Source organism: Myxococcus sp. SDU36 (assembly GCF_030168875.1).
Taxonomy (GTDB): domain Bacteria; phylum Myxococcota; class Myxococcia; order Myxococcales; family Myxococcaceae; genus Myxococcus; species Myxococcus vastator.
In genome coordinates this window covers 7,881,869-7,995,537 of sequence record NZ_CP077414.1, presented here as the reverse complement: position 1 = coordinate 7,995,537, position 113,669 = coordinate 7,881,869, and the positions used below count along the sequence as shown (strand labels likewise).

The 113,669-nt window shown below is 70.2% G+C and carries 98 protein-coding genes (2 of these 98 running past the window's edge); 40 read left to right on the top strand and 58 right to left on the bottom strand.

Translation table 11 applies throughout. The features are described 5' to 3' along the window. The 3 genes in view from KGD87_RS32610 to KGD87_RS32600 are tightly spaced (at most 22 nt apart) and all read left to right on the top strand, a layout consistent with a single transcriptional unit that may run on beyond the window. Positions 1–1,758, top strand: the 3' portion of a protein-coding gene (locus KGD87_RS32610; protein WP_284664841.1) for a GspE/PulE/PilB domain-containing protein. 1,074 nt of this gene lie to the left of the window's left edge; only the last 1,758 of its 2,832 coding nucleotides appear in the window; its start codon lies beyond the left edge, outside the window; the stop codon is at positions 1,756–1,758. Between the two features lie 22 nt (positions 1,759–1,780). Next, positions 1,781–3,313: a sensor histidine kinase gene (locus KGD87_RS32605; protein ID WP_284664840.1), complete on the top strand. Its 1,533-nt coding sequence runs from the start codon at positions 1,781–1,783 to the stop codon at positions 3,311–3,313. Continuing rightward, on the top strand, positions 3,310–4,719 hold the full coding sequence (locus KGD87_RS32600) for a sigma-54-dependent transcriptional regulator (RefSeq protein ID WP_284664839.1): 1,410 nt from the start codon (positions 3,310–3,312) through the stop codon (positions 4,717–4,719). Before KGD87_RS32605 ends, KGD87_RS32600 begins: the two co-directional genes overlap by 4 nt. 10 nt (positions 4,720–4,729) lie before the next feature. Here the strand turns inward: KGD87_RS32600 and KGD87_RS32595 are convergent, their stop codons facing one another. Further along, positions 4,730–5,620 (bottom strand): LysR family transcriptional regulator, encoded by an 891-nt coding sequence (locus KGD87_RS32595; RefSeq protein WP_284664838.1) that lies wholly within the window; start codon positions 5,618–5,620, stop codon positions 4,730–4,732. 83 nt (positions 5,621–5,703) lie between these two features. Here KGD87_RS32595 and KGD87_RS32590 point away from each other — a divergent pair, with 83 nt between their 5' ends. Further along, positions 5,704–6,567, top strand: coding sequence for an SDR family NAD(P)-dependent oxidoreductase (locus KGD87_RS32590; protein WP_284664837.1), 864 nt, complete (start codon positions 5,704–5,706; stop codon positions 6,565–6,567). A gap of 24 nt (positions 6,568–6,591) precedes the next feature. Here KGD87_RS32590 and KGD87_RS32585 read toward each other — a convergent pair whose 3' ends face one another. The 4 genes from KGD87_RS32585 to KGD87_RS32570 form a co-directional block, all read right to left on the bottom strand. Next, complete coding sequence (locus KGD87_RS32585; protein WP_284664836.1) at positions 6,592–7,965, bottom strand: WS/DGAT/MGAT family O-acyltransferase; 1,374 nt, start codon at positions 7,963–7,965, stop codon at positions 6,592–6,594. Between the two features lie 144 nt (positions 7,966–8,109). Further along, positions 8,110–9,105, bottom strand: a complete 996-nt coding sequence (locus KGD87_RS32580; protein ID WP_176419670.1) for a class I SAM-dependent methyltransferase — start codon at positions 9,103–9,105, stop codon at positions 8,110–8,112. A gap of 146 nt (positions 9,106–9,251) precedes the next feature. Further along, complete coding sequence (locus KGD87_RS32575) at positions 9,252–10,046, bottom strand: ABC transporter ATP-binding protein (protein WP_284664835.1); 795 nt, start codon at positions 10,044–10,046, stop codon at positions 9,252–9,254. A gap of 132 nt (positions 10,047–10,178) precedes the next feature. Next, on the bottom strand, positions 10,179–13,277 hold the full coding sequence (locus KGD87_RS32570) for an aminotransferase class I/II-fold pyridoxal phosphate-dependent enzyme (RefSeq protein ID WP_284664834.1): 3,099 nt from the start codon (positions 13,275–13,277) through the stop codon (positions 10,179–10,181). Between the two features lie 242 nt (positions 13,278–13,519). Here KGD87_RS32570 and KGD87_RS32565 point away from each other — a divergent pair, with 242 nt between their 5' ends. Beyond that, the gene (locus tag KGD87_RS32565) at positions 13,520–13,933 is read left to right on the top strand and encodes a hypothetical protein (protein ID WP_284664833.1); all 414 of its coding nucleotides are present in this window, start codon (positions 13,520–13,522) and stop codon (positions 13,931–13,933) included. Between the two features lie 38 nt (positions 13,934–13,971). Here KGD87_RS32565 and KGD87_RS32560 read toward each other — a convergent pair whose 3' ends face one another. Continuing rightward, positions 13,972–14,322 carry a DUF2019 domain-containing protein gene (locus tag KGD87_RS32560; RefSeq protein WP_284668722.1) on the bottom strand — a complete coding sequence of 117 codons (351 nt, stop codon included), beginning with the start codon at positions 14,320–14,322 and terminating at the stop codon, positions 13,972–13,974. Beyond that, positions 14,322–15,674: a SitA5 family polymorphic toxin gene (gene sitA5, locus KGD87_RS32555; protein ID WP_284664832.1), complete on the bottom strand. Its 1,353-nt coding sequence runs from the start codon at positions 15,672–15,674 to the stop codon at positions 14,322–14,324. Before sitA5 ends, KGD87_RS32560 begins: the two co-directional genes overlap by 1 nt. A gap of 181 nt (positions 15,675–15,855) precedes the next feature. Here sitA5 and KGD87_RS32550 point away from each other — a divergent pair, with 181 nt between their 5' ends. Further along, the gene (locus tag KGD87_RS32550; protein ID WP_284668721.1) at positions 15,856–17,325 is read left to right on the top strand and encodes a hypothetical protein; all 1,470 of its coding nucleotides are present in this window, start codon (positions 15,856–15,858) and stop codon (positions 17,323–17,325) included. A 27-nt stretch (positions 17,326–17,352) separates the two neighbouring features. Here KGD87_RS32550 and bamE read toward each other — a convergent pair whose 3' ends face one another. Beyond that, positions 17,353–17,664: an outer membrane protein assembly factor BamE domain-containing protein gene (gene bamE, locus KGD87_RS32545; RefSeq protein WP_284664831.1), complete on the bottom strand. Its 312-nt coding sequence runs from the start codon at positions 17,662–17,664 to the stop codon at positions 17,353–17,355. Positions 17,665–17,935: 271 nt separating this feature from the next. Here bamE and KGD87_RS32540 point away from each other — a divergent pair, with 271 nt between their 5' ends. Continuing rightward, positions 17,936–19,906, top strand: a complete 1,971-nt coding sequence (locus KGD87_RS32540) for a rhomboid family intramembrane serine protease (RefSeq protein WP_284664830.1) — start codon at positions 17,936–17,938, stop codon at positions 19,904–19,906. A 26-nt stretch (positions 19,907–19,932) separates the two neighbouring features. Here KGD87_RS32540 and KGD87_RS32535 read toward each other — a convergent pair whose 3' ends face one another. From KGD87_RS32535 to KGD87_RS32515, 5 genes are all read right to left on the bottom strand, one after another. Further along, entirely contained in the window at positions 19,933–20,301 is a 369-nt protein-coding gene (locus KGD87_RS32535) for a DUSAM domain-containing protein (RefSeq protein WP_284664829.1), read from the bottom strand. 4 nt (positions 20,302–20,305) lie between these two features. Next, positions 20,306–20,593 carry a hypothetical protein gene (locus KGD87_RS32530; RefSeq protein WP_284664828.1) on the bottom strand — a complete coding sequence of 96 codons (288 nt, stop codon included), beginning with the start codon at positions 20,591–20,593 and terminating at the stop codon, positions 20,306–20,308. 624 nt (positions 20,594–21,217) lie between these two features. Continuing rightward, complete coding sequence (locus tag KGD87_RS32525; protein ID WP_176411271.1) at positions 21,218–21,586, bottom strand: hypothetical protein; 369 nt, start codon at positions 21,584–21,586, stop codon at positions 21,218–21,220. Next, entirely contained in the window at positions 21,583–22,608 is a 1,026-nt protein-coding gene (locus KGD87_RS32520) for a fatty acid desaturase family protein (protein WP_284664827.1), read from the bottom strand. Before KGD87_RS32520 ends, KGD87_RS32525 begins: the two co-directional genes overlap by 4 nt. Positions 22,609–22,944: 336 nt before the next feature. Further along, on the bottom strand, positions 22,945–24,102 hold the full coding sequence (locus KGD87_RS32515; RefSeq protein WP_284664826.1) for a site-2 protease family protein: 1,158 nt from the start codon (positions 24,100–24,102) through the stop codon (positions 22,945–22,947). Between the two features lie 210 nt (positions 24,103–24,312). Here KGD87_RS32515 and KGD87_RS32510 point away from each other — a divergent pair, with 210 nt between their 5' ends. The 6 genes from KGD87_RS32510 (at position 24,313) to KGD87_RS32485 (ending at position 29,947) form a co-directional block, all read left to right on the top strand. Beyond that, a complete protein-coding gene (locus KGD87_RS32510) occupies positions 24,313–25,038 on the top strand; it encodes a Coq4 family protein (RefSeq protein WP_284664825.1) in 726 nt (241 codons plus the stop codon). 9 nt (positions 25,039–25,047) lie between these two features. Further along, positions 25,048–26,610, top strand: a complete 1,563-nt coding sequence (locus tag KGD87_RS32505) for an acyl-CoA carboxylase subunit beta (RefSeq protein WP_163785957.1) — start codon at positions 25,048–25,050, stop codon at positions 26,608–26,610. A gap of 113 nt (positions 26,611–26,723) precedes the next feature. Next, positions 26,724–27,338 carry a hypothetical protein gene (locus KGD87_RS32500; RefSeq protein WP_176419683.1) on the top strand — a complete coding sequence of 205 codons (615 nt, stop codon included), beginning with the start codon at positions 26,724–26,726 and terminating at the stop codon, positions 27,336–27,338. A 38-nt stretch (positions 27,339–27,376) separates the two neighbouring features. Continuing rightward, positions 27,377–28,894, top strand: a complete 1,518-nt coding sequence (locus KGD87_RS32495) for an acetyl-CoA carboxylase biotin carboxylase subunit (RefSeq protein ID WP_163785959.1) — start codon at positions 27,377–27,379, stop codon at positions 28,892–28,894. Positions 28,895–28,917: 23 nt separating this feature from the next. Then, entirely contained in the window at positions 28,918–29,427 is a 510-nt protein-coding gene (locus KGD87_RS32490) for a biotin/lipoyl-containing protein (protein ID WP_176411275.1), read from the top strand. A 4-nt stretch (positions 29,428–29,431) separates the two neighbouring features. Beyond that, complete coding sequence (locus tag KGD87_RS32485) at positions 29,432–29,947, top strand: YfbM family protein (protein ID WP_176419686.1); 516 nt, start codon at positions 29,432–29,434, stop codon at positions 29,945–29,947. Between the two features lie 18 nt (positions 29,948–29,965). Here the strand turns inward: KGD87_RS32485 and KGD87_RS32480 are convergent, their stop codons facing one another. Beyond that, a complete protein-coding gene (locus tag KGD87_RS32480) occupies positions 29,966–30,742 on the bottom strand; it encodes a TSUP family transporter (RefSeq protein ID WP_284664824.1) in 777 nt (258 codons plus the stop codon). Between the two features lie 134 nt (positions 30,743–30,876). Here KGD87_RS32480 and KGD87_RS32475 point away from each other — a divergent pair, with 134 nt between their 5' ends. The 3 genes from KGD87_RS32475 (at position 30,877) to yhbY (ending at position 34,698) form a co-directional block, all read left to right on the top strand. Next, positions 30,877–31,689, top strand: coding sequence for a hypothetical protein (locus tag KGD87_RS32475; RefSeq protein WP_284664823.1), 813 nt, complete (start codon positions 30,877–30,879; stop codon positions 31,687–31,689). Positions 31,690–31,788: 99 nt separating this feature from the next. Beyond that, positions 31,789–34,365 carry a DnaJ domain-containing protein gene (locus tag KGD87_RS32470; RefSeq protein ID WP_284664822.1) on the top strand — a complete coding sequence of 859 codons (2,577 nt, stop codon included), beginning with the start codon at positions 31,789–31,791 and terminating at the stop codon, positions 34,363–34,365. A 42-nt stretch (positions 34,366–34,407) separates the two neighbouring features. Then, the gene (yhbY, locus tag KGD87_RS32465) at positions 34,408–34,698 is read left to right on the top strand and encodes a ribosome assembly RNA-binding protein YhbY (RefSeq protein WP_284664821.1); all 291 of its coding nucleotides are present in this window, start codon (positions 34,408–34,410) and stop codon (positions 34,696–34,698) included. A gap of 52 nt (positions 34,699–34,750) precedes the next feature. Here the strand turns inward: yhbY and KGD87_RS32460 are convergent, their stop codons facing one another. Next, positions 34,751–36,061 carry a neutral/alkaline non-lysosomal ceramidase N-terminal domain-containing protein gene (locus KGD87_RS32460; RefSeq protein ID WP_284664820.1) on the bottom strand — a complete coding sequence of 437 codons (1,311 nt, stop codon included), beginning with the start codon at positions 36,059–36,061 and terminating at the stop codon, positions 34,751–34,753. 144 nt (positions 36,062–36,205) lie between these two features. Here KGD87_RS32460 and purF point away from each other — a divergent pair, with 144 nt between their 5' ends. Continuing rightward, positions 36,206–37,594 (top strand): amidophosphoribosyltransferase, encoded by a 1,389-nt coding sequence (purF, locus tag KGD87_RS32455; RefSeq protein ID WP_284664819.1) that lies wholly within the window; start codon positions 36,206–36,208, stop codon positions 37,592–37,594. A 64-nt stretch (positions 37,595–37,658) separates the two neighbouring features. Here the strand turns inward: purF and KGD87_RS32450 are convergent, their stop codons facing one another. Next, a complete protein-coding gene (locus tag KGD87_RS32450) occupies positions 37,659–38,642 on the bottom strand; it encodes an RluA family pseudouridine synthase (RefSeq protein WP_284664818.1) in 984 nt (327 codons plus the stop codon). Between the two features lie 101 nt (positions 38,643–38,743). Further along, positions 38,744–39,874: a non-hydrolyzing UDP-N-acetylglucosamine 2-epimerase gene (gene wecB / locus KGD87_RS32445; protein WP_284664817.1), complete on the bottom strand. Its 1,131-nt coding sequence runs from the start codon at positions 39,872–39,874 to the stop codon at positions 38,744–38,746. A 107-nt stretch (positions 39,875–39,981) separates the two neighbouring features. On the opposite strand from wecB, the gene kdsB reads away from it, so the two are divergent. Beyond that, complete coding sequence (kdsB, locus tag KGD87_RS32440) at positions 39,982–40,722, top strand: 3-deoxy-manno-octulosonate cytidylyltransferase (RefSeq protein ID WP_284664816.1); 741 nt, start codon at positions 39,982–39,984, stop codon at positions 40,720–40,722. A gap of 2 nt (positions 40,723–40,724) precedes the next feature. Further along, complete coding sequence (locus KGD87_RS32435) at positions 40,725–41,582, top strand: hypothetical protein (RefSeq protein ID WP_284664815.1); 858 nt, start codon at positions 40,725–40,727, stop codon at positions 41,580–41,582. On the opposite strand, the gene KGD87_RS32430 is transcribed toward KGD87_RS32435, so the two are convergent. Beyond that, positions 41,575–42,423: an aldo/keto reductase gene (locus tag KGD87_RS32430; protein WP_284664814.1), complete on the bottom strand. Its 849-nt coding sequence runs from the start codon at positions 42,421–42,423 to the stop codon at positions 41,575–41,577. The two genes, KGD87_RS32435 and KGD87_RS32430, sit on opposite strands and share 8 nt — an antisense overlap. 109 nt (positions 42,424–42,532) lie before the next feature. Here KGD87_RS32430 and KGD87_RS32425 point away from each other — a divergent pair, with 109 nt between their 5' ends. The 6 genes from KGD87_RS32425 to KGD87_RS32400 all read left to right on the top strand — a co-directional run bounded on the left by KGD87_RS32425 (position 42,533) and on the right by KGD87_RS32400 (position 48,666). Continuing rightward, positions 42,533–44,299 carry an ABC transporter ATP-binding protein gene (locus KGD87_RS32425; RefSeq protein ID WP_284664813.1) on the top strand — a complete coding sequence of 589 codons (1,767 nt, stop codon included), beginning with the start codon at positions 42,533–42,535 and terminating at the stop codon, positions 44,297–44,299. A 307-nt stretch (positions 44,300–44,606) separates the two neighbouring features. Continuing rightward, the gene (locus KGD87_RS32420; protein WP_013935727.1) at positions 44,607–44,840 is read left to right on the top strand and encodes a hypothetical protein; all 234 of its coding nucleotides are present in this window, start codon (positions 44,607–44,609) and stop codon (positions 44,838–44,840) included. An 84-nt stretch (positions 44,841–44,924) separates the two neighbouring features. Beyond that, positions 44,925–46,565 carry a CTP synthase gene (gene pyrG / locus KGD87_RS32415; protein WP_284664812.1) on the top strand — a complete coding sequence of 547 codons (1,641 nt, stop codon included), beginning with the start codon at positions 44,925–44,927 and terminating at the stop codon, positions 46,563–46,565. After that, positions 46,562–47,398 carry a 3-deoxy-8-phosphooctulonate synthase gene (gene kdsA, locus KGD87_RS32410; RefSeq protein WP_284664811.1) on the top strand — a complete coding sequence of 279 codons (837 nt, stop codon included), beginning with the start codon at positions 46,562–46,564 and terminating at the stop codon, positions 47,396–47,398. The genes pyrG and kdsA overlap by 4 nt, the downstream gene beginning before the upstream one ends. Before the next feature lie 31 nt (positions 47,399–47,429). After that, positions 47,430–48,005 carry a KdsC family phosphatase gene (locus KGD87_RS32405; RefSeq protein WP_284664810.1) on the top strand — a complete coding sequence of 192 codons (576 nt, stop codon included), beginning with the start codon at positions 47,430–47,432 and terminating at the stop codon, positions 48,003–48,005. Positions 48,006–48,045: 40 nt separating this feature from the next. Continuing rightward, positions 48,046–48,666 (top strand): response regulator, encoded by a 621-nt coding sequence (locus tag KGD87_RS32400; RefSeq protein ID WP_141255404.1) that lies wholly within the window; start codon positions 48,046–48,048, stop codon positions 48,664–48,666. A 96-nt stretch (positions 48,667–48,762) separates the two neighbouring features. On the opposite strand, the gene KGD87_RS32395 is transcribed toward KGD87_RS32400, so the two are convergent. Together KGD87_RS32395 and KGD87_RS32390 are read right to left on the bottom strand one after the other, a co-directional pair. Then, positions 48,763–49,206: an Hsp20/alpha crystallin family protein gene (locus KGD87_RS32395; RefSeq protein ID WP_163786438.1), complete on the bottom strand. Its 444-nt coding sequence runs from the start codon at positions 49,204–49,206 to the stop codon at positions 48,763–48,765. 211 nt (positions 49,207–49,417) lie between these two features. Beyond that, the gene (locus KGD87_RS32390) at positions 49,418–49,612 is read right to left on the bottom strand and encodes a CPXCG motif-containing cysteine-rich protein (RefSeq protein WP_284664809.1); all 195 of its coding nucleotides are present in this window, start codon (positions 49,610–49,612) and stop codon (positions 49,418–49,420) included. Positions 49,613–49,672: 60 nt separating this feature from the next. Here KGD87_RS32390 and KGD87_RS32385 point away from each other — a divergent pair, with 60 nt between their 5' ends. Next, positions 49,673–50,521: a GspE/PulE/PilB domain-containing protein gene (locus tag KGD87_RS32385; RefSeq protein ID WP_284664808.1), complete on the top strand. Its 849-nt coding sequence runs from the start codon at positions 49,673–49,675 to the stop codon at positions 50,519–50,521. A 20-nt stretch (positions 50,522–50,541) separates the two neighbouring features. Here KGD87_RS32385 and serB read toward each other — a convergent pair whose 3' ends face one another. The 3 genes from serB to KGD87_RS32370 all read right to left on the bottom strand — a co-directional run bounded on the left by serB (position 50,542) and on the right by KGD87_RS32370 (position 54,205). Continuing rightward, on the bottom strand, positions 50,542–51,738 hold the full coding sequence (serB, locus tag KGD87_RS32380) for a phosphoserine phosphatase SerB (protein ID WP_284664807.1): 1,197 nt from the start codon (positions 51,736–51,738) through the stop codon (positions 50,542–50,544). Between the two features lie 74 nt (positions 51,739–51,812). Further along, positions 51,813–53,390, bottom strand: coding sequence for a serine/threonine-protein kinase (locus tag KGD87_RS32375; protein ID WP_284664806.1), 1,578 nt, complete (start codon positions 53,388–53,390; stop codon positions 51,813–51,815). 65 nt (positions 53,391–53,455) lie between these two features. Next, positions 53,456–54,205: a TIGR02266 family protein gene (locus KGD87_RS32370; RefSeq protein ID WP_163783803.1), complete on the bottom strand. Its 750-nt coding sequence runs from the start codon at positions 54,203–54,205 to the stop codon at positions 53,456–53,458. 105 nt (positions 54,206–54,310) lie between these two features. Between KGD87_RS32370 and KGD87_RS32365 the strand changes: the two genes are divergently transcribed. From KGD87_RS32365 to KGD87_RS32335, 7 genes are all read left to right on the top strand, one after another. Further along, the gene (locus tag KGD87_RS32365; RefSeq protein WP_013935738.1) at positions 54,311–54,799 is read left to right on the top strand and encodes an NADH-quinone oxidoreductase subunit NuoE family protein; all 489 of its coding nucleotides are present in this window, start codon (positions 54,311–54,313) and stop codon (positions 54,797–54,799) included. A 39-nt stretch (positions 54,800–54,838) separates the two neighbouring features. Then, positions 54,839–56,179: an NADH-quinone oxidoreductase subunit NuoF gene (gene nuoF / locus KGD87_RS32360; RefSeq protein ID WP_284664805.1), complete on the top strand. Its 1,341-nt coding sequence runs from the start codon at positions 54,839–54,841 to the stop codon at positions 56,177–56,179. Next, positions 56,176–56,682: an NADH-quinone oxidoreductase subunit J family protein gene (locus tag KGD87_RS32355; RefSeq protein WP_176420997.1), complete on the top strand. Its 507-nt coding sequence runs from the start codon at positions 56,176–56,178 to the stop codon at positions 56,680–56,682. Before nuoF ends, KGD87_RS32355 begins: the two co-directional genes overlap by 4 nt. A gap of 73 nt (positions 56,683–56,755) precedes the next feature. Further along, positions 56,756–57,058 (top strand): NADH-quinone oxidoreductase subunit NuoK, encoded by a 303-nt coding sequence (nuoK, locus tag KGD87_RS32350; RefSeq protein WP_002638444.1) that lies wholly within the window; start codon positions 56,756–56,758, stop codon positions 57,056–57,058. Positions 57,059–57,080: 22 nt separating this feature from the next. Further along, positions 57,081–59,309 (top strand): NADH-quinone oxidoreductase subunit L, encoded by a 2,229-nt coding sequence (gene nuoL, locus KGD87_RS32345; protein WP_284664804.1) that lies wholly within the window; start codon positions 57,081–57,083, stop codon positions 59,307–59,309. After that, the gene (locus KGD87_RS32340; RefSeq protein ID WP_163783799.1) at positions 59,306–61,039 is read left to right on the top strand and encodes a complex I subunit 4 family protein; all 1,734 of its coding nucleotides are present in this window, start codon (positions 59,306–59,308) and stop codon (positions 61,037–61,039) included. The genes nuoL and KGD87_RS32340 overlap by 4 nt, the downstream gene beginning before the upstream one ends. A 19-nt stretch (positions 61,040–61,058) precedes the next feature. Continuing rightward, positions 61,059–62,618, top strand: coding sequence for an NADH-quinone oxidoreductase subunit N (locus KGD87_RS32335; RefSeq protein ID WP_284664803.1), 1,560 nt, complete (start codon positions 61,059–61,061; stop codon positions 62,616–62,618). Positions 62,619–62,700: 82 nt separating this feature from the next. On the opposite strand, the gene KGD87_RS32330 is transcribed toward KGD87_RS32335, so the two are convergent. The 7 genes from KGD87_RS32330 to hslO form a co-directional block, all read right to left on the bottom strand. Beyond that, positions 62,701–63,537: a GNAT family N-acetyltransferase gene (locus KGD87_RS32330; protein WP_284664802.1), complete on the bottom strand. Its 837-nt coding sequence runs from the start codon at positions 63,535–63,537 to the stop codon at positions 62,701–62,703. A 414-nt stretch (positions 63,538–63,951) separates the two neighbouring features. Continuing rightward, positions 63,952–65,400, bottom strand: a complete 1,449-nt coding sequence (locus tag KGD87_RS32325; protein ID WP_284664801.1) for a sigma-54-dependent transcriptional regulator — start codon at positions 65,398–65,400, stop codon at positions 63,952–63,954. After that, complete coding sequence (locus tag KGD87_RS32320) at positions 65,397–67,889, bottom strand: ATP-binding protein (RefSeq protein ID WP_284664800.1); 2,493 nt, start codon at positions 67,887–67,889, stop codon at positions 65,397–65,399. The genes KGD87_RS32325 and KGD87_RS32320 overlap by 4 nt, the downstream gene beginning before the upstream one ends. After that, entirely contained in the window at positions 67,886–69,802 is a 1,917-nt protein-coding gene (selB, locus tag KGD87_RS32315; protein ID WP_284664799.1) for a selenocysteine-specific translation elongation factor, read from the bottom strand. The genes KGD87_RS32320 and selB overlap by 4 nt, the downstream gene beginning before the upstream one ends. 19 nt (positions 69,803–69,821) lie before the next feature. Beyond that, a complete protein-coding gene (locus tag KGD87_RS32310; RefSeq protein WP_350100571.1) occupies positions 69,822–70,586 on the bottom strand; it encodes a phosphoribosyltransferase in 765 nt (254 codons plus the stop codon). A 62-nt stretch (positions 70,587–70,648) separates the two neighbouring features. Further along, positions 70,649–71,680, bottom strand: coding sequence for a Leu/Phe/Val dehydrogenase (locus KGD87_RS32305; protein WP_284664797.1), 1,032 nt, complete (start codon positions 71,678–71,680; stop codon positions 70,649–70,651). Between the two features lie 34 nt (positions 71,681–71,714). Then, positions 71,715–72,599: an Hsp33 family molecular chaperone HslO gene (gene hslO / locus KGD87_RS32300; RefSeq protein ID WP_284664796.1), complete on the bottom strand. Its 885-nt coding sequence runs from the start codon at positions 72,597–72,599 to the stop codon at positions 71,715–71,717. Between the two features lie 262 nt (positions 72,600–72,861). Between hslO and KGD87_RS32295 the strand changes: the two genes are divergently transcribed. After that, positions 72,862–73,542, top strand: coding sequence for a succinate dehydrogenase/fumarate reductase transmembrane subunit (locus KGD87_RS32295; RefSeq protein ID WP_284664795.1), 681 nt, complete (start codon positions 72,862–72,864; stop codon positions 73,540–73,542). A gap of 122 nt (positions 73,543–73,664) precedes the next feature. Here KGD87_RS32295 and KGD87_RS32290 read toward each other — a convergent pair whose 3' ends face one another. Both KGD87_RS32290 and dacB read right to left on the bottom strand, forming a co-directional pair. Then, a complete protein-coding gene (locus KGD87_RS32290) occupies positions 73,665–74,165 on the bottom strand; it encodes a single-stranded DNA-binding protein (RefSeq protein ID WP_284664794.1) in 501 nt (166 codons plus the stop codon). 207 nt (positions 74,166–74,372) lie between these two features. Next, a complete protein-coding gene (gene dacB / locus KGD87_RS32285; RefSeq protein ID WP_284664793.1) occupies positions 74,373–76,619 on the bottom strand; it encodes a D-alanyl-D-alanine carboxypeptidase/D-alanyl-D-alanine endopeptidase in 2,247 nt (748 codons plus the stop codon). Between the two features lie 185 nt (positions 76,620–76,804). On the opposite strand from dacB, the gene dtd reads away from it, so the two are divergent. Next, entirely contained in the window at positions 76,805–77,266 is a 462-nt protein-coding gene (gene dtd / locus KGD87_RS32280; RefSeq protein ID WP_284664792.1) for a D-aminoacyl-tRNA deacylase, read from the top strand. On the opposite strand, the gene KGD87_RS32275 is transcribed toward dtd, so the two are convergent. From KGD87_RS32275 to KGD87_RS32225, 11 genes are all read right to left on the bottom strand, one after another. Next, complete coding sequence (locus tag KGD87_RS32275) at positions 77,263–78,108, bottom strand: hypothetical protein (RefSeq protein ID WP_284664791.1); 846 nt, start codon at positions 78,106–78,108, stop codon at positions 77,263–77,265. The genes dtd and KGD87_RS32275 overlap by 4 nt on opposite strands. Before the next feature lie 34 nt (positions 78,109–78,142). Then, on the bottom strand, positions 78,143–78,604 hold the full coding sequence (locus KGD87_RS32270; protein WP_284664790.1) for a PTS sugar transporter subunit IIA: 462 nt from the start codon (positions 78,602–78,604) through the stop codon (positions 78,143–78,145). Positions 78,605–78,923: 319 nt separating this feature from the next. Further along, positions 78,924–79,565 (bottom strand): ribosome hibernation-promoting factor, HPF/YfiA family, encoded by a 642-nt coding sequence (gene hpf, locus KGD87_RS32265; RefSeq protein WP_284664789.1) that lies wholly within the window; start codon positions 79,563–79,565, stop codon positions 78,924–78,926. A 211-nt stretch (positions 79,566–79,776) separates the two neighbouring features. Continuing rightward, positions 79,777–80,661: an SDR family oxidoreductase gene (locus tag KGD87_RS32260; protein ID WP_284664788.1), complete on the bottom strand. Its 885-nt coding sequence runs from the start codon at positions 80,659–80,661 to the stop codon at positions 79,777–79,779. A gap of 100 nt (positions 80,662–80,761) precedes the next feature. After that, complete coding sequence (locus tag KGD87_RS32255) at positions 80,762–81,547, bottom strand: hypothetical protein (protein ID WP_284664787.1); 786 nt, start codon at positions 81,545–81,547, stop codon at positions 80,762–80,764. Positions 81,548–81,560: 13 nt separating this feature from the next. Then, entirely contained in the window at positions 81,561–82,211 is a 651-nt protein-coding gene (locus KGD87_RS32250) for a GNAT family N-acetyltransferase (RefSeq protein ID WP_284664786.1), read from the bottom strand. 63 nt (positions 82,212–82,274) lie between these two features. Continuing rightward, the gene (gene rpoN, locus KGD87_RS32245; protein ID WP_284664785.1) at positions 82,275–83,792 is read right to left on the bottom strand and encodes an RNA polymerase factor sigma-54; all 1,518 of its coding nucleotides are present in this window, start codon (positions 83,790–83,792) and stop codon (positions 82,275–82,277) included. Positions 83,793–84,040: 248 nt separating this feature from the next. Beyond that, positions 84,041–84,781 (bottom strand): LPS export ABC transporter ATP-binding protein, encoded by a 741-nt coding sequence (gene lptB, locus KGD87_RS32240; RefSeq protein ID WP_163784852.1) that lies wholly within the window; start codon positions 84,779–84,781, stop codon positions 84,041–84,043. Continuing rightward, positions 84,778–85,353 carry an LptA/OstA family protein gene (locus tag KGD87_RS32235; RefSeq protein WP_284664784.1) on the bottom strand — a complete coding sequence of 192 codons (576 nt, stop codon included), beginning with the start codon at positions 85,351–85,353 and terminating at the stop codon, positions 84,778–84,780. Before KGD87_RS32235 ends, lptB begins: the two co-directional genes overlap by 4 nt. Continuing rightward, positions 85,350–85,901, bottom strand: a complete 552-nt coding sequence (locus KGD87_RS32230) for an LptA/OstA family protein (protein WP_284664783.1) — start codon at positions 85,899–85,901, stop codon at positions 85,350–85,352. The genes KGD87_RS32235 and KGD87_RS32230 overlap by 4 nt, the downstream gene beginning before the upstream one ends. Positions 85,902–85,913: 12 nt before the next feature. Beyond that, positions 85,914–86,867 carry a lysophospholipid acyltransferase family protein gene (locus tag KGD87_RS32225; RefSeq protein ID WP_284664782.1) on the bottom strand — a complete coding sequence of 318 codons (954 nt, stop codon included), beginning with the start codon at positions 86,865–86,867 and terminating at the stop codon, positions 85,914–85,916. Positions 86,868–86,884: 17 nt separating this feature from the next. Between KGD87_RS32225 and astB the strand changes: the two genes are divergently transcribed. Further along, positions 86,885–88,207: an N-succinylarginine dihydrolase gene (gene astB / locus KGD87_RS32220; RefSeq protein WP_284664781.1), complete on the top strand. Its 1,323-nt coding sequence runs from the start codon at positions 86,885–86,887 to the stop codon at positions 88,205–88,207. Positions 88,208–88,210: 3 nt separating this feature from the next. After that, positions 88,211–88,882 carry an aminoacyl-tRNA deacylase gene (locus tag KGD87_RS32215; protein ID WP_284664780.1) on the top strand — a complete coding sequence of 224 codons (672 nt, stop codon included), beginning with the start codon at positions 88,211–88,213 and terminating at the stop codon, positions 88,880–88,882. Positions 88,883–88,903: 21 nt separating this feature from the next. Here the strand turns inward: KGD87_RS32215 and KGD87_RS32210 are convergent, their stop codons facing one another. Then, the gene (locus KGD87_RS32210) at positions 88,904–91,519 is read right to left on the bottom strand and encodes an O-antigen ligase family protein (RefSeq protein WP_284664779.1); all 2,616 of its coding nucleotides are present in this window, start codon (positions 91,517–91,519) and stop codon (positions 88,904–88,906) included. A 110-nt stretch (positions 91,520–91,629) separates the two neighbouring features. Then, the gene (locus tag KGD87_RS32205) at positions 91,630–92,247 is read right to left on the bottom strand and encodes a hypothetical protein (protein ID WP_284664778.1); all 618 of its coding nucleotides are present in this window, start codon (positions 92,245–92,247) and stop codon (positions 91,630–91,632) included. A 99-nt stretch (positions 92,248–92,346) separates the two neighbouring features. On the opposite strand from KGD87_RS32205, the gene KGD87_RS32200 reads away from it, so the two are divergent. Beyond that, positions 92,347–92,637, top strand: coding sequence for a hypothetical protein (locus tag KGD87_RS32200; protein ID WP_163785861.1), 291 nt, complete (start codon positions 92,347–92,349; stop codon positions 92,635–92,637). A gap of 20 nt (positions 92,638–92,657) precedes the next feature. On the opposite strand, the gene KGD87_RS32195 is transcribed toward KGD87_RS32200, so the two are convergent. The 3 genes from KGD87_RS32195 to KGD87_RS32185 all read right to left on the bottom strand — a co-directional run bounded on the left by KGD87_RS32195 (position 92,658) and on the right by KGD87_RS32185 (position 96,211). Then, positions 92,658–93,833, bottom strand: a complete 1,176-nt coding sequence (locus KGD87_RS32195; RefSeq protein ID WP_284664777.1) for an acyltransferase family protein — start codon at positions 93,831–93,833, stop codon at positions 92,658–92,660. Between the two features lie 4 nt (positions 93,834–93,837). After that, a complete protein-coding gene (locus KGD87_RS32190; RefSeq protein WP_284664776.1) occupies positions 93,838–95,136 on the bottom strand; it encodes a UDP-glucose dehydrogenase family protein in 1,299 nt (432 codons plus the stop codon). Between the two features lie 103 nt (positions 95,137–95,239). Next, positions 95,240–96,211, bottom strand: a complete 972-nt coding sequence (locus tag KGD87_RS32185) for a nucleotidyltransferase family protein (protein ID WP_284664775.1) — start codon at positions 96,209–96,211, stop codon at positions 95,240–95,242. Positions 96,212–96,414: 203 nt separating this feature from the next. Here KGD87_RS32185 and KGD87_RS32180 point away from each other — a divergent pair, with 203 nt between their 5' ends. Beyond that, on the top strand, positions 96,415–99,174 hold the full coding sequence (locus tag KGD87_RS32180; protein ID WP_284664774.1) for an FG-GAP-like repeat-containing protein: 2,760 nt from the start codon (positions 96,415–96,417) through the stop codon (positions 99,172–99,174). A gap of 493 nt (positions 99,175–99,667) precedes the next feature. Here the strand turns inward: KGD87_RS32180 and KGD87_RS32175 are convergent, their stop codons facing one another. From KGD87_RS32175 to KGD87_RS32135, 9 genes are all read right to left on the bottom strand, one after another. After that, positions 99,668–100,420, bottom strand: coding sequence for an immunity 52 family protein (locus KGD87_RS32175; protein WP_284664773.1), 753 nt, complete (start codon positions 100,418–100,420; stop codon positions 99,668–99,670). A 14-nt stretch (positions 100,421–100,434) separates the two neighbouring features. Then, on the bottom strand, positions 100,435–102,024 hold the full coding sequence (locus tag KGD87_RS32170) for a Tox-REase-5 domain-containing protein (RefSeq protein WP_284664772.1): 1,590 nt from the start codon (positions 102,022–102,024) through the stop codon (positions 100,435–100,437). Further along, complete coding sequence (locus tag KGD87_RS32165; RefSeq protein WP_284664771.1) at positions 102,014–103,366, bottom strand: hypothetical protein; 1,353 nt, start codon at positions 103,364–103,366, stop codon at positions 102,014–102,016. Before KGD87_RS32165 ends, KGD87_RS32170 begins: the two co-directional genes overlap by 11 nt. Before the next feature lie 120 nt (positions 103,367–103,486). Continuing rightward, a complete protein-coding gene (locus tag KGD87_RS32160) occupies positions 103,487–104,740 on the bottom strand; it encodes a serine/threonine protein kinase (protein WP_284664770.1) in 1,254 nt (417 codons plus the stop codon). Between the two features lie 171 nt (positions 104,741–104,911). Beyond that, positions 104,912–106,744, bottom strand: coding sequence for a serine/threonine protein kinase (locus KGD87_RS32155; RefSeq protein ID WP_284664769.1), 1,833 nt, complete (start codon positions 106,742–106,744; stop codon positions 104,912–104,914). Next, a complete protein-coding gene (locus KGD87_RS32150) occupies positions 106,741–107,658 on the bottom strand; it encodes a DUF2381 family protein (RefSeq protein ID WP_284664768.1) in 918 nt (305 codons plus the stop codon). Before KGD87_RS32150 ends, KGD87_RS32155 begins: the two co-directional genes overlap by 4 nt. 138 nt (positions 107,659–107,796) lie before the next feature. After that, positions 107,797–108,885, bottom strand: coding sequence for a nucleotidyltransferase family protein (locus KGD87_RS32145; RefSeq protein WP_284664767.1), 1,089 nt, complete (start codon positions 108,883–108,885; stop codon positions 107,797–107,799). Beyond that, a complete protein-coding gene (locus KGD87_RS32140) occupies positions 108,885–110,372 on the bottom strand; it encodes an MraY family glycosyltransferase (protein ID WP_284664766.1) in 1,488 nt (495 codons plus the stop codon). The genes KGD87_RS32145 and KGD87_RS32140 overlap by 1 nt, the downstream gene beginning before the upstream one ends. A gap of 128 nt (positions 110,373–110,500) precedes the next feature. Next, positions 110,501–111,646, bottom strand: coding sequence for a glycosyltransferase family 4 protein (locus KGD87_RS32135; RefSeq protein WP_284664765.1), 1,146 nt, complete (start codon positions 111,644–111,646; stop codon positions 110,501–110,503). Positions 111,647–111,724: 78 nt separating this feature from the next. Here KGD87_RS32135 and KGD87_RS32130 point away from each other — a divergent pair, with 78 nt between their 5' ends. Continuing rightward, positions 111,725–112,834, top strand: coding sequence for an acyltransferase family protein (locus KGD87_RS32130; protein WP_502887976.1), 1,110 nt, complete (start codon positions 111,725–111,727; stop codon positions 112,832–112,834). Here the strand turns inward: KGD87_RS32130 and KGD87_RS32125 are convergent. Then, positions 112,788–113,669: the final stretch of an LTA synthase family protein gene (locus tag KGD87_RS32125; RefSeq protein WP_284664763.1), read on the bottom strand. It continues 1,020 nt past the right edge of the window; the window shows 882 of its 1,902 coding nt (coding positions 1,021–1,902); its start codon lies beyond the right edge, outside the window; its stop codon occupies positions 112,788–112,790. The genes KGD87_RS32130 and KGD87_RS32125 overlap by 47 nt on opposite strands.

The following is a 113,669-nucleotide window of genomic DNA, read 5'->3' as shown; positions in this document are numbered from 1 at the left end:
CCCCCCTCGCCGGCGCAGCCGACCGCGCCGCCCACGCTGCAGTTCGCCACGCCGGTGGCGCCGCCTCCGAAGCCCGCGGCGGCTCCGCGCAGCGAGCCCGCGTTCCTCGTCTTCCCCAACCCCGGCGCCGCGCAGAGCGCGCCGCAGCCCCGCCCGAAGCCCGCCGCGTTGGAGAGCCGCCCCCCGGCGCCGCCCGCGAGCCAGGACGTGCCGGACTGGACGCTGGCGCAGGCGCGCGCGGCGCTGAAGGACGCCACCAAGGACCGCGACCGCCTCATCGACGTCGCGCTGCGCTTCGGCCGCAGGACCTTCGACTACGTCGCGTCCTTCGCCGTGCTGCGGGGCGGCGCCACGGGCCTGGAGGCGCGCGGCGAGGGCATGGCGGGAGAGCAGCTCACGCAGGTGTCCATCCCGCTGGACGCCAGCAGCGTCTTCCGCACGGTGGCCGTCACGCGCGGGAGCTACGCGGGCCCGCTGCCTCCGGACGCGCTCACGCGGCACTACCTGGAGCTGTTCGGACGCCAGACGCCGCGCACCGTCTTCCTGTACCCGGTGGAGGTGAAGGGCCGGCTGGTGGCCATCCTCTACGGTGACTGCGGCCAGCGGCCCATCAGCCAGCGCCGCCTGTCCGACTACATCCTGTTCTGCCAGGACCTGCCGGCGGCCTTCCAGGAGCTCATCCTCTTCCGCAAGCAGCGCGTGTCGGAGCTGCGCGCGCCGGACGAGATGGAGCTCACCATCGACGTGGACCTGCCCGTGGCCACCGCGCCCGCGCCGGCCCCCGCGGTGGTCGCCGGCCTGGGCTGGAGCCCCTTCTTCGGCCGTGGCGCCACCGGCAACATGGGCCGCGCCGCCGCGCTGCCGCCGCGCGCGCAGTCGCAAGAGGAGCGCCCGCCCCCGGACTTCGCGCCGCTGCTGCGCCGCCTCACCGGTCCGGACGCCGCGCAGCGCGCCAACGCCATGGCGGAGCTGGCGCGCTCGCCCGAGGCCAGCGCCCGCGTGCTGGCCCAGCACTTCCCCGGTCCCACGGCCTGGAGCCGGCTGCCCGTGGTGGAGCTGCCCGAGGCGGACGAGCTGGGTCCCATCCCCGGCGCGCTGTCCCGGCTGGGCCGCCCCGCCGCGCAGGCCGTGTCGCCGCTGCTGGACTCCCAGGACGCGGACACGCGCTACTTCGCGCTGCTCACCGCCGGCAGCCTGCCCTACGTGGAGCTGGTGGACGGCGTGCTGCGCGGACTGTTCGACCTGGAGCCGGACATCTCCAGCGCCGCGCGCGTGGCCGCCGCCGCGCTCAAGCAACTGCCCCGGCTGGACGCCGCCCTGCGCGACCTGCGCCACGAGCTGACCAGCCGCGACCCGCTGCGCCGCTCGCTGGCCGCGCGCGCGCTGGGCACGCTGCACGACCGCGAAGCGATTGAGGGTCTCATCCACCTCACGGGCGGCGACGACGAGATGTGCGCCCAGGCCGCGGCGGAGGCGCTGCGGGAGGTGACGCGCGCCACGCTGGGACTGAACCCGCGTCAGTGGTCGGCGTGGTGGGCGGAGAATCGCAGCCGCCGCCGGGCGGACTGGCTCGTCTCCGCGCTGCGCCACCGGGAGCTGGACGTGAGGCTGGCGGCCATCGAGGAGCTGAGCCGCGCGCTGCACGACACGCTGGGCTACTACGCGGATGCCCCCGAAGCCGAGCGCGAGCAGGCGGTGCGCCGCTGGGAGGTCTCGGCGGTGGAGCCGGCCAACGCGCGCCGGCTGGGCATGCTCTAGGTCCCCTGCATCGGAGCGCCCCATGACGGGTGGGATGTGGATCAGCCTCCTGGCCTGCGCGGGCCAGCTCGCCCTGGCGGGGCTGGCCCTGGCGCGCGTGGGCAAGAGCCCGCTGGCGCTGCCGCTGTCCCTGCTGTCCATCGCCCTGTCGACCTGGAACTTCTCCGGCTTCGCGCTGGTGCGCGCGGACGAGGACGGCTGGCGGCTGGTGGGCTTCGCCGCGGGCCTGATGACGGTGCCCTGCGCGCTGCACTTCATCCTGTCCTTCGTGGGACGGCGGCGGAGCCTCGCCGGGGCCATGTACGCCGCCTATGTCGTCTTCGGCGTATTGGCGCTCGCCATGCTGGTGGCGCTGGGCGCCCCCTCCCTGGAGGCGCACCTGCTCACGCTGCGCTTCGGGTTGACTGTCTCCGCGCTGGCCATTCCCATCCTCGGCGGGGGCTTCGCGCTCCTGGGCCTCCACGTGCTGCGCGCGCGGCACCCGGACGAGCGCGCCCGCGCGGGCCTGGTGCTGCTCGGGCTCACGCTGGTGGTGGCCCTGCTGATGACGGAGCTGGCGGCGGAGCTGGGTTTGGAGGTGGTGCGGCTGGGCCACGTGGGCACGCTCCTGGGCTTGCCGGTGATGGCCACCGCGGCGCTGCGCTTCGGCCTCTTCGGGGATGACCCGGGCGCACCCCGGCTCGCGCTGCACGCGGCGGGCATCGCGGGGCTGGGGGTGCTGGCCTATCTGGCCGTGGTGCGGCTCTTCGTCGCGCAGGCGGGCACGCTCATCGTGTGCACCACGGCGGTGACGTTCGGCCTGGTGGCGGCGACGCGCCGGGGCGTCACCGCCTACGTCAGCCGGAGCGAGCGGCTGGAGCGGCTGGCCACGCTGGGGCGCTTCTCCGCGCAGATGGCGCACGACCTCAAGAACCCCATCGCCGCGATGAAGGGCGCCGCGCAGTACCTCAAGGAGGAGCACGCGCGCGGGCGGCCGTGGGACGGGCAAGGCGAGTTCCTGGACCTGCTGCTGGAGCAGGTGGAGCGCCTGGACCGGGTGGTGGACACGTACCAGCGGCTGGCGCGCGTGGAGCCCCTGCCGCAGCCAGTGGACCTGCGCCGGCTGGTGGAGGGCGTGCTGTCGCTCCAGGCCTTCGCCAGCCCGGGCAAGGTCGTCATCGTCCGGGAGCTGTCCCCCGGCCTTCCACCGTGCGCGGGAGACCAGGACCTGCTGGCCAACGCCCTGGAGAACCTGGTGCGCAACGCCTGCGAGGCGATGCCGGAAGGTGGAATTCTCACCGTGCGCGCGCTGCGTGACGGTGCCGGCATGGCCCTGGAGGTGGAGGACACCGGCGAGGGCATGGACGCCCGGACGCGCGAGCGGGCCTTCGACGACTTCTTCACCACCAAGGCCTCGGGCAGCGGCCTGGGGCTGGCCTTCGTCCGGCGCGTGGTGGAAGCGCACGGCGGCGAGGTGCTCCTGACAAGCCGGGAGGGGCGCGGTACGGTGGTCCGGATGCGCCTGCCCGCCACGGACGCGAGCCTGGGCGGCGCGGACGTGGGAGAAGCCGCGTGAACGAGTCATTGAAGGGCACGGTGCTGCTGGTCGACGACGACCCCGCCGTGGCCAAGGTGCTGGGCGCCCTGCTGACGCAAGCGGGCCTGACGACGCACGCGGCGCGCGACGGGCAGGAGGCCCTGGCGCTGCTGGCGAGCAAGCCGGTGGACGTGGTGGTGAGCGACGTGCGCATGCCGGGCATGGATGGCCTGCAGGTGCTCGCGGAGGTGTCGCGCGGCTGGCCGGACGTGCCCGTCATCCTCCTCACCGCGCACGGCACGGTGCCCCTGGCGGTGGAGGCGATGAAGGCGGGCGCCGCGGACTTCGTGCTCAAGCCCTTCGACCGGGAGGAGATTCTCTTCACCGTCCGCAAGGCGCTGCTGCGCGCGCAGGGCGAGGAGGCCCGCCAGCAGGCGCGGCCCACGGGCGGCTTCATCGGCCGGAGCCGGCCCATGGCGGACGTGCAGGCCGTGCTGGCGAAGGCGGCCGCCGGCACGGCCACGGTGCTGCTGCGCGGCGAGTCCGGCACGGGCAAGGAGCTGGCGGCCAAGGCCGTCCACGACGGCAGTCCCCGACGGGAGGGCCCCTTCGTGAAGCTGCACTGCGCGGCGCTGCCGGACACCCTGCTGGAGAGCGAGCTGTTCGGCTATGAGAAGGGCGCCTTCACGGGCGCCGCCACGCGCAAGCCTGGACGCGTGGAGCTGGCCCACGGCGGCACGCTGTTCCTCGACGAGGTGGGCGACATCTCCCCCGCCGTCCAGGTGAAGCTGCTGCGGGTCATCCAGGAGCGCGAGTTGGAGCGGCTGGGCGGCACGCAGACGGTGAAGGTGGACGTCCGCTTCGTGGCGGCCACGCATCAGCCCCTGGAAGAGCGCGTGAAGGAAGGCCGCTTCCGCGAGGACCTCTTCTACCGCCTCAACGTGGTGCCCGTGTGGCTACCCGCCCTGCGTGAACGCCCGGACGACATCGAGCCGCTGGCCCTGCACTTCCTGGAGGTCCACGCGAAGACGAACGGGCGCCCGCCGTTCACCCTCACGCCCGACGGGCTCGCGGCGCTGCGAGCCCAGCCGTGGCCCGGCAACGTGCGGCAGCTCCAGAACTTCCTGGAGCGACTGGTGGTGCTGTCGGACACGCAGGTGCTTGGCGGCCAGGAGGTCCTCAACGAGCTGGCGCGCCAGCCGGGCCTGTCCCCCGCGCCCACGTCGACCCTGCCCGTGAGCGCGGCGAGCCCCTCCTCCGAACTCCAGGCCGCGCCCACCGCGGACTCGGCCCGGACGCTGGAGTCCCAGCGCAAGGAGATGGAGCGCCAGGCCATGACGGACGCGCTGCGCCGCGCGGGCGACAACCGGACGCTGGCGGCGCGGCTGCTCGGCATCAGCCGGCGCACCCTCTACAACAAGCTGGAGGAGTACGGCCTGCTGTAGGGGCGGCCCCTCAAGGACGCACGCGAAGGAAGTCGATGAGCGCGCGCAGCTTGAGCGCCAGGTTCTTCCGGTTGGGATAATAGAGGTAGAGGCCCGGGAAGCTCGGGCAGTAGCGCGTGAGCACCCGGACGAGCCGCTTCGCGGCGAGGTGCTCCGTCACGGTGTGCTCCATGACGTACGCGAGCCCCTGCCCGTCGAGCGCCGCGAGCACCATCACCTCGTTGTCGTTGGTGATGACGCGCCCGTTGACGGCGACGGTGAGCTCGCGGCCGTCCACCTCGAACTCCCATCGGGCGATGTTGCGGCTCGTGGCGTGCCGGTAGTTGACGCAGTCGTGGGCCCCGAGGTCTCTCGGATGCCGGGGCTTCGGATGCGTCTCGAAGTAGGCGGGTGAGCCCACCACGGCCATGCGCATGTCACCGGTGACGGGCACGGCGACCATGTCACGGTCGACGCGCTCTCCAAGGCGAATGCCGGCGTCATCGCCCTCCGCGACGATGTCGCGCAGGCCATCGTCGAGCGTGACGTCGATGCGCAATTCGGGGTGCGCGGTGAGGAAGCGCGCGAGCATCGGCTTGATGACCGGGCCGAACGCCAATCGCGGGACATTGAGGCGCAGCGTGCCGGTGGGACGGCCCCTCGCGTTTTCGAGCGTCGCGAAGGCACCGCGAATGCCCTCCATGGCGGGACGAAGCTCGGCGACGAAACGCTCCCCTGCCTCCGTCAGGCTCACGCTGCGTGTCGTGCGCTGGACCAACCGGGCATGCAGCCGCTCCTCGAGCGCGCCTATCGCCTGACTGACTGCGGAGGGCGTCACCCGCAGCTCCGCCGCGGCCGCCGTGAAGCTGCGCTTCTCCGCGACCAGGAGGAGTTCTCGTAAGCCGGCGAAGTCCTCACGCATGGGCAATTTGTTAGCATGCCTAACAACTTCATGGCGAAGCCGAGCTCTAATCCGCGCGGCACCGAGCGTTTAGTTTCCGAGCCATGAACATTCACGCCTCTTCCCTCTCCGACTCCGCCAAGGTCTGGTTCATCACGGGTGCCTCGTCCGGCTTCGGGCGCGCCCTGGTCCGCGAGGCCATTGCCCGCGGCGACGCTGTCGTCGCGACGGCCCGGAAGCCCGAATCCCTCGCTGACCTCGTCGCGCTCGCGCCCGACCGGGTGCTCGCGCTCGCCCTCGACGTCACCCACCCCGGCGAGCCCCAGGTCGCCGTGGCGGCGGCGCTCGCGCGCTTCGGACGCATCGACGTGCTCGTCAACAACGCGGGGTTCAGCATCATCGGCGCCGTCGAGGAGACGAGCGAGGAAGCCCTGCGCGACACCCTGGAGCTGATGTTCTTCGGCGCCGTGCGGCTCACGCGCGAGGTGGTGCCCCACATGCGCGAGCGTGGCACGGGGACGCTCGTGCAAATCACCAGCATGGCCGGCCTCAGCACCTCGCCGGGCTTCGGCGCGTACTGCGCCGCCAAGCACGCGCTCGAAGGACACTCGGAGTGCCTGGCCCACGAACTGCGTCCCCATGGGGTGCGTGTGCTGATTGTCGAGCCCGGCGTCTTCCGCACCTCGCTGTTCGGCGAGGCGTTTCGCCGCATGCCCGAACACCCGGCCTACGCCCAGACGTCTGGCGCCGTGCGCGCGTGGGTGACGCAGACCGCGGGCCAGCAGCTGGGTGACCCCCACAAGGGCGCGCGCGCCATCGTCAACGAAGTCACACGGCCCGCGAGCCCCGACGCTCCGCTGCGCCTGCCGCTCGGCGGGGACGCGGTGGACGGGATTCGGCAGAAGCTGGCGCTCATCGCGGCGGACGTCGACCGCACCGAGCGTGCCGCGAGAGCGACGACCTTCTGACGGCGCCGCGGCGGAGCCCCGGACTCAGTCCCGCTCGTCCGCGAGCGCATCCAGTTCCTCGTGGAAGCCCTGGATGAGCGCATGCGGGTCCGGCACCCGGCCCGCGTCCGCCGCCACGCCCACCGTCACCTGCCCGGCATAACTGAAGAGGCTCAGGCCCAGACCCAGGTGCCCCGTCTGGGGAACCCAGAACGTCAGGCCCTCCAACTGGCTCCCCGCCAGGGACACCGCCGCGCGTGGGCCGGGCACGTTGGTGGCAATCAGCGACGCTTTGGAGCCGAAGGTATCCACCACCCACCGCTCCAGGGCCGCGGGCGTGTACCCCAGCAACTCCAACGCGCCGAAGGTCAGCACCGCCTCAGGTGAGCGCTTCAGCCGCTCCATCCGCCGGGCCAGCTCCTGCAACCGGCGCGTGGGCGTGCCCAGGTGCACGGGAAGCCGGAGGAAGACGACGCCGAAATGGTTGCCCAGCTCGCGAGGCACGGGCGCATCCAGGGGTCGGAGGTTCACCGGCACCAGCGCGTGCAGGTCCTCGGGGGGCTCCCCCAGCGACTCCAGGTAGCGCCGCAGCGCGCCCGTCACCGCCGCCAGCAGCACGTCGTTCACCGTGCCGCCCAGCGCCTGGCCCAGGGCCTTCACCCGCTCCAACGGCACCGGGTCCGACCAGGCGGCGCGCTTCTGCGTCCCCAGCGGTCCTCGCAGCGACGTGCGCGGGTCCGGCGGAATCACCAACAACTTGCCCATGGCCGCTGCGCCGCGCGCGCCCTTCACCAGCAGGTCCCCGGCGAGAATCGGCTCGGCGGCCAGCTCCGCGCCCTTGCGCCACACGGCCCGCGCCGTGCCCGCCACCGCCTGCGCGCCGCGCACCCAGCTCGCCAGTCCGCCGGGAGCAGCCCGGGGCGGCGACGCGGGCGGCTCGGCGGCCAGCTCCGCCTCCGCCCCCTCCGTGAGCGTCAGCAGCACCCGCGCCAGGGCCATGCCGTCCGCGAGGCAATGGTGCAGCCGCGCCAGCAGCACGTCCCGCCCGTCCGCGGCCGACATGACGTGGAACTGCCACAGCGGCCGGGAGCGCTCCAGGGGCGTGCTCATCCACTGCCCCACCAGGGACTCCAACACCGCGCGGTCCCCGGGCGGAGGCACGTCGAGCCGCGACAGGTGCGCGTCCAGGTCGAGCTCCGGGAGGTCCTCCCAGTGCGGCAGCCCCACGAGTCCGGCCACCGCGCGCTGGCGGAAGCGGGGGTAGCGCTCCACCAGCCGCTCCCGCACCACGGCCTTCAACCGTTCGAAGTCCAGCCGGCCCTCGAACCAGAGCACGGCGGTAATCATCATCAGGTTGGCGGGCTCCTCCATGTGGAACCACAGCGCATCCACGCTCGACATCCGCTCCTGCGCCGCCATGCCTCACGACCTCCTGGTGGAGGCCGTTCTACTGCTTTCCGGCCTCCGGGGTGGCCCGTTCGAACTGGAAGGTCTGCTTCGTCTTGTCGTCCACCATGAGCGTCAGGACGCCCTCCTCCCAATCCCACACAGGAGCAGGTGCGCTCAGGTGAACTGCCAGCGCCAGGTGCGCACGTCGGCGGGCTCCACCATCTCCAGCTCGAAGGACAGCGTGTCGAAGCGCTCGAACTCCTGCGAGTCCACGCGCAAGAGCATCATCCCCGCGTGGTTCTGTCCTCGCAGCGGCGACACGTTGAAGGACAGCTCCGCGTCGAAGGCCACCTTGTAGAAGAGGCAGAAGCCGTCCACGCGGCCCTCCTCCACCACCGGCCGCGAGAAGCGCACGCGGTGCGGCAGCCCGTCGGCCACCATCGTCTCCAGGTCGAAGGCGAAGGCGGGCTCCGGGTCGCACAGCAGGTGGTCCACCTCGTAGGAGCGGATGACGCGCGTGAAGTAGGACGGGTTCATCGCCTCGCGCAGCGTCTGCAGGCAGCTGTAGTCCACGCTGGGGAAGCGCTGGCTCCAGATGAAGGGGATGCACGCCTCGTCCCGCAGCTGCACCGGCTCCACGAAGACCTCGAAGCGGTTGGGGAGGATGCGGCCTCCGGGCTTCAACACCCGGTTGCGCAGGTCCAGGATGCGAGGCACCAGCCCCGCGTCGAAGAGGGCGTCGCCCAGCAGCTCATGAAGCAGGACGTCCACCTTCTCCGGCAACTGGTACTGCCAGGGATGCGCGCGCACGAAGTCGATGCGCTCCAGCCCGTTGCGGCGCGCCACCCACTGCGCCGTGTCCAGCAGCCGCGAACCATCCACCGCGTACAGCTTCTTCGGCTGACGGCTGGCGGCCAGGAAGGTCCGCAGGCCCGTGCCGGTGCACGCATCCATGACGACCTGTCCCGGCCGCACATACCGCTCGCAGGCCCGCCGCCAGGCCTCCACCCGCTCCGGGTCCGCGAGCGCGAAGTCCTGCGGCGCCGGACTGGACAGGGACAGGCTGTCCGGCACCACGTTGCGCGGCAACTGGGACACCAGCGTCGAATGGCTGAGCCGTGAACGCAGGTCCATCAACGCCTGGCGAGGCATGTCGAGCAGATTGGGCATGTGGCATCCCCCCGGATGCGTGGGTCCTTCGGTCGGCCTTCCCGGCATGACACAGGCACCGGGATTCCTGAGCATGCTGGACTTACAGCTTCAGCACCATCCAGCGACAGGACGGGATGAGTGTCCCCCGGTGAACAGGCTCGCGCTCAAGGCAGCGGCGGTGGCGGGTGTCCGGAGGCGCGCGCACGGCGTGACAGCCAGTCATGGAGGAAGGCCTGGACCGCGGGGTGTTGGGACTGGCGGAAGGCCTCGGGCGGGGCGTGTTCGATGATGCGTCCTTCATGAAGCAGCGCCAGGCTGTCACCCACCTGGAAGGCGGAGGCCACGTCCGGGGTGATGACGAGCGCCGAGGCGTGGAGCCGGTGCTTGCCGGTGAGGATGACGTCCACCACGGACTGGGTCCTCAGCGGGTCCAGCCCCGCGGTGGGGTCGTCATAGAGGAGGATTTTCGGCTCCAGCACCACGGCGCGGGCAAAGGCGGCGCGCTTGAGCATGCCGCCGGACAGCTCGCCCGGGCGCTGCTTCGCCGCGTCCTCCAGGCCCACCAGCGCCAGCACGCGCCGCACGCGCTCGCGCACCTCGCCATCCACCAGATGGAGCCGCTCGCGCAGCGGGAAGGCGACGTTGTCCTCGACGGTGAGCGAGTCGAAGAGCGCGCCGCCCTGGAAGAGGATGCCCATTTTACGGCGCACGCGCTCGAGCCCCGCGGCATCCAGCCAGGCCAGGTCCTCTCCGTCCACGCGCACCGCGCCGCGGTCCGGACGCAGCAGCCCGTCCAGGTGCTTCATCAACACCGTCTTCCCGGAGCCCGACACGCCCAGCAGCACGCACGTGGTGCCCGTGGGCACCGCCAGGTCCACGCCTCGCAGTACGTGCTGGGCGCCGAAGGACTTGTGGACGTTCATCAGCTCGATGGCATTGCGCTGCGCCGGCTCGGCCATCCCACGCCCCCACGGTACCGGCACCGCTGCCCGGAGGCGGAATTGTGACGGCCGTCCCCGGCCGCTCGCGACCCGCCTTCCAGTCGGAGGCAAGCGATGGGCCCCGGACAGAGTCCGTGCGGGGCCCGCGCTTCAGGGCTCGGACGGCCCGCCGCGCAGCTTCGCGCCGAAGCGCAAGAGCTGCTCACGCGCCCGCAGCAGCGCGTCCCGGGGAATCGAGAACACGGCGCGCACCCGCTCCGAATCCCCACACCACGGGCCACCATTCAGCACGACGTGCGTGTGCTCGTACACCACGCGAGGCAGGTTCTCCGGCGTGAGCCGCACCCCGTCCACCTCCTGCCCCAGCCAGGCCGTCACCCGGGGCGACAGGAAGAGTCCGCCTGCGTCCCCCGCGTCCGAGCGACCATCCCCCGGCAGCGCCCCGGCCAGCAGCTCGCGCTTCTCCGCCAGCTCCCGCCGCATCTTCACCAGGAAGGAGCGCAGGGTGCGGTGCCGAGTGGGGTACAGCAGCTGGCCATCCGGGCTGCGGGCATACGCCGCATACAGGTAGGCCGCCGCGCGCGCCGTCATCAGGTGGAGCACCCCGGGGCCGCTGTCACGCACCGCCCCGGCCAGCGCCCGGTCCTTCGTGGCGAGCCACCCCACGCGGAGCCCACCGGCCGCGAACTCCTTGGACAGTCCGCCCAGCAGCACCGTGCGTGCGCCGATGCCCGGCACCGCGCCCTCCAGCGTCACGGGGCTGGGCACCGTCTCCGCCGTGGGGCTGGTGAGGTTCACCAGTCCGAAGATTTCGTCCGACACCAGCAGGCAGCGCTGCTCCACCACATAGGTGGCCAGGGCCACCAGCTCCTCGCGGGCCAGGTAGACACCGGAGGGGTTCGACGGCTGCGACACGACGATGGCATCCGGCGCACCTCCGCCGCCCTGCCCTCGCCGCGCCAACAGCCCCGACAGCGGCCCCTGCTCCACGTCACACCCCGCGGAGACGAAGGTGGGCGGCAACACGCCGTAGCACGGCGTCGCCACATAGACGCGCGGCGTGCGGCCCAGCCGCTGGCGCAGCGCCACGCCCAGGTGGTGGATGAGCGGCCACACGCCCGGCGCCATCGCCAGCTCCTCCGGCGCGTAGCGCACCGCGCGCGACTCCAGCAGGAAGGCCGACACCGCCTCCGCCAATCCCGTCTGCGGTGCGGGCTCGCGCGGCGCGACTCCGGCGGCGATGAGGCCCTCCACCAAGGGAGGCGGCAGTGGCCCTTCGTTCTCTCCGTAGTCCAGACGCACCAGCTCCGCGTCGTCCTCGCGGAACACCTTGGGCGCGAACGCGGGGAAGGACATCAGCCGCGCCATCCGCCGCGAGCGGGGCAGCGTCACCACCGGAGGCCCGCGCGGCGCGGGCGCCTCCGGCTCCGCGAAGGAGATGCGGAACGACAGCAGGTCAGAGAAGGTGCGCTCGTAGAACGCCTGCGCCAGGGTGCTGATGCGCGAATAGGTGACTTCCGCCGCGGCCTCGAGGTCGCCCCTCAGCGGCTGCGGCACCGGCATGAGCAGCGTCAGCTCCAGGTCCGGCCACACCGCGTTCTTGATGAGGCCATAGAGCACCACCAGGTTGGGGGCGTGGGCCTCACGGGCCAGGAACTCGAAGAGCGTGTGCGGCTCCACGCCGCCGGTGATGTTGAAGAAGGCGCTTTCGTCCAACACCACCCAGATGCCGCGTCGCGCCGCCTCGGCGACGATGTCGCGCAGCACGGACAGGTTGGTGCGCTCCCCCTTCTCCACCGTGAGCAACACCATCTTCACGTCGAACGCGGAGAGCAGCCGGCGAATCTCCGCCAGCGAGGTGTGCGTCACCGTGGCGCGCACCCCCGCCTTCTCCAGCGCACGGGCATAGAGCGGGTGGAGGTTGCGCGACACCAGCACCTCGTCGCCCGCGTCGCAGGTGGCCATCAGCAGCGAGTACACCGCCTGCTCGCGCTCGGGCGCGACGAAGACCTCCTCCTCCGCCAGCCGCAGCCCGAAGTACCGGTCCAGGTAGCGCACCACCTGCCGGCGGAAGGACGCGTCGCCCGCTTCGTGCGCGTAGGGCATCAGCGGCCCCCGCGCCAGCCGCGCAGCCAGGTCGGCCACGAAGCCCAACTGCTCCGCCGACGCGGCGCCCAGGTCCAGCTCCTCCTGCAACGCCGACGCGCCCAGCTCGCGCAGGGCGGCCCGCAGCGCCAGCGTCTCGCGAGGCAGCGCCAGCCGCGCCTCCCACACCGCCACCTCGTGCCACACCGGGTTCCCCGCCTGGAGCCAGCCCAGCGCGGTGGCCGCCCGCAGCGGCTCCGGGCTGCGCGCCTCCATGAAGAACTCGAACTCGCGGCCGGTGCGCTGCTCCAGCGCCACCAGGGGACGGATGTCCGTGTCCGCCGCCTGCATCACCCGGCGGGCCACCCGCACGCGCGTGTCGAAGCCGCGGCGGGTGAACATCCGCTCGATGATGACGCGCCCTGGCCGGCCCGCGAGGTTGAGCAGCAACCGTCCGGTGGGTGACAGCCGCTCCGGCGCTTCGTCCAGCAACCGCGCGATGAGCCCGAGCCCGAAGTGGTCCTCATAGACGTTCTGCAGCGTGCAGTAGTTGGACAAGTCGTAGAGCGCCTGCTCGTCCGCCTGGGAGAGCTCGGAGGGCAACTCCTCCTCGCCCCGGAGGACCTGCGGAATGCAGCCCACCACGAAGTCCCACGGGGCCTCCGAAGGTATCCCGCGCAACAGGTCGCTCTCCCCGAAGGACAGGCGCGAGGCCAGCGCCTCGTCACCGTTGAGCCACGCGTTGCAGCGCGCCACCACGGGCGAATGCGGGTTGAGGTCCGCGCCGTGCACGTGCGCCAGCTGGGTGAACTTCGCCAGCGCGATGCAAATCCACCCCGAACCCGCGCCGACCTCCACCAGCCGCTTTCCCGAATACTCATCCAGCGGGACGCTGAGCAGGCCCTCCAGGAAGGTGTAGGCCCACGCCTCCGGCGCGAAGATGGACGGCAGCAGGAACAGCTCCAGCCGCTCCTGCGAAGCGCCCACCGTCACCGTCACCGTCACCAGCCGCAGCGGCGCCGCTTCGGGCTGGTGGCGGCACAGCTCCGCCAGCTCGCGGAGCTCGGCCAGCGCGCGCGGGCGCCTGTCCGCATGGGACAGGTCCTCGGACAGTGCGCGCAGCAGGTGGAACGCCTCACGGGCTGTGGAGGGGTAGGTCGGCATGGCGCGAGGACTGTCCCGAGCCCCCCGCCCCCTGTCAACGCCGGGATGGCGCCCGGATGAAACCCTTTGGCGCCCAGGGGTGAGTCAAGGAAATGCCGACTCGCCGTAATAAAGGGCAGCAGCAACGAGGCCATCCGCCACCGCGCCAGGGCGGCCTCGGGAGCAGCACGCGCGGTACCGACGGAGCAGCATCCATGTCGCTCATGCCTGTGGATGGACCCCGTAGTGGAGAGGGGGCAGTGATGGAGATGAACGTCTCGAGGCCGGTGCTTGCTGGGGGATTCTGGAAGAAGCAGCGCACGCAGCCGGTGAAGCGCGCCAAGGACGCGTCGCGGGTGCGCTGGGAGTCGCAGCCGTGGCGCAGGCAGTTGCGCGACGCGGCGGAGTACGAGCGCCCGGTGGCGCGCGCCGCGCTGGTGCAGGCGCTGCTGGCGGAGGGCCTGACGATGGACGCGGACGCGGCGCGCTTCGCGGGAACCCGCGAGGACCGCGACTGCATCAGCATCGCGCAGGTGCTGCGCTTCGCCGACTCGCTCGTGCTGCGCATGGCGCTGGCGTGCACGGATGACCACGTGCTCCAACTGGCGCACCTGCGCCGCGACGCCGAGGACCTGGCGGAGCGGATGATTGAGTGGGCCAACGCGGGTCGGTTGTAGGACAAGGGTCGCGCGCCAGCGCTCGCGCTGCGCGCGGGTCACCCCGGGTCGAGCGCCCAGGTCCCTTCCTCCCAGCGCTTCAGGGCTTGCTGTGCTCCGAACGGGACCAGCCCCTGTCCCTTGGCGGCTTGCTCCAGGACCGCTTTGGCTTCGGCCGTCCGATAGCGGAGCAGATGTGCGGCAGCCATCACTCGCACGTCCATTCGCTCATGCTCGAGCAGCACGGCGAGTGCATCACGTCCGGCATTGCCCTGGGCCAGGAGCTTATCGACGGCGGCGCCGTACTTCCTGGCGTGCTTGTTCCCGGTCTTGGCGTCTCCCCGGAAGATGGCCTCGTTCTGCGCGACCACGTTCTGGGCAAACTGCTCGACAAGCTCTTTCAACGTCATCACCAGAGCCCCTCCCCGATGTTCTTGATGGCCAGCCTCCCGAAGTCACGCTGAGCTTCGAAGGACTGCGTGCTCAACCATTTCCGCACGGTCAAGGTGGAGCCGGTGATATCGCGTCGAACCGACGAATAGAACGCGCTGATGTCAACGTGCAGGACCTTGTCCAGCGGGATGACGTTCTCGGTATTGTGGAGAGCTTGAGGGCCAAAGCGCTTCACGTTGCCCGGGGTCTGCTCGACAAGGTGATGCCACTGCTTGTTCTTGCCCGCGGGGCCCATGGCCCTCTTGAGGCCGCTGAACGAGCCCCAGGCCCTGGAGCCCGCAGGGCGCGCCTTCGCGGGCAAGCGTCCCGTGCCTCTGGCCGCCATGGCCACCGCGCCGGGCCCGAGGGCGATGGTGACGGTCTCGGCACTCACTGCCACCGTTCCCACTTCCGCGACCGCGGCGAGCCTGATGCCCACTTGGGCTTCGGCCTGCACCGCCGCCCGCGCGGCGCCGGGGAGCATTGGCACTTTCGCCCCCAAACCCGCCGCCGTGTTCCCAATCGCGGCCGTGGCCAACATCGCGAACGCTCGCGCAGCGTTGCGGCCCATGACCTGGCCGTAGCGCGCTCCCGCCTCGCGTAGCTCCTCGAACGTAGTCGCCCGTTCCGCCTCCTCCACCAGTCCCTTGAAGCCCACGATGAGGCGCCAGAACGTATCGACGCCTACATAGGCAATGAGCGAGGCGGTCATCACGGCAGCCGCGCCCTTTGAAAAAGGCTCGGGCACCGCGAGCAAGATGCAGTACGTGGTCCACGTCCAGAGGACCGCCGACATCATGGCCTGGGGGTCGGCCATGTCCTTGAAAGCGCCCCTCATCTCGTCCAACACATTGCCCTGGGCAAGTGCCATGGCCAGGGCGTATCGGCCATCCCCAGTGACAGTGGGGCTCTCCACCAGGAGGCGCAGACAATCACCGGGCTTGTTCGTGCGCTCGCACCAGCGCAGGTAGGCGCGAGTCAACCCCATATCTGTCGCGGGCTGTTCGGCCTCCAGGTGTTCGCCCGGCCCCAGCGGGATGACACGGTGGCTGCGGTACTCGTACAAATACGAGCCGCTGCGCGAATCCACCTCGAACAACCGCCGGGCCGTTTCCTGGGGACGAATGGAAGGCCGCACGCTCCGGGCCAACGATTCTACGGCTTCAACGAAGTGGTCTTCATCCAGCTCCACCGGCGCGGCATCGTCGCCGCGTGCGGTGAGAACGATGGGCTCGCGGTGGCCCGTGTGCAGGCGCACGGACTTCGTGGGGCCGCTGCATCCAGCCAGCAGCACGCTCAGCAAGGGAATCATCAACCATTGCGGCAGCATGCGGAGCCCTCTTGACGCTGGCCCCCTTTCTTCGGGAGGCCATCCTCGACACAATCCAAGCAATAGCAGGTAGAGCCGACAGGCACTTCGAACCAGGTCGGTGTTGGCTCAAGCGCAGGGGACTGACGGCGCGACGCTTCCGCGCGATGTGAGCGAAGAAGTCGTGCGCTGGGGCGGCGGTGTGCGGTGCGATGCCTGGGTCACAACGAGGGCCCAGAGCTTCGGCGCGTCCTCCTTGACAGCGTGGGAGCCCGGCTGTTCTCACGGAGACATGCTCTCCTCGCTCGTCCTGGCCGCCACCCTGGCAACGGCCCCCGCTCCCCGCGCCGCCGCTTCGGCGCAGACGCTCGTCCACGTGCCGCAGGTGGATGCGTTGACGGGGCTGGCCGCCTTTCTGGAGCGCGCGGGCCAGCACGCCGCGCTGCTGCGCCCCTCGGCGTGGCGGACGGAGCTGCATCCCTTCCTCACCGTCGACCCCACGCGGCCCCAGTCCCTGTCCGAGCTGGGCCTGGACCCGGCCGGTCCAGCCACCGTGTCCATGCGCAAGGACGGCCGCGTGTCCTGCATGCGGGTGGCCGACGCCAAGGTGTTCCAGACGAAGGCCGCCGAAGCCATCACCGCCGCGGGCGGCGCCGGAGCAAAGCCCACGACGCGCGGAGGTGTGACGACGGTGTACGTCGACCGCGACATGGGCGGCAGCATGGGCTACGCGATGAAGGGCAAGGAGGTCTGTGCGTTCGGCGCCATCGAGCGCGGCGGCGCGGACCTGCTCAAGGAGTCCGTCCGGCTGGTGGGCAAGGCGCCCGCGCGGGATGCCCGGCTGGGCAAGGTGCCGGGCGTGGCGTTCGTCGTGTCAGGCAACACGGTGGTGGGCCTGGACGGCACGGCCAACGCGCTGCAGGTGGAAGGCGTGACGACGAAGCTGCAGCTCCCTGCGTTCCAGACGCGTGGCACCAGCCCCTACGCGGCGATGAAGACGGAGGGGCTGCTCTACTCGCGCGCGTCCGTCTCTCCCACGGGGGTGACGCAGTCAGTGGACACGATGCGCTCCACGCTCCAGGTCGTGTGCCCCACGTGTCCGAAGGAGCAGATGCTATCCATGGCGAAGGCCGTAACGAAGCAGCTCACCGGCCACCTGCTGGTGAACATGGACCACGTCCAGGTGCGCGGCTCGCTGCGCGCGATGTCGACGCGCTTCTTCGCGGTGCGCCAGGCCGTGGCCGCCGAGGTGAAGGACGAGGCGGCGGTAAAGGCCGCGCTGGCCCCGCTGGGCAAGTTCCCGGACGTGCTCGTGCTGGAGGACGGCTGGAAGCTCCCGCTCAAGGGCGGCAACGTGTTCGTGCGCATCCAGGGCAAGCAGCTCGTCCTGGGCAATGAAGAGTCGGTGACCCAAGCCACGCTGGCGGCGCTGACGCAGACGGGCTCGAAGGCGGAGCACCCGGTGGACTTCGCGTTGGACCCCAAGCGGGTGGCGCGGGGCCTGGCGCAGATTTCGCTGACGGACATCCTGACGGATGAGCTGCTCGCGGCCCTCTTCGCGGCCAGCTCCGAGCTGGGGCCGCTGTTGGCGCGCAGCGAGCGCATCACCGGGTGGATGGACTCCGCCCCGGGCGGAGCCCACCGCGTGTCCCTGACCTGGCCGCTGCCCTAAGGGCCGTCAGCCGCCGGGGCGGTACCGTCAATCGACGTAGTACTCGTGCGCGACGCGCGTAACCACGCCGCTATTCGAGAAGACCACCACGCGCAGGCTGTAGTGGGAGTCAGTGGGGCTCTTCGAGTAGCTCCATGACGTCCTATCAGGTGGCGTGTCGTGCACCACCAGCGGCTCCCCGAGGAGCCTCACCACTTCATCCCGCCCCATGCCGGGCTGGACGCGCCTGAAGGCCAGCCACGAATAGCCCGGAGCAAAGCGGGTGCTCGGCTCGAAGATGAACGACAAGAGGAGGCCATCCAAGCCATCCAGCAACAGCAGATGCGCCGAGAGCCCCATGAGAAGCAGTCCAACACTGCCTCGCGCGAGTTTTCGAGCGACTCCATATCTCATTGGCATTGGCCCCAGTTTGGAGTCACGCGAAGCTGACTATCGCTGCCTGGTGGCTGCCCAGTCAGACCTCACTTAAGCCGCAACCATCGTCTTTGGTTCCCAATCAGGATACAGGTTGCCATAAGCACCGGGCCAATCCTGCCCCCGCCGGCTCTGTGGTATGTCCGGGCATCATTGCGTGACGGTGCCAACACGCGGCGCAAGGGGGAACCACACCATGATGCTGTTCCTGCCCCTGGGGGTGGACGACACCGAGTTGGAGCGGCTGCCTCGTGTGTCCATCACCATCGCGGCCATCTGCATCGTGGCCTTCTTCATCTCCTGGGTCCTTCCATCCGCCCCCATGGGCGTGGGTGAGAGCGAGCTGCGCTCCCTGCTGGAGCAGTCGCTCGAACACCCGGACCTGGAGTTCCCTCCCGCGTGCGCGGAGCGGCTGCTGTCCGATTCGGGCCGGAGGCTGGTGCTCAACCTGCACCAACGCGTCGCGGAATCCGACGGAGCGGAGCACGTGACGAATCGGCAGGAGGGACTGAATGAGCGCTGCGAGGAGCTCATCGCCCAGCATGAGTCGAGCCTGCTCTCGCGCTTCTCCTTGGTGCCCGCGCGAGGACTCGTCCAGCCCGGCTGGCTCACGTACATGTTCCTCCACCTCGGGTGGATGCACCTGCTGGGGAACCTGCTGTTCTTCTATGTAGCCGGCCTGCTGCTCGAGGACGCCTGGGGCCGGCCGCTGTTCGCGGGCTTCTACGTCGTGGGCGGGCTGGTGGCGGGCGTGGCCCACTACACAATCGACCCCTCATCGGAGTCGGTGATGGTGGGTGCCTCCGGCGCCGTGGCCGCGTGCATGGGGGCCTTCTGTCTGCGCTTCGCCCAGCGGCGGGTCCGCATCGGCTACTTCGTCTGGGTGCTGAAAATCTTCCGCGGCACCTTCCCCGTTCCTGGTTGGGTCTGGGGCAGCCTGTGGTTCGGCAACGAGGTGCTGAACTACGCCCTCCTCGGCAACAACACGGGCGTCGCCGTCATGGCCCACATCGGCGGTTTCGTCTTCGGCTTCGCGGGCGCGTCACTGCTGCGCGTCACGCAGTTGGAGGAACGGGTGGTGGCGCCCGCCCTCGCCGCGAAGCAAGGCGGCTGGGTGGCGGACCCGCGGCTGGCAAAGGCCCAGGCGGCGCTCGACCAGGGGGACCGCACAGCCGCACGCGCGGGCTTCCAGCGCTTGCTGAAGACCCAGCCGGACCACACCGACGCGATGCTGGCGCTGGGCCGCATGGAGCTGGAGGACGGCGAGACGCAGGCTGGCACGGCGAGGGTGGAGCGAGCGTTCCATACACTCGTGGGGCGCGCGTCCACGGACGCGCTGTGGTTCGCGATGGAGCCACTGGTCTCGCTGCTGCCCATCAACGCGCTGCGGCCCGCCTCCGCGTGGAAGCTGGCGCAGGCGCTGGACACGGAAGACGCGCCGCCGGCCTCGGTGGAGACGACGGAAGCCCTGTACAGCGTGGCGGGCGGAGGCGCGGGCATCATCGCGGTGCGAGCCCTCATCCGCGCCACGGAGCTGCGGATGGCGCACTCCAAGGACCTTGAGCGGGCAGCGAGCTACCTCGCGCGCGCCAGGCCACTGCTGACGGGAGAAGCCGCGACGGTGGGGGACCGGGTTCGGGAGCTGGACGCCGAAGTCACGCGGGTGCTGGAAGAGAACGCCTGGAAGAAGCCGGACGCCGCGCCAACACCCGCCGTGGACGCGCCCCCCGCCCCGCCGCGCACCTTTCCCTGCCGCATCGTGAGCATGACGGACATGGCCCTCACCGTGGAGGCCGCCAACGGCCAACGCAGGACGATGGCCATGACGGAGGTGCTGGCGATTGCCGTGGGCATGCTGCCCGTCGCGGGGCCACCGGGGACACCTCCGCGACAGACGGTGCGCACCGACCTGGTGCTCTCCTGGGGGAGCGCCAACGAGGGGCCGCGGGTGCTGCGGGTGAACGTCGCGGGGCTCGCGCTGAACCACTTCTATCCGGGTGTGGCACCGCGTGAGGCCTATGCGCGACTCCTGGCGGACCTGCTGGAGCGCACCAACGCCAACGCGCTCCCGGACGCCTCGTCGCTGAAGCAGGGGCACTACCCGCGCTTCAACAGCGAGGCGGAGCTGAGCCAGCACTACTACGGCGTGAGCACCGCGGCGGCCTGAGCGGAGAAGTCACGCGACAGGGCAGCTCACGCCATGTCGTCCAGCGCCAGCTCGGCCTGCTCGCGATAGAGGGGCACCTGCTCCACCGCGAGCACGTCCTCCAGCATTGCGCGTGCGCCCGCTGCGTCGCCCGCGTCCCGAAGCCGGCGGGCCCCCGTCAGCGCGCGCATGAGGCGTTGCGAGCCGTCACGAATGCGGCGGCGAGTCTCGTGAAGCAGCGCGGTCGCCGTGGCGACGCCCGCGACGGCGACCTGTGCCTCCGCTTCGGGGATGCCCACCTCCCGTGCGGAACGGAGGAGCAAGGCGCGCACCTCGGACGTCAGCGACAGCGGCTCGCCGGCCTCCACGCGCCGCGCCAGTTCACGCACCGGGTCCCAATCAATCGACTCGGCCATGGACTCACTCGCCTCCCTTGCGGCGGCGGCACTTGTCCACGGGCCATTCGTGTTGCCCTTCGCAATACCGGAAGCAGTCGTAACAAGAGCCTGACCAGGCCTGCTCCTGACACTGGGCATAGGCGTCGATGCACACCTGCTTCCACCCGGGGATGGCTTCTTCACTGGCCTCGGAGGCGGACTCGACGGCCTTCATCGGCGCCAGGTACTTGCTCACCTCCGAGGCCGTCAGCCCGCACCGCTCGGGCGTGGCCGGGTGCGTCTTCACGCAGCAGCTCACCGTCGAATCCATGGGGCCGCACTGCGCCTGGGCCAGGTACACGGGCTGACGGGCCGCGGTGGAATGAGCGCTCCCGCCACACCCCAGCGCCGAAAGAACAGCGGCTGCCAGCGGGCCCCACATCGCACAGCAATGCAAGGATGGCTCGTTTTCCATGAATAGCAGCCTACACGCGCTTCATGCATGGACAACCCTCCTTTCACGCCGCCAGCCTCCGAACCCGCGGCGCACGTCCGCGCGCCAGGGCACATCGCCGCGGCGCGAGCCCACGATGACGCCCTGACGTCCGCCCCACCTGAGCGTGTCCTGGATGCCGCCATGCACGCCCCATATGCAACGTAGCAGGTAGGCAGCACAAGCAGGGACTCACCGTGCCGGGTTGCCGCTCCCTCGCGCGGCGGCCGCGCGGCGGCCCCGCCCGCAGCGCACGGCCGACGTCCGCGAGGAGGAGCTGAGGGTCGTAGGAGGGATACAGCGTGCGCCTTGGGGTGCGTCCGGACCGCCGCGGCCCCTCCCCAGCGCGTGGGACGTGCATCAGGCAGGCAGCATGGCGCGGGCCGGGTGGGCGTGGAGGCCGCCCTCGCTGACGCGCTCAAGGCCCCCTGGGGCGAGCGCGTCAGCGTCAGCGTCGCACGCCTACCAGAGGCGGCGGGGAGGCGCGGCGGGCGGCGGCGGCGGCGCGGGCAGGGGCTCCAGCATGCCGCACTTCAACAACCGCTCGACGGCGTCCTTGACCGCTTTCGCGGGAGCGTCGCAGCTCTCGAGGTTGCGCGCCGCCTCGGAGACGGTGCGCCCGCCCGCTTCGAACTCCACCAGGTAGAGCCCGTCCTCAGCGGCGAGCCCGAGCGATGCGCCCCATTTGGCGCGAGCCGCGTCGAACTGGGCGCGGCCACTGCCGGCCTTGGCCGCCTCAATCATGGCCGAATAGGAGGCCACGGCCTCCGTGCCCTTGACCGAGAGCCGGAACTTCTGCGCCCGCCCGTACCGAACCTTCTCGTCACTCATGCAGTCCTCTCGATGGGTGGCTGCCCCATCCGCTTGAGCCACCGCACGTGGCTCTTCAATGCCGCGCCGACGCTCTCATTCGCCCGGTAGCGAATGCCGTGCTCCCGGCAGGTCTCTTCGACAATGCGCGAAAGCGCCGGGTAGTGCAGGTGACACACCCGAGGGAAGAGGTGGTGCTCCACCTGGAAGTTCAGCCCTCCCAGGTACCAGCTCACCAGCCGATTGCCTCGGGCGAAGTCCACGGTCGACGCGACCTGATGCGTGGCCCAGTCGCGAGGGAAGCGGCGGTTGGCTTCTGGCTGCTGGGAGAAGTCCGCCTCCTCCACGCAGTGCGCCAACTGGAACACGGTGGCCAGCGTCAGCCCGAGCACGAACGAGGCGAGCGCATAACCCAGCGCGACCTGCCAGAGCGGGCGGAAGTACAACGGCAGCGCGATGGTCCAGCCATAGAACAGCAGCTTCCCGCCCAGGGTCCCGGCCAGCTGCAGCCCGCTGGGGCGCGGCATCTTCTGCCGTCCCACGCGTCCGGTGACCAGGTCCTTGAAGTCATCGACGAAGTGCCACTTCACGGGGAGCAGCGCATAGAGCCCCCAGATATAGATATGCTGGAAGCGATGCGCCTTGTGCTGCTGCTGTCCAGGCGCCAGACGGCACAGCGGCTGGACGTCGATGTCCGCATCGAGGCCGACCACGTTCGTGTGGGTGTGATGGAAGATGTTGTGCTTCCAGTTCCACACGTAGGACGAGCCACCGACGGCGTCGAGCGTCCACCCGAGAACCCGGTTGATGCCCCGATGCTCCGAGTAGCCTCCGTGGTTGGCGTCGTGCTGGATGCTGAACCCCACCCCCGCCACGGCCAGCCCCAGAGACACACACCCGGCGGCCGCACCCCACGGCCCCGAAGCGCCCACGAGGAGCCAGACATAGGAGGCCGCGAGCCAACCCAGGATGATGACCGTCTTCGCGTACATGCGCGGGAGGTCTCGCGGCGAGCGCCCGCTCGCCTCCAGATACGCAGCCACTCGCGCCTTGAGGTCCTGGAGGAAGGGCCCCGACTCAGAAAACTTCGCTTTCGTTGCTTGTGACAACGTCCACCCGCTCTCACGCTACCAGGCTCCCCGCCGGAAGAACCTGGGGTCGCGCTGGGGCAATCCCGCCGCGACCGTCGCCTGCTTGGCGCCGGAGGTCCATCTAACACATCGGCGGGGTGGACTGTTCCGGCGGTGCGGGGCCTCCCCAGGCCCAATCGCCGCGGCCTCGACACGCGCCTGCCATCAAGGTGCGCTCACGGACGCCGCCGGAGTCCCGCTGTCGGCCCCTCGACACCGGGCCAGCACCTTGAGCCCACCTGCGCTCCGTCACGCCGGGCGCTCCTGCCGCCACCGCCGCTCCTGCGGCCCCCTGCGCTCCTCGCGCGCCTGATACAGCGACAGACCGCGCTGCACGTCATTCAGGTCGAGCGTCCCCGCCAGCGCCCCATCCGCCTCCACCACGATGAGCTGGGGCATCTCCTCCTCGGCCATGCGCCGCAGCGCCGTCCAGCCATCCTCATCCAGTCGCACCACCACGGCGGGCACCATCACCTCGCGCGCGGTGCGCGTCATCCGCTCCGAATCCGGCACGCCCCGCACCGTCTCCAGCGACACCTGCCCCACCGGCCGGCCGTCCTCCGTCACTGGCAGCAGCAACAGCCGCTCACGCCGCAAGTCCCACAGCGTCTGCTCCAACGACGCCCCCGCGTCCACCCCCACCCGGCGCGGCGTCATCAGGTCGGCCACCGGCACCCGCTCCAGCGTCGCCTTCATCCGCACCTGCTGCGCCTCCCCCTGCGCGCCCATGAAGATGAAGAACGCGATGACGGCCAGGAACGGGTTGAACGACAGCACCGCCCCCACGCCGAACAGCACCGCGAACCCGCGCCCCAGCCAGGACGCCACCTGCGTCGCGCGCACCATCCCCAGCCGCCCCGCCAGCGACGCACGGACGATGCGCCCACCATCCATGGGGAAGGCGGGCAGCAGGTTGAACACGCCCAGGAACAGGTTCAGGCTGGCCATGTAGAAGAACGCGAACTGGACGTTGAACGAGCGCGCCTCCTGGAGCAGCCACGTCGCGCCGCCGAGCAGCGCCGCCAGCAGGAGGCTCGTCAGCGGCCCCACCGCGGCCATCAGCGCCTCGTCCCGGGGACGCGGCGGCGCCTCCGTCAGCTCCGACACACCGCCCACCATCATCAACGTAATCGAGCGCACCTTCCCGCCGCGGCGCAGCGCGTACACGGTGTGCGCCAGCTCGTGGACGAACACGGACGCGAACAGGCCCACCGCCACCACCAGCCCCCACAGCGCGGGCGAGCCGCCCAGGCGCTCCGGAGGGACCTCGGCCACCTCCGCCGCGCGCCGGAACGCGCCGCCGAACAGGAACGCCAGCAGCGGCAGGACGAGCAACAGGGAGAAGTGGACGCGGACGGGAATGCCGCGGAACGAGCCGATTTGAAAGGAGCCTCTCGCGGCGCGCATGGCAACCCTCCTATGGCTTCAACCTCCGTCCCCTCCACCCGGCGCGCACGGACCTGGAGGCGGCCTGGCCGGCTGCCCGCCCCTGAGTGTCCACTCCTCGGCCTTCGAGCTGTCCGCCCGCGAGCACGGCCGCTGGCCCCTGATTCCGCCCTGGCGCCTCCCGCCTACGCTGGACGCGCTGGCCCCAGCGGCCCCCGGCTTGGAGGCACCATGAGGAATCCTGTCGCGTATGCGTGGACGGCCTGGCGGATGGCTCGGGCCCTCCGCGACCCGGAGAAACTCCAGGACGTCCTGGGTCTGGCCCCGGTGCTCGCGCCCCCCGTGGCGATGCGGCGGCTGGTGGAGCGGCTGATGCGCCACCCCCCCGCGGCCCAGGCCTTCATTGAACGCCCGCGCATGGGCCCGCTCCCCCTGGCCGCGCTGCGCGCCCTGCCCGAGCACACCCTGGGACGTGCCTTCGTCGACCACCTGGAAGCGAACCAGGTGGACCCGCGCGCCCTGCCCTCCCTGGAGGCGCGGACCGACGAGGAGTACGTGCGCGCGCACCTGCTCGAATCCCATGACGTCTGGCACGTCCTCACGGGCTTTCCGACGAGCGTGGCGGGCGAGCTGGGCCTCCAGGCCTTCAGCCTGGCCCAGGTGGGCAGCCCCTTCGCGCTGGGCATCCTCGCGGGCGGCCTGACGAACACCCTCCTCTACGCGTTCTCCCACCGCGAGGAGCGCATGCGCGCCATCGTCCGGGGCTGGCTGCTGGGGCAGCGGGCCCAGCCCCTCTTCGGGGCACCGTGGCGTCAGATGTGGGAGTCACCCCTGGTGGAGGTCCGCCAGCGCTACGGCCTGGACCTGGCGGCGGTGGACGCGGTGCTGGACGACCCCAGGCGTTCCACCCTGGAAGCCAGGAATCCAGGCAGCGCGTCTGCGCCCCAATCATGCTAGACGCGCCCCATGGACCAGACTCCCGAGAAGGACCCCCTCCGCGCGCGTCTCGAGAAGATGGAGAAGCAGGCCGAGCTGGGTGGCGGCGCCGACCGCATCGCCAAGCAGCACGAAGCCGGCAAGCTCACGGCCCGCGAGCGCATCGACCTGCTCCTCGACCCCGGCTCCTTCTGCGAGCTGGACAAGTTCGTCACCCATCGCTCGAGCGAGTTCGGCATGGGCGACAAGAAGATTCCCGGCGACGGCGTCGTCACCGGCTACGGCACCGTGGAGGGCCGCAAGGTCTTCGTCTTCGCCCAGGACTTCACCGTCTTCGGCGGCTCGCTGTCGGGCGCCTACGCGCAGAAGATCTGCAAGATCATGGACCTGGCCACCCGCGTGGGTGCGCCCGTCATCGGCCTGAATGACTCGGGCGGCGCGCGCATCCAGGAAGGCGTGGAGAGCCTGGCCGGCTACGCGGACATCTTCGTGCGCAACACCCTGGCCTCCGGCGTGGTGCCGCAGATTTCGCTCATCATGGGCCCGTGCGCGGGCGGCGCGGTGTACTCGCCGGCCATCACCGACTTCATCATGATGGTGAAGGACACCTCGTACATGTTCATCACCGGCCCGGACGTCATCAAGACGGTGACGCACGAGGAGGTGTCGAAGGAAGCGCTGGGCGGCGCCGTCACGCACAACCAGAAGTCCGGCGTGGCCCACTTCGCGGCGGAGAACGAGCAGGCCGCCATCGTGATGACGCGCGAGCTGCTCTCCTACCTGCCCTCCAACAACCAGGAAGAGGCGCCCGTCCAGCCGTGCGAGGACGACGCGTTCCGGGCCGAGGAGTCGCTCAAGACGATTGTCCCGGCGAACCCCAACAAGCCCTACGACATCAAGGAAGTCATCAAGGCCATCGTCGACGACAAGCACTTCTTCGAGGTGCAGGAGCACTTCGCGAAGAACATCGTCATCGGCTTCGCGCGCATGAACGGGCGCAGCGTGGGCGTCGTCGCCAACCAGCCCGCGGTGCTCGCCGGTGTGCTGGACATCGACGCCAGCATCAAGGCCGCGCGCTTCGTGCGCTTCTGCGACTGCTTCAACATCCCGCTCGTCACGCTGGTGGACGTGCCCGGCTTCCTGCCCGGCACCGACCAGGAGTGGGGCGGCATCATCACCCACGGCGCCAAGCTGCTGTACGCCTACGCCGAGGCCACCGTCCCCAAGGTCACCGTCATCACCCGCAAGGCCTACGGCGGCGCCTATGACGTCATGGCGTCCAAGCACATCCGCGCGGACATGAACTTCGCCTGGCCCACCGCCGAAATCGCCGTCATGGGCCCCGAGGGCGCGGTCAACATCATCTTCCGCAACGAGCTGCTCAAGGCCACGGACACCGCCGCCGAGCGGGCGAAGCTGACGGCGGACTACCGCGAGAAGTTCGCCACCCCGTTCAAGGCGGCCGAGCTGGGCTACATCGACGAAATCATCCGTCCGGAGGAGACGCGCGCCAAGCTCATCCGCGCCCTGGAGCTGCTGAAGGACAAGCGCCAGGAGAACCTCCCCCGCAAGCACGGCAACATCCCGCTCTAGGTTCCAGCCCTCGCCTGCCCGCCCTCTGTCGCCAGCAGGGCAGGCAGGCGCGCGCGAAGGGGAAATTTGAGGGTGACGAACGGGCTTACAGGGGCCAGGAAAGGAATCTCATCTTGTCCCACCGTCGCCTCATCCTCTTTCTCTCCGACGTCGAAGGAAACCTCACCGCCCTGCGGCAGACGCTCAAGCGTGTCTGCGAAGCGGTGGACCTGGCCACGCCCGAGGTGAAGTGGGTGGAGCCTCCGCCAGAGGGGCTGGCCGATGCGGGCTGGCACGCCGTCGAGCTGGAGCTCCCGCCCGCCCCTGGCCGCAAGGCGCGCAAGTCCGAGCAGCCCTTCCTGGAGGAGCAGCTCGACGCCATGAGTCAGGCCCTGGCGCAGGACTTCCGGGACCGGGCGCTGGGCCTCTTCGTGGACCGCGAGCACAGCTATGCCCGCTCCTGCATCAGCGGCCCGGGGCGCCCGTCCAAGGCCGTGGAAGGTGAGGTTCTGGACGTCATCCGGCAGGCGGCGCGCTGGCTGGACGTGGAGACGGGCATGCTGGCCCGCCTCTTCGGCGGCGGCAACGCGGCACGCAACCTGTTGGCTGCCGCGGTCGACTTCGGCAACGAACCTGGACGGTCGGGTCCACCGAAGCCGCCGGAGCCGGACGAGGACGACCGCTTCGTGGAGGCCAAGCTGACGCAGGCTCGCGCTTACATGGAGCAGTACCTGAACACCCGGAAGTAGAGGCGGCAAACAGGGGCGCCCCGTGCTAGACGGGCCCCATGCCCAAGATCCGCAAAGTGCTCGTCGCCAATCGCGGCGAGATCGCCATCCGGGTGATGCGCACGTGCAAGGAGCTCGGCATCGCCACGGTGGCGGTGTACTCGGAGGCGGACCGCTCCGCCCTGCATGTGCGCACGGCTGACCAGGCCATCTTCGTGGGGCCCCCGCCTTCGCGTGAGAGCTACCTGGTGCAGCAGCGCATCCTCGACGCCGCGAAGCAGGCTGGCGCCGATGCCATCCATCCCGGCTACGGCTTCCTCTCAGAGAACGCCGCCTTCGTCCGCGCGTGTGACGCCGCGGGGCTGACGTTCATCGGCCCGCCCGCCTCCGCCATGGACGCCATGGGCGAGAAGACGCGCGCCCGTGCGAACATGATCAAGGCGGGCGTGCCCGTGGTGCCCGGCACCACCGAGCCCGTCGCCTCCGTGGAGGACGCGCGCGCCTACGTGGAGAAGATTGGCCTCCCCGTCATGCTCAAGGCCGCGGGCGGTGGTGGTGGCAAGGGCATGCGCAAGGTGGAGCGCATGGAGGACTTTGAATCCTCATGGCGCGCCGCCAAGAGCGAGGCCCTCAACGCCTTCGGCAACGACGCCGTCTACATCGAGAAGTACCTGGAGAAGCCACACCACGTGGAGATCCAGGTCTTCGCGGACCAGTTCGGCAACACCATCCACCTGAACGAGCGCGAGTGCTCCGCGCAGCGCCGGCACCAGAAGGTGGTGGAGGAGACGCCCAGCCCCATCCTCTCGCCGGAGCTGCGCGCGAAGATGGGCGAGGTCGCGGTGAAGGCGGCCAAGGCCGTCAACTACGTGGGCGCCGGGACGGTGGAGTTCCTGGTGGACGTGCACCGCAACTTCTACTTCCTGGAGATGAACACCCGCCTCCAGGTGGAGCACCCGGTGACGGAGTGGGTGACGGGCCTGGACCTGGTGGCCATGCAAATCAAGGCCGCCGAGGGCGAGAAGCTCGGCCTCACCGAGGCCCCCACGCCGCGCGGGCACTCGATTGAAGTCCGCGTGTACGCGGAGGACCCGAGCCGCAACTTCATGCCCAGCCCGGGCAAGATTACGTACCTGCGCGTGCCGGGTGGGCCGAACGTGCGGGACGATTCGGGCGTGTTCCCCGGGTACACGGTGCCCAACGTCTACGACCCGATGATTTCCAAGCTGTCCGTGTGGGCCCCCACGCGGCGCGAGGCCATCGCCCGCACGCAGCGCGCGCTGTCCGAGTACGTGGTGAAGGGCATCACCACCAACATCCGCTACCTGAAGGCCATCCTGGCGCACCCCGAGTTCATCGAGGGCGACTACGACACCAGCTTCCTCACCCGCCAGCACGACGCGCTGCTGGGCGCGGAGGACGCGAAGCTGAGCGAGATGGCGCTGCTGGCCAGCGTGGTGCACACGTACCAGAAGGACCAGAAGCGCGCGAAGACACTGCCCGGCGCCAGTGGCGGCCAGGGCGGTGGCAACGGCGGCGTCTCCCCGTGGAAGCTGGCGCTGCGCACGCGCCGCTAACCCCAAAGCTCGGAAGGACTTCCATGCGTTACTTCACGAAGCAGCAGGGCCAGAAGGAAGCGGTTCCGGTGGACCTGGAGCCCCTGGGGAACGACCAGTACAAAATCACCGTGGGCGCCACCACGTACCAGGTGGACGCGCTGGCGCTGGAGCACGGCACGCTGTCCATGCTGGTGGACGGCCAGTCGTACAGCGTCGAGTTCGAGGAGAACGGCGACGAGCTCGGCGTGCTCCTGCGCGGCCAGGTGAACCGCATCGACGTGGCGGATGAGCGCCGGCTGCGGCTGCGCGCGGCCAACGCGGCCTTCTCCGTTGAAGGCAAGCAACTGGTCACCGCGCCCATGCCCGGCAAGGTGGTGAAGGTGCTGGTGAAGGTGGGCGACGAGGTGACGGAGGGCCAGGGGCTCGTGGTGGTGGAGGCCATGAAGATGGAGAACGAGCTCAAGAGCCCCAAGGCGGGCAAGGTGACGGAGCTGTTCGCCAAGGAAGGCACCGCCGTGGAGAACAACGCCAAGCTGGTGGTGGTGGAATAGCTCCATGGAGATGCTCTGCACCCTGCGCAGCGCCACCGAGCCCCAGCGCGTCGCCCTGCTCCAGTTCCCTGAACGGCTGGAGGACTTCGTCGACGATGACGAGGACTTCGGTGACCCGAAGGGCTCGGCGTTCCTGGAGCTGGACATCGGCGAGGCGTGGCACGGCCTCCAGTACCTGCTGACCGGAACGCCGTGGGAAGGCAGCGCGCCGCTGGACTTCCTGGTGCGTGGCGGCGAGGACGTGGGCGACATCCCCTCCGAGGAAGGCACCGCGCGCGTCTTCACCCCGGCCGAAGTCCAGGCCCTGGCCACGGCGCTCCAGCAGGTGACGGAGAAGACGCTGCGCGCGCGCTACGACGCGTCCGCCATGCAGGCCCAGGACATCTACCCCGGGACGTGGGACGAGCCCGAGGCCGAGGTGGACCCTCTGGAGGAGCTGCTCTCCTACTTCGAGGAGCTCCAGAAGTTCATGGCCACCGTGGCGAAGCGCCGTGAGGCGCTGCTGGTGCACATCGGCTGACGGCGGGTGACGGGCTGCTCAGGCCGTCACCACGTCGTGCCCCAGCTTGAGCACCAGGGCCAGCACCACGCCCAGCACCACCTTGCGCACCAGCGTGTCGCCGCCCTTCACGGCCAGGTGCGCGCCCAGCCAGGCGCCCGCGAACTGGGCGCCGGCCATGGGCAGCGCCACCTTCCACAGCACCAGGCCCTTGAGGGCGAACAGCGCGACGGAGGCGAGGTTGGAGGCGAAGTTCACCACCTTCGCGTCCGCGGACGCGCGCGCCAGGCCGTGTCCCAGCAGGGACGAGAAGGCCACGATGAGGAACGTCCCCGTCCCCGGTCCGAAGAAGCCGTCATAGGTGCCGATGGCCAGCGCGATGAGCGCGCCAATGGCCCGTGCGCGCGCGGGCGGCCCGGGCTCCGGCGCATCCCCTGGACGCGGCGACTTGCGGAAGGCGAGGAACACCGCCACCGCGATGAGCAGCACCAGCACCAGCGGCTTGAGCACCTCCGGCTTCACCAGCAGCACCAGCGCCGCGCCCGCGAAGGCCCCACCCAGACCGAAGGGGAACGTCACCCGCGCCAGGCGCTTATCCACCAGCCCCGCGCGGGAGAAGCGCACCAGCGCGGCGAACGCGCCGAAGACGGACTGCCCCTTGTTGGTGCCCAGCGCCACGTGGGGCGGAAGGCCCGCGGCCAGCAGCGCGGGGAGGGAGATGAGTCCGCCGCCTCCCGCGATGGCATCCACCATGCCGGCAATCAGCGCGGCGAGGCACAGCAGGATGAGGTGCAGCGCACTGACGTCCACGTCCACCGGGTGAGCCTCCTCGCGGGCGGCGCCTGGGTACCACGGGCCCGGCCCGCCGCCCATGACCGCCCGCTTCTTGCGTCACCGCGCACCTTGGGCGTCAATGACGGAGCGACTTTGCTCCCCCCGCCGAGGTCCCCGTGCTCGCTTCCTTCCTCACCGTGCTGGCGCTCACCCTGGGCTCGGTTCCGCTTCCGCAGGACCCGTCCAAGCCGACGTGCCGCGCCATCGACGGCAAGGTGTCCTGCGGCTATGGGTGCAAGTCGGACGGACAGCGGGTGCGTTGCGCGCAGACGCCCCAGGGCCACTGCCAGGTGATTGACGGGCAGGCGGTCTGCTTCGACCCGCCGGCCTACGTGCAGAAGGCCTATGGCGCGGCGCTGCCGAAGCCGGAGTGTGAGAGCATCGATGGGGTGGTGGCGTGTGGCTACAACTGCGCGACGCAGCCCGGCCGGGTGAAGTGCGCGCAGTCCCCCGCGGGCGTCTGCCGGGGCCGGGGTGGCGAGGTGGAGTGCTTCGACCCGCCCGCCGTGGTGTTCGCCGTGTACGGCAAGGACACGCCCACCGCCCAGTGCCACAGCAACGCCATGGAGCTCACGTGTGGCTATGGCTGCATCAACGCCTCGGAGGGGGTGCGCTGCGCCCGGACGCCCGCGGGCGTGTGCAAGCTGGCCGGCGGCAACCTCCACTGCTTCGACCCCTCCCCCGCCGCTCTGTGCGCCTGGAAGCGCGAGCTGCCCGCGCCGCAGTGCAAGAACACCGAGGCGGGCCCGGTGTGTGGGTACAACTGCACCAGCGCCTTCTCGAAGTCGGCCTGTGCGTCCACCCCGGACGGGCTGTGCAAGGTCTTCGACAGCGAGGTGTACTGCTTCGACCCGCCCGTTGAACAGAAAGCGGACGCGGCGTGTCTGGCGGCGCTCGGGCTCGCGGCGCTGGATGGCGCGGCGCCCTGAGTCGAAGTAAGGGGCTCGCGCTCCGGCGCTCTGCTTTGATGCGGCGGAGGACAGCGGTAGGGTTCGCTTTTCTCGCAGGACGAAGGAGCAAGGCCGCGCATGGCGGAGGGTGAGGTCCGGCAGTACTGGGTCCGCAACGACAGGGGCACCATGTGGGGGCCCCTCACCCTGCCGACCATTGAACTGCTCATCGAAAGCGGCTCCATCCAGGGCCGGCTCCAGATGTCCGAGGACGGGCTCAACTTCGCCTTTCCCTGGCGCTTCCCGGAAGCGCGCGACGTCGTCCCCCGCGAGCTGTGGGGCCCGGGCGCGCCGGCAGCCTCCGCCGCGGAGCAGGCCGCTCCCGTGGGTGTGGTACCCGGAGCGCCCGGCGTGGCGGGTCCAGGTGTCCGGCCCGTAGCGGGCCCCGGTGTCGCGCCGAGCGCGGGTCCCGGTGTCCGGCCCGCGGCAGGCCCCGGTGTCGCGCCGAGCGCGGGTCCGGGTGCGGCGCCCATCGCGGGACCCGGTGTCCGGCCCGTAGCGGGCCCTGGCGCGGGACCCGGTGTCCGGCCCGTGGCGGGCCCCGGTACCGCCCCCATGGCGGGTCCCGGCGCTCGGACTCCTGTGGACCCCGCGCGGCGTCCCGTGGCGCCCGCCCCGCAGGCCCGTGTTCCCGGCGCGGGGCCACCGCCGCCCGGCGCGGGAACCACGCGTCCGTCGAGCGCTCCCCCTGCGTCCGCGCCCGCCCCCATGGCAGTGCCCGCGGTGGAGGGCGATGACGCCGCACCGGAGATTCCGGCGCTCGGCCAGCTCGAGCAGCTCTCCCCCATCCGCCTGTATGGCCGCATCGCCGCGCGGGAGCAGACGGGGCTGCTGTCACTGACGCTGGCCGACCGCGTCGTCCAGATTCACTTCCGCAAGGGCAACCCAGAGTTCGTCGACTCGTCCCATCCGGAAGAGGCGCTCGGGCCATCGCTGGTCGCGGCGCGGCTGCTCACGCCCGAGCAGCTTCAGCAGGCCGAGCCCGCGCTGGAGCGCTTCGGCGGAGACCTGCTCACCGCGCTCTTCGGCCTGGGCCTGCTCCAGCCGGCCACCGCCTTCGCCATCCTGGCGCAGCGCGCGGGCGGCATCCTGTCCAGGGGCCTGCGGGCTGAAGCCGGGACGTTCATCTTCGAGCTGAAGGACCTGCCCTCGCACAAGGCGATGCCGCTGGGCCACCGCTGGGCGGTGCTGAGCGACACGGTGCGCCGGATTCCTTCCGCGGACCTCAAGCGCCGGCTGACCCCGGTGCTTCAGCTTCCCATCATGAAGTCCGGTGGCGTCGTGGCCGCGAACGAGCTGCGCCTCACGCCGCACGAGGTCCGCGCGTTCACGGTCATCGACGGCGTGCGCTCGGTCGCGCAGTTGCTGGCGGACTTCGCGCAGGACTCGGACCACCTGCTGCGGCTCGCGTTCCTGCTCAGGGAGTTGGACGCGGTGTCTTTCGCCGGCCAGGCCAGGACGGCGCAGGACGTGGGCCCACGAGCGCCCGGTGCCGGAGGTGCCCAGCCCTTCCCGGGTGCGCATGCGGCGAATGTCGCCGTGGGCCAGCAAGCCGCGGGTGCGCAGCGTCCCGCCGGAGCCGCTCCGAACGTCGCGGGACGTCCGCAGCCCGCGAGCGCCACGCACGCGAACGCCTCCGCGCAACAGCGTCCCGCTGGAGCCGCTCCGAATGTCGCGGGAGGTCCGCAGCCCGCCGGGGGGGCGCAAGCCGCTGGCGCCGTGCCCCAACGACCCGTGGCAGGAGCAACGCCCGCGGCAGGTCCGGGTGCCCCACGTCCAGCGGGCACGGCCCCAACCGCCGGCCCCGGTGCCACCGCCCCACGTCCGGCAGGCACCGCGCCAACCGCCGGCCCCGGCACCACCGCCGCGCGTCCCCCAGTCGCCGGGCCCGGCGCCCAGCCTCGTCCGCCGCCGTCCCTGTCCGCACAGGGCGCGCAGCGTCCCGCCGCTGCGACGCCCGCGAATGCACCGGGCGCTGAAGAGATTCCCGCCCTGCGCCAGCTCACGATGGCGATGAAGCAGCAGAACCACTTCCAGCGGCTCGGGCTGACGGAGCAGACGAACGCCAGCGCGGTGAAGATTGCGTACTTCCGGTTGGCCAAGCTGTACCACCCGGACACGCTTCCGCAGGGGGCGCCGCCGGAGCTGGAGAAGCTGAAGGCGGAGGTCTTCGCGTATATCGGCGACGCCTACCGCACCCTCTCCGACGACAACAGCCGCGCCAGCTACATCGAGGAACTCAAGAGCGGCGGCAGCGGAGACGGGGTGGACATCAACGGCATCCTCATGGCGGAGGAGCTGTTCCAGAAGTCCTGCATCCTGGTGAAGGCGCGCAAGTTCCCGGACGCCGTGAAGATGCTGGACGAGGCCATCAAGCTGAACCCGGAGGAAGCGGAGTTCTACGCGTGGCGTGGCTACGCGCGCTTCTTCACGGCGGCGGACAAGAAGGCCGCCCAGCCCGAGGCCTTCCGGGAAATCCAGAACGCCATCAAACGCAACGAGCGCTGCGCCCCCGCGCACTACTTCCTGGGCGTCATCGCCAAGCTGAGTGGTGACGTGCCGGGCTCGCTCAAGCACTTCAAGCGCACCGTGGAGCTGCAGCCGGACCACATCGACGCGCAGCGAGAAATCCGCATGGCGTCGCAGAAGAAGTAGGGTGCGCCCCCCTTACCCGAAATCACGAAGGAGAGACGGAACGTGCCGCTCACTGGGAAGCAACGCCGCCATCTGCGCGCGCTAGGACACCACCTGGAGCCGGTGGTCATCGTCGGTCAGGCCGGCGTCACCGAAGGTGTCATCGCCGCCATCGAGCAGGCGCTGCAGGACCACGAGCTCATCAAGGTGAAGATCAACGAGGGCCCGGAGACGCGCCAGGAAGCCGCGGCGCGCATCGCCGAGGGCGCCCAGGCGGAGCTCGCGCAGCTGCTGGGCCGCACCGCGCTCGTGTTCAAGAAGCGCGAGAAGGACTCCAAGTTCGAGAAGTTCTAGCCAGCCTCAAGCCGGCCGCGCCGCGGAAAGTCCTCCTCGGCGCCCGGCCGCCTCACGGCGTGAAGCCCGCCGCCCCGGCCACGAGCTCCGCCGCCACGCTCAGCCGCTCCAGCAGCGCGGGCCCGAAGTACTGGCGCCTGGACTCACCCAGTCCCCCCTGCACGTTCGCCGCCGTCTCCACGTAGCCCACGTAGCCATCCGCCAGGCTCAGCACGCCCGTGGCACCGGTCCGCCGCAGCAGCTCCACCCCCGCGGCCACGCTGGGCTCACCCGGCACCGCCACCAGCTTCAGCGGCCCCACCACCAACGCGCCCACCTCCGCCAGCCGCGGCGCGGACTCACACAGCAGGTTGTCCCCCGCCGCCCGCGTCAGCGCCGGCACCAGCCGCGACGCGTCCGGACGTGGCATGGCCGCGTCGGCGCGCGCCAGGGACAGCCGCACCGTCTCCCCCACGAGGGACAACGGCGCATCGCCGGCCAGCTCCGCCAGTGCCCGCGCGAAGCCCGACACGCGCTCCAGCCCCTGCCCTTCCGAGTACGCCACCGTCGCATTGCCGCCCGCGCCCTGCAGCACCAGCGTCACGCCGCTTCCCTCCTCCTCGCGCAGCGCGCTGAGCCGGCCGGGGTAGTCCGGGTCCACGTAGGCGCGGTGACGCGGCACCATTGTCGGGTGCCCGGCGAAGAGCAGCAGCTCCGCCACCGGCCCCTCCTGCCCCCGGAACACGGCGCGCGTCAGGACGCCATCCGGTTTCGCGCCGCCACTGCGCGACACCACGAAGTCCTGCTTCCGCGCCTCGCCGACCTCCAGCGCCACAGGGGCGAGCGCCGCCGCCGCCTGGGCCAGTGCGTCCCCCGCCGCCGCGGTGATGACGTCCACCACGTCCTCCCGGTAGCGCCCGGTGCCGGACAACTGCGCCACCAGCCGCGTGTCATAGCCCCCCAGCGACGAATGCGTGTGCGTGGCCAGGACCAGCACGTCCTCCAGCCCCGAGGCCCGCGCGCGCTCACGCACCCGCGTGGCCAGCACGTCCGGAACCAGGAGCAGGTCCAACGACACCAGCCCCACCCGTGTGCCTCCCGCCTCCAGCACCACCGCGCGCGCGTAGAGCGGCACGTCGGCCTGGCCTGCCTCGGGCCGGGGTGGCGAGTAACCGGCCACCACCACCGGGAAAGGCGGCGCGAGCCCCACCTTCGCCGCACCCGCGCGCAGCGGCCCTTCACCATGGACCTGTGACACAAGGAGTGGCGCGCGCTCGGCCCAACTGCCACACCAGTTCCAGGACGCCAGCGAATACGCGGCGCCCACGGTGAGCAATACCAGGGGAAACAGGGAACGCCAGCGGGCCGCGCGCGAGGATGCCATGCGCGAGCCAGACTAACCGCTGGGCCTGGGCTTTGGGACGCCTGACTGCCCACATGAGACGACTCTGGCGTCGGGTGGAATACCCACCAGAGAGGCATGCGTTCCTGTTCCGCTCACCGCTTGAAAGGAGTAAGGCAGCGCGCCATGTGCGGCATCTTCGGAATCGTGGGGCACGCCGAGGCCTCCAACCTGACGTACCTGGGACTGCACGCTCTCCAGCACCGGGGGCAGGAGTCCGCGGGCATTGTCGCCTCTGACGGGATGGGGCTGCGCGCTCACCGGCAGTTGGGACTCGTCGCCGACATCTTCGACGCGCCGGTGCTCGCCACCCTGCCCGGGCAGGCGGCCATCGGCCATGTGCGCTACTCCACCGCGGGAGGCAGCGGGCTCAAGAATGCCCAGCCGCTCTTCGTGCAGTACGCGGGCGGGCAGTGCGCCATCGCGCACAACGGCAACCTGGTGAACGCGGCCGAGCTGAAGCAGCAGCTCGAGGCCGACGGCGCCATCTTCCAGTCGGACGCGGACACGGAGGTCATCCTGCACCTGCTGGCGCGCTCCAAGCAGGCGACCTTCGAGCAGAAGCTCGTGGAGGCGCTGCGCAAGGTGACGGGCGCCTACAGCCTCCTGGTGCTCACGGAGAACAAGCTTGTCGCGGTGAGGGACCCGCACGGCATCCGGCCGCTGGTGCTGGGACGAATGAAGGAAGGCGCCTACGTGCTGGCCAGCGAGTCGACCGCGCTGGACCTCATCGAGGCGGATATCGTGCGCGAGCTGGACGCGGGCGAGCTGCTCGTCATCGAGAACGGGCTGCTGCGCACCAGCAAGCCCTTCGCGGAGCCGCCGCGTCAGGCGCGCTGCATCTTCGAGCACGTGTACTTCGCGCGGCCGGACTCCACGCTGTTCGGCAGCAACGTGTACGAGGTGCGCAAGGAGATGGGCCGTCAGCTCGCGAAGGAGCAACCCGCGCCCTCCGCGGACCTGGTCATCGCGGTGCCGGACTCCGGCGTCCCGGCGGCCATCGGCTTCGCGCAGGCCAGCGGCATCCCCTACGACGTGGGCCTCATCCGCAGCCACTACGTGGGCCGCACCTTCATTGAACCGCAGCAGTCCATCCGCCACTTCGGCGTGAAGCTGAAGCTGTCCGCGGTGCGGCAGGTGCTCAAGGGCAAGCGCGTGGTGGTGGTGGACGACTCCATCGTCCGTGGCACCACGAGCCGCAAAATCGTGAAGATGATCAAAGCGGCGGGCGCGCTGGAGGTACACCTGCGCATCTCCTCGCCGCCCACGAAGTGGCCCTGCTACTACGGCATCGACACGCCGAGCCGCCAGGAGCTCATCGCCGCGACGCACAGCGTGGAGGAGATTGCCACGTACGTGACGGCGGACTCGCTCGGCTACATCTCCCAGGAAGGCCTGGGCCGCGCGGTAGGCGACCCGGAGCGCAGCAGCTTCTGCACCGCCTGCTTCTCCGGCAAGTACCTCATCGGCGACTTCGGCGAGCAGCGCTCCGAGCCCAGCAAGCTCACCGCCTGACTTCACCACCGGCTTCCCCCCTGGCCCCCTGCCCGCTTCAGTCCGGGCCGGGGGCCTTCGCGTTTCAGGCCGACAGGGGCCGGCCTTCGATGAAGTCCCTGAGGTCCGTGGGCAGGGGCGCCTCGAACACCACGTCCTGGCCAGAGCCCGGGTGTGGGAAGGCGATGCGCGCGGCGTGCAGCGCTTGACGGGGCAGGCGCAGCCGCGGCCATGCCTCGGGCTCCAGGCAGTGCTTGCTGAAGCGGTCGAAGTAGCCCGGGTCCGGCCCGTACATCTTGTCGCCCACGAGCGGGAAGCCCGCGTGGTGCAGGTGGATGCGAATCTGGTGCTGGCGCCCCGTCTCCGGGAAGCAGCGCAGCAGCGCGAAGGGCGCGCCGTCCCGCGTAAAGCGCTGGAGCACCTGGAAGCGCGTGCGGCTCTCCTTGCCCTCCACCGGGTCGATGCGCACGGCGATGCGGATGAGCTCGGTGCCCTCCGCGATGGGCGCATCCACGGTGAACGCGTCCTCGGGCGGGTGCCCCTCGCAGAGCGCCAAGTACTCCTTGTGCACGTCACGCGAGACGAACAGCCGCCCCAGCACCCGGCATGACGCCGTGGTGCGCCCGCAGACGACCAGCCCGCTGGTCTCCCGGTCCAACCGGTGCGCGGGCTCGGCGAAGCGCTCACCAAAGCGCTCTCGCAGCAGCGTGACGAGGGTGCCCTTGTGGTAGCGCGCCGTGGGGTGGATGGGCAGGCCCGCGGGCTTGTCCAGCACCAGCAGCCAGTCGTCCTGGAACACCACGGGCAACTCCGTGGGCGTGTCCGGCTCCTCGCTGGCGCGGCGGCGGATGCGGAAGGCCAGCCCCGGGTACACCGGCGTGGAGGGCTTCAGGCGCCGCTCCTCGCAGATGACGCCCCTCAGGATGACGCCCTGGAGCCGCTCCCGCGTCATCCGGCGGAGCTTCTCGCCCAGGTACGCATCCAGCCGCCACCCCGCGTAGTTCGGCTCGACGACGTAGCGGATGTCGACGTAGCCCTCCGGGGCTTCTTCCTGCGGTGCGCGGTGCATGGGCCTGCCACCGCTCTACCACGGCGGGCCCTCCTGCACAGGCGGAGACGGGCGAGCGGGCGGGCCCACGGAAGCGCCGGGTCCCCACCCGCCCATCGCCATCAGGCCGACGCCGCCTGAATCGGCTGGTCCTCGACGCCGAGGAAGCTCGCGAACAGGTCCGCGATGCGCTCGGCGGCGCGGCCGTCCCAGTACTCGGGAACGCGGCCCTGCTTGCCTTCACCGTCCAGCACGCGGTCCGCGGCCAGCCGGATGCGGACCGGGTCGGTGCCCACCACCTCGTTGGAGCCTTCCTCCACGGTGATGGGGCGCTCGGTCTGCTCGCGCAGGGTGAGGCACGGGATGCCCATGGCCGTCGTCTCCTCCTGGAGGCCGCCGGAGTCGGTGAGCACCAGGCGCGCCTTCGACGTGAGCGCCAGGAAGTCCAGGTAGCCCATGGGCTCCACGGGCCGCAGGTTCGGCGTGCGCTCGAACCACGTGTCCAGGCCCTGCTCCGAAATCACCTTCCGCGTGCGCGGGTGCACCGGGAAGATGACCGGCAGGCGCGTGGCGACGTGAGCCACCGCGGACAGGAGGCCGCCCAGCAGCTTGGGGTCGTCCACGTTGGAGGGCCGGTGCAGCGTGCACACCGCGTAGCCGTGGGGGATGAGCCCCAGGTCCTTGAGCAACGGCAGCTTGTCGGCCTTCTCGCGCGAGGCGAAGAGCGAGTCGATCATCACGTTGCCCACGAAGTGGATGCGGGCCGGGTCGGTGCCTTCCTTGCGCAGGTTGGCGTCCGCGTCACGTGACGGCGTCAGCAGCAGGTCCGACAGGCGGTCGGTGACGAGGCGGTTGATCTCCTCCGGTTGGTGTGGCGAGTAGCTCCGCAGCCCCGCTTCGACGTGCGCCAGGGGGATGCCCAGCTTCGACGTCACCAGCGCCGCGGCGATGGTGCTGTTCACGTCGCCCACCACGGAGACGAGCGCCGGAGGGTGGGCCAGGAAGACCTTTTCCAGTTCCACCATCATCCGCGCCGTCTGCTGCGCATGGCTGCCCGACCCGATGCCCAGATGGACGTCCGGGGCAGGCAGGCCGAGGTCGGAGAAGAACACGTCGCTCATCTTGGCGTCGTAGTGTTGCCCCGTGTGGACAAGGATTTGCTCCAGGGGAGTACGCTCGGCGATGGCGCGATAGATGGGCGCGACCTTCATGAAGTTCGGACGCGCCCCAACGATATGAATGACCTTCTTCATGTTGCGACCAAAGCTAGGCACTGGAGCCGCGCTGGCCAGTGTCCGATGATGCGAATGTCCAATCCCGGGGGCAGGCGTTCGTCGCGAACCTGATAGACGGAGGGGTCATGCAATCTTGCCGGACCGTTGCAGTCATTCCCGCCCGACATGCCAGCACGCGCTTCCCGGGCAAGCCGCTGGCGAACATCGCTGGCCGAACAATGATTGAGCACGTCTGGCGCCGCTGTCAGGAGGCCCAGGCCTTCGACGAGGTGTGGGTGGCCACCGATGACGACCGCATTCGCGCCGCGGTGGAGGGCTTCGGCGGCAAGGCGGTGATGACCAGCCCCGCCTGCGCCACGGGGACCGACCGGGTCGCCGAGGTGGCGCTCGGCCGTCCAGACATCGACATCTGGGTGAACGTCCAGGGAGACGAGCCCCTGGTGGACCCCGCCGCGCTCCAGCGGCTGGCGGGCCTCTTCCAGGACGCGTCCGTGCGGATGGGCACCCTGGTCCGCCCGCTCGAAGCGGACGAAGCCGCCAGCCCGCACGTGGTGAAGGCGGTGCTCGCCCTCAACGGCGACGCGCTCTACTTCAGCCGAAGCCTGGTGCCCCACACCCGCGAGCCGGGCACGCCCGTCCAGCGCTGGGGCCACATCGGCCTCTACGGCTACCGGCGCGACGTGCTGCTGTCGCTGGCGAAGCTGGCGCCCACGCCGCTGGAGGAGGCGGAGAAGCTGGAGCAGCTCCGCGCGCTGGAGCACGGCATCCCCATCCGCTGCGCGAAGGTTACCTCGCACACGGTGGCCGTCGACCTCCCCGGTGACGTGGAGAAGGTGGAGGCGCTCATGCGCGCGCGGGAGGGCTGACCATGGGCTTCCTCAAGAACGTCTTTGGCGGTGGCGAGGCGAAGGCGGACGCGGAGTCCCCCACCCCGGAAGCCGCCACCCAGGCGCCCACGGCGCCCCAGCCCGAAGCCGCCCCGAAACCACCCGCGCCTCCGAAACCCCAGCGCGCGCAAGAGACCCGCAAGCAGCAGCAGGAGGACGAGGACATGGAGGGCGTTCAGCGGCTGGTGTCGCGCAAGGTGGAGCGGGTGCTGGAGCAGTTGGGGACGCTCGCCACGCGGGCGCGCTCGGGCGAGGAGGTCCCCACCATCACCGTCACGCTCCACCTGGCGCACGGCCATTCGATGACGGGCGAGGTGGTGGACTACGTGCCCCGCGAATCGGTGCTGATGGCCCTGGGCAAGGAAGGGCTGCGCCGCTCGGAGTCGGTGGCCTACGTGGACCTGTCCACGGTGGTGGCGGTGGCGGTGGGCAACGCGGAGAAGCTGCTGGAGCTGACGCAGCTCGTGCGGCCCAACCCCACGCGGCAGGACGTGGTGACGCTGCTGGAGAAGCTGCCCCACGCCCTCACCGAGCAGTTCTGGCCGGGCGAGGCGTCCCTGGGCGGCAAGCCCCTGCGCTTCGAGGTGGACTGGGTGGGCCTGGATGACGAGCCGGGCCGCCGCGCGCTGGAGTCCGCCGTGAATGTCACCTGCCATGCCTTGCGCGCCCTGGCCCAGGAGCAGGGCCGTGAGGTGCTGCGCCGCATCACCTCCGTGCGCTTCCTCAGGGGCCGCGACACCCGCGCCGCCGTGGAAGGCGAAACGGGCACGGTGACGGTGGGCCCGGGTGAGCCCACCGTGTCCGCCTTCCGCAAGGCCTTCGCCGCCGGCATCAGATGACGGGCAGCGACGCCGGCTCGGCCCCCAGCGGGAAGGCCGCGTCGAGGAGGGCCCGCTCGTCGGCGGTCAGCGCCAGCGACGCGGCGGCGGCGTTGTCGCGCGCGTGGGCTTCCCGGCTCGCCTTGGGAATGGCGAACAGCGACGGCCCGCGCACCAGGAACCGGAGCGCCACCTGGTACGGCGTCACGCCGTGCGCGCGGGCAATGGCGCCCAGCACCCTCCCACCCCGGCTGTCGGGCCGGGGGAAGCGGCCGTTGCCGAAGGGGCTGTAGCCCACCACCGCCACGCCGTGGGCTTCGCACCAGGGCAGGACGGCGTGTTCGATGGCGCGCTCCTCCAGGTGGTAGAGCACCTGGTTGCAGGCGATACGCCCGGGCCCCGCGAGCGCGAGCGCCTCCTCCAGGTCCTCCACCCCGAAGTTGCTCACGCCCCAGGCGCGAATCTTTCCATCCGCCACCAGCTTCTCGAAGGCGCGCACCGTCTCCTCCAGCGGGTGTGGACCCGGCCAGTGCAGCAGGTAGCAGTCGAGGTGGTCCGTGCGCAGCCGCTTCAGGCTCCGCTCACAGGCGGCGAGCGTGCCCGCGTAGGAAGCGTTGGACGGCATCACCTTCGACACCAGGAAGACGTCGCCGCGCCGGCCCGCGATGGCCTCGGAGACGATGGACGCCTCCACCTTGCCGTGGCCGTACAGCTCAGCGGTGTCCACGTGTGTCATTCCCAGCTCCAACCCGGCGCGAAGGGCGCGGATGGCGCCTGCCCGGTCGTCCTCCTCCATCTGCCAGGTCCCCTGGCCCAGGACGGGCACGGACACCCGTGTGCTTCCGAATGGACGCTGCTCCATGGCACTCCCCCTGACTCGGCGTATGACTTGCTTCGAGAGGATTAATACCGCTTCAACGCACACGCAGGCAGCCGGTGCGCGGGTTGGACGCTCGCGTTAGTCTCCGCCGGTGTCTTCCCCCGTGAACGATTCGAAAAGCAGTGCCTCCCCTGGCGTCACCGTGGGGCGCCTGCTGAAGCTGGCGCGCCCGGAGCTGCTGCCACTGGCAGCGGGCACCTTCTTCCTCCTCATCAGCAGCGGGGCCACGCTGGCCTATCCCCGCGCCATTGGCGACCTGGTGGACCAGGCCCTCACCGCGCGCGACCGGTATGTGGTGGACCGGCTCGCGATGCTGATGCTCGCCGTGTTCACGGTGCAGGGCATCACCATGGCGCTGCGCATCTACCTCTTCACCAGCGCGGGCGAACGCGTGGTGTCGCGGCTGCGCAAGGACCTCTTCCGCGCCCTGCTGTCCCAGGAGGTGGGCTTCTTCGACTCGCGCCGCACGGGCGAGCTCACCAGCCGGCTCTCCTCGGACACCACCGTCCTGCAGACCACCGTCACGGCCAACGTGTCCATGATGCTGCGCTACGTCGTCACGGCCCTGGGCGGTGTGGGCTTGCTGCTCTACACGTCCGTCCAGCTCACGCTGGTGATGCTGGCCGTCATCCCGCCCGTGGCCATTGGCGGCGTGTTCTACGGGCGCCGGGTCCGGGTGATTTCCCGTCAGGCCCAGGACGCGCTCGCCGCCAGCGGCGAGGTGGCTGAAGAAGACCTGTCCGGCATCCGCACCGTGCGCTCCTTCGCCGCGGAGCGGCACGAGGTGGAGCGCTACAGCGTCGCCGTGGAGCGCTCCTTCACGCTGGCGAAGAAGCGCGCGCTCCAGACCTCCGTCTTCATGGGCGTGGCCTCCATCGCGGGGTATGGCTCCATCGCCGCGGTGCTCTGGTACGGCGGCCGGCTGGTGGTGGACGGCGGCCTCTCCGTGGGCGAGCTCACCTCGTTCCTCATCTACACCATGCTGGTGGCCTTCTCGTTCAGCGGCATCGCGGAGCTGTGGGCGGACTTCATGCGCGCCAGCGGCGCCGCCGAGCGCGTCTTCGAGCTGCTGGACCGCAAGCCCGCCATCGGCGCTGGCGGCGAGCAGCTGACCGACCTGCGCGGGCACGTCCAGTTCCGCGGCGTGCACTTCGCCTACCCCAGCCGTCCCGACGTGCCGGTGCTCCAGGGCCTGGATTTGGAGCTGCGGCCGGGCGAGGTGGTGGCGGTGGTGGGCCCCTCCGGCGCCGGCAAGTCCACGCTGGCCTCCCTGCTGTCGCGCTTCTACGACCCGCAGAGCGGCGAGGTGCTGCTGGACGGCCATCCGCTCACCGCCCTGGAGCCGGAGTGGCTGCGCCGCAACATCGGCATGGTGGCGCAGGAGCCCCAGCTCTTCTCCTGCTCCATCGCGGACAACATCCGCTATGGCCGGCCCGGCGCCACCGACGCCCAGGTGGCGGAGGCCGCCCGCGCCGCCAATGCCCACGCGTACATCGAGCGCTTTCCGGAAGGTTACGGCACCCAGGTGGGCGAGCGAGGCGTGCAGCTGTCCGGTGGCCAGAAGCAGCGGGTCGCCATTGCCCGGGCGGTGCTGAAGGACCCTCGCCTGCTCATCCTCGATGAGGCCACCAGCGCCCTGGACGCGGAGAGCGAGCACCTGGTGAAGGATGCGCTGGAGCGCCTGATGAAGGGCCGCACCACGCTCATCATCGCCCACCGCCTGTCCACCGTGGCCAACGCGGACCGGGTGCTGGTGCTCGACGGCGGCGTCGTCATCCAGAGCGGCACCCATGCGGCCCTCATGAGCCAGGAGGGCCTGTACCGGCGACTGGTGGAGCGGCAGTTTGTCGCAGCCTGAACGCCTGGTGCCCACACGGCTATCGCCACGCACCTGGCGACAGTGGCGCGCCTGTTGGCTCCCGGTTAAGTCTGGGGCTCCGAAAGGAGGTGATGCCTTGAACGACAGCAACTCCAAGGCGTCCACCTCCGCTTCGCTGGCCTGAGAAGGCGCCGAGGCGGTGGCAGACGCTGGCAGTTCCGGGCCCGTTTCCCGCGAGGGGGACGGGCCTTTTTACGGCGGCTCGGGAATGCCGGCCCCCCCCTCCTGTTCGGAGCGCGCCGGGGGGAGAGGCCGACCCAACACGTTTCATCCGGGAGTTTCCGCCGTGTCCATCACCCCATGCCCCAGCCCGCTGCCCACCGCCCTCCGGGACGAGGAGTCCGTGGACTCGCAGCGCAACCTCTTCTGCCCCAACTACGACGCCTGCCTGCACCTGGTGGTGAAGCGGGGCTGGGAGGGCTGGAGCTGCCGGAACTGCGATTTGCGCAAGTTTCGCGTCGGGCAGCCGACCGCCCAGGAGTTCGCGGTCGCCCGGCCGGGTGGTTGGGACGGCAACTGACGCCGCCCCTCGGTCCCCAGCGGGCGGCCGTCCACCGGAAACAGAATAATTGACGCATCCCTGCCTCAGTTGGCAGAACGGGACATGCGCTCCAAGAAAACCAAGTTCATCTTCGTGACGGGCGGAGTGGTCAGCTCCCTCGGCAAGGGCCTCGCCTCCGCTTCGATTGGCGCCCTGCTGGAGAACCGTGGGCTGGCCGTCACCCTCATCAAGCTGGACCCCTACATCAACGTGGATCCGGGCACGATGAGCCCGTTCCAGCATGGCGAGGTGTTCGTCACCGAGGACGGCGGTGAGACGGACATGGACCTCGGCCACTACGAGCGGTTCACCAACGCGCGGATGAGCCGGCTCAACAACTTCACGTCCGGCCGCATCTACCACGCCGTCATCATGAAGGAGCGGCGGGGCGAGTACCTGGGCAAGACGGTCCAGGTGATTCCGCACGTCACCGACGAAATCAAGTCCAGCATCCGCCAGGCGGCGCAGGACGCGGACGTCGTCATCGTCGAAGTCGGCGGCACCGTGGGCGACATCGAGTCGCTGCCCTTCCTCGAGGCCATCCGGCAGATGCGCTACGACGTGGGCAGTGAGAACGTCGTCTACGTCCACCTCACGCTCTTGCCGTACATCGGCGCGGCCGGCGAGGTGAAGACCAAGCCCACGCAGCACTCGGTGATGAAGCTGCGGGAGATTGGCATCCAGCCCGACTTCCTCGTGTGCCGCACCGACCGCGAGGTGTCCCGCGAGCTGAAGGACAAGATTGCCATGTTCTGCAACGTGGACACGCGCAGCGTCTTCACGTCGCCGGACGTGCGCAGCATCTACGAGCTGCCGCTGGAGCTGCACCGCCAGGGCCTGGACGAGCGGCTCGCGGAGGTCCTCAACATCTGGAGCCGGGCGCCGCACCTGGAGCGCTGGGAGAACATCATCCGCAAGGTGTACGAGCCCGCGCGCGGCCAGGTCCGCGTCGCGATTGTGGGCAAGTACGTCAACCTCACGGAGAGCTACAAGAGCCTCAACGAGGCGCTGCTGCACGGCGGCATCGCCAACGACGTGAAGGTGAACCTGCACTTCGTCGACAGCCAGGACGTCGAGGAGCAGGGCGCGGAGAAGATGCTGGCCGGCGTGGACGCCATCCTGGTGCCCGGCGGCTTCGGCGTGCGCGGCACCGAGGGCAAGATTGCCGCCGTGCGCTACGCGCGTGAGAAGAAGGTGCCCTTCTTCGGCATCTGCCTGGGCCTGCAGATGGCCGTGGTGGAGTTCAGCCGCGGCGTGCTGGGCCTGTCCGCCGCCAACAGCCTGGAGTTCAACGAGCACACGCCGCACCCGGTGGTGACGCTCATGGAGAGCCAGGTGAAGGTGCAGGACAAGGGCGGCACCATGCGCCTGGGCAGCTACGCCTGCGCGCTGAAGCCCGGCTCGCTCGCCCACCAGCTCTACGGGCAGGACACCATCCAGGAGCGCCACCGCCACCGCTACGAAGTGAACAACGCGTACCGTGGCAAGCTGCAGGAGGCGGGGCTGGTCATCTCCGGCGCCAACCCCGAGCTCAACCTGGTGGAGATGATTGAGCTGGCCGACCACCCCTACTTCGTCGGCTGCCAGTTCCACCCTGAATTCAAGAGCAAGCCCTTCGCACCCCACCCCCTCTTCTCCGGCTTCATCCGCGCGGCGCTCGCCCAGCGGGACGCGAACACGGCGGCCGGACAGGTGACCGCATGAGCACCCCCCACCCCATCGAGCTGTGTGGCTTCAAGGTCGGCCAGGGCCAGAAGCTGTTCGTCATCGCCGGCCCCGACAGCATCGAGTCCGAGGACATGGCCCTGCGCCATGCCCGCATGCTGAAGGAAATCACCAGCCGGCTCGGCGTCCCGTACGCCTTCAAGTGCTCCTACGACAAGGCCAACCGCACCAGCGGCAAGTCCTTCAGAGGCCCGGGTCTCAAGGAAGGCCTGAGAATCCTGAAGAGAATCCGGGATGAAGTGGGAGTTCCCGTCCTCACGGACGTCCATGAGACGAGCCACGTCGGGCCAGCCTCGGAAGTTGTGGATATCATCCAGATACCGGCCTTCCTGTGCCGGCAGACGGACCTGGTGGAAGCCGTGGCGCGGACTGGCAAGGGCGTCAATCTGAAGAAGGGGCAGTTCGTGGCGCCCAAGGACATCGTCCACTCGGCGCGCAAGGCCTTCGAGGCCGGCAACCCCAACGTGCTCGTCACCGAGCGCGGTTCGACCTTTGGCTACAACAACCTGGTGGTGGACATGCGCGGCTTCGCGCAGATGCGCGACGCCGGCCTCGCCGTGTGCTTCGACGCCACCCACTCCGTCCAGCTCCCCAGCGCCGGAAACGGCGAGACGGCGGGCGAGCGCCGCTTCGTGTCCCTGCTGGCCCGCTCCGCCGCGGCCGCCGGGATTGACGCGTTGTTCACGGAAGTCCACGAAGATCCGGATCGTGCCCTGTGTGACGGTCCCTGTTCGCTGAATCCACAGATGTTTGAAGACGTGGTACGAAACGTGCTGAGCATCCGCCGGGTGTTGGGACACGAGCCGGGTTGATGCGTCAGCAAGCAAGGGAGTCGAGCAAGCCATGGTGACGGACGCCCTTTCCAGACTGGGAACGGAAGAGCTGGCGTCCCGTGCCGCGCGCGTGCGGCTGCTCGTCTTCGACGTGGACGGGGTGCTCACCGACGGCGGCCTCTACTACGGCCAGGACGGCGAGCTGATGAAGCGCTTCGACGTCAAGGACGGCCATGCGCTCGTCATGGCCCGGCTGTCCGGGTTGCCCGCCGCCATCCTCACCGCCCGCACCTCCGGCATCGTCGCGAAGCGCGGGCAGGAGCTGGGCCTCGCGGCCGTGTTCCAGGGCCGCCGTGACAAGTCGGCCGCGCTCAAAGAGCTGCTCACTCAACTGGACGTGCCCCTGGACGCCTGCGCTTACATGGGTGACGACCACAACGACCTGGGCCCACTTTCAATGGTGGCTCTTTCCGCTTGTCCTGCGGATGCGGTCCCCGAGGTGCGCCGGGTGGCCCACTTCGTTACCCAGAGCCCTGGCGGCCGAGGCGCCGCTCGGGAGCTCGTGGAGCTGTGTCTCAAGGCCAGTGGCCGCTGGGACGACGCAGTGGGTCTGATGAGAGGCTCTGATAGGCGCGGTACTCAGTGAGGTTGAAGAAAACCCGTGTTCAAGGTAGGTGAATAGTTCCATGGGCAGCGGAATGATGCAGCAAGAGGGGAGTACGGCGATGACGGACCAGCTCTACACGACGCACGACATCAGTCGTTTGCTTCAGGTGGATCCGTCCACGGTGAGCAAGTGGATTGACCGTGGCATCCTGATGGCGTTCAGGACGCCGGGGGGCCACCGCCGCGTGCGGTCGGCGGACCTGCGCACGTTCCTCATCACCCATCAGATGCCGGTTCCAGAGGAGCTCGGCAGCGGCACGGTGCGCCTGCTCGCGGTGGATGACGAGCGCCCGGTGCTGGACGCCATCAAGCGCGCGTTCAAGCCGTTCGCGGCCCAGGTGGAGCTGCAGACGACGACGAGCGGCGTGGAGGCCCTGCTGCTCGTGTCCGAGCAGAAGCCACACGGCATGATCATCGACCTCAACATGCCGGACATCGACGGCCTGGAAGTCTGCCGCCGCATCCGCGCGCGCAAGCAGATGGAGGGCGTGCGGCTCATCACCATGACGTCCGCGCATACGCCCGAGGTCGTGGAGCAGTCCAAGCAGGCCGGCGCGCTGGCGTGCATGGCGAAGCCGCTGGACGTGCAGCAGGTGCTGGAGCTGTTCCGCGTTCCACTGGCGCTCAGCGCCAAGCGGTAGGACAGGCAGGGCTTCCGCCTTGCTCGCGGAAGCCCTGGGCAGGGATTTCAGTGGGAGGCAGGTGACCTCCCAGGCCCGCGGTGTGCGCCCGCGGCGTCAGCCCTGGACCTTGACTTCGATGACGCGGGGCTTGGACTCCTCGCGCCGAGGCAAGGTCAGCGTCAGCACGCCCTGCTCATAACGGGCCTCCACCCGGCTTGCGTCCACCGTGTCAGGCAGCGCGAAGGAGCGGGCGAGTGTCCCGAAGGCGCGTTCCTGGCGGCGCACGTTGACGCCCTCCGCGCGCGGCTCGGCCTTGCGCTCGGCCTGCACGGTGAGGATGTCCTTCTCCACCGTCACCTGGATGGCCTTCGCGTCCAGCCCGGGCATGTCCAGCTGGAGGGTGAGGCCGCTCTCGGATTCGGTGATGTCCGCGGCCGGCGTGCGCTCACGCGGGGCCTGGCGCCACATGGGCTGCGTCAGCTCGCGGAAGAGCGCGTCGACATCGCGCATCAGCGGGTTCACCACGACGGCGGAGTTGAACGGATTGCGAGTCTGCATGGTCGTCTCCTGTTCGTGACGTCCTCGCGGACGCACGGCATGAATGAGCCTGGGTTGTTCTGGTTCGCGGTCGCCGCGGTGCCCCCCACCGGGGCTCCAGCGCCGCCTCACAAGACTCAAGAGAACCATGCTTCGGAACGTGTCAAGCAACGCCCCGGCGGCTTCCGCCGGCGCCGCGTTTCACGCCCGCCTGCCCGCCCTCCAGGCCGCCTCAGTCGTCGTCGCGGCCCAGGTGCACGGCGAAGCGCTCCTCGTCGCGGGACACCTGCACCGTCCAGGGACGGCAGCACACCGGGCAGTCCTCGATGTACGTCTCCGAGGACACCCCAATGGGGTCCACGGCGACCTCCACTTCCTCACCACAGTAGGGGCAAAGCTGGGTGGCGGCTTCCGCGAAGGGCTGCATGGCTGGGCCTCCTCATCACGGACGCAGCGTCCGCGCATCTAGACGGTAGAATGCCGGGCCATGGCCTCTCCTTCCCGGAATCGCATTGGCGACATCCTCGTCAAGGCACGCGTCATCGACGACTTGCAGCTGCGCAGCGCCCTGGCCACCCACGAGCAGTGGGGCGGACGGCTGTCGCGCATCATCGCGGACCTGGGGCTGGCCACCGACGACGTCATCACCGAGGCCATCTGCCAGGGCCTGGGAATGCAGCGCATCCAGTTGGGCAACGTCACGCGTGACGCGGGCGCGCTCTCGCGCGTGGACGTGAGCCTCGCCGAGCAGAAGGCCGTCTTCCCGGTGTCGCTCAAGGACAACGGCAAGACGCTGGTGCTGGCCATGGCGGACCCCACGGACCTCGGCACCCTGGACCAGGTGGCGGCGAAGAGCCGCGCCCGCGTGGTCGTCATGGTGGCGGGCGAGCGTGAAATCGAACACGCCATCCTCCGCCACTACCGCGGCCAGGAGCCCGTCGTCAGCACGCGCTTCGGCGGCGAAAAGCGCCCGAGCAGCTCGGACGCGCAGGATGATGAGGACGATCTCAAGGTCGTCGACATGAGCGGCAACACGGTGGTGAAGCGCATCGCCGACATCACCCCGCCCGCGCCCCCCGCGGCGCCTCCGCCCGCGCCGCGCGCGCCGGAGCGCGCTCCCGAGCCAGGCGCTGGCGCCAGCGCCGCGGACATCCTCGACGAGATTCTGGCGGGTGGCGCGCCCGCCAACGAGTGGACGGACGAGGACCTGAAGCGGCTGCAGACGGTGCAGCAGAACCAGGAGAAGAGCTCCAAGATTCTGCGCGCGCTGCTCGAGCTGCTGCTGGAGAAGGGCCAGCTCCAGCAGCGCGAGCTGGCGGCGCGGATGCGGCTGTAGGGCGCCCCTCAGCCGGCCCCTCAGCCCACCTCCAGCAGCTCGCGGCCGGTGAGTCCCAGCAGGTAGAGGATGCTGTCCAGGCCGCCCGCGCAGATGGACGTGTCGGCCGCGGCGCGCAGCCGGGGCTTCGCCCGGAAGGCGATGCCCAGCCCGGCGCGCTCCAGCATCAGCAAGTCGTTGGCGCCGTCTCCCACGGCGACCACCTGGTCCAGCAGGATGCCCTCCGCCCGCGCCAGCGACTCCAACAGCTCCGCCTTGCGCTGCGCGTTGACGATGCGGCCCACGGTGCGGCCGGTGAGCTTCCCGTCCTGAATCTCCAGCTCGTTGGAGTACGCGAAGTCGATGCCCAGCCGCGCCTTCAGCGCCTCGGCCGCCACGGAGAAGCCGCCGCTGATGACGGCGGTGCGGTAGCCCAGCCGCTTGAGCACGCGCACCAGCGTCTCCGCGCCCTCCGTCAGCGGCAGGTTCGCCGCGAGCTCGTGGACCACGGACGCGTCCAGGCCCCGCAGCAACGCCACGCGCTGGCGCAGCGACTCGTCGTAGTCCATCTCCCCGTGCATGGCGCGCTCGGTGATGCGCGACACCTGCTCGCCCACGCCATGCGCGCGCGCCAGCTCGTCGATGACCTCGATGCGGATGAGCGTGGAGTCCATGTCCATGACGACCATCCGCTTGCCGCGCCGGAACAGGCTCTCACGCTGCAGCGCCACGTCGAACCCACCCGACTGCATGGACAGCTCCAGCAGCGCGTGCTTGAGCGCGTCGGGCGGCTGGCCCGGCGGCAGGCGGACGTGGAGGTCCACCGAGCCCAGGTGCGGCTCGCTGAGGCGCGTGATTCGCTCCACGTTGGCGCCGTGCTCCGCCAGCACCTGCGTCAACGCATGGAGCTCCCGCGCGCCCAGGGCCCGGCCCACGGCGGTGACGACGTGACGCGAGGAAGCGGCCTCGGCCGGGGGCCCGGCGGGCGCGTCCACCGCCTGGAAGTCCAGCGTCACGCCCAGCGTCTTCGCGGCGGACAGCAGCGTCTCCAGGGTGCCGCTCGCCGGGGACAGCCGCACCAGCAGGCAGAGCGTGAGGCGCCCCTGCACCACCACCTGCTCCACGTCGAGCAGCTCGGCGCCGGCTTCCGCCAGCAGGCCGGTGAGGCGCGAGATGACTCCGGGATGGTCCTTCCCGGTGACGGTGATGAGCACGCTTTCGGACGGGGGCGGGGTCATGGCGCCACGGAGTGTGGCAGCCCCCAACGTGCGCGGCGAGCCCCGAGTGCGCCCAGGGCCCGGCCGCCTGTCCGTCACTCCTTCGGGGTATCCGAGGAGATGACGAGGTCGCCCTTGGAGAGGAACTCCTTGTCCGGGTACGCCTTGTAGAAGTCCTCCAACATGGCGTCCACGTCCGGGTAGCGCTGCTCGCGCTTGTCCTGGGTGGCCTTGTCGAAGAGCTGATCCAAACCGCTGGGGGCCTCCGGGTTGACCTCGGAGGGCAGCGGCGAGCGGCGCCCCGGAATCTGCCCGGTGAGCATCTCGTAGAGCAGGATGCCCAGCGCGTAGACGTCCGCGGAGGCGCCCGGCTCCTTGCCCCCCCGGTTCATCAGCTCCGGCGCCATATAGGCCATGCCGCCCGTGCCCACGAAGACCTGGGGCATGCCCTTGGTGGCGTCCACCTCCACCACGCGGCCCAGCCCGAAGTCGGCCAGCTTCGCGTTGCCGTACGCGTCGAAGAGGACGTTCTCCGGCTTGATGTTGTGGTGCGTGAGGCCCGCGGCGTGCGCGGCCCGCAGGCCGTAGGCCAGCTGCAGGAAGGCGCGCAGCGCGAAGGACACCGGCACGCCGTTGCCACCGCCCGCGTCCAGCCGCTCACGCAGGCTGCCCTGCATCAGCTCCAGCACGAAGTACGGCCGGGCGGCGTCCACGTTCTGGTCCACCACCTGGACCACGCCCGGGTGACGCACCTGCGCCTGCGCGCACAGCTCCTTCTTCAGGCGCTTGAGCACCTCGCCTCGCTGCAGGAAGGAGAAGTAGCCGAAGATGTCCTTCAGCTCCTTCAGGCAGATGTCCAGGCCCAGCGCGGTGACGCGCCCCTTGAAGACGGTGCCCAGCGGCCCGGTGCCCAGGGGGTCGAACTTCTGGTAGCGCAGGTCCAGCTCGGCGCCCTTCGGAGCGGGAGCGGCGGGCGCTGCTGCGGCGGCGGGGGCGGAAGCGGGGGGAGGAGACATGGGGGCGGCGGCAGGCGCGGGAGGGGTGGGGGACGGCGCGGGGGGCGACGCGGTGAAGGGCCCCTGGACGATGACGGTGGCCTCGCGGCGGGGCTCGGTGGCGGGGACCTCCGCGCGGGGCGCCGAGGCTGAAGGCGGCGGCATGGGAATGGCCGCGGACGGCGTGCCCAGGTCCAGCGCGGGCATGGCCGAGCGCGAGCTGCGCATCGGCGGCATGGGCGGCGGCGGCGCGGGCGGGCCGGAGGGCGGCGCGCCGTCGACCTCCGCCTCGTCCAGCAGCAGCTCCGGCGGGGGCGGAGGAACCATCAGCGGGTCGTCCCCACCAGCGCCCTCCAGGGGCGCGTCGGTGGCGGCGGCCAGCTGCTCGGCGAAGAACTCACCGACCTCCAGGGAGAAGCGCTCCGTCAGCTCCCCACCCGCCACCTGCTCACCCTGGTCGGTGAGCTTGAGCTGGGCCTCGCGGTCCATGGCGATGTAGTGGAACTTGCGCAGGAAGAAGAAGTAGTTGTCGAACTCGAGCGACACGGAGGGCTCGAGCGCGGCCTTCACGTCTGCCAGCTTGTTCGAGCGTCCAAGACGGCCGTTCTCCCTCAGGTTCCGGAGGATGAACAGCGCCTCGCCACTGACGGTGTCGCGATTGAGGGCGGGCTTCTGCATGGGGATGGGACTCTATGCCGTCCCCACGCCGTGGCTCAACGGATGACTGGCGGTAAAACGCGCCCCTACTTGATGCGCAGCAGCTGCTTCACCGTCTCCAGGACTTCCACGAAACGCACCGGCTTGCGCAGGTAGATGTCCACGCCCAGTTGCATGGCGCGGTCCTGCGCCTCCTTGCCGCCGGCGGAGATGGCGATGATGGGGATGGCGCGCAGCGCTTCTTCCTCGCGCATCCGCTCCACCAGGGCGAAGCCGTCCATCACCGGCATGTAGAGGTCCGTCATCACCAGGTTGAAGCGGTCCTCGCGCAGCATCAGCAGCGCGTGGTGCCCGTCCGGCGCGAAGTGGACCTCCAGGGGGACCTTTCCGTGCAGCTCGCCGCTGGCCAGCTTCTTCAGCACGTAGCTGTACATCTCGATGATGTGCGGGTTGTCCTCGACGATGAGCACACGATACCCCTCGTGCTCTGCGTGGGACACGTGGCTGTCTGCTCCTGCCGCACTCAAGATGTCACCCAGTTTCCGCCGGTCCTGCTCGCGCTCCACGCGAACGCCGACGCCCGCGGGCTGATCGGGGCCCGCTGGCCGCATCCAGGCCACGGTTCCGCTGACTTCTACCGGATCCAACAGCCCCGGGAAAGAAAGTGCGAGCCGGACCTCGTCCCCCATGACGAAGGCCAGGTCCGTCTGGACGAACAGGCCCTCGTGGGACAGGTTCTCCGTCACGTCGCGGGCCTGGCGCCCGTCCGTGTAGTCCACTCTCAGCACAGCCGGGACGCGGGGGTGCTGGCGCTTGTCCTCTGGACCCGGGTTCATAACAAGGGCTTGAAATCGCTCGGTAATTTGCTGATGGCAACCCAGTGTAGCTTCGAGGGTTTATGTTGACAACGTAGCCATTGGGGCAATACGTACCGGCCCGCCATGGCGGAGCCCCTGTTCACCTCTGAAGAGCAGAAGAAGTTCGACGCGGGAATCGCGGAGATCATCTCCCACTACCCTCCGGATCGGAAAAGCGCGGGCATGCTCCCGGCGCTGCGCCTGCTCCAGGAAATCAAGGGATGGCTGCCCCCGGAAGGGTTGCGGCTGGTGGCGAAGCATCTGGAGGTCACTCCCGAGCGGGCCATGGAAGTGGCCAGCTTCTACGTGATGTACCACCTCAAGAAGCCGGGCAAGTACGTCATCGACGTCTGCACGAACCTGTCCTGCTCGCTGTGGGGCGCGGAGAAGATGCTCGCCTACCTGGAGGAGAAGCTGGGCCTCAAGGCAGGTGAAGCCAATGAGAAGTTCACCTTGCGAGAGACCGAGTGCCTGGCCTCGTGCGGCACCGCGCCCTGCCTGCAGATCAACGAGGATCACCACGAGAGCCTGACCCAGGCGAAGCTGGATGCCATCCTCGCCAGGTTGAGCTGAACCTCCCCCCACCCTTCTTAGGCTTAGGACGTCATCGACATGGCCTCTACGGCAAAGACGATCGAACCGATCATCTCGGCGGCCTGGGGTAAGCCTCAGTCCTGGACCCTGGACAGCTACCGCAAGCGGGGGGGCTACGAGGCGCTGAAGAAGGCGCTCCAGATGGAGCCCGCCGCCATCATCGACGAGGTGAAGAAGTCGAACCTCCGCGGTCGCGGTGGCGCCGGCTTCCCCACGGGCCTCAAGTGGAGCTTCGTCCCCAAGGACAGCCCCAAGCCCAAGTACCTGGCGGTCAACGGCGACGAGTCCGAGCCGGGCACCTTCAAGGACCGCTACATCCTCGAAGACGACCCGCACATGATGCTGGAGGGCATCGCCATCGCGGCCTACGCGCTGGGCGTGCACACCTGCTACGTGTACCTGCGCGGCGAGTTCAAGTTCCCGGCGGAGCGCACGCAGGCGGCCATCGACGAGGCCTACAAGGCGGGCATCTTCGGCAAGAAGGTCCTGGGCAAGGACTTCGAGCTGAACTGCTACCTGGTGCGCGGCGCGGGCGCCTACATCTGCGGCGAGGAGACGGCGCTGCTGGAGAGCCTGGAAGGAAAGAAGGGCTGGCCCCGCCTCAAGCCCCCCTTCCCCGCGGTGGTGGGCCTCTTCGGCTGCCCCACGGTGGTGAACAACGTGGAGACGCTGGCCAGCGTGCCCGCCGTGTTCCAGCAGGGCGCGGACGCCTACGCGAAGCTGGGCACCGACAAGTCGGGCGGCACGCGGCTCGTCTGCCTCTCCGGCACGGTGAACCGGCCGGGCGTCTACGAGGTGTCGATGTTCACGACCCTCGCCGAGCTCATCTACGACGACCAGTACGGCCGGGGCATGCCCGCGGGCCGCAAGGTGAAGGCCGTGATTCCGGGCGGCTCCTCGGCGCCGGTGCTGGGCGCGGACGAGCTGGACGTGGCCATGGAGTTCGAGGCCCTCAAGGTGAAGCAGACCATGGCGGGCTCCGGCGGCGTCATCGTCATGGACGACGCCACCTGCATGGTGCGCAGCCTGTGGCGCGTGGCCCGCTTCTACGCGGAGGAGTCGTGCGGCCAGTGCACGCCGTGCCGCGAGGGCACGCCCTGGCAGACGCGCCTCTTGCGCAAGATTGAAGAGGGCCGCGGCGAGCCGGGCGACATCGACATGCTGTCCAACGTCGCGTCGTCGATTGCCCCCTACCCGCCCATCGGCCTGGGCAACACCATCTGCGCGCTCGGCGACGCGGCGGCGCTGCCCACGCACTCGTTCCTCATGCGGTTCCGGGACGAGTTCGAGGCCCACATCCGTGAGCACCGCTGCCCGTTCGGCGACAAGCCCTGGGGTTCGTTCGGAGACTGGTCTTGAACATCGAGCTCATCCTCTTTGGAGCGTTCGCGCTCCTGACGCTGCTGTCGGCAGGCACGGTCATCTTCGCGCGCAGCCCCATCAATTCGGCCATGGCGCTGGTGTCCACGTTCTTCTTCCTGGCCGGCATCTACGTGCTGCTGTGGGCGCACACGGTGGCCGTCATGCAGGTGCTCGTGTACGCGGGCGCCATCATGGTGCTCTTCCTGTTCGTCATCATGCTGCTCAACCTGGGAGAGTCGCCCACGCGCGGCAAGCCCACGGTGGCGCGCATCGCGGGCGGCGCGGCGACGGTGGGCCTGTTCGCGGCCCTGGCCATCATCCTCCTGAAGCTGCCCGCCGAGCCGGCCACGCTGAGCACGGGGGCGCAGGCCTCCTTTGGCACCATCGCCACGCTGGGTCAGGTCATCTTCACCCAGTGGCTGCTCCCCTTCGAAGCGGTGAGCCTGCTGCTGCTGGTGGCCATGGTGGGCGCAGTCGTCGTGGCCAAGTCGCGAATCTGATCGCCCATTCCGGACAACTTTTCTGTGCTAGATGGCGGCGCAGGCAGCCGCTCGCGAGGCCCCGAATCGGCCCATGGTTCCCATCACCTACTACCTCCTGCTTGCCGCCGCCCTGTTCTGCATGGGCATGTTCGGCGTGCTCGTCCGCCGCAACGCGCTGGTCATCTTCATGTGCGTGGAGCTGATGCTCAACGCGGCGAACCTCACGTTCGTGGCCTTCGCGCGCATGCGCGGTGACGACCTTGGCCACGTGTCCGCCTTCTTCGTCATCGCGGTGGCGGCGGCGGAAGCCGCCATCGGTCTGGCCATCGTCATCGCCGTCTTCCGGAGCCGGGGCAGCGTCCTGGTGGAAGACATCCGGACGATGAAGCACTGATGCCTCCCCAGGAGCCACTGTCATGACTCTCGTCGAATTCTTCCGGGCGGCACCCGTGGCGCCGGACATCCTGGCGCCCTCGCTCTGGCTCATCATCGCGCTGCCCCTGCTGGGCGCATTCATCTGCGGCGTGTTCGGCAAGATGATGGGCCGGGCCAACGTCCAGCTCGTCGCCTGCGCGGCGGTGGCCGGCTCCTTCGTCCTCAGCCTGCTGGCGTTCTGGGCGAGCAGCCACCACAACCCCGAAACGGGTCGGCTGGCGGCCATCTACCCCAACCCGTTCGGCATCGAGCGGGACTTCGTGCGCTACGCGCTCGCGTACGACTACGGCACCTGGTTCTCGGTGGGCGACTTCCGGGTGAACTTCGGGCTGATGGTGGACCATCTGTCCGGCATCCTGCTGCTCATCATCACCGGCGTCGGCTTCCTCATCCACCTGTACTCCACCAGCTACATGGAGCACGACGCCGCGTACTGGCGGTTCTTCGCGTACCTGAACCTGTTCGTCGCGGCGATGCTGACGCTGGTGCTGGCCGACAACCTGGTCCTGCTCTTCGTGGGCTGGGAAGGCGTCGGCATGGCCAGCTACCTGCTCATCGGCTTCTGGTACGACGACCCGGCCAAGGCGTGGGCCGGGCGCAAGGCGTTCGTCACCAACCGCATCGGTGACTTCGCGTTCCTCATCGCCACCTTCCTGCTGGTGATGCTGGTCTCCGCCTTCACCCAGCAGTCGAACGCGGCGGACTACAACACCGCCGGCACCACCGCGCAGCACTACAAGACCGCGCTGGCGCAGAAGGGCCCCGTGACGTTCAAGGGCCTGGAGAAGCTGGCCGAGGGCCTGGTGGATGGCACCGCGGACAAGGTCGACCTGAGCACCCCCATCGAGGCGGGCCCCCTGGCGGGCTACACCTTCGGCGGGGTGATGACGGCGGCCATGCTGCTGTTCCTCCTGGGCGCCGCGGGCAAGAGCGCGCAGCTGCCGCTGTACGTCTGGCTGCCGGACGCCATGGCCGGCCCGACGCCGGTCTCCGCCCTCATCCACGCCGCGACGATGGTGACCGCCGGCGTCTACCTGTTCAGTCGAATGTCCGCGCTGCTGGTGCTGAGCCCCACCGCCATGGCGACCATCGCCATCATCGGCGCGCTCACCTCGCTGCTGGCGGCGCTCATCGCCTTCGCGCAGGACGACATCAAGAAGGTGCTCGCCTACTCCACGGTGTCCCAGCTGGGCATCATGTTCATGGGCGTGGGCATGGGCATCTTCTGGGCGGCGGTGTTCCACCTGATGACGCACGCCTTCTTCAAGGCCTGCCTCTTCCTCGGCGCCGGCAGCGTGATGCACGGCAACGGCGATGAGACGGACATCAAGAAGCTGGGCGGCCTGCGCAAGGAGATGCCCTGGACCTGGGCCACCTTCCTGGTCGCCACCCTGGCCATCACCGGCATCATCCCGCTGTCCGGCTTCTTCTCGAAGGACGCCATCCTGCACGGCGTGCACCACAACCACCTGCAGGGCCTGGAGTGGGTGTCCAGCGTCGTCTACTACCTGGGCCTGCTCATCGCGGCGTCCACGGCCTTCTACATGACGCGAATGTACCTGCTCACCTTCGAGGGTCCCCGTTCGAAGGAGGCCCGGGTGGCGCACGCCCATGAGAGCGCCTGGCAGATGACCCTGCCGCTGGTGGTGCTCGCGGTGCTGAGCGTGGTCGCCGCGCGGTACGCGTTCGGCATCAACTTCTTCGACATGACGTCGCAGCCGGTGCTCGACAACTTCCTGAGCCCGGTGTTCAGCGCGACCAGGCGCATCACCGACGCCAGCACGCTGGTGGCGCTGGACACCAGCCGCCCGCAGGTGGTGCCTGACTACCTCAAGGCCTGGGCCGTGGCCCTGACGGGTGGCGGCGCGGCGGCCTTCCTCTACCTGCGCTACTTCCCCTCGCGCGTGGGTCTGCCGGATCCCGCCTTCATCCGCGCGGTCCGCCCCCTGGCGCTCAACAAGTTCTACGTGGACGAGCTCTACGAGCTGATTGTCATCCGTCCCGTGAAGTTCATGAGCTTCGTCCTCTTCCGCGTGGTGGACGCGCTCGTCATCGACACCGTGGCGGTCCGCGGCACGGCGTGGGTGACGGCGCGCGTGGGCAGTGCGCTCCGCTACGTGCAGACGGGCGACGCCCAGGCCTACGCCGCTGTGATGGCCATCGCCCTGCTGGGCGGGGTGGCCTACGCCCTCATCCAGGTGATGCAATGAGCTTCGTCGACAACCACCTGCTCAACCTCGTCGTCTTCCTGCCGCTGGTGTTCGCGGCGCTGGTGGCGCTGCTGCCGGCCGGGGAGAACGGTCAGATTCGCACCGTCACGTTCATCGCCATGGTGCTGGACCTGGTGTTCGGGGTCTGGGCCTACATGGCGTACGTGCCGGGCGGACCGGAGTTCCAGTTGGAATACCGGGCGCGTTGGTTCGACATGTTCGGCACCAGCTACCACATTGGCGTGGACGGCCTGGCCGTGAGCCTGCTGCTGCTCACCGTCTTCCTGGGGCCCCTGGTGGTGCTGGCGTCCACCACGTACATCAAGTTCCGCATCAAGGAGTTCCACCTGGCGCTGCTGGTGCTCCAGACGACGATGCTGGGCGCGCTGGTGTCGCTGGACGTGCTGCTCTTCTACATCTTCTTCGAGGCCATGCTCATCCCCATGTACCTCCTGGTGGGTGTGTGGGGCGCCGAGGACCGGCAGATGGCGGCGGTGAAGTTCTTCCTCTACACGCTGGCCGGCTCGCTGCTGATGCTGGTGGCCATCATCGCCGTGTACTTCATCAGCGCGCCGGTGGGTGCCCGCTCGTTTGACTACGCGAGCATCTACAACGGCCTGCTGGACGCCAACCGGCAGCTCAGCGCCTGCACGGCGGGGCCCGCGGGCGCGTGTGATTCGCTCACCGGGCTGGCCGCCACGCTGCACACCTGGGGTCCGTGGCTGTTCGGGGCGTTCGCCATCGCGTTCGCGGTCAAGGTCCCCATGTGGCCGCTGCACACCTGGTTGCCGGACGCGCACGTGCAGGCGCCGGTGGCCGGCTCCATGATTCTGGCCGGCGTCACGCTGAAGATGGGCACGTTCGGCTTCTGGCGGTACGCGATTCCCTTCTTCCCGGTGGCCACGCAGCAGGCGCGGCCCTTCCTGGCCACGCTGGCCGTCATCGGCATCGTGTACGGCGCGCTGATGTGCCTGGCGCAGCGGGACATCAAGAAGCTGATCGCGTACTCGTCCGTCAGCCACCTGGGCTACTGCATGCTGGGCATCCTGGCGATTACCGCCGAGGGCGCCACGGGCAGCGCGTACCAGATGCTCAACCACGGTGTGTCCACGGGCGCGCTGTTCCTCCTGTTCGGCTACCTGTACGAGCGGCGCCACTCGCGCCTGATGGCGGACTACGGCGGCATCGCGAAGGTGATGCCGGTGTTCACCGCGGCCTTCGTCATCATCACCTTCTCCTCCATCGCGGTGCCGGGCACCAACGGCTTCATCGGTGAGTTCCTGGTGCTGCTGGGCACCTTCAAGAGCGACCTGGGCGAGGCCGCGGGCAACGCGCACCTGACGGCGGTCTTCGGCGGGTTCGCCACGCTGGGCGTCATCCTGGGCGCCGCCTACATGCTGTGGATGGTGCAGAAGGTGTTCTTCGGTGGAATCACCCACCGGGAGAACCAGCACCTGACGGACATGAACCTGCGCGAGGGCCTCACGGTGCTGCCCTTCATCGTGCTGGTGGCGGTGATGGGCCTGCAGCCGCAGCCCTTCCTGGACCGGCTCGCGCCGTCCACGGACCGCTTCCTGGCCCGCGCCCGCGTGGGCACGCCGGGGGCCGCGTTGCAGGAGGACCGGCTCCGCGTGGAGGTGATGTCCCTGCCACCCCGCCAGGTCGTCGCCGCGCCGTCCGCGCCCGTTCCGCTGGCCGCCGCCCCGGCCGTTCCCTCGCCGCGGCAGTAAGCCGCCTGAGCTTCCGACAATGACCCTGCCCAATCTCAGCCTGGCAGACTTCCTCCCGCTGCTGCCCACCATCATCATGGTGGTGGGTGCCTCCATCCTGCTGCTGTCGGAGGTGTTCCTCTCCACGACGGCGTCGCGCTCGTACCAGGCGGTGCTCACCGTGGCGACGGCGGTGGCGGCCGGCGCCGTGGCGCTGACGACGATGTTCGAGCCGCCCCAGGAGGTGATGCTCGGCTTCGGCGTGCTGGACCCCTTCTCCAGCTTCCTCACCTTCGTGGTGTGCGTGGGCCTGGCGCTGGCGACCCTGAGCTCGGTGAGCTTCCTGCGCAAGCGGGGCGCGGAGCGCGGTGAGTTCTACGCGCTGATGCTGTTCGCCACGGCGGGCATGAGCCTGCTGGCGATGTCGAACGAGCTCATCACGCTCTTCATCAACATCGAGGTCCTCTCCATCTCCACCTACGCGCTGACGTCGTACCTGCGGCGTGGCACGCGGCCGAGCGAGGCGGGCTTCAAGTACTTCATCCTGGGCGCCTTCTCCTCCGCGGTGCTGCTCTACGGCGCGGCGCTGCTGTACGGCGCCACCGGCACCACCCACCTGACGGCCATGGCCGGTCCGCTGTCCACCGCCCTGTCGTCGCAGCCGGGCCTGGTGTACGCGGGCATCATCCTGGTGGGCGCGGGCTTCGCCTTCAAGGTGGCCGCGGTGCCGTTCCACATGTGGACGCCGGACGTCTATGAGGGCGCGCCGACGCCCGTCACCGCGCTGATGAGCGCGGGCGTGAAGGCGGCCGCCTTCGCGGCGATGGTCCGCGTGTTCTTCATGGTGGGCAAGGGCGTGGACCCGGCGATGCTGCTGACCCTGTTCTCCGTGCTGGCCTTCCTCACCATGGTGGCGGGCAACCTGCTGGCGATTCCGCAGCGCAACGTGAAGCGCATGCTGGCGTACTCGTCCATTGCCCACGCCGGCTACCTGCTGGTGGGCGTGGCCGCCCTCTTCGTCACCGGCCCGGGCGAGCAGTTCCGCCTGCTGGGTGCGTCCGCGCTGACGGGCGGCACCCCGCTGGACCTGGCCCGCGCGGAGGCGCTGCGCGGCATCCTCTACTACCTGCTGGCGTACACGTTCAGCGCGGTGGGCGCCTTCGCCATCGTCTCCGTCCTGGAGCGTCGCGAGGACGAGGAGAAGGGCACCGCCTGGGATTTGGAGCGCTTCAGCGGGCTGGCGCAGCGCAAGCCGGGTTGGGCCTTCGCGATGGCGGCCTTCATGCTGTCGCTGGGTGGCATCCCGCCCACCATCGGCTTCATGAGCAAGCTGCTCATCTTCCAGGCCGCCGTGGACGCGGGCCTCATCGGCCTCACCATCGTCGGCGTGCTCTCCAGCGCGGCGGGCGTCTATTACTACCTGCGCGTGGTCGTCTACATGTTCATGCGGCCGGTGCCGGAGGGCGCGCAGGCGCTGGAGAAGAGCTGGTCCACCGAGCTGGCGCTGGTGCTCTCCACCGCGGCGGTCGTGATTCTGGGCATCATCCCCGGCCCCATCATGGGGTGGCTGGAGCAGGCCAGCAGCATCTTCGGCCAGTAGCCTCCCCCCTCCGCTGTCACACCCCGCCCGCCCCGGCTTCGTGCCCGGGCGGGCGTCGTGTTTTCGGCCGCCCGTGAATCCATCAGGGCCCCGCGTCCACCAACGGGCCGCGAAGCTCCAGCGTCTCCAGGCGCGTCTGCGCTCCCGCCTCGCGGAGCAGGTGCACCAGGTGCGCGTCATCCGTCACAGAGACATTCAGGGCGGACACGCCCTCCCCCAGCCGTCCGAAGGCATCTTCGAGCAGCGTCCGCGCATGCGCGGGAGACACCGCGAAGAAGGGATACAAGAGGGGCCCGGAGCGCAGGTCCATCACCCCCAACCACCGGCGTGCAGGTGCTTGGGGGGCGACGAGCCCCAGCAGCCGGTGCGAGTCACTGTCCGCGAAGCCGGCCAACTTGCCGGGAATCATCCCGAAGGCCTCCGTCAGCGCGCCGCAGTCCTCCAGCGTCACCGGCACCACGGCTCCGTCCGGGGACGCGGCGGGGAGCGCTTCCAGTTGGGCCCGCGTCATCCGCAGGGTGGTGGCCTCGCGAACCGGCCGCATTCCCAGCGAGGTGTAGAGCGCGAGCGCGGGCACGTTCTCCCGCTTCACGTTGAGGCCCCAGCGGGTACACCCTTGTGCGCGCAGGTGATTGGCCAGGTGCGACATCATCCGCCGTCCCAGCCCCTGCCCCCGGGCGAACGGCGCCACCACCAGCTGCGCCACGAACCCGAAGTCCCCCAGGGCCTTCGTCACGGCGTAGGCGCCCACGCCCTGGGGGCCTTCGGCGAACAGGGAGAGCTGGGCGATTTCCGCCGCCCAGACAGATTCAGACGGGGGTGAATCATCCACCCCGAGCTCCAGAAAGAGCCGGGCGAAGACGGCGTGGTCTTCCAGCCGACCGGGACGCAGCACCCACTGAGATGCAGATGAACCCACCTGCGCTTCCTTTCGTCGCGAACTGGCTCGGCCTGCAGACGCGGAAAAGAAGGCGGCCCGACACCCCAAAGAGGTGCCGGGCCGCGGGTCTTCTCAAGGTGACTCACCGGAAGTGCTGAAGGGGTGGGGGGGAACCACCTTCAGCCTCGCTTCGATGTGTCCCGCGTATTCCTTTAGCAGTCGCCGTGCCAGCCGCCTCTCAGGGAGAAACTCTAGTTTTCTCAAGCACTTGAAGCACTACCTGACGCTGGCCCCGCCCCTCGACTCCATTTCATGGCTGCAATGGGGTTTCAGAATTGAAAAAGCTAAGTAAATTCAGTCACTTGCCTTTTTCACCTATGAACCCGCCCATTTCGGATCTGAATCCATGGCCGCGGGAAAGTTACATGGGTGAGTCTTCACCCTACTCCAGGGCTATTCCCGGGCCAGCTCGCTGGGCGGCCGGAGGTTGAGCCGCTTCATCTTCCGCCAGAGGGTGGTGGAGGAGACGCCGAGCTCATCGGCGACTCGCGCCAGGTCCACCCCGTGCCGCTCCAGCGCCTGGGTGATGGCGTGGCGCTCCGCCTCCTCCACCACCTGGGCCAGCGTGGGCCCCGCGCTGGCGTTGCGCCCGAGCGCCCCGCCCTGTCCGTCCAGGAAGGCGACGCTGGGGGTGCCATGGGCCGGCGTCATGCGGCCCTGCCGCACGGGAAAGTCCTCGGGCAGCAGCTCGTTGCCCTCGGCGAGCGCGGCGGCCTGCTCCACCAGGTTCTCCAGCTCGCGCACGTTGCCGGGGAAGTCGTAGCTCATCAGGTGGGCCACCGCGGCGGCGGACAGGCGCCTGGGGTTGGGGCTGCGGGCATTGGCCCGCTCCAGGAAGTGCTCCGCCAGCGCGGGCACGTCCTCCAGGCGCTCGCGCAGGGGCGGCACGCGGAGGGCCACCACGTTGAGCCGGTAATAGAGGTCCTGCCGGAAGCGCTTGTCGCGCACCTCCAGCTCGATGTCCCGGTTGGTGGCGGCGACGATGCGCACGTCCACGCGCAGCGCGGTGGACTCACCGACGCGGCGGACCTCGCCCTCTTGCAGCGCGCGCAGCAGCTTGGACTGGAAGGTGGGGCTCGTCTCAGTCACCTCGTCGATGAAGAGCGTGCCGCCGTCCGCTTCCTCGAAGAGGCCCCGGCGGGACTTCACCGCGCCGGTGAAGGCGCCCTTGGCGTGGCCGAACAACTCACTCTCCAGCAAGGACTCGCTGATGGCCGCGCAGTTGACGGGCACGAAGGAGCGGGCCTTGCGGCGGCTGTGCGCATGGAGCGCGCGCGCCACCAGCTCCTTGCCGGTGCCGCTCTCACCCTGGATGAGGACGGTGGCGTCGCTCTGCGCCACGCGCATGAGCCGCGTGGTGAGCTCGCGCATGGCGGCGCTGCGCCCCACCAGGGCGGACAGGCCGTGGCGCTGGTTGAAGTCGGTGGTGAGGTTGTCCACGTCGCGCAGCAGGCGCGCGCGCTCCAGGGCGCGCTCCACGCGGTAGCGCAGCTCGCTCTCCTTGAAGGGCTTGGTGACGTAGTCGTAGGCCCCCAGGCGCATGGCCTCCACGGCGCTCTCGATGGAGCCGAAGGCCGTCATCATGATGACCTGGAGCCGGGGCGCCACCTCCATCGCGCGCCGAAGGAGCGTGAGCCCGTCCATGGGCTCCATCTTCAGGTCCGTCAGCAGCAGGTCGATGCTGCCGCTGGCGAGCTGGGCCAGGGCCTCCTCGCCCGTGGCGGCCTCGAAGACGGTGTAGTTCTCCGCCCGCAGCAACAGGGCGGTGGTGGCGCGCATGTTGCGCTGGTCGTCCACGACGAGGAGCCGTCCTCGGGTCGGCGGAGTGTTCGCGTCGGTCATGGGAAGGACGGAGGCTGCGACAGCGGCAGCCGGAAGGTGAAGGTGGTACCGCGCCCCGGGATGCTGTCCACGGCGATTTCGCCCCGGTGCTCCTCGAGGATGCGCCTGACGACGGCCAGCCCCAGGCCGGTGCCCTGGGCCTTGGTGGTGAAGAACGGCTCGAAGACGCGGTGGAGCAGCTCGGCGGGGATGCCCGGGCCCTGGTCCACCACGTCGATGCGTAGCTGCTCGCGCCCCGCGTGGGCTTCACGGCGCGCGCGAACCTGCACGAGCCCACCCTGCGGCATGGACTGGATGGCGTTGACCGCCACGTTGACCAGCGCCTGTCGGATGAGGCGGCGGTCCATGGGCACCGGCGGCAGGCCGGGCTCCACGTCGGACTGGATGCGGATGGAGCGGTCCGCGCCGCCGCCCTGCATCCGCGCGGCCTCCAGCGAGTCCTGGAGCACGCGTCCCAGGTCCTCCTGCTGGAGCACCGGGTCCCTGGGACGCGTGTAGTCCAGCAGGTCACCGACGATGCGGTTGAGCCGGTCGCTCTCCTCCCCCAGGATGTCGAGCAACATGGCCGCGTCGCCGCCCGGCACCAACAGCCGGCGCAGCGAGGCCACCGCGTTGAAGATGACGCCCAGCGGGTTGCGCACCTCGTGGGCGACAATCGCGGACAGCTCGCCCAGCGCGGCCAGCCGCTCGCGCTTCACCATCTCCGCGCGCGTGGCGGCCAGCTCCGCGTAGCTGGCCCACAGCGACTCGTACAGGCGCGCGTTGGCGATGGACAACGCCAACTGGCCACACGTGGCCTCCGCCAGCTCGATGAGCTCCGGACCAAAGGAGCGCGGGCCCCGCGTGTCGTCCACCACCACCACGCCGATGAGCTCCTCGCGCGAGGTGAGCGGCAGCGCCAGCAGCGCCTTCTCGTCGAAGCGGTGCGCGAGCTCCGGGTTGTAGCCTCCGTCGGCGGCGGCCACGTCCTCCACCGCGATGGGCCTGCGCTCGCGCGCCACGCGCGCCGTCAGGCCGTCCCCGTGGAGGGGCAGCACCACCGTGCGGAAGAAGTCGCGGTGCGCGATGGAGGCCGCGGCGCCGCGCAGCAACCGGGCGCTCTCGTCGTACAGCAGGATGTAGCAGTTGGACACGTCCAGCAGGCGGACGAGGAAGTCGGCGGCCACGTCCAGGATGCTCGACGTCTCCAGCACGCCGGACGTGGTGCGCGCCAGGTCCAGCAGCAGGCGCGTCTCGGCCAACTGGCGCGAGGACTCGGCCCGCAGCCGGCGCTGCTCCAGCAGCGTCACCAGCAGCTCCGACAGCGTGCCCAGCAGGCGCAGGTCCCGTTCATCAAAAGGCTTCCCGGGCGCGCGCAGCACCTGGAGCATCCCGCACACCTCGCCGCCGCGCGTCAGGCACACGGCCGCGCCCGCCCCCAACCGCCCGCCGGACTGCTCCGCCAGCGACGACTCGTCCGCGGCCGAGGACAGCGCCCCCTCCGCGCCACACGACAGCACGCCCGTGAGCCGGCGCGCGTCCGCCACGTCGCGGAGGCCCACATGAGAGGACAGCGTCAGTGGGACTTCGGGCGGCGTCGAGAGGTGCAGCGCCGCGGCGTCCGCCTGGAGCAGTGAAGCGACGCGCTCCAGGAAGTCCTCCTGCGTGGGCGGAGCCGGCTGCGCGACGAAGCGTGCCATCTGCGCGACCGCCTCCATCTCCCAGCGGCTGCGCGCGCTCTCCGCCTGCACGCGCGCGTCCGTCAGCGCGGCGCCCACCACCTTGGCGAAGAGCATCAACACCGAGCCATGGCGCGGCGCCACCCAGTGGCCCTCCACCCACAGCACCTCGGCCTGGGGGCCGCCCACGGGCAGGTAGACGTGCGTGGGCGAGGCCTGGTCCGCGCCGCCGAAGACAGGACGCCCGTCCGCGAGCGACTCCATTCCCAGGCGCGCATCCTCCGGCAGGGGCGCGCCATCCCGGGCCAGCAGGCCCTCGCCATCCCAGCGCAGCAGCCGGGCCCGGAAGCCCGCGGCCTCCAGGCCCTTGAGGGCGACGCGGCGGACGGCGTTCTCCGAGTGCGCGGACACCAGCCCCGCGGAGGTCTCCACCAGCCGCTCGGCCACCGACATCTCCGGCGGCCGGTTCTCCATAGGCATGCAGTTGAGCAGCAGGCCCCCTCCCCCGCGCTCCAGCATGAAGCGGGACGCGGTGACGGCCACCTCGCGCGCCACGCCATCCGCGCAGGGGACCTGGAAGAGCTGGGAGCCCTCATGGAGCGGCGCGCCGGCCTCTACCCGCCAGTAGCGCTCCACCACGCGGCTGCGGTCCTCCGGCTGGATGAAGTCCATGACGGAGCGGCCCTCCACCTGGGCGCGTCGCAGGCCGAGCAACGCGACATAGGCGTCATTGGCCACGAGCACCCGTCCCTCCACCACCGCCAGCATGGGGCTGCGGAAGGTGTCGGTGAGGACGCGAAGCTCCGCCTCGTTGTAGCGCTTGGTACTCATCCGCGACGCAGCACCCGCTTCTCTCCCACCCGGAGGGTGACCTTCTCCCGGTCGAAGTACTCGGACAGGGGGATGACGAACTTGCGGCTCTGCCCCACCAGCTCCTTGAAGTCCTGGGTGGTAATCTCCTTCTTCTCGCGCAGGTGGGCAACCAGGCGCTCGCGTAAGGCCGCCAGCGCCCCGGCCGCGAACCACAAGCCCTCCGAGACGCGCACCGCCGCCCCCTCCACCACCATGACGCCCAACAGCTCGCGCAGCCGGGCCGCGGGCAGTTGGAGCTTCTGCTCCAGCTCCGGAAGCGAGGGAGGCGCCAGGGCCGCGGCCGACAGCTCCGCCGCCAGCCGCGCCCGAGCGGCGGTGTCCCCCAGCGTCAGCGTGCGACCTCGGCCCTTGAGGCGCACCACGTCCCGCTCCAGCTCCACCCGGCCTCCCTCCACCAACGCCTGCAACACCCGCTGAAACACCCGCGCATCCAGCGCGGAGGACAGCCGCTGCCGCAGCTCCTCGCGGGACAGCCCTTCGCGCAGGGGCTCGCGCTCATGGAAGGTGGCCAGCAGCGCCAGGGCGCGTCGCTGCAACGCCTCCAAGACGTCGCCGGAGAGGTACAGCCGCCGCTCCCGGTCGAGGAGGAGCGCGCCGCCCCGCGCCCCCAGCAACTCCAGCGCGCGAGCGAGGACCCGAGGCCCCAGCGCCGAGCGGCCGAACAGCTCCTGCTGCGTCATGCCGCGGTAGCCCGCCTGTCGTAGCAGCCAGGCCACCTGCCCCGCCGGGTCCGCCTCCAGCAGGGGCGCCACCGCCGACGCGCCCCCCTTGCGCCGCTTCGGAGGGGAGAGGGACAGGATGCGGCCTCCCGCCACCGTGGTGCCTCGGCCCGGAAGGGCGCGCGCGCCCCGCAGGATGAAGCGCTGGCCCACCAGCGCGCCCACGGCGGTGCCCAGCCGCAGCTGCGCCAGCGCCGTCTCGCCGGGCTCCAGTCGCTCCACGTCCAGCAGCGCCACCGTGGCCTCCACCTGCGCGGTGCCCAGGTGCAGCAGCAGCTTCGAACGGCGAGGCAGCGGGGACGAAGCCGCGGGAAGCAGTGTCAGCTCGACGTCGAGCATGCGCGCTTCTGGCAGCTCGCCCGCGCGCACCAGCACCATGCCCCGGCGCAACGCCTCCGGCTCCACGCCCGTGAGGTTCACCGCCGCGCGCTGTCCCGCCTCCACGACGGCCACCGAGTCACCATGCCGCTGCACCCCGCGCACGCGCAGCGGACCGGGCAGCCCGGGCAGGAGCGACACCGCGTCATCCACCGCCAGCGCTCCCGATAGCAGCGTGCCCGTCACCACCGTGCCAAACCCCTTGATGCTGAACACGCGGTCCACCGGCAGGAAGGCGGGGCCCTCCGAAGGCCGCTCGGGCAGCGCCGCCGCGGACCGGGTGAGCGCGGCGCGCAGCGCGTCCAGCCCCTCTCCTGTCCTGGCGGAGCAGGCCACCACGGGCGCCGACTCCAGGAAGGTCCCCACGGTGAGCGCGGCCAGGTCGGCCTCCACCAGCGCGCGCCACTCCGGGCCCAGCTCCGCCAGCGTGTCCGACTTGGTGAGGGCGACGACGCCGGCCCTCACGCCCAGCAGCCGGCAGATGTCCAGGTGCTCTCGCGTCTGGGGCATCACGCCCTCGTCCGCGGCCACCACCAGCACCACCAGGTCCACGCCGCCGGCGCCGGCGGCCATGGCCTTCACGAAGCGCTCGTGGCCCGGGACATCCACCACGCCCGCCACGCCGCCGTCATCCAGCGTCAGGTGGGCGAAGCCCAGCTCCAGGGTGATGCCGCGGCGCTTCTCTTCCTTCAGCCGGTCGGTGTCGATGCCGGTGAGCACCTTCACCAGGGACGTCTTGCCATGGTCGATGTGGCCCGCCGTCCCGACAATCATGGCGTCACCGCGCCAAGGCTCACGCGCCAGCCTTGTCCGGGTCCTCGTCGAAGCGCGCGTCGCCGGTGGACGGCTCGTAGTCCCAAGGGAAGACCATGAGCGAGGCGGTGGTCAGCGCGGAGTAGTCCGGCGAGAAGCCACCCGGCTTGGTCACCAGACACGCGGTGGCCACCTTCTTCGCGCCCGCCTCGCGCGCCAGGGCGGTGGCCAGCTCCAACGTGTCACCGCTGGAGGCCACGTCATCCACAATCAACACGCGGCGACCCTTCAGCTCCGCGGGCATCTCCCCGGCGAGCTGCGGCGTCTTCGACGTGCGAGGCGCGGAGCTGGTGCTGCCCCGGTCCCTGCTTCGTCGGCTGATGCGCACGGGGAAGAACGGACAGCCGAGCGCCCCCGCCAGCGCGCCGCCCACGAAGACACCGCCGTGGGCCACGCCGACCACCACCTGGGGTTCGAAGGTCTCCTGGATGGAACCCGCGAGCCGCTGGACCGCTCGGTCGAACTCCTTCCAGGTCAGCTCCTTCACGCCGCTGGACGCGGAGCGGCCTCGGGACTGGTCCTTCCCCGTCGGCTGGCGCGGCGCCTCCACCTGGGGCGCCAGCACGAGGTCCTCCGGGATGGAGACGAGCTTCTCCGCCTGCATCCGCGACGACTTCGCCGCGGGGGACTTCTTCGAAGAGGCCTTCTCGGTGGGCTTGCTCTGCCGCTTGGTCGCCACGGCGCTGAACTCCGGCTGGGGTGTGTGCGGCCCCGTCATACTCCGAGGGCCGCACGGTGGCCACATCCGGCCACACCCCAGACGTCGCCTTTGTCTCGCGGCAACACACGCACTGTGTGCGCAAGCGCTCAGCCGGCCAGCCGCTCCTCGACCATCCGGTCCGCCACCTGCTCGGGCCGCAGGCCGGACTCCTTCGCGCGCGTCAGCACCGTGTCGATGGTGTCGAAGATGTGGGAGGCGCGGGAGTACGCCTTGTCCCGGTCATACCCCGCCCACTCCTGGGCCACGTTGATGAGGCCGCCAGCATTGGCCGCGTAGTCGGGCACATAGAGGATGCCGCGCCGGGCCAACTGCTCGCCATGACGTGAGGTGAGCAGCTGGTTGTTGGCCGCCCCGCACACCGCCTTCACGTTCAGCAGCGGCAGGGTGGTGTCGTTGATGGCGCCGCCCAGCGCGCAGGGGGCGTAGATGTCCGCCTCCATCCGATGCAGTGCGTCGGCGTCCACCGCCGTGGCGCCGTACTGCGTCACGGCGTGCTGCACGCTGGCGGGGTTGAGGTCGCTCACCCATACCCTGGCGCCGCGCTGGTGCAGCTCCTTCACCAGGTACATGCCCACGTGGCCCACGCCCAGCACGGTGACGCGCAGGCCCTTCAGGTCCGGGCTGCCGAAGACGTGCTTCGCCGTGGCCTCCATGGCGCGCGCCACGCCATACGCCGTCACCGGCGACGGGTCTCCGCTGCGCTCCTTCAGGCCAACGACATACTTCGTGTGCCGGCGTACATGCTCCATGTCATCGGGGCTGGTGCCGCTGTCCTCGGTGGTGATGTAGCGCCCGCCCAGGGACTCCACCGCGCGGCCGAAGGACTCGAAAATCCTTTCACGATCGAAACTGCCGCGCGGCAGCATGATGACCGCCTTGCCGCCGCCGTGGGGCAGCCCCGCGAGCGCGGCCTTGTATGTCATTCCGCGCGCCAGCCGGAGCGCATCCGCGACGGCCTCCTCCTCGCTGGTATAGGTGGACAGCGCGCGAGTGCCCCCCAACCCCGGGCCGAGCCGCGTGTTGTGCATGCCTACAATGGCACGCAGGCCCGTCTTGGAATCACTCAACAAGTGGACGGCTTCGTAGCCGCCCTCAAGCAACTGCGTGAAGTAGCTCATGGCGCGCGGCAAGTACCGTCGCGCCCTGTGCAAGTCAAATGGCGCCGCGCTCCAAGATGCCGCGGATTTCGTCGCCAGGAATGACATAGCGCGTCGTGCAGAAATGGCACGTCGCCTCCGCCTGCCCTTCCTTCTCCAGCAGGTCCGTCAATTCCTCACGTCCCATGGCCAGGAGCGCGCGCAGCACGCGGTCCTTGCTGCACGAACAACCGAAGCGCAGCGGGTAGCGCGACATGACCTCGAAGTCGGGCTCCGGCAGCAGCGCGCGCAGCACGGCCGTGGCCCCCGCCTGGCCGTGCGCCTGGAGCGCGGGCGCGAAGTCACGGCGCAGCCGCTCCCCCAGCGCCGCGAAGGCCTCCATGTCCGCGCTGGGGAGCGGCTGGACGAGCAGGCCGGCGACGCGGCCCAGCGGCTCCGCGTCCCCGCCCTCCGGCAGCTGCGCCAGCAGCACGTGTGACGGGAGCTGATCCGACTGGCGGAAGTAGCGCTCCAGGTCGGCCGCCAGGTCGAAGGCCTCCAGCTCCACCGCGGAGCGGTAGTACTCGCCGCCGCCCAAGTCCCGCAGCACGGACAGGAAGCCCTTGTTCCCCAGCACGGGGCGCCAATGGTACGTGCCGTCGCTCCCGGAGTACTCCACGTAGGTGTTCTTCACGTAGCCGCGGACGAGCCCGGAGGTGTCCCCGTCCACGAAGAGGCCGCGCAGGGGGCCGTCACACTCCACCTGGAGGTTGATGCGGGCGTCGCTTTTCTGCAGGGCCCCCATCAGGGCGGCGGCGGTGAGGGCCTGCGACAGGAGCACGGCGGCGGCGGGCGCGGTGCCGTGGGTGGCGCGCGCCTGGCGCGACAGCTCCGTCGTGGTGGCGAGCACCACGCGCAGGTCCGTGTTCTTCAACATTCCACTGACAAGCTCGTCGGGCATATCGATGGCGACTAGCGTGCCCGAGCCCGCATTGCCCGCCAACGACAGAAGGCGGGAGACCCGGCCCCCGGCAGGCGGGCAGCAGGACGGCCCGGGGTGACGCATAAGGTCAGCCTTATGCCTCCGTGTGGGTGTGCTGGCATGCCGGGGTGCGGAAGAAATCCAGCCCCGGCGCTGGAACGGCTATAAACCGCCGTCCGACTGTCACCTGCCCTCGACCGTGGACGCGGCAAGACGCCCGCGCGCCGCCGCTGGAGATTCGATGAGCACCCAAGCCGCCGCAGCAGTAGAGACGAAGACACCGCTCCTCAAGTCCCGCCTGGGCTCGTTCCTCGCGGTGATTCCCCTGTCCGTCTGGGTCGTCATCCACCTGTGGGACAACCTCTCCGCCTTCAACGGCGCGGACGCCTGGCAGAAGTCGGTGACGACGTACGCCAACCCGTTCTCCCAGGTCTTCACCTTCATCATCGTCCTGCTGCCGCTGCTGATGCACACCGGCTGGGGTCTGGTGCGCCTGTTCAGCTTCCGGCCGAACAACGTCCGCTACAACAACTACGGCAACCTCAAGTACCTCCTCCAGCGCCTCAGCGCGGTGGGCGTGCTGGCCTTCCTGGGCGCCCACATCTGGCTGGCCTTCCTCTACCCGCGGCTGGTGCTGGGTCACCCGGAGGCGTTTGACGACATCGCCCGGGAGATGCACCACCACGTGCCCACCCTGGTCGTCTACCTGCTGGGCACGCTGGGCACCTCGTACCACCTGGCCAACGGCCTCCAGGGCTTCGCCATGGGCTGGGGGCTGCTCTCCAGCGAGCGCTCCATGCGCAAGTTCGAGCCGGTGGTCATCATCCTCTTCCTGATTCTCACGGCCATGAGCTGGGCGGTCATCTACGCGCTCTACACCGCGGGCGCCGCCTTCAGCCCCGTGGGCTCCACCCCTCCGTGACGCGGCCCGGGCCCGGCGCGCCGGGTCCGGAAAGTCCACGGACACGAAGCACACCGGCCGCCCCCGAGACTTCCGGGGAGCGGCCGGTTTCATTTCCAGGGTGCCGCTGGCGTCAGCCGGGCCTAGAAGGGGATGTCGTCGTCGCCGTTGCCGCCGCCGCCATGGCCACCGCCCATGTCGTCCGGAGGCGGCTGACCGTAGTCGTTGTTGTCTCCCCCACGCGGCTGGGAGAACTGCCGGCGTCCACCGCCACCGCCCCCGCCGCCCATGCCGTCCTGGGCGTCACGGCCCCCACCGCCGAGGAACGTCACGGCGTTGGCCACGACCTCGGTGGTGTAGTTCTTCCGGTTCTCCTTGTCCGTCCACTCGCGCGTCTGCAGGCGGCCCTCGACGTAGCACTGCCGTCCCTTCTTCAGGTATTCGCCGCAGAGCTCCGCGAGCTTTCCCCAGACGACGATGCGGTGCCACTCGGTCCGCTCCTGCTTCTGGCCATTCTTGTCGACCCAGCTCTCGCTGGTGGCGATGCGGAAGTTCGCCACCGCCTGACCGCCGGGAGTGAACCGGACCTCTGGATCCGCCCCCAGGTTGCCGATGAGGATGACCTTGTTCACGCCTCCAGCCATGACTGCATTCCTTTCTCGAGAACCGGTCCACCGAGGACCGGTTACACCCCGGACGCACCCGCCGGGTTTGATTCCCACCTATAGCAGTGGGGACTGACACCCAGCCAGAAAGCCGCCTTCTTCCTGGGTGTCGTACGCCCGTCTGCCCTCCGGCCGGGGAGGCCTGCCCGGCGCTGGGAACCCGCGAGAAATACAGCGGATTGCGCCCTACCCGCCCGGGCGGTTGTCCGCGGTGGAGGATTCGGGCGCGTTGCCCGCGGGCGCCACCATCTGCAGGGGGGTGAAGCCCGCCGGCGCCTTCGCCGGGGCCTTGGCCTCCGCCACCTTCTGCGACAGCGTGGAGTCCAGCCCCTTGGCGAAGGACGCCAGCCGCGGGTCCGACGCCCCCAGCGTGCGGCGCAGGGACTTCCAGAAGGGGTGGTCCGCCTGCCCCGCCTGCACCAGCGCCCGCGCCAGCAGCGCGGTGCACGCGTCCCTGTCACCGGCGCTGGCGGCCCGAAGCGCCACCACCAGCTCCTCCGGCGCGGTGCGAGCCACCTCGCCCAGGGCCTCGGCCATCTCCGTCTGGGCCTGCGCGTCCGTCCCCGCCGCGCCCGCCAGCTCCAGCACCCGGGCCAGCGCCTCCGCGTTTCCGCCCGCCGCCAGCTCCACCATGCTGCTGACGCCCGGCACCTCCACGGACAGCACCCGCGCCACGTCCTTCAGCCGGCCATACACCTCGGCGGTGGCCGAATAGCTGTCCAGCAGGGTGCGCGCGCCCAGGTAGTCGTGCGGGTTGGACTGATAGAGGCTCTCCGCCAGCACCGCGCGCACGGCCGGGTCTCTCTCGCTGCGCCACGCGGTGCGCAGGAAGCCGATGTTGCGCTGGTCGCGCTGCGCGCCCAGCTCCAGGTACGTCTTGATGCGAACAGCCACGTCGTCCACGGCGCCCGAGGGCCGCCCGCTGTCCGCCAGCGCGGCCACCGCCGTGGACGGCCCCAGGCTGGAGCCGGTGGCGGCCACCGCCGCGCCCAGCGCGTCCAGACCCGCGACGATGGGGCCGGCGCGGCCCGCGAAGTCGTTGGCCATGATGGAGAAGGTGAAGCGCTCCCCCCCCGCGCTCGTCACGTAGCCGCTCAGCGCGGACACGCTCTCCAGGGTGCCCGTCTTGGCGCGCAGCCGGCCCACCGCGTCGCTGCCTTCGAAGCGGTACTTGAGCGTGCCGTCCTTGCCAGCGATGGGCACCGACGACATGTACTCCGGCGAGAAAGGGAAGCGCTGCACCATGTGCCGCAGCAGCTTGTTGAGCTGCGTGGCGGAGAAGCGGTTGGCGTCGTTGAGCCCGCTGCCGTTCTTCATCACGTAGGTGCCGCGGGGGATGCCCACGTCGCGCTCCAGGAACTGCTCCACCACGTCCACGCCCTTGATGAAGGAGCCCGGCGCGCCCCGCAGCTCGGCGCCCATCGTCTTCAGGAGCTGCTCGGCGACGAAGTTGCTGGACAGCTTGTTGAGGCGCTTGAGGAGGATGTCGAACGTGTCCGACTGCGACACATGCAGCATGCGGGCCTTGGTGGACGTCTTGCCCAGCTTCACCCTGCCCCGCATCTTCACGCCGCGCGTCACCAGCATCTGCTTGAGCGACTGGCCGAAGTACATGGGCGGGTTGTCAATCTTCTTCCAGACGCTGACGGCGCCGCTCCGCTCCGCCGGGAGCTGGCCGCGCACGACAATCTTCTGCTGGAGGCCCGCGGGGGCCGACTTGACGAACACGCGGCGCGCGCGGCGCGGCCCGGTGGTGAGCTGGTTGTCCACCACGAAGTAGTCGCTGGGCGGCTCCATCTCCACCACGCCCTTGGCCCCCGGCGCGTTGCCGGGCCGCAGGTAGATGGCCGCCGCGTTCCAGTTGAGGCTCACCGCGCCAGTGGGCGCCATGTAGGCCCGGTCCGTGTCCTCCTGGTCATAGCCGGGCGGCGTGCGCTCGGCGTCGAACCACGAGTCGTCCACCACGATTTCGTTCACCTCTCGGACGCCCGTGTGCCACAGCTCCGCGACGATGCCCCACAGGCGCTCCGTCGTCATGGACGGGTCACCCTTGCCGCGCACGTAGAGCGTCTTCACCTTGCCGTCCGCGCCCAGCTCCGGCTCCACCAGGAACTCGGTGTCGTAGCGGAACTCGGGCCCCAGGGACGCGAGCGCGGCGGCGGACGTCACCAGCTTCACGTTGGAGGCGGGGTTGAGCAGCTCGTCGGCGTTGTGGCTGAACACCACCGTGCCGTCGTCCAGGCTCTGCATGTACACGCCCATGCGGCTGGCCTTCAGCGGCGCGCGCTGGAGGACCTCCAGCAGCGCGGTTTTCAGGGCCTCGCGGTCCGCGCGTTTCTCCGCCGAAGCGGGCGCGGCGTGCGCTGCGTGAGAAAGCGACAGGAAAATAATGGCCGACGCGGCCAAGATGGAGCTGGCTCGATGGACCTGCACACTCTCTCCGGGGAAGTCAGGGGCCATTATGCGGAACGGGGCGAAAAACGAGCAAGGGTGAGTGGCTCCGGGAGTCCACGTCTGGGCGCTCGCTCTACCAGCAGGCAGAAACCTGACATTCCAACTGTAACGGCGTGACTGACACAGGGCCCCTGCGAGCCACGCCTGTCCACGAGGTGACTTCGATGAGAGCGGTGGTACAGCGCGTGCTGGAGGCGTCGGTGACGGTGGAGGGCCAGCGCGTGAGCGAAATCGGCCCGGGCCTGCTGGTGCTGCTGGGCGTGGGCAAGGGCGACACGGAGGCGGACGTCGCGTGGATGGTGGAGAAGCTGGCCACGCTGCGCATCTTCGAGGACGCCGCGGGGAAGATGAACCTGTCGCTGGAGGAGACGTCCCGGCAGCTTATCGTCGTCAGCCAGTTCACGCTCTACGGCGACGCGCGCAAGGGCCGCAGGCCCAGCTTCATCGACGCGATGGAGCCCGCGGGCGCCAAGGCCCTCTATGAGCGCGCCTGTGAGCTGTTGCGCCAGCGCGGCCTGAGCGTGGGCACCGGCATCTTCGCCGCGGACATGAAGGTGGCGCTCGTCAACGACGGCCCCGTCACGCTGCTGCTGGAGAGCCCCGGGCTGGCCGCGCCCAAGGGCTAGATTCGGACGCCGGAGCTCTTCGTCACCAGCGCCGCCAGCCCCTGCTTCGCCAGCGCCGCGCCGCGAAGGTGCGCGGTGAGGGCGCCCAGCTCGCGAATCCAGTTGGCCGCGCGGGGCCCCAGGCCGGAGAAGGCCACCGTGAGCGGCGGCGGCTGCGGCTGCTTGCCCAGCCAGTAGGCGAGCACCTCCTCCTTCTCCGGCAGCGACGGCAGCTTCATCCGCTCCTGCTCGCGGGCCAGGAGCCGCTCCAGCTTGCGCGGCAGGTTCACCTGCCAGTGCGCCACCTTCCGCGCGGGGCGCCAGGCCCAGTCCGCGAAGGCGTAGCGCGTTCCAGGGGAGTATTCGCCCCGGCCCTGGGTGGTGAACACCTGGTCCGGCGGGAACTCCGGGAAGGGCTCCCACAGGCCGGCCAGCAGCGAGGCCAGCCCCACGTCCTCGCGCGGCCGGAAACGGAAGCGGTCCCGGACGTCGCGCGAGCCGCGCGCATCCCAGTAGGGATAGTCCGCCTCCTCCACCATCAGTGCCAGGTGCAGGGCTTCGTCCCAGCCGTCCGCGTAGCCCGCCTCCGCCGCACCGACCTCCCAGCCCGCGGGGCCTTCGGTCCAGTGCAGGAAGACGAGCCGGTCCACCAGGTCCGCCCACGGGTCCGCGTCCAGGGCGCCCACGCCGCCGGGCAGCGCCGTGGAGAGCATCCGCTCGCAGAGCATGCGCGCCTGACCATCCCCCAGCTGCTCCTGCAGGGACTCCAGCGCGCCGGGGGCATCCCCCATGGCCCGCTGGAAGAAGGGCAGCAGGTGTTCGTGGAAGAAGCGGTCGCTGATGGGTCTCAGGACGACGTCCATGGTGCGGATGCTCCCCCCGGGAACGCACGCCCGCTCAGGGCCGAGCGTCTTCCTGGACGATGAGGGCGTGGATGTCCGCGGCCGTGGGCGCCTCGAGGATGGAGGCCCGGAACCGCGGGTTCTTGAAGAGGCGGGAGATGCGGGCCAGGGCCTTGAGGTGGACCCCCGCGCTGTTCTCCGGCGCCACCAGGGCGAAGAACAGGTGGGTGGGCTTGCCGTCAATGGCCTCGAAGTCCACGCCCGCGCGCGACACGCCGAAGGCGGCCTGGAGCTGTCCCATGCCCGGCAGCTTGCCGTGGGGGATGGCCACCCCCTCGCCGATGCCCGTGCTGCCCAGCTTCTCGCGCTCGCGCAGCACCTCCACCAGCCGGTCCGCGGTCAGCAGCGGGTGGGCACGCACCAGCGTGGCGCTCAGTTCGCGCAGGACTTCGGGCTTCGTCCGCGACTGCATGTCGGCGATGACGGCTTGGGGGCTGAGGAACTCGGCGATTCTCACTGACGCTCCCGCGCTGGCGCTCCTGGTTGGCGGCAATTACTCCTCACCCCTCTTTAGCGCAAGGGTGGCCTGTCTGGATGCGCGCTCGCCGCGCTCACTGCGCATCATGACGCGGAAGGGAAACCCGTCCCACGGGCGGAAGGGACTTCCCATGAAGCATCTGCTCCTGTCGACTGTCATCGACATCGCGGCGGGACATGGCAACAGGCCCCATGGGCACCTGCACCGACGCCCTCCAGCACGCGGAGGCCTTCCCGCCGTCACACGCCGTCACCCCGTTACCGGGTGACGGCGCGCGGTATCAGCGGTCAGCGACGGCTCAGGTCCCCGTGGCGGCGACCGCCGGGGCGTGCGGCTCGATGAGGCCGTACTGACCATCCTTGCGCCGGTAGACGATGCACAGCGACTCCGACTCCACGTTGTGGAAGACGTAGAAGTCGTTGTCCATCAGGTTCATCTGCATCACCGCGTCATCCACCGCGAGCGGCTTGACGGTGAGGTGGGTGGCACGCACCTCGCGCGCGGGCGCGACGACGGCGGGCTTCGGCGCGGCTTCATTCGCGGAGGCCTCGGCCAGCGTCGTCAGGTCGTCCACGTCGGGGAGCTCGAACACGGCGTGGCGGACCCGGAGCTGCTCCACCAGGTCCTGCCGGTGGTGGACGCGCTCACGGCCATGGTGCGTCTTCAGCTTGTCACGGTAGCGCCGCAGCTGGCGCTCGATTTTGTCCATCGCCAGGTCGATGGACGCGTACATGTCGTCACTCTTGTCGCGGCCCCGGAGGACCCACGCGCCGGAGTGGATGGTGATGTCCGCGTGGTGGAGGTGGCGCTCCAACGACAGGACCACATGGGCCTCGCCGGCTCGGTCCAGCAACCGGTTCACCCTTTCGACCTTCTCGCGTGCGTACTCCTTGAGGGAATCGGACGCTCCGAACTGACGGAAGGTGATGTTGAACTGCATGCGTGGCTGCCTCCTAGGGTGAGAGGTGAGCTCCGTGACGGATCTGAAACGCTCCCAGCCCTGGAAAGCAACCCGCCCCAACAGGTTACGTGTTCCCGGGCGCACCGCGCGTCCGAGGCAGGACATCCCGCCAGCACCTCGCGTCACTGGCAATGGCCCCTGTCTGGAGCCATGCCAGCGTGCCTCCGGTGATATCACGCGGCGCGTCAGCTCACGCGAGCAGCCGCCCGCCCGTCACGCCCAGCACCTCCGCGTTGACGTAGCGGGACTCGTCCGAGGCGAGGAACACGTAGGACGGCGCCAGCTCCGCGGGCTGGGCCGGGCGGCCCATGGGCGAGTCCTTGCCGAACTTGGACGTCTTCTCCGCGTCGAACGACTGGGGGATGAGCGGCGTCCACACGGGCCCCGGCGCCACGGCGTTGACGCGGATGCCCCGGTTGATGAGCTCCCGCGCCAGGCCCTTGGTGAAGTTGACGATGGCCCCCTTGGTGACGGCGTAGTCGAGGATGGCGGGCGAGGGGTCATACGCCTGGATGGAGGTGGTGTTGATGATGGTGCTCCCCTCCTTCATGTGCGGCAGCGCGTGGCGCACCAGGTGGAACATCGCGAGGATGTTGGTGCGGAAGGTGCGCTCCAGGCGCTCGGGGTCGAGGTCCTCGAAGCGCTCCACCGCCTCCCCCTGGTACGCGGCGTTGTTGACGAGGATGTCGATGCGCCCGAAGCGCTTCACGGTGTCCTCCACCAGCTTGCGGCAGTGGGCCTCCACCGTCAGGTCACCGGGCAGCAGCAGGGACTTGCGCCCCGCGTCCTCCACCACGCGCTTCACCTGCTGGGCGTCGTCTCCTTCGCTGAGGAAGGACACCGCGATGTCCGCGCCCTCGCGCGCGAAGGCCAGGCACACCGCGCGGCCAATGCCACTGTCGCCACCGGTGACAAGCGCCACCCGGCCCTCGAGCCGGCCCAGCCCCTTGTAGGACTGCTCGCCGTAGTCGGGCTCCGGGGACATCCGCCCCTCATGACCGGGGTGCGGCTGCGACTGCTGGGGAAAGGGCGGCTTGGGGCCGGCGTCACGCGGGTCAGGGTTCTTCTGGGCCATGTCTGGGTCCTCTCCGGAAGGGAGTACCCAGGCACGGTGGGGGTGGCGGCCCCCAGCGGCAATCGAGCTCGGAGAGGTCCGGGCCCGCTCCCCTGCCCGCCTACTGCACGTTGACGACCCGCTCCTCGGAGTGGAACACCGTCGCCGCGCAGGTGGCGACGCCCGTGCACTCCACCACCTCGCCGGGCGCGGTCGCGCTCAACGTGAGCAGGTGGGCCGCGACAGGCGTGGTTGGCAGCAGGGTGAAGCGGACGACCGCCTCTTCCTGCGCCGTGGGGATGGTGGCCGCGGCGCTCCCTCCCTCGCGCAGCAGGGTGGCGGAGATGAGGCCAGGGACCTCGCCCTCGGGCAGCCACCGGAACGCATACTCCTGGTCACGCGTGAGCCGGTCCTCGGCGCCGGGGCCCTGGAAGGAGAAGAGGCGCTTGGCCTTTCCGTTCTTCAGCACCAGGGTGATGGTGTGCGTGCCGTCCTGGAGGACGATGCGGGCGTCCTCCATGGGCTGCTGCACCCAGACGTTGGGGTCGAAGTCGTAATAGGCCCGCGTGGGCACGCACACGTCGCGGCCCGCGGTGCCGTCCACTCCGCCCCGCTCCAGCGCCATGGGCAGGCCGTTGAAGGTGGCCGTGACGCCCTCGCGCAGCTCGGTGCACCGGTCCCCTTCCGCCGCGGACGAGAAGGTGACGGTGACGCGGTGGGAGCCCGGCTCGTCCACGCCCTCGAAGATGTCCACGTCCGACTGGGACAGCGTCAGGGTCCGGTCGGAGAGCCCCGCCAGGTCCACGGTTTCCGAAGTGAGGCTGCTGCCACAACCCGACAACAGGCCCACCGCGACGAAGGCCCCCGCCGGGACGCGAAGAAGGTTGCGACGAAAAATGGGATTCATGCGGCGTCGCACCCTATACCCACGCCCCGCCGTCGGCGAGCAGCCCTTCCAGCCGAACCTTCACTTCCGGCCACTCCGTGTCGACGACGCTGTAGTACGCGCTGTCACGCACCACCCCGCCGCGCACCAGCATGTGGTGGCGCAGCACGCCCTCGAAGCGGGCGCCCAACCGCTCGATGGCCGCCCGCGAGCGCGCGTTGTGCCGGTCCGTCTTGAGCTGCACCCGCATGACGCCGAGCGACTCGAAGGCGTGCCGCAGCAGCAGGTACTTGCACTCCGTGTTGATGCGCGTGCGCCAGACGCTGCGGCCCAGCCACGTGTAGCCAATCTCCAGCGTGCGGTGGTCGCGCTGGATGTCGAGAAAGCGCGTGCTGCCCACCGGCGCGCCCGTCCGACGCTCGATGATGACGAAGGGGCGCTCGCTCCCTCGCTCGGCCGCCTGGCAGGCGCTGTCGATGAAGGCCGCCACATCCGCCTCCGTCCGCAGCACGAGGGAGAACCAGGTGAAGAGGGCGTCCTCGCACAGCGCGGCCAGGGCCGGCGCATGCTCGGGACGCAGCGGCTCCAGGCGGACGTCGCGCCCTTCGAGCGTGACGGACGGAACGACGAGGGGCACACACTCACGCCGGGGCACGGCGGAACCGGGAGGATGGGGGGCGCTCATGGGGCGCCCACTCTGCCCACCCGGGCGCGCCGCCGACAAGCGGCGCGCACGAACGGCCGTGACTCAGTAGTACCGCTTGCGCTTGCTGCTGGGGAGGATGCCCAGCACCTCGCGGTACTTGGCCACCGTGCGGCGGGCAATCTCGGTGCCCTGCGAGCGCAGCAGCTCGACAATTTTCTGGTCCGAGTACGGGTTGCGGGCGTCTTCCTGCGCCACCAACTGCTTGATGTGGTGCTTGACGGCCTCGCTCGCGGTGTCCTCACCGGAGACGCGGGCGATGGACGAGTTGAAGAAGTACTTCAGCTCGAAGATGCCCTGCGGCGTGTGCACGTACTTGCTGGTGGTGACGCGGCTCACCGTGGACTCGTGCATGCCGATGTCCTCCGCCACGTCCCGGAGGATGAGCGGCTTGAGGTGGGCAATGCCCTTGTCCAGGAAGTCCCGCTGGAACTTCACGATGCTCTCGGTGACTTTGTAGATGGTGCGCTGCCGCTGGTGGATGGAGCGGATGAGCCACATCGCGCTGCGCAGCTTGTCCTGGATGAAGTCCTTCGTCTGACCAGGGCCCACCGCGCCCGTCTTCAGCGCGTTCCGGTAGGTGCCGGAGATGCGCAGCTTGGACAAGCCGTCATCGTTGAGCACCACCGTGTACTCCTCCCCCATCTTGTAGACGAACACGTCGGGGGAGATGTACTGCGCGTCGTCCCCGCTGAAGTTGCGGCCCGGCTTCGGGTCCAGCTTCGGGAGCAGCCGCACCGCCTCCACCACCTCTTCCAAGGTGACCTTCAAATCCTTGGCGATGGCGGGCAGGTTCTTGCTCTCCAGGTACTTCATGTGCCGCTTGATGATGAGGCCCAACAGCGGCGCGTGCGGCTCCCGCATCCCCTGGAGCTGGATGAGCAGGCACTCTTGCAAGTCTCGGGCGCCGCAGCCGCGCGGCTCCAACATCTGGATGCGCCGCAGCGTGCGCTCCGCCACGTGCATGGGCACGTCCGCCTCGTTCGCCAGACGGATGAGCGGATCGCCTTCCACATCCGGCAGCTTGAGGTAGCCGTCGTCATCCAGGTTTCCCAGGATGAGCATGGCGACGCGGCGCTCTGCGTCATTCAGGCGCAGCGTGCCCAGCTGCTCCTGGATGTGGTCGACCAGGTCCTCCTTCTTGACGAGGTTGGCCTCGAACGACGGCATGTCGTCCGTGGCCACGTTGCCCTTGTTGGAGGCCGTGGTGGGCTCGTTGAACTGGTAGCTGTTGAGGTACTGCTCCCAGTCGATTTCCGGGGGGCCCTCCCCGTCCGCCTTGAACTCCGTGGCGGTGTCGCTGGTGGCCGCGGGCAAATCCACGTCCCGCGGCACCTCCATGTTGTCCGCTTCCAGCGAGGCTTCGCCGGGCTCCTTGTCTCCCACATCTCCCGGGGCTTGCTCGTCCGGTTGCTCCAGCAGCGGGTTCTGCTCCATCTCCTCGCGGACCTGCTCGAGCAGCTCCATGCGAGACAGCTGGAGGAGCTTGATGGCCTGCTGCAGCTGCGGCGTCATCACCAGCTGCTGGGCAAGCTTCAGGCTTTGTTTCAGTTCCATCGCCATGAGAACGGGGTCTCCCGGGTTGATTCGGTCCCTTGAAACAGGGGCCACAATCAAAGACCGTGCCAACGTAACAAGGCCCCCTGACTTCGTCCAGCCCCGAAACGGGGGTCCCTTGCTTGCATGCTCAGAATTCCACAAGGAATCCAAGAGCTTGGGAGCACTCAGGGTATCACATGCGCGTTGACAGGTCGGCGCAAAAGCGGGGCCAACCCATTCTATGCACTCCTCTGACAGGTGGCCAGCCGTGCTTAGAGCGCTTGTTGGAGACGGAACCGTTCCCCCAGGTAGACGGCGCGGGCCTTGGGAGACGCGGCGATCTCCGCCGGGGTGCCCTCTTCCAGAATCCGGCCCTGTGCGATGATGTATGCACGATCGCAGATACCCAGGGTGTCCTGGACGTTGTGGTCGGTGATGAGGACGCCCAGTCCCCGTTCGCGGAGGAGGAAGATCTGCCGCTGGAGGTCGCCCACGTTGATGGGGTCCACGCCGGCGAAGGGCTCATCGAAGAGGATGAAGCGGGGCTGGGGGATGAGGCTGCGGGCAATCTCGGCGCGCCGGCGCTCGCCGCCTGACAGCGTCTCCCCCAGGGACTCCGCGACGTGCGTGAGGCCGAACTCGTCCAGGAGCACGTCGGCGCGCTGCTCGCGGGCCTTGGCGTCCAGGTCCTTCTGGAGCTCCAACACGGCCAGGAAGTTGTCGCGCACGGTGAGCTTGCGGAAGACGGAGGCTTCCTGCGGCAGGTAGCCCACGCCCCGGCGGGCGCGGCGGTGCATGGGCAGGTGCGTGAGGTCCTCGTCGCCAATGCGCACGCGTCCCGCATCCGGAGACACCAGTCCCACCACCATGTTGAAGCTGGTCGTCTTCCCCGCGCCGTTGGGCCCCAGCAGGCCCACCACTTCCCCGGGGGCCACGCTGAAGGACACGCCGGCCACCACCTTGCGGCCGCGAAACGTCTTCTCCAGGCCCTCCGCGAACAGCTTCGCGCTCATCGAGCCGGGCCTCCCTGGGCGGAGGGGGCCGCGCCGGAAGACGGGGCCGGAAGGGGCGCGGACTGCCGTCCCTTGCGTTTGGCCGGGGTGGGGTTGGAGGGCAGCGATTCGAAGACGATGACGGCGTTCTCCACCTCCAGCCGCTCGTTGCCCAGCGTCAGCCGGACCTTCGTCCCGCGCATGTGCGTGGTGCCCTGGCGAGCCTCGGGCGAGCCCGTCACCACCAACACGCCGCTGGGCACGTCGTACTCGGCGCGCTCGCCGCGGGCCATGCGGTCGCCGTCCACGGCCTTCACCCCGCCGGTGCACACCACGCGCGTCACTTCGCGCTGGGGGGTGTAGTTGGCCGTCATCCGGTCACAGTCCAGGTCCAGCGTGCGGTGCTTCACCTTCACGTTGCCGGTGAGGGTGGCCTGGGACTTCTGGAAGGTGACGTTGTCGCCCTTGATTTGGACCGGCTCCGTCAGCGCCTTGCCGCCCAGCGCGGCGGGAGGCGTCCCCTGCGCGGGGGTGGCGGCGACCGCGGGCGCGGGCTGTGCGACGAAGAAGGCCATCACGAGGAACTCAATCACTCTGGCGCTCCCAGCACGGACTCCACCGAGCCCGCGAAGTTGAACGTCTCGTCCGGGAAGAACAGCTCGAAGCGGTCCGCCCTCAGCCGGTAGTCAGGTCCCTTCACCGTCACGCCCTCGTTTCCATGCGCCCGCTCCGTGGTGGCGTCGTACGTCAACCGGGGAGTGCGGGCCTCCATGCCCTTCCCGGTGCGGATGATGACACCGCCCGAGGCCACCACCTGCTTGGACGCGAGGCTCCCCTCCATATTCGGGGCGCTCACCTCCACGCCGCCTTCCGTCCCGGGGGGCGCTCCCTGGGGAGGGGACCCCGGCGGAATCCGGAGGGTGGCGTCGGTGGCCCACACCTCGCCGGTGGTGCGCTGGTAGGACACCTGCCGGGCCGTGCCGGAGCGGATGAGCCGGTCGCCATCGAAGGACTCCAGGCGCGCGCCGTGCAGCACCACCTCCGGGGGAGGCTGGCCGCCAGACGCACCCTCGCCGGAGCCCGGCTTGCAGCCGGGGGCGAACACCAGGAGGACGAGGCTGGCGGCGAGCAGGCGAGACACAGGGCTTCCTTATCACCCGGCGGATGCGGGCGCCGCCTCCGGAAGTGGGGCGTCCTCGCTCACCGGTGGACGCGTCTTCCAGCGCTGGTGCATCCACACCCACTGTTCCGGCGTCCGCCGGATGGCGGCTTCAATTCGGCTGGACAAGGCGGCGGTGAGGGCCAGGGCGGCTGCCTCGCGGTCCGTGTCCTGGGGCACGAGGACTTCCTCCATGGACAGGCGGTAGCCCGCCCCTTCGCGGTGGCAGAAGCCCGTCACCACCGCAGCGCCGGTGCGGATGGCCAGGTCGGCGGCGGCGCGAGGGGTGGCGGCCAGCTCCCCGAAGAAGGGCACGAAGAGGGACTGCACCTTCGTGTCCTGGTCGATGAGGATGCCGAGGATTTCGCCGTTGCGCAGGGCGCGCAGCATGGCCCGGGCGGCGCCCTCCTGGCCGCGCCAGATGCTCCGCACCCCGCCGCGGGCCCGGAACTGGCCCACCAGCTCCGTCAGCCGGGGGTCCGTGGTCTCCTTGGCGATGCTCTGGCTGGGGTAGCCGGCGCGCGCCACGCGGCGGGCGAGCAGCTCCCAGTTCCCCACGTGTCCGGACACGAAGACGACGCCGCGCCCCCGGGCCAGGGCCGTCTCCAGCACCTGCCGGTCGGCGTCCGGCCAGGCGACCAGGCGCTCCAGGGCCTCGTCCAGGGCCCCGGTGCAGGCCACCTCCAGCGCGGCGGCGCCCAGGTGACGGAAGGCGTCGCGGGCCAGGGCCTGCCGGTCCGCGTCCGACTTTTCCGGGAAGGCCACGGAGAGGGACTTGAGGGCCTTGCGGCGCTCCCCTCCGGCCAGGGTGTAGGCCAGGGCGCCCAGGCGCGCGCCCAGGCGCCGGGCGACGCCCAGGGGCAGAGGTTGAAGGAGCAACAGGACGCCACGGATGAGCACGTAGCGGAGGAAACGCTTGAGGCGCTTTGCTAAGGGTGGACGCTCCACGAGGCGTTCAATATCCCATGCGCGAATACAACTTCGACGGGCTCGTTGGGCCCACCCACAATTACGGCGGCCTCTCGCCCGGCAACCTGGCGTCGCAGACCCATGTCGGTGAGCCCAGCCACCCCCGGGACGCGGCCCTCCAGGGGCTGGAGAAGATGCGCTTCGTGTCCGCCCTGGGGGTGGGACAGGCGGTGCTGCCGCCCCAGCCGCGCCCCTCCCTGCACGCGCTGCGGGCGCTGGGCTTCACGGGCTCGGACGAGGAGGTCATCACCCGGGCCGCGCGCGAGGCCGAGCACCTGCTGCGCCTGACATCCAGCGCGTCCTCCATGTGGACGGCCAACGCGGCCACGGTGGCGCCTGGCGCGGACACTGCGGATGGCCGGGTGCACCTGACGCCGGCCAACCTGTCGCAGATGTACCACCGGGCCATCGAGGCGGAGACGACGCACTCGGTGCTGCGCGCCATCTTCTCCAGCGAGAAGCACTTCGCGGTGCACGCGCCGCTGCCGGGCAGCAGCCACTTCGCGGACGAGGGCGCGGCCAACCACACGCGGCTCGCCACGCCCGGGCACGCGGGCGTCCACCTGCTCGCCTGGGGCCGCAGCGCGTGGCAGGACGTGCAGGGGCCTGGCCGCTTCCCCGCGCGGCAGACGCTGGAGGCCAGCCAGGCGCTGGCGCGGCTGCACCGGTTGGACGCGAAGTCGGTGCTCTTCCCGCAGCAGCACCCGGAGGGCATCGACGCGGGAGCGTTCCACACGGACGTGCTGGCGGTGGGCAACGAGCGGTTCCTGATGCTGCACGAGCTGGCCTTCGTGGACCACGCGGGGCTCCTGGCGGTGCTGCGCGAGAAGCTGGGCCAGGACTTCCGCGCGGTGGTGGCCACGAAGGCGGAGCTGCCGGCGAAGGACGCGGTGAAGGCGTACCCGTTCAACTCGCAGGTGCTGACGCTGCCGGACGGCACCATGGCGATTGTCGCGCCGGTGGAGAGCCGGGAGACGCCCGCGGCGCGGCGGTTCCTGGAGCGCGTGCTGGCCGAGGACACGCCGGTGAAGGCCGTGCACTACCTGGACGTGCGCCAGTCGATGAACAACGGCGGCGGCCCGGCCTGCCTGCGCCAGCGGGTGTGGCTGACGGACGAGGAGCGCGGGGCCATCAAGGCGGACGTCTTCTACACGCCCGCGCTGCATGACTCGCTGGCCGGCTGGGTGCGGCGGCACTACCGCGAGGTGCTGCGGCCCAAGGATTTGCAGGACCCTCAGCTGGCGCGGGAGACGATGACGGCGCTGGATGAGCTGACCCGGATTCTCAACCTGGGCAGCGTCTACGACTTCCAGCGCTGAGACGTGCCGGACGCCCGTCTGCCCTACGAACAGGCGTCCAGGCGCTCCATGGTCGGCTGCAAGTCCGAGTGTGACAGGCACCCGTGGCCGGACGCGCTGGCGGTCATCACCTTCTTTCGAGAGGAGGTGAGCTTCCCCATGATTCCCGAAGCGATACAGCACTATCTGCGCCGCAACGGGGTGCGTTTCGAGCGGTACTGGCACCCGCGTGCCGTCAGCGCCCAAGAAGTGGCCGAGTCGCTGCACGTCTCCGGCTGGCGCGTGGCCAAGTCCGTCATCGTGATGGCGGACCGGCAGCCTTGGATTGTCGTCGTCCCCGCGGCGGGCACCGTCGACCTGAACCAGGTCCGAGACATGCTGGGTGCCCGGCACGTCCGCCTCGCGACCGAGCCGGAGTTCTCCGGCCACTTTCCCGACTGCGAGGTGGGCGCGGAGCCCCCCTTTGGTGAGCTCTACGGCCTGCCCGTCGCCGTTGATGAATCCCTCAGCCTGGCGGACCGGCTGCTCTTCCGCGCGGGCTCCCACGAAGAGACGATTGAACTGCGCTTCCAGGACTTCGCCACCCTGGAGTGGCCCGTGGTGGCCTCCTTCATCGCGCAGGAGCAGCAGTTCCACGCCGCCACCAACGCCGAAGCGCCCAGCCGTCCACGCGAGGAGGCCCACGCGCACGCCTGAACCGGAGCGAGGCCCGGGCGCCTAATCCGCGTCCCGAGCCTCGCCATCCGCATCCGGGCCACGCAGCAGGTACTCCAGCTCCGCCGCGCGCGGGTCGTCCGACAGCACCTTGCGCCGCGAATCCACACGCTCGCGCTCCGCCCCTTCCAGCCGCGACACCCAGGCCCGTGCCTGGGCCCGCGCGCCCACGGGGAGGTGCCGCATGCCCTCGTGGACCGAACGCGCCGCAGCGTCATAGCGCCGCAGCGCCTCCTGCGTCCGCGCCACCGCGAAGAACGCCTCCGCGCCAGGCGCGAGCCGGGCCGCTGACTGCCGCCGCTCCAAGGCGTGAGAGAGCAACCCTTCGCGCTCCAGGCACGCGGCTTCCATGGCCAGCAACCGCGCGCGCTGGGCGTAGTCCGTGATGAAGGGCGCCAGCGCCTTGAGCGTGGCCTTCGCCCGTCGTGTCAGCCCCGCGTCCAACTGCTGCGCGGCCAACTGGAAGGACAGCGCCACGTTGCCCGGGAAGCGCGCCAGCAGCCGCTCCAACGCATGCAGGGCCTCCTCCCGCTTCCCCTGCGCGCGAAGCACTTCCGCGCGCAGCAGGTGCGTGTCCAGCACATCCGGCGCCAGGCGCTCCACCTGCGCGAGCGCGGCCTCCGCCGTCTCCAGGTCCCCTTGAAGGATTCGCAGCCGGGCCTCGCGCGCCCACAGCGCCGCGGCTTCCGGCTGCCCCGCGAAGTGCTCCCGCGCCCAGCCCGAGTACTCCAGCGCCAGCGCCAACCGTCCCGGCGTGTTGGCCAGCGCATCCAGCAGACGCACCGCGGTCGCCGGTGACCGCGGCGTCAGCACCGTGAGCGATGCCAGCGTCTCCGCTTGGGGCAGGGCCTCGCCCAACAGCACGGTGGCATCCCCGGCCTCGTGCGCCAGCCGGTACTCCAGGAAGCCCTGCGCGCTTCGCCCCAACGCCAACAACGCTCGCGCCGCCACCCGGTGGGAGCTGGCATCCAACGGCGCCAGGTACAGCGCCCGGTTGACCAGGGCCAGCGCCTCCCCTGCTCCCTCACGCCCTCGCGCCGCGTGCGCTGACGCCACCAGCCGGTAGAGCAGGTAGTCCGAGGGGTGCCGGTCCACCAGCGCCAGTCCCCGCGTGTGGACGTCCTGAGCAGACGCCCCCGAGGTGATGAGCCGCGCCAGCTCCTCCTCCGCGTCGCCCAGGCGATGACGGCCGGGCACCAGCGCCACCAGCGCCACCGCCGTGAGCGCCAGCCCCATCCCCAGCACCGCCGCCGAGGGGCGCGCGCACCACGCCTTCTCGGCGGCTCGCTCCCGGGGACGCGCCACCGCGCCCAGCGCCACCAACACCGCCACCGCGCAGGCGGGCAGCTCCAGGCTGAAGTCGAAGAGGTCATGCAGCGCCAGCGCCGCCACGCCCGCGAGCGCCGCCAGGTCCACCGTCTCCAGCCCCTCACGGCGCAGCAGCCGCAAGAAGCCCCAGACGGCCACCACCAACAGCACCAGCCCCAGCGCGCCCAGCTCCGCCGCGGCCTGCAACACCGCGTTCTCCGGGTGCGTGAAGGTGTTGGGATTCGGTTCCGTCTGGTAGCGCGGAAACGCCGCCTCGAAGGCGCCTCGGCCCATGCCCAGCAGGGGAAACGCCCGCGCGGAATCCGCCAGCATCGGCCACAGCGCCACCTTGGACTGGCGCAGCTTCTCCACGCTGTCCGCGGTGCGCGCCTCTGCCCAGAGGCCGTCCACAGCCGCGTACGCACCCACCATCAGCACGCCCAGCAACCCCAGCAGCGCCACGGCGCTCCGGGTCCATACCGGGGGCGCCCCTTCACCGGACGCGTGGCGCTTGCGAAGCAGGAGCAGCGCCAGCAGCGCCTGTCCGAAGGCGAAGAAGGCGATGCCCCCGCGCGACAGCGACAGCACCACGCCCAGTCCCGACACGCCCGCGGCCACTGCGTATGGCAACGCCCGCGACTGCTTTGCGCGCGTCAGCGCCAGCCCCACGCCCAGCGTGGACGCCAGCGCGAGGAAGCCAGCCAGGTGGTTCGGGTTCCCAAACGGCGTCACCAGCGTGGGCCGCGCGTGCATCCAGTACATCAGCCCGAAGAGGGACTTCACCCCCAGCAGCGCATGGCCCAGCCCCACCACCGTGAGGCCCGCGCCGGTGAAGACCACCGCCGCCAGCAACCGCTCCCGGCTGCCTCGCGAGCGACTCACCTGCACCGCCGAAAGGAAGGCCAGCAGGTAGGCCAGGTGCTTCGCCAGCTCGCGCCAGGTGGCGGACGGGTCCAGCGACACCGGCCGCGCCCGCTCCAGCCCCAGCGGCACCAGCGCGAACTCCCGCAGCGCGGCCGCCTCCGGGCTCAGCAGGCGGAGGACCCCATCCGGCAGGGGCACCAGTTGCACCGCGCACAGGCCCGCCCCCGCGGCCAGGGGCACGGCCAGCAGCGGGACGCGCAGCGACTGGCCCTGCCGCTTCGCCCCTATCGCCGCCAGCACCGCCGCCGCGCCGGACAGCAGCACCAGCGGCACCAGCAGCCACCCGGCGGCGCCGCCCAACGCCAGCGGACACACCACGACGAGCGCCACCAGCGCCGCCTCGGCGAACAGGGTGAATCGGGAGGCACTTCGGGAGGCGAGGGGCATGCGTGGATGGGCCAGGTGAGTATCACAGCACCCACGCCCCTCGCCCGTCCCCCGCCCTCCAGTACGAGCCGCCAGGAGACCGGACGTGCTCGAAAGCAGACATCACGACGTTAGAAGGAAAAGGCGACCAGCGGGAGGCCGGGCCTCGGCGTCCAGGTCCGCGTCTGCATGGCGCCACGCGCGTCCCGGCGGGCCTTCACGTCCCGCAGCTCGTCCTCCAGTCGGATGCGCTCCCGGACCCGCTCCTCGCGGTGGGCCCGGTTGAGGCCCGCCTCCTTGGAGCCAGTGACGATGCCCGCGATGAGCAGCCCCACGCCCGCGACCCCCCCGACCGTCAGGCCCACCCCCAGGCCCAGCAAGGTGCCGGCGTTGTCCTCATTCGACGTACTCATCCCGACGATGATGAGCGGGATGCCCAGCAGCAGCAGCGGGGACAGCACGTAACCGGAGTACGCCATCACCAGCGAACCCGCGGGCCAGTTCGTGTCGATGGAGCGAATCTCGCTCTGAAGCATGGCGATCTGCTGCGTCAGCTCCCGCGCGCGGGCGTCCAGGTCCTCCGGCAGGGGCGGCGGCGTGGGCGTCCCGGACACGTCCGGCGTCTCCTCCGCCGGAGCCTGGGCGAGGAGCCGGACGGACACGGGCCGCTCGGCCGCGGGCGTGAGGAGCGAGTGGGACGTCGAAGTGGACGCGGTGGCCAGCAACGCAGCGGCGACGAGTGACAACATGTGTGGCGTTTCCCCCAGGTGTGGAGCAGCCGGGCGACCCTAGCATCCGCCCAGGCACGAAGGGCTCGAAGCCAGCTTGCATCCAGGGGACCTTCTGGCATGTTCGCCGCAGCCATGCGCCGCTTCATCGTCACCGCCGCCCTCCTTTGTTCCGCCCTGTCCGGCCTCACCGGCTGCAAGGGTGCCTGCCGCGAGCTGTCCGAGAAGCTGTGCGACTGCTCCATCAACTCGGTGGAGAAGGAGCTGTGCCTCCGTCGCGCCGCCCAGGAGGAGAACCGCGTGGAGCCCACCGCGGAGGATGAGGCCGTGTGCGAGGAGCGCCTGGACGGCTGCGACTGCCGCGCCATTGAGACCGAGGAAGGCAAGCGCGCCTGCGGCATCTCGCGCTGAGACGACCCGGGAGCCGCCGCTCAGGTCCCCGGCACCACCGGCTTCGCGGGCTCGCGCGGCGTGCCGTCCACCCAGGGCGCCAGCGCCGCTCTCACCCGTGAGCGGAGCGGCGACTCCACGAAGCGGTGTACGCACAGCGACGCGGGCACGCCCAGCAGCAACACCCCTACGACCGTGGGCACTTCCGTCCACGGCGCCCCCCACGACTTCAGGCCCCTGACCGCCGCCAACACCGGGGACTGGAGCAGATAGAGCGCGTAGCTGGCCCCGCCCAGCTCCACCAGCAGGGGACGTGACAGCAGCCAGCCCAGGGCGCCTCCGCCCCGCGCCAGCCCGTACATCAGCAGGCCCGACGCGGGCGCCAGCAGGGCGTTGTGCATCAACGGATACGGCACCCGCGCGCCCGCCGCGCCCGCCGCCACCAGCAGCGCCGTCCCCAGCGCCGCCAGCACCGCGCCGGAGGACTTCACCCCACCCGCGGCGCGCTCGCGCACGAAGCACCAGCCCAGCAGGACGCCGAAGAGGAACTCCGGCAGCCGCGCCAGCGGGTTGAACTTGAGCGCCATCAGCCAGGGCCCCGACGCATGCACGTCCACGGGCCCCGGGCCGTCCGGCGACAGCGCCAGGTACAGCAGCGGCGGCAGCAGCCCCAGCACCCACGCGCCGCCCAGGGCCACGGGGAGCCACGAGGGCTTGAGCCGAGACAGCCCCTTCGCCAGCCGGGGGAAGAGGCCGTAGAAGCAGGCCTCCACCGCCACGGACCAGCCCGGCGGGTTCCAGTACAGCGCCAGCCGAGGAACCCAGGCTTGGAGCAACACCAGCGCCAGCGCCCCGCCCACCGCCAGCTTCGCGGCGGCCACCTCCCAGCCGTTGGTCATCACGGACCCGGCGATGGTGGCGGGCGCGGACAAGAGGAACGCCAGCACATAGACGGGGTAGAGCCGGGCGACACGCGCGGCCCAGAAGGCCCGGGGCGACGCCTCCATGTGCCCGTCCGCGTCCAGGTAGTTCCAGGCGAGCACGAAGCCGGACAGGACGAAGAAGACGCCCACGGCGGCGTAGCCCGCGCCCACCAGGTTCCGCAGCGGCGCCGGCACCAAGTCCAGCCCCGCCCCCGCGAAGTGGAACAACACGACGTGCAGGGCCGCGACGAAGCGCAACCCCGTCAGCGCGTCGAGCGCCCTGCTCCCGCTCACCGCGCTACCTCCGGCCGATGCCGTAGTACGTGAAGCCCAGCTCGCGCATGCGCGTGGGGTCGTACACGTTGCGGCCGTCGAACACGACGGGCGACTTCATCAGCGCCTTCATGCGCTCGAAGTCCGGGTGGCGGAACTCGTTCCACTCCGTCACCACGAAGAGGCCGTCCACGCCCTCCAGCGCCTCGTAGGGCACGGAGGCGTAGCGGATGCGCTCACCGAAGACGCGCCTGGCGGTGTGCGGAGACACCGGGTCGTGCGCAATCACCTGGGCGCCCTTGCCGATGAGGCCCTCGATGACCTCGATGGACGGCGCCTCGCGCATGTCGTCCGTCTTCGGCTTGAAGGCCAGGCCCCACACGCCGAACTTGCGGCCCTCCAGCGAGCCGTAGTGTTTGGCGGCCTTGTTCACCAGCAGCTTCTTCTGGCGCTCGTTGGTGCGCTCCACCGCGCGCAGCAGGTCCAGCTCCAGGCCGTAGTCACGCGCCGTGGCCACCAGCGCCTTCACGTCCTTGGGGAAGCAGGAGCCGCCGTAGCCCACGCCCGGGAAGAGGAACGGATAGCCGATGCGCTTGTCCGAGCCCAGGCCCTTGCGCACGAAGTCCACGTCCGCGCCCACCTTCTCGCAGAGCGCGGCGATGTCGTTCATGAAGGAGATGCGCGTGGCCAGCATCGCGTTGGCCGCGTACTTCGTCAGCTCCGCCGAGCGCGTGTCCATGAACAGCACCGGGTTCTCGGTGCGCACGAAGGGCGAGTACAGGTCCGCCATCACCTTGCGGGCGCGCTCGGAGTCCACGCCGATGACGACGCGGTCGGGCTTGAGGAAGTCGTCCAGCGCGGCGCCTTCCTTGAGGAACTCCGGGTTGGAGACGACGTCGAACTCGATGTCCGTCACCTTGCGGATGGCCTCGCGCACCTTGTCCGCGGTGCCCACCGGCACGGTGCTCTTGTCCACCACCACCGTGTACTGCTTCATCGCCTTGCCAACCTGCTCGGCGGCGGCCAGCACGTACTGGAGGTCGGCGTCGCCGCTCTCACCCTCGGGCGTGCCCACGGCGATGAAGACGACCTGGGCGTGGGTGACGGCCTCCGGCAGGTCCCGGGTGAAGAACAGGCGCTTCTCGCGCACGTTCTTCTTGATGAGCTCCTCCAGGCCGGGCTCGTAGATGGGCACCTCGCCCGCCTGGAGCATGCGGATCTTCCGCTCGTCGATGTCCACGCACGTGACGTCGTTGCCCGAGTCCGCGAAGCAGGTGCCCGCGACCAGGCCGACGTAGCCGGTTCCGATGATGGCAATACGCATTGAGGGAGCCCCAGTGAATGTCTCTTGTAGGGACTCATACGCCGGGAGGGAGTCCGAAAGGAAGCCCACCCCATCGCGGGTGCTACCCCGCAAGCAGCCAGGCTTACTGGCCCGTGAGCAGGCGGCGAACCCGCTCCAGGCCCTTCAGGGCCGAGGTCCGGCCAGGGGTGCATACAGGACCCACCACCGTCCGCTCCAGCAGCTCCCGCGTCGCCCTGCGCAGCGGCGGCAGCGCGGCGGTGGCGGCATCGGCGGCGTCCGGGAACAAGCGCGCGACAATGGACAGGGATGTGTAGAGCGCCCGCTCCAGGCGCCACTCCGCGGCCCGGGCCCGCAGCACTGGCACGTCCAACGGACGCGAGTACACGCCGCCCATCCACTTCGCGCCGGTGACGAGCTCGCGCAGGTCGATGAAGGACAGCCACGGCACCGCGTACCCATGGCGCGCATGCTCCAGCGCCACCAGCAGCACCGCGTCCTCCAGCTCCGGGCGGTAGAGCGAGGCGCCGTACACGCGCATGGGCCTGGCCCGCTCGATGATGCCCGCCGTCTGCTCGCGGCGCTGGGGGCCCAGCATGTCCGAATAGAGCAGGATGACGGTGCGCCCGTCGGACACCACCTTCGCGGCGCCGCTGTTCTCCGTGTCGGGCTCCGGGGTGAACTCGTGGTGGGACAGGAAGCCCGAGAAGCCGTCCACATCCAGGCGCTTCATCAGGAGCTGCAGCTCCGGCACGGGGCGGAAGCCCACGTGGGGATAGAGCGAGTCCGCGAAGGACGCGGCCCCCATCAGCACCAGCTTGCGTCCCTCCAGCGCGCCCACGATGCGCTTGAAGTTCACGAGCTTCATCACGTTGTCGTTGACGGAGCCCTGGTAGATGCTGAGCAGCTTGTCCCGCGCCCACTCCGGCGCGTTGCCCGCGCCCAGCCGATACTCCAGGTTGTAGGCCGCCAGGGGCGCCAGGCCCTGGGCAATGGCCCAGTCCACGTACTCCTCCCAGGGCGCCCCGCGCAGCGCGCCACGCGGCGGATCGAACGAGGAGAGCACACGAAAGGTGTCGAGCAGACTGGCGGACATGGGGCCCCCCTTTAACGGTCCGGACGCATGGCCTGCAACGCCCGGATGACGTCGCGCCCTGTGTGAAGCACCCGTCACTCCCAGGCGCCAGGGGTGAATACCCGACACGGGCCGGCCTTCCAGGGTGGGTCCGCAAACCCGTTTGAGTGAATACCTGGGCCGCCCGGTACGTCGCGGGCCGGGCAGGCTTTCTTGGAGGCGGCATGTCGCAGCAGGGCTGGTCGGACGGGCGTCCGGGACGTTGGCTCACGCTCGGAGCGCTCGGATGGGTGGCGTGCACTGGCACGACCCCCGAGGAACCCCCGGCATTCGACAACACCACGGCGGTGGAGTCGGAGGCCCGGTGCGAGGTGCGGCCGCCCTTCGAGCCCCACTTCGAACCCGAGGTGGAGTGGGCGTGGACGGCCAGTCCCTTGATGCCCACGCACACCAACGCGCAGGCCACGCCCGTGGTGGTGGACGTCAACGCGGATGGCGTCCCCGACGTGGTGTTCAACAGCTTCGAGGGCTGGAACTTCAAGACGAATGGCGTGCTGCGCGCCATCAGCGGCGCGGACGGCTCGGACCTGTGGGCGGTGACGGACCCGGCGTACCGCACCCGGGGCTCGGCCAGCGTCGCCGCGGGCGACATCGACGGAGACGGCGAGGTGGAGCTGTGCACCGTGCCGGAGCGCGCCCGGGGCATCATCTGCTTCGAGCACACCGGCGCCTTCAAGTTCCGCGCGGACGGGCCCCCGCTCGACTGGGGCGGCGTGTCCCTGGCCGACCTGGACGGGGATGGCTCGGTGGAAATCATCGCTGGCAACCATGTCTACGACAGCAACGGGACGCTCCGGTGGGTGGGGAGCGACGGCGTGGGCAGCCCGGCCAACGACACCGGACCGCTGGCGTTCGCGGTGGACCTGGACGGAGACGGGCTCCAGGAGGTGGTGAATGGCCGCGCCATCTACCGGCATGACGGCACGCTCAAGTGCAAGGCGGCGGAGCTGGGCCACGGGCTTTCGGGCGTGGGCAACTTCGACGCGGGCCCCCAGGGCGAAATCGTCGTGGTGTGGGACGGCCACGTGTCCTTGATGGACGCGAACTGCCAGGTGAAGTGGACCGTGCGGCACCTGGGCGGCGGCGTGGGCGGACCGCCGAACATCGCGGACTTCGACGGGGACGGACAGCCGGAGATTGGCGTGGCGGGCGCGTCCCACTACGCCGTGTTCGAGTCGAACGGCGCGGTGAAGTGGCTGAGCCCCACGCAGGACCACAGCTCCAACCGCACCGGCTCCTCCACCTTCGACTTCGAGGGCGACGGCCGCGCCGAGGTCGTCTACGCGGACGAGACGGCGCTGCGCATCTACGACGGCGTGACGGGGCAGGTCCGCTTCGAGGCGCCGCACAGCTCGTGCACCGCGTATGAGAATCCGGTGGTCGCGGACGTGGACGGTGACGGCAACGCCGAAATCGTCGTCGCGCAGAACACGGCCTGCGGCTACGGCGGCTTCCATGGCATCCGCGTGTACCGGGACCGCAAGGACGGCTGGGTGAACACGCGGCGCATCTGGAACCAGCACGCCTACTCCGTCACCAACGTGAATGACGACGGCACCCTGCCCGCGCGCCCGGTGAGCAACTGGCTGGCGCCGGGGCTCAACACCTTCCGCACCAACAGCCAGGGCACGGGCACCGTGCGGCCCTTCGCGGCGCCGGACCTCGCGCTCGGGCACGTGACGGCCACCTGCACGGGAGAGGGCGCGGTGACGCTTGGCGCGCGGGTGCGCAACCAGGGAGATTCGGCGGCCTCGGCGGGGGTCCAGGTGGCCTTCTACCAGGACGCGGTGGGCGAAGGCGGCACGCTGCTGGGCGTGGCCACCGTGGCCCACACGCTGGAGGCGGGCGCGGAGACGTCCGTGGAGCTGCCCATCGACACCGCCGAGCGCGGCTGGGTGCTCGTCTACGCGGTGGTGGATGACGACGGCACCGGCACCGGGCGCGAGCTGGAGTGCCGCGAGGACAACAACGTCGCGTCGGCGCAGCTGAAGCTGGCGTGCGCGCCCAACGAGCCGCCGGTGGCGCTGTGCCAGGACGTCGTCGTGGAAGCGGACGCGCAGTGCCGCGCGTCGGCCAGCGTGGACAACGGCAGCCATGACCCGGACGGACAGCCGGGCCCCTTCACGCTGACGCAGACGGCGCCCGGCCCCTTCAGCTTGGGGCGGCATGCCGTGACGCTCACGGCCCACGACGGCGAGGACAGCGCGGTGTGCGAGGCCACGGTGAAGGTGGTGGACACGACGCTGCCGGCCATCGTCTGTCCCGCGCCGCAGGTGCTGGAGTGCGTGGCGGGGGGCGCGGAGGCCACCTACAACGCCCAGGCGGCGGACAACTGCGGGCCGGTGTCGGTGACGTGCACGCCGCCGGATGGCTCCCGCTTCCCGCTGGGACGCTCGGTGGTGGACTGCAACGCGGTGGATGGCTCCGGCAATGCGTGTGGCTGCGCCTTCTCCGTGACGGTGCGCGACACGCGGGCGCCCGTGCCCGGCGCGTCCCTGGGCAAGCGGCTGTGGCCCGCGGACCACCAGTACCGCACGGTGACGCTTGCCGAGTGCGCGGCGCCCGCGAAGGACGCGTGCATGGGTAACCTGTCGCTGGAGCGGTACGGCCGCATCCTCCGGGTGACGTCGGACGAGTCCGAGGACGTCGCGGGCAGTTGCGACGGCGCCACCTGCGATGACATCGACGTGCGGGTGAATGCCACGTCCGTCCAGCTCCGCGCCGAGCGTGACGACGCCGGGGATGGCCGCGTCTACACGGTGCACTACGTGGTGGAGGACCCGTCCGGGAACCGGGCCGACGGCCGCTGCACCGTGGAGGTGCCCCGCGACTCGGCCGGACAGCAGGTGCACGATAGCGGACCGAAGTACTGCGTGGGCCAGGGCTGCGCGCCAGGCCTGGGCGGAAGCCCGCTGTGCCCGTGAGGTGATGGGGCGACGGCGGGCGGGTTGAACCGGCAGGCGCGGTCACGTCCAGTGGTCGCGGTTTTGGCAGAATGGGGCATGCGGCGAGTTTCGAGCACGCCCCACCCTCAGACGCCGATGTTCAAAGCTCCTCAACGCGCTGGGATGAGGCCAGCCCGCGCCAACAACTCACCCACGCGGCGGCCCTGCTCGACATGCTCCGTGTTCCGCGCCGTCAGGGGCTCAGTGGAGAGAACAATCGGGGTGCCCTTTGGGCTTGCCCCGATTCCGTGGACACCCGAGATGTGGTGGAAAGGCTGTCCTCGAACTTGTTCGCATCGTTGGGTCCCTTTGCCTCCAGTAGCACGCCGTCCTTGAAACCATCGAACCGGGTCCCACCGCTCTTTCTGCCCACACCACCGACCCAGTAGGACTCATCGGCAGAGCGCTCCACGCGGCTCCGCCTGGACGGCACGGCCTGGCACGAGTTGCCCGCCGTCCAGCCCTTTTGTACCTACGGTTCGCTCCGGAGCGGCTTCAACAGCCCCGCGCGGTCCAGCAGTTCGCGCACGCGACGCGCCAGCGCCACATGCTCCGGATTGCTGGCGGTGAAGCGCTCGGGGGTGAGGACGATGAGGATGCCCTTGTCCTCCACGGTTTCGATGCGCACCGGCGCCGGGAGTGGGGGCACAGTGCCTGAATTCCGAGCAAGATACGTGACCCACCCCAGGGAAAAGAGGTCAGACTCGGCCTTCCTGTGCTCTTGGTAGTAGGCGTATGACGTAGCAAACGCCCAATCCGGCTCCCAAGCTGGCACCATGCCACGCACCACCTCTGTGAGCACCTGTGCAGTGAGCAGGCGTTCGGCATGCTGCCCCTTCCGGGGGAGCGTCATCACACAGGAGTTCGGCACGGCATCAGAGTAGCTGCCACAGTGAATGCGCAGCTCCGCGACGTCTCCATCTGGGCCTCCATTATCGAACCAGAAACTAAACCCGAGATGTTCGATGATGCCGCCTGCGTCCGCACGGTTTACACCCGCGCGGAACAGCTCAGCGAGTGTTGCCGAGTCTGGCGGCATCAAGGGGTGCTTGCGTGCATCCTTGAGCGACTTGGCGGGTTTGTACCACTCAGCCAGGAAGGGGTCGCACCTTTCAAGGAAGCTGAGAAAGCCTGCCGTTCGTCGGGCACACTCCTCAGGGGCTTCCTTGCGAGGTCCCCAATAGGCACCTGCATAGTACGACTCGACTCTTCCCTTCTTTGTCATGGCACCTTTCATCATCAAGGCAGTGGCAGAGTATGGACGACTTCGATTCCCGAGATGCTCGCCCCGTCCAACAGCTTCCGAATGGCGTCGGCTGCATCAACCTCCGCCACATGCCAGCGGATTGGGATGCTCTTTCCCTGGATGGAATCAAGCTGCCGTCGTGCCTGCTCAATCAGGGCCTTTGCGCCCGAGTGACGAAACCAGCGCTTAGGTTCAAGTTCCTCAAAGAACTTCGCATAGCCCGGTCCCTTCGCCTCCAGCAGCACGCCCTTTTCGTACCCATCAAACTTCACGCCTCCGCTACCTTTTCCCACTCCTCCGACCCAGTATGCCTCGTCGGCGGAGTGTCCCGTGATTTGTTCCTGGTAGCGTCGAGCACGGGGCTTCATGGACTCCTTTGCCGGACCCCACTGTCCTGGCCCCTTGGATGGCCCCGTCTGCCTCTCCGCTGTGCCAGCCCGCTGAAGGATGATGGCGGCTCCTGGGCCGCCCCCAAGCACCGACGCCGCGCGCCCCACGGGAACCGCCACGCGCTCGATGGCCAGTGCCCCCTGTGCGGACAGGGCCACCCTCGGCACCAGGGCTTCCGCCCCCGCCAGCGACCCTGTCACCGTGCGCGTCGTGGCGGCAGCGGTGCCTGTCGTGAGAAGCAGGTTCGTTGCCAGCTCGGCCACGGCCTGAATCTGCTCGCCCCGCGTCATGTGACGGAAGCGCTCGAAGTATTCCGGTGACGACTCGATGAGCGCCGCCACACCCGCGGGCAGATTCTTGAGAGACGCGATGCTGTCCAACGGATAGGTGAGGAAGTGACCCACGGAGAGCGCCAGCTTCACGAACGCCGCTTCGGCCCCGTCCAGGGTGCGCCCCACATAGTCCGCGTCGTCGTGGACGTCCGCCAACGGCCGCCCATCCGCCTCTCGCAACGTGTCGTCCAGCAGCCGGTAGACGCCCGTGCGTCCATCGTAGAAGCGGCCCAGTTCGAAGCCGTGCGCACGGAAACCACCAGCCCGCCACTCGACGGGAGCCACGCGCTGCTGTGTCTCCCCGCTGCGCACCCACGCGAGGCAGCCGTCTGGCCGAAGCACCACCACGCCGGAGAAGCGCTCCACCTGGCGCAGCAGCTCGGCGCGCGACAACTCGCCTTCTTCCAGCACCTTGCGCAGCAGATGCCCCGCCGCGAGGCGTGAGGGGAACTGCGCCAGCGTCACCGGCTTCCCCAACAGCGCTTCCAACAGCCGCGCCGCCTGGGCTGGGGTCAGCGAACCTCCTGCAATCGGGCGCGCGTCCCGTTCCTCAATCCCCGCGCGCGAGAGCAGCGCGTCCCAGGCATCCACCCGCGCGGGACCACTCGGGCCAGCACCACCCACCGCTGGCGCCACGGCGCCCGCTCCCGCTCCCGTCGCGTCATCCCTGGGGACCCGGCGGCGACTGAGCCGCGCCGATTCGCCAGGCCCTGCCACGCCGAGCGGCGATGACGGCGCAGGGAGCGCTTCCACGAACGACGCGCTGCTTCGAATCACGTTGCCCAGGGAACGCGCCTGGACCGTGGCGGGGGCCAGTGCCGTGGCCAGCACCGCCAACAACAGCATGGCGTCAGCGCGCATTGTCCACCCCCAGGCCCACCGACGCGAAGGCTCCCGGCCGCAGCGTCCCTTCCGCCGTGGGGAACAGCAGCGTGCCGCCCGTCCCCATCGCGTAGAGCTTCCCGCCCAGGAATCGCCAGCGCACTTCCGCCGCCCCCAGGTAACGCGCTCCAGGCTGCCCCATGCCCACGCCCAGACCCGTCAACGCCACTTCCAGGCTGCGCTCGAAGAGCTGCACCGCCACGCGCCCGTCCACGTCGAAGCGCCCCCAGGAGAACGCCTCCGCGCCCAGCGATAGCTTCAGGTGCTTGTAGAGGCCCCCGTAGCTGACGGCGTCCCAGCCCACCACCGCCTCGCCATAAGCCGAATAGCCCTCGGGAAACGAAGCATCCGCGAGCGGCACGTCATCCGGACCCGCGGCCTTGAAGCGCGCCAGCTCGTAGTCGGGACCGAAGAACCCTTGCCGGAAACCGCCCTGCTGACGCCGCACCTCCAGTCGCAGCGTCATGTCCAGCGTCGGAGTCACCGCGTCCGCGCCCACGCCAACCACCGCGCCCCACGCGCCATCCTCGCCAGGGCGACCGCCCCATCCCGCAATCACGAGGGCTTCGAACCCTGGCCGCACCACCACCACGGCCGTTGCGTCCAGGTGCGCCAACGTCACCGAGGGCGCGCCTCCACCCGCCCGTCCCCAGTCATGCACGGCGGACAGCGCCAGGGTGTAGCGCCCCTGCTGCCTGGGCTTTCCGAAGAGGAGGTGCTCCATGTCCAGGGAGAACTCCGCGCCCATCAGTCGCGCGCCCAGCACGTCCGAGACGAACGCTTCCGTATAGAGTGGCCCCACTGTGCCGGTGAGGAAGCCTCCCGCTGGGTGGTAGTCCGGATTCGCGCGGTTGGAGTAGCGGCGGACCAGATGCCCGGTGAGCAGGCTGTAGCTGTCCAGGCCACCGAACCACACCCCCAACGGCGCGTGGTTCGAGCCGAACTTGAGGCCGCGCACGAGCTGCCCCCAATCCGAGAGGGAGTCCCAGTCCTCTCGCCGCACGAGCCCCGCGCCCGCGCCACCACCCCACAGGTGAAAGCGCACGGGGGCGCCCACGTTGACGCCGAATTCGGGGCCACCGTCGATGATGAAGGTGGGCTCCACCTGAATGAAGCCGTCGTCGCCCCCTGCGCCCGCGCGAGGGAGCAACGCGAATGTCGTCGCCTCCAGGCGCGCCAGGTAGCGCCACCCGCGCGGGGGCGAAGCCGATGGCGTGGACGGCGCTTCATCATCGGGCAAGGGAGGCTCCGAAGCCCACCCCGGCAACGGGAGCAAGGCCCACAGCGCCAGCGCGGCCAGCCACCTTCGCGTCCTGTGCATACACGCCTCCTGTGCGTGCCCCGACGTGAGGCACGAAAGACACACGTCTCCCGCCCGGCTTGAGCGGCGCGCGCCGTGCCGGTCGTGAATCAGCGGCGGTGAGGGATGGGAATGCCGCCGTCAGGCGGTCGGCGGCGCCTTCACTGCCCGACGCGCACCGGCACCAGGCGCCGTCGTCACCTCGTCCTCACAGCGGCCTCCGGGGCGCGTCTCGACAGGGTCCGGGTGCTCGCGCCAGCCCGCCGGGACGAAGCCGCCTTCGTCTTCCAGCAGGTCAAACTCCTCCAGCGCGGCCCCCGCATCGAGCAGCGCCTGCTGGACTTCCTTCACCGCATCGGCCGGGCCGAAGGGCGCCAGCTCCGAAAGGCGCGCGCGCAGTGCCGCCTCCAGTTCGGCCGCCGACTCGAAGCGGTCCGAGGGCCTGCGGCGCAGCAGCTTGTGAAGGATGGCGCGCAACGGCTGGGACACACCGGCCGAGGCGCGGGCGAGGTCCCCCGGCCGGTACGCCATGGCACACCAGAGGGCATCCTCCATGAAGGATGGCAGGCCCGTCTCCATGGCCAGGATGGAGGCGTCCAGGACGCGCCGGTGCTCCTCCGTGGTGAGGCGCAGCTCCGCCTCTGGAATCCTCAGGTCGCCCGGGTCGTACAGATGCCTGCCAGTGGCGAACTCCAGCATCGTCAAGCCGAGCGAGAACAGGTCCCCTCGCGCATCCACCCGCGCGCCCAGGAACGCCTCCGGCGGAGCATAGAGGGCTTCCCCCCTGGGACGCGGCAATGACGTGGCGATGCGCCCAGCCAGGCGCGAGAAGGCCACGCCGAAGTCCGTCAGCGCGACGGCGCCCCTCGGACGCAGCCGGATGCGTGAAGGATTGACATCCCGGTTCACGATGCTCAGCGGAGCACCCGCGTCATCCGTGCGCGAGTGCGCGTGGGCCAGCGCCGCCGCCACCTCCGCGAACACATACAGGACGAAGGCCTCGGAGAAGTAGCGTCCACGCGCCTGGGCAATGGAGAGCAGCGCGTCCAGGCTGAGGCCCTCCACGCACTCCATGACGGCACACAGGCCGTACCGCATCTCGAAGAGGCCATGGACGCGGGCGATATTGGGGTGCTGGAGGAACCGCGCCAGCCGCACCTCCTCCTCCAGGCGAGCACGGGCGCACGGGTATTGCTCCGAGAACTTCCGCTCTGGCAGGACCACGCACTTCAACACCACCTTGCCCTGGATGCCGGCGGGGGTCCGGGCAAGCGCGAGCATCACCCGCTCGCCATTGCGGCCCGTCCCAAGTGACTGGAGGAACTCGTAGGCGGTGTCCCCCGCGCGAAAGAGGACCGCTCCCTCGGTGGGCCGAGGGTCATCGACATTGGACATGAAGGGGGCTCCTTGACGCCGTTGCGAGCGAGGCCTCGCAAAGACAGACGGAAAGCTAACGCCCTCTTCCTCCCGTGTGAATGACGCCACGGGTCGCCAGCGCCGCGCGCCTGCCTTCACGGTGAGTCCGTGGACATCACCGGAACGTAAATCACTTTTACAGGAGCGGGCTCAGGGCCAGCGTGACCAGACGCTGTAGGCGGGATAGGTATAATTGAATTTGACGGCTCCCGGCTTCGAGCCCGGGGCCCCCTCCACCGACCCTTCGTCGCCAATCACGAAGCACACGGGAATGATGGTCCCATCCGAATACTCCGCCTGGGTGTAGCGCGCATAGAACCGCCCGTCGTCCGTCCAGACCTGCCCGTAGAGAATCGTCCCCTCGGGCATGCCCCGGTCTCCATCGATGACGAGGCTGCGGATGGGGCCATCGCCGTAGGTCCACGTGCCGTACGTAATCACCCGGCGAACACCGAGTTGAAGATTGACACTGCCGCTCTTTCTCACGCCGCGCGCCCGCATGGCCTGCTGCGCTTCGACGGGACATTCGCCCGAGGTGGGCCTCACCTGAGCGCTACCTGGGCACCCCAACTGCAACGCCACGGCGGCGCTCGCGGCCGCGCACTTCGTGAGGAACTCCGCTCCGCTCGCGCGCGGGGAAACCACCTTTCTGGCTGGGGGAGCAGACGGACTGGCAATGGGGGGGGCACGCTTCACGGAGGGGCTTTCCTTCTGGACGGGAGCTTGAGGCGGCAACGCTACCCCAGCGGATGAATGAGCGGGCATCGGAGGTGGCGCGGCGCCCTGAGACAGCACACCCGCGTCCTCCATGGGTGAGTGAGGCAGCGGCGCACCCACCAGCCGCGCCACGGCCCCCGCGTCCCTGCTGGCGCCAGAGGCGAGCGCAGTTGCGCGAGCCGGAGCGCCGGTGGAGGGAGGGGCCCAGCGGACCAGGGAATAGGCCAGTGCGCCAAGCAACCCCGTGATGAGCAACAGGGCGCCCCCAACGCGGGCACGCCCGCGCCGGGACGGGCGAGGCCGCGCGGCCTCCTCGCTGTCCGTCGCCGGGTCGAGCCGCGGCTTCGTCGCGGGGGGATGCAGGGGCATGGTCCACGCAGGCCCCTCCTCCCCCGCCAAGGACGCCAGCATGCGCCGCATCGCCTCCGCCGTCGGAGGCCGGTGCTCCGCGCGGCGGGCGATGAAGCTCATGGCCGTGTCGCTCAAGGCCGGCGGCACCCGGGGATTCAAGTCCCGGGCAGGGGGCGGCATCAGCCGTCCCTCGACGGGCGCCTTGAACGCGCCGCGCGTGGCCTCGGGCGCGGTCAGCACGTCGAAGAGGCAAACGCCCAGCGCATAGACGTCGTCCGTCACCTTGAACGTATAGCGCGCGTTGCGGTCGTCACCGCTCTCCCGCAGGAAGCGTGAGGCCTCGGGTGAGCGGTAGCGCCGGGTCCCCGGCGGCAGCGGCGCGTCCGTCAGGTCCTCGGCGTTCGTGTAGTCACCCGCGCTGAAGTCGAGGATGAACGGCTCGCCGTCCGACGCGCGCACCATGATGTTGCCCAGCTTCAGGTCACGGTGGAAGACACCCCGGCCGTGCATGTAGTCCAAGGCGCCCGCGAGCTTGCTGAAGACGCGAACCACCTCCCGCGCCGTGGGGTGCACGCGCTCCACCCACTCGGCCAGGGTGTACCCCTCCACGAGGTCGAGCACGACATAGAGCCAGCCCGTGACAAGGTCTGGCCACCGGCCATACGCGCGGGACGCGATGATGTTGGCGTGCTCCAGGTGAACCAGACACCTGAGCTCCCGCTTCAGCCGCGCGTCCGCCTGCGCGGCGTCCCCGCTGCTGGCGCGGTGCATGGCGAGCTTCATCGCGAAGTGCCGTCCGTCTTTTTCCACCTGGTAGACAGCGCCGTAGGTGCCCGCGCCCAGCAGCCGCACCACGCGCCACCCGTCCACCATCTGCCCGGGCTGGAAGTGCGCCGGGTGGGCCATGGCCATCATTCAGCCCTCGCTTTCAATGTCACCTTGAACGAGAGCACCCGCTCCCGCTCGGCGCCGTCTCCGACCTCCAACTGGAACACCTCCCCGTCCCTCGCGGAGAATGCCCTCGCCTCGATGAAGACCTGCCCCTTCGCGCCTGGCGCAATCGCTGGCTCCCGCATCCGAACGGAGACCGCCTCCATGCGCGCGCCACTCGCGGCGCTGCGAAACCTCGCGCTGGCCGCCGTCCAGGGCCCCACGCCTCCATTGCGCACGATGAGAGAGACCACGGTCCAGGAGCTGGCCTGGAACGCCTTGCCCCCCTCCATGAACAGCCCCGCCGTACCCGTCGCCCCGGCGACACCCGTGAGCCAGCGCCCCTGCACGCCGGAAGCATCCACGAGCCCCTCCATCACGAGCCCAATCGGGCCGCTGGCCGCTCCCCGCGCCCGCAGCGCGCGCAGCTCCCGCGTCTGCTCGGCCAACTGGGCTCGTGCGTCCGCCAGCTCCGCCCGCAGCGCCTCGACGGAGTCCCGCCGCCGGAAGACCTCCACGCGCGCGTCCACCTCCGACGCATGAGACACGAGGGCGAAGACCCCCTGCTCCGGAGCGCCCCCATCCGAATAGCGCACCCGGAGCACCAGCCGCTCCCCCGCGCCCAGGTCCTCCAGGGGCTCCAACGCCAGGACTCGCTCGCCCACGTCCACCAGACGAAACCGGGAGCGCCCCTCCAACTCCAAGGCGCCTCGGTCGAGGGGCGCGTCAAAGAAGAGCAGCGTCGCCAGGCCAGCGGCGATGCGCAGCTCTGGCAATGGCGCCGTGGAGTTCCCCGACAGCACCATGCGCCGCTCGTGCCGTTCGCGCGCGGAAGGGAGGGATTGCGCTGGGGCGGCGATGCCCATCAGCAGGACGAGAATGACAACCAGTCGGTGCACGGTGGGTTCTCCGCGGGGGACCCTACCAAAGAAGGCGGCTGTCCTGGTGGCATGATGAAGCGAGCCAGCCCTGCCCGGCTGTGCATCGCCGGTGCGCAGCCCTGGGTGACTCGCCCTGGCGCGGCCCGGGGACGCTGCTCAGCGCGGACCGCGCAGCCTGGCTCGCACGGCGTTGCGCACGCGGCGCGCGCCATACCGCGCCACGGAGCCCAGCCGTGGCGCCAGCAGCACCTTCGCCGCCATCCACGCGGGGCGGCTGTCCAGCAACGTCGCGGCCAGCAGTCGCTCGGGGGAGAAGAAGCGCCGCGCCAGGAGTTGCTGCCAACGAGGCGGCTCCAGCGACTCCAGCACCGAATCCGGCACTGGCGCGGCCAGCAGCCGCCGCGCCGCGTCCCACGCGTACCAGACGGCGTGCGGAAAGGCCGTGTCCTGGGCGCGCGCAACCACGGTCCGCCAGTCCAGCCCCGCGCCCGCCAGCGCCAGCAGCTTCAAGTCGAACAGCCACGCCAGCCGCTGCAACGCGTGGTTGCTCGCGTGCAGGGCCAGGTACACCGCCTCGTCCTCGGGCCGCAGCCAGCGCACGGCCCGCCCATCCACCGTCCCCGCCTCCGCCCGCGCCAGCAGCGCGTCGCCCTCCAGGGCCTCGCCCCAGCCCGCGAGCGCGCGGTAGTGAAGCTCCACCAGGCCCGCGGGCCCCGCGAGCTCCAGGTGGTGGGAGTCCTCGTCGCCGTGACGGGCGCCATCGTCCCGCCGCGCGGACAGGCCCACGCGAGCGAGCGCCTGCACCGCGGCACCGACGTCCGCGCGCGCCACCAGCAGGTCCACGTCCGTGGTGGCTCGCTGCAACGGGTCCGGATACAGCCGCAGCGCCAGCCCGTATCCCTTCAGCAGCACCGGCACCTGCCCCACCGTCGCCAGCGCGTCCAGGCTTCGCAAGAGCAGCGCCTTCACCCGCAGGGCCCGCGCCGCGTTCCCCAGGGACTCCCGGCGCAGGGACGCACTCGCGGGCTCGGGCAGCGCCCAGCCCGCCCGCTCCACCGCGTGCGCCACGAAGCCCACCAGCCCGTGGCGCACCGCCGCGCGCACCAGCGCCTCCGCGTCCCCGCCTTCCGGCGGCGCACTTGAGGGGGCGTCAGGCCACGCACGCAGCAGGGCCAGGAGCGCGCTCGCGCCCACGGGCGTCAGGCGCTCCTGCCGCGGGCGCGGCGCGGCGTGCCCGTCGGCCATCACTTCCTCAGCGCGACCAGGCGCCCGGGCTCGGCGTCGACCCGCGGCTGGAGCCGCTCGGCGCTCTCCCCCACCGCGTCCGCCACCTGCTCCAGCGCCAGCTCCTCATCGCGGTTGATGGCGGCCCGGCCATCCCGCCACACCAGCAGCATCGCGCCCAGCACCTCGCCTTCAACCTTGATGGCGATGCTGACCTCGAACGGCATCCCCGAGCCCGCGAGCCGCTGGGCTTCAAAGACGATGTTGTCCGCGAGCCCCGTGGGCCGGATGCACTGGAAGCGCAGCTCCTGGCGCGACAGGCCCATGGCATCCGCCAGCGGGCGCACCGCGTTCCACACCCCCTCCAGCGAAGGCGCCGCGCGCACCGCGCGGGTGACATCCTTCACCAGGGTCCGCAGCCACAGGTTGCGCTGCCGCACCTGGTGCACATCCCTGGCGCGGCCCAGGTCCAGGTAGCCCAGCCGCCGCATCAGCAGCACGATGAGCACGCCCATGCCACACAGCAGCATCGCGCTCTGCGCGCTGTTGGCGAAGTTCAGCGCCAGCGCCACCAACATGAAGAGGCCGCACAGGCCATACAGCACCAGCACGGTGGCGCGGTGGCTGAGCACCAGGTGGCTCATCAACCGGTGATGGATGTGCTCCCGGTCGGCGCTGAACATCGGCCGCCCCAGCAGCGAGCGCCGCACCATGGCCAGCAGCGTGTCCATGATGGGCAGCCCCAGCGCCATCACCGGTACCAGCATGGCCACCGCCGTGCCGCTCTTGGTGCTCGTCTGGATGGACACCGCGGCCAGCACGAAGCCCAGGAACATGCTCCCGGTGTCTCCCATGAAGATGGAGGCCGGGTTGAAGTTGAACACCAGGAACCCGAGGATGGCGCCCGCCAGCGCCGCCATCAGCAGCGCCAGCAGCACGTCTCCTCGCGACAGGGCGAGGATGAAGTTGGTGCCGACGCCGAAGAAGGCCACGCCGCCCGCCAGCCCATCCAGCCCGTCGATGAGGTTGAGCGCGTTGACCACGCCCACCACCCACAACACGGTGAAAGGCAGACTCAAGGCGCCCAACACCAGCTCCGGGCCGAACGGGTTGGCGATGACGTCGATTCGGAATCCCATGGCATACAGGCCGAACGCCACCGCGAACTGGACGGCGAACTTCAGCCGGGCGCCCGCGCCCCGCAGGTCGTCGTAGAGCCCCAACGCCACAATCGCCGCGCCGCCCAGGAACAGGCCCGCCACCAGCTCCGTGTGGGAGCGGAAGTGGTACCCCACGCCGGAGTCCACCAGGAACAACGCGCACAACGGCGCGAAGAACCCACCGACGATGCCCACCCCGCCCAGCCGGGGAATCGGCCGGACATGGACCTTCCGGCTGGAGTTCGCCTGGTCCAGCCACCCCCACGCCATGGCCCGGTCACGCACCAGCCGCGTCAGCGCCAGCGCCACCAGCAGCGCGACGAAGAAGGCGACGAAGAGCGTAATCATGGGGCGCGCACCGTCCGCACATCGTGGCGGCCGGTGGCTCCACGCGTCAATGAACGCTGGAGTGCGATAGGAGTGTGAAGCAATGGGCCCTTGCGTCCGCCTGTCGTCCAACCGGGCAGGCGCCCCTTCTAGACGGTCCGCCGCGAGCGGAGAAGCGTCTCGTAAAGGATTGACGTGCGCGCGGCGATGTCCCGCCACGTCATGTCCCGCACCGCCGCCTGCGCGGCTTCACGCAACCAGAGCAGGCGAGCGCGGTCCTCCGCCAGCGAGCGCAGCGCCGCCACCTGTGCGTCAACGTCTCCCATGGGCACAAGCCGCCCCGTCTCGCCGTCACGCACGACCTGGGGCGCCACGCCCACCGGCGTCGACACCGGCGCGAGCCCGCTGGCCATCGACTCCACCAGCGCCATCCCAAAGCCCTCTGAGTGACTGGGGAAGAACAGCACCTCTTCGTCCAGCAGCAGGCGCGGCAGCCCGGCGCGTGGATAGCGCGACACCACGCGCACACGCTCGCGCGCTCCCGCCGGGAACGCCGCCAGCACCTCCGCCTCCGGGTTGCCCGTGCCGTACAACGTCAGCGTGAAGGACACCCCATCGGCGTGCAGGCGGGTGGCGGCGGCCACCATCTCCGCGCGCCCCTTGAGCGCCAGCCAGCTCCCCACGCACGCCACCCGCAGCGGCGCCCCGGGCGCGGAAGGCGTGGGCGGCGGCAGTCCCTGGAAGGCCACATCCAGCCCATGGGGAATGACGCTCACCTGACGGGCCGGCACGCCCAGCCGCTCCGTCGCGTAGGCGGAATCCCCCGTGTTGAGCAGCACCGCATGGTCCGCGCGCAACAGGGACTGGCGCACCTCCCAGAGGCGGTAGCCGCCGTGGTACAGCGGGTACTTCCAGCTCAGCGTCAGGTGCCCCGCACGGGCGTCCGCGCGCAGCCGCTCGGAGAAGGTGTGCTCCAGGCCGTGGCTGCGCGTCACCAGGGCATGACGGGCCCGCGCTCCCGGACGGCCCAGGCGCATCCAGGGCCACGCATCCCCGGTGGTGATGTCCAGCACGTCGTACCGGCCCGCGGCCCGCAGCAGGTGCGCGGTCAGCTTCCACGGGAAGCGCAGCTCGTGCACCGTGGTGTGGTGCCGCAGGCCGGGATAGGCGTCGTCGTAGCTGAAGTAGTCCACCTGGCAGCCCCGCGCCGCCAGCGCCTGCCCCAGCGCGAGCGTCACCCCCGGCGCCCCCATGTCCGGGTTCAGGGGGTGGTGGATACCAAGCAAGACGCGCATGGGAATGAAGGCGGCCCTCTCCTGCCTGCTTTTCATGGGTGTGCGGCGTGGGCCACAATGCCACCGTTTTCCGCCCCCATGTCCCCGCATTCCGCTCCCACGTTGCAGACGCGCCTCGACTCGCGCCGCAACAACCTGGACTTCCTGCGCTTCGCCGCGGCGGCGGGCGTGCTGTTCAGCCATGCCTTCCCGCTGGGCGAGGGCAAGGGGACGGTGGAGCCGCTGGAGTCCTTCACCCGGGGACAGCTCTCCCTGGGGCGGCTGGGCGTCGCGGTGTTCCTCATCATCAGCGGCGTGCTCATCACCCGCAGTTGGGAGCGGACGCCCGACGCGGCGCGCTTCATCTGGGCCCGGGTGCTGCGCATCTTCCCCGGGCTGGGCGCCATGCTGCTGCTGACGGTGGGGGTGCTGGGATTGGCCTTCACCCGCCTGCCCCTGGGCGACTACCTCACGGCCCCGGACACGGCCCTGTACCTGCTGGGGAACTTCGCCCTGAACTGGCCCCAGTGGCACCTGCCGGGCGTCTTCGAGGCGAACGCCTACCCCCACGCCGTCAACGGCTCGCTGTGGACGCTGAAGTACGAGGTCGGCTTCTACCTGCTGACGCTGGGCCTGGGCCTGACGGGCCTCTTGCGCAGGGGCGTGGTCATCCTCGGCTTCGTGGGCGCGGCGGTGGCCACCTTCGTCACCGGACGGCTGGGCTTCTGGCCGGAGCTGTACCTGTACTTCGGCGGCGGCGTGGCGCTGTACCAGTGGCGCGCGCACGTGCGCATGAGCCCCTGGGTGGCGGCGGCGTGCGTGGTGGGGTGGCTCGTCACGGCCCGGCTCGGGTACGGCTGCAGAATCGCCACCGGCCTGCTGGGGGGGTACGTCGTGCTGTACCTCGCCTTCCGGCCCCTGGGGGCGCTGGCGGACTTCGGACGCCGGGGGGACCTGTCCTACGGCGTCTACCTCTACGCCTTCCCCGTGCAGCAGACCGTCTCCGCGCTGCTGGGCGGACGCACGGCGTGGTGGGTGAACGCGGCGGTGGCGCTCCCCTGCGTGCTGCTGCTCGCGGCGCTGTCGTGGCGGTGGGTGGAGCAGCCCGCCCTGCGGCGCAAGGACAGGCTCCCCGCGTGGGCGCGGCGTCCGGCGGCCCCCGTCACAGCGCTTCCTGAGACACCGCCCCGGCCGGCTGGGCCGCGCTGAAGTTGTCGCCCGCCAGCCGGTCATACGTGAGCAGGCGGTAGCGCCGCATCCAGTCCTCCCACGAGCCCGGCTCCCGCGCCGTGGGGACCTTGTCGCCCGCAGGCAGGTATTCGCCGGCGGCGTTGCGCAGCAGGTCTCCGCGGACGACGGGCAGCACCTTGGACAATTCGGAGACGAAGGCGAAGAACCCCGGAGGCCGCAGCCCCGCCGTCTCGAGGATGCGCGGGGTGAGCATGCTGATGCTCAGGTGGATGTCCTGCCGGGGCACGGGGAAGTTCGTCCAGAGGACGACGGGGACCTCCGCCATGCGCTCGCGCTGCGCGTCCGTCCACGGCTCCTGGAAGTAGCCGGCCTCGCGATAGGTCGCGTAGTCCGAGCCCAGCATCGGCAGGTGGTCCCCGAAGAGCACCAGCAGCGTCTTGCGCTCGCGCGCCTCCAGCCGGCGCACCAGCCGCTCCACGGCCGTGTCCATCTGCCGCAGCTTGTGCACGTAGTTCTTCAAGAGCAGCCGGTTGTCCGGCGAGAGCTTCTCACCCTGCACCTCGATGCGCTCTTCTCCGGTGAGCGGCAGGTTGTAGGGCCCGTGGGTGGACATCGTCACGGCCATGATGAAGCGCGGCTGACGCTCGTCGGAGAGCTCGTGGAGGATGTGGTCGACGACCTCCTCGTCCGACACCCAGGGCCCTTCGAGCCGGGGCGACGGGAAGTCCATGAGCGACTGGAACGTGTCGAAGCCCAGGAGCGGGTACACCACGTCGCGGCTCCAGTAGAAGGAGTGGAACGGGTGGATGGCCACCGTCTGGTAGCCCGCGCGGCGGAACAGCGACGGCAGCGC

Bases quoted from the DNA above. Each gene is read 5' to 3' on its own strand.
- KGD87_RS32305 (WP_284664797.1), bottom strand. From the start codon at position 71,680: ATGAGCTACTTCACGCAGTTGCTTGAGGGCGGCTACGAAGCCGTCCAC.
- KGD87_RS32560 (WP_284668722.1), bottom strand. From the start codon at position 14,322: ATGACGTTGAAAGAGCTTGTCGAGCAGTTTGCCCAGAACGTGGTCGCG.
- KGD87_RS32525 (WP_176411271.1), bottom strand. From the start codon at position 21,586: ATGAGTGACGAGAAGGTTCGGTACGGGCGGGCGCAGAAGTTCCGGCTC.
- KGD87_RS32250 (WP_284664786.1), bottom strand. From the start codon at position 82,211: ATGAGCGCCCCCCATCCTCCCGGTTCCGCCGTGCCCCGGCGTGAGTGT.
- KGD87_RS32540 (WP_284664830.1), top strand. From the start codon at position 17,936: ATGATGCTGTTCCTGCCCCTGGGGGTGGACGACACCGAGTTGGAGCGG.
- KGD87_RS32495 (WP_163785959.1), top strand. From the start codon at position 27,377: ATGCCCAAGATCCGCAAAGTGCTCGTCGCCAATCGCGGCGAGATCGCC.
- dtd (WP_284664792.1), top strand. From the start codon at position 76,805: ATGAGAGCGGTGGTACAGCGCGTGCTGGAGGCGTCGGTGACGGTGGAG.
- KGD87_RS32175 (WP_284664773.1), bottom strand. From the start codon at position 100,420: ATGACAAAGAAGGGAAGAGTCGAGTCGTACTATGCAGGTGCCTATTGG.
- astB (WP_284664781.1), top strand. From the start codon at position 86,885: ATGCGCGAATACAACTTCGACGGGCTCGTTGGGCCCACCCACAATTAC.
- KGD87_RS32530 (WP_284664828.1), bottom strand. From the start codon at position 20,593: ATGGATTCGACGGTGAGCTGCTGCGTGAAGACGCACCCGGCCACGCCC.
- KGD87_RS32335 (WP_284664803.1), top strand. From the start codon at position 61,059: ATGACCCTGCCCAATCTCAGCCTGGCAGACTTCCTCCCGCTGCTGCCC.
- KGD87_RS32575 (WP_284664835.1), bottom strand. From the start codon at position 10,046: ATGGCCGAGCCGGCGCAGCGCAATGCCATCGAGCTGATGAACGTCCAC.
- KGD87_RS32205 (WP_284664778.1), bottom strand. From the start codon at position 92,247: ATGTTGTCACTCGTCGCCGCTGCGTTGCTGGCCACCGCGTCCACTTCG.
- KGD87_RS32155 (WP_284664769.1), bottom strand. From the start codon at position 106,744: ATGATGGCCATGGCCCACCCGGCGCACTTCCAGCCCGGGCAGATGGTG.
- KGD87_RS32200 (WP_163785861.1), top strand. From the start codon at position 92,347: ATGTTCGCCGCAGCCATGCGCCGCTTCATCGTCACCGCCGCCCTCCTT.
- KGD87_RS32595 (WP_284664838.1), bottom strand. From the start codon at position 5,620: ATGCGTGAGGACTTCGCCGGCTTACGAGAACTCCTCCTGGTCGCGGAG.
- nuoF (WP_284664805.1), top strand. From the start codon at position 54,839: ATGGCCTCTACGGCAAAGACGATCGAACCGATCATCTCGGCGGCCTGG.
- bamE (WP_284664831.1), bottom strand. From the start codon at position 17,664: ATGGGGCTCTCGGCGCATCTGCTGTTGCTGGATGGCTTGGATGGCCTC.
- KGD87_RS32450 (WP_284664818.1), bottom strand. From the start codon at position 38,642: ATGCACCGCGCACCGCAGGAAGAAGCCCCGGAGGGCTACGTCGACATC.
- KGD87_RS32170 (WP_284664772.1), bottom strand. From the start codon at position 102,024: ATGCGCGCTGACGCCATGCTGTTGTTGGCGGTGCTGGCCACGGCACTG.
- KGD87_RS32255 (WP_284664787.1), bottom strand. From the start codon at position 81,547: ATGAATCCCATTTTTCGTCGCAACCTTCTTCGCGTCCCGGCGGGGGCC.
- KGD87_RS32535 (WP_284664829.1), bottom strand. From the start codon at position 20,301: ATGGCCGAGTCGATTGATTGGGACCCGGTGCGTGAACTGGCGCGGCGC.
- KGD87_RS32590 (WP_284664837.1), top strand. From the start codon at position 5,704: ATGAACATTCACGCCTCTTCCCTCTCCGACTCCGCCAAGGTCTGGTTC.
- nuoK (WP_002638444.1), top strand. From the start codon at position 56,756: ATGGTTCCCATCACCTACTACCTCCTGCTTGCCGCCGCCCTGTTCTGC.
- KGD87_RS32400 (WP_141255404.1), top strand. From the start codon at position 48,046: ATGGGCAGCGGAATGATGCAGCAAGAGGGGAGTACGGCGATGACGGAC.
- KGD87_RS32375 (WP_284664806.1), bottom strand. From the start codon at position 53,390: ATGCAGAAGCCCGCCCTCAATCGCGACACCGTCAGTGGCGAGGCGCTG.
- selB (WP_284664799.1), bottom strand. From the start codon at position 69,802: ATGATTGTCGGGACGGCGGGCCACATCGACCATGGCAAGACGTCCCTG.
- hpf (WP_284664789.1), bottom strand. From the start codon at position 79,565: ATGCAGTTCAACATCACCTTCCGTCAGTTCGGAGCGTCCGATTCCCTC.
- kdsA (WP_284664811.1), top strand. From the start codon at position 46,562: ATGAGCACCCCCCACCCCATCGAGCTGTGTGGCTTCAAGGTCGGCCAG.
- KGD87_RS32135 (WP_284664765.1), bottom strand. From the start codon at position 111,646: ATGCGCGTCTTGCTTGGTATCCACCACCCCCTGAACCCGGACATGGGG.
- KGD87_RS32585 (WP_284664836.1), bottom strand. From the start codon at position 7,965: ATGGCGGCGCAGGAGCGGATGTCGAGCGTGGATGCGCTGTGGTTCCAC.
- KGD87_RS32325 (WP_284664801.1), bottom strand. From the start codon at position 65,400: ATGACCGACGCGAACACTCCGCCGACCCGAGGACGGCTCCTCGTCGTG.
- lptB (WP_163784852.1), bottom strand. From the start codon at position 84,781: ATGAGCGCGAAGCTGTTCGCGGAGGGCCTGGAGAAGACGTTTCGCGGC.
- wecB (WP_284664817.1), bottom strand. From the start codon at position 39,874: ATGAAGAAGGTCATTCATATCGTTGGGGCGCGTCCGAACTTCATGAAG.
- serB (WP_284664807.1), bottom strand. From the start codon at position 51,738: ATGACCCCGCCCCCGTCCGAAAGCGTGCTCATCACCGTCACCGGGAAG.
- hslO (WP_284664796.1), bottom strand. From the start codon at position 72,599: ATGCCCGACGAGCTTGTCAGTGGAATGTTGAAGAACACGGACCTGCGC.
- KGD87_RS32490 (WP_176411275.1), top strand. From the start codon at position 28,918: ATGCGTTACTTCACGAAGCAGCAGGGCCAGAAGGAAGCGGTTCCGGTG.
- KGD87_RS32130 (WP_502887976.1), top strand. From the start codon at position 111,725: ATGTCCCCGCATTCCGCTCCCACGTTGCAGACGCGCCTCGACTCGCGC.
- KGD87_RS32565 (WP_284664833.1), top strand. From the start codon at position 13,520: ATGGAGATGAACGTCTCGAGGCCGGTGCTTGCTGGGGGATTCTGGAAG.
- KGD87_RS32160 (WP_284664770.1), bottom strand. From the start codon at position 104,740: ATGTCCAATGTCGATGACCCTCGGCCCACCGAGGGAGCGGTCCTCTTT.
- KGD87_RS32385 (WP_284664808.1), top strand. From the start codon at position 49,673: ATGGCCTCTCCTTCCCGGAATCGCATTGGCGACATCCTCGTCAAGGCA.
- rpoN (WP_284664785.1), bottom strand. From the start codon at position 83,792: ATGGCGATGGAACTGAAACAAAGCCTGAAGCTTGCCCAGCAGCTGGTG.
- KGD87_RS32295 (WP_284664795.1), top strand. From the start codon at position 72,862: ATGAGCACCCAAGCCGCCGCAGCAGTAGAGACGAAGACACCGCTCCTC.
- KGD87_RS32435 (WP_284664815.1), top strand. From the start codon at position 40,725: ATGGGCTTCCTCAAGAACGTCTTTGGCGGTGGCGAGGCGAAGGCGGAC.
- KGD87_RS32485 (WP_176419686.1), top strand. From the start codon at position 29,432: ATGGAGATGCTCTGCACCCTGCGCAGCGCCACCGAGCCCCAGCGCGTC.
- KGD87_RS32365 (WP_013935738.1), top strand. From the start codon at position 54,311: ATGGCGGAGCCCCTGTTCACCTCTGAAGAGCAGAAGAAGTTCGACGCG.
- nuoL (WP_284664804.1), top strand. From the start codon at position 57,081: ATGACTCTCGTCGAATTCTTCCGGGCGGCACCCGTGGCGCCGGACATC.
- sitA5 (WP_284664832.1), bottom strand. From the start codon at position 15,674: ATGCTGCCGCAATGGTTGATGATTCCCTTGCTGAGCGTGCTGCTGGCT.
- KGD87_RS32510 (WP_284664825.1), top strand. From the start codon at position 24,313: ATGAGGAATCCTGTCGCGTATGCGTGGACGGCCTGGCGGATGGCTCGG.
- KGD87_RS32210 (WP_284664779.1), bottom strand. From the start codon at position 91,519: ATGCCCCTCGCCTCCCGAAGTGCCTCCCGATTCACCCTGTTCGCCGAG.
- KGD87_RS32460 (WP_284664820.1), bottom strand. From the start codon at position 36,061: ATGGCATCCTCGCGCGCGGCCCGCTGGCGTTCCCTGTTTCCCCTGGTA.
- purF (WP_284664819.1), top strand. From the start codon at position 36,206: ATGTGCGGCATCTTCGGAATCGTGGGGCACGCCGAGGCCTCCAACCTG.
- KGD87_RS32580 (WP_176419670.1), bottom strand. From the start codon at position 9,105: ATGCCCAATCTGCTCGACATGCCTCGCCAGGCGTTGATGGACCTGCGT.
- KGD87_RS32505 (WP_163785957.1), top strand. From the start codon at position 25,048: ATGGACCAGACTCCCGAGAAGGACCCCCTCCGCGCGCGTCTCGAGAAG.
- KGD87_RS32140 (WP_284664766.1), bottom strand. From the start codon at position 110,372: ATGATTACGCTCTTCGTCGCCTTCTTCGTCGCGCTGCTGGTGGCGCTG.
- KGD87_RS32390 (WP_284664809.1), bottom strand. From the start codon at position 49,612: ATGCAGCCCTTCGCGGAAGCCGCCACCCAGCTTTGCCCCTACTGTGGT.
- KGD87_RS32320 (WP_284664800.1), bottom strand. From the start codon at position 67,889: ATGAGTACCAAGCGCTACAACGAGGCGGAGCTTCGCGTCCTCACCGAC.
- kdsB (WP_284664816.1), top strand. From the start codon at position 39,982: ATGCAATCTTGCCGGACCGTTGCAGTCATTCCCGCCCGACATGCCAGC.
- KGD87_RS32290 (WP_284664794.1), bottom strand. From the start codon at position 74,165: ATGGCTGGAGGCGTGAACAAGGTCATCCTCATCGGCAACCTGGGGGCG.
- KGD87_RS32395 (WP_163786438.1), bottom strand. From the start codon at position 49,206: ATGCAGACTCGCAATCCGTTCAACTCCGCCGTCGTGGTGAACCCGCTG.
- KGD87_RS32605 (WP_284664840.1), top strand. From the start codon at position 1,781: ATGACGGGTGGGATGTGGATCAGCCTCCTGGCCTGCGCGGGCCAGCTC.
- KGD87_RS32340 (WP_163783799.1), top strand. From the start codon at position 59,306: ATGAGCTTCGTCGACAACCACCTGCTCAACCTCGTCGTCTTCCTGCCG.
- KGD87_RS32570 (WP_284664834.1), bottom strand. From the start codon at position 13,277: ATGCCGACCTACCCCTCCACAGCCCGTGAGGCGTTCCACCTGCTGCGC.
- KGD87_RS32190 (WP_284664776.1), bottom strand. From the start codon at position 95,136: ATGCGTATTGCCATCATCGGAACCGGCTACGTCGGCCTGGTCGCGGGC.
- KGD87_RS32515 (WP_284664826.1), bottom strand. From the start codon at position 24,102: ATGCGCGCCGCGAGAGGCTCCTTTCAAATCGGCTCGTTCCGCGGCATT.
- KGD87_RS32310 (WP_350100571.1), bottom strand. From the start codon at position 70,586: ATGTGGCCACCGTGCGGCCCTCGGAGTATGACGGGGCCGCACACACCC.
- KGD87_RS32260 (WP_284664788.1), bottom strand. From the start codon at position 80,661: ATGGCCCAGAAGAACCCTGACCCGCGTGACGCCGGCCCCAAGCCGCCC.
- KGD87_RS32275 (WP_284664791.1), bottom strand. From the start codon at position 78,108: ATGGACGTCGTCCTGAGACCCATCAGCGACCGCTTCTTCCACGAACAC.
- KGD87_RS32370 (WP_163783803.1), bottom strand. From the start codon at position 54,205: ATGAACCCGGGTCCAGAGGACAAGCGCCAGCACCCCCGCGTCCCGGCT.
- KGD87_RS32145 (WP_284664767.1), bottom strand. From the start codon at position 108,885: ATGGCCGACGGGCACGCCGCGCCGCGCCCGCGGCAGGAGCGCCTGACG.
- KGD87_RS32430 (WP_284664814.1), bottom strand. From the start codon at position 42,423: ATGGAGCAGCGTCCATTCGGAAGCACACGGGTGTCCGTGCCCGTCCTG.
- KGD87_RS32180 (WP_284664774.1), top strand. From the start codon at position 96,415: ATGTCGCAGCAGGGCTGGTCGGACGGGCGTCCGGGACGTTGGCTCACG.
- pyrG (WP_284664812.1), top strand. From the start codon at position 44,925: ATGCGCTCCAAGAAAACCAAGTTCATCTTCGTGACGGGCGGAGTGGTC.
- KGD87_RS32185 (WP_284664775.1), bottom strand. From the start codon at position 96,211: ATGTCCGCCAGTCTGCTCGACACCTTTCGTGTGCTCTCCTCGTTCGAT.
- KGD87_RS32165 (WP_284664771.1), bottom strand. From the start codon at position 103,366: ATGCACAGGACGCGAAGGTGGCTGGCCGCGCTGGCGCTGTGGGCCTTG.
- KGD87_RS32470 (WP_284664822.1), top strand. From the start codon at position 31,789: ATGGCGGAGGGTGAGGTCCGGCAGTACTGGGTCCGCAACGACAGGGGC.
- KGD87_RS32405 (WP_284664810.1), top strand. From the start codon at position 47,430: ATGGTGACGGACGCCCTTTCCAGACTGGGAACGGAAGAGCTGGCGTCC.